We start from the raw sequence: 82450 nt of genomic DNA on the forward strand, positions 1-82450 counted from the left end.
GGCGCGGGCGGTCGCGGCGAACTCGTCCCAGGTCGTCGGCACGCTCAGGCCGTACTTCTTGAACAGGTCCTGGCGGTAGTAGAACATCAGCGGCCCGGTGTCCTGCGGGATCGCGTACACCGCGTCGGAGCCGAGGGTCACCTGCTGCCACACGCCGTCGGCGAAGTCCTTCTTCGCGCCGCCCGCCTGCTTCGATATGTCGGCCAGGACGTCGTTGCTGACCAGGGTGGGGAGGGCCTGGAACTCGGCCTGCACCAGGTCGGGCGCCTTGTGCGCCTTCGCGGCGGTGATGATCTTGGTGACGAGGTCGTCGCCGGACGCCTGCTTCTTCACCGTGACCGTGATCCCGGCCTCCTTGCCCGGGCCGGCGTTCCAGATGTCCGCGACCTTGTCGAGACCTGGTGCCCAGGCCCAGTACGTGAGGCTGACCGGGCCGGACTCGGCTTTGTCTTCGGCGGTTCCGCCGCCGTCCGACGAACCGCAGCCGGCCAGCAGCGTGGTGCAGAGCGCGGCCGCGGCGAATGCGGCGACAAAGCGCTTGTTCATGGGTTCCTCCCCTGACGAGGGTGCGCGGGGGCGCTGTGAGCGTTCACAGTAGAGAAACATCTACGACACTTGTCAATGCTTGTGGCCGTGCGGTTACCTAGGCCGAGCCGCCTCATAGGCAGCTGTGCACGTTCCCAGAAATGACCCAGGAGATCCCATGGCGCGCCTCGCCTACGGCGGCGACTACAACCCCGAGCAGTGGCCTGAGGAGGTCTGGCACGAGGACGTCCGGCTGATGCGCGAGGCCGGCGTCACCATGGTCAGCGTCGGCATCTTCGCCTGGTCGAGACTGGAGCCCGAGCCCGGCCGGTACGACTTCGGCTGGCTCGACCGGCTGCTGGACCTGCTCCACGAGCACGGCATCCGCGCCGACCTCGGCACCCCCACGGTCGTGCCGCCCGCCTGGTTCTACGCCGCCCACCCCGAGGCGCTCCCCGTGAACCGCGAGGGCGCCCGGTACGGCTTCGGCTCGCGCGGCGCCATCTGCCACAGCTCGGCCGCATACCGCGAGGCCGCCGCCCGGATCACCGAGCGCCTGGCCGAGCGCTACGGACGGCATCCCGCCGTCGCCATGTGGCACGTCCACAACGAGTACGGAGTCCCCGTCGGCGCCTGCTACTGCGAGGCCTCCGCCGCCGAATTCCGGCAGTGGCTGCGGGCCCGCTACGGCACCCTCGACGCGCTCAACACCGCCTGGGGCACCGCCTTCTGGGGCCAGACGTACGGCGACTGGACGCACATCGACGCCCCGCGCCTCACCCCCACCGTCGCCAACCCGGCGCAGCAGCTGGACTACGCGCGCTTCACCGACGAGACGATCCGCGGAAACTTCACCGCCGAGCGCGACATCCTGCACCGCCTGTCACCCGGCGTCCCGGTCACCACCAACTTCATGACCGCGCTGAGCCAGTGCGACTCCATGGACTACTGGGCCTGGGGCCGCGAGGTCGACCTCGTCACCAACGACCACTACCTGATCACCGACGGCCGCCGCACCCACGTCAACCTGGCCATGGCAGCCGACCTCACCCGCTCCGTCGCCGGCGGCGCCCCCTGGCTGCTGCTGGAGCACTCCACCAGCGGCGTCAACTGGCAGCGCCGCAACCCCGCCAAGGCCCCCGGCCAGATGGCGCGCAACAGCCTCGCCCATGTGGCCCGCGGCTCGGAGGGCGCCCTGTTCTTCCAGTGGCGGCAGTCCCGATACGGCGCCGAGAAGTTCCACTCCGCGATGCTGCCGCACGCCGGCACCGACAGTCGCGTCTGGCGCGAGGTCGTCCGGCTGGGCGCGGACATCGCGGCCCTCGCCGAGGTCGCCGGCACCCGGACCGTCGCCGACGCGGCCGTGCTGTGGGACTGGCAGTCCTGGTGGGCGCAGAAGCTGGAATGGCGGCCGAGCCAGGACCACGACGCGCGCGAACGCGCCGACAGCTTCTACGAGGCCCTCTTCGACCGGCACCTGACCGTCGACTTCGCCCGTCCCGAAGGCGACTTGTCGGCTTATCCCCTTGTCGTCGTCCCCGCGCTCTATCTCACCACCGAGGCCGCGGGCCGGAATCTGCGCGCGTACGTCGAGGGCGGCGGCACGCTGCTGGTCTCCTACTTCTCCGGCGTCGTCGACGAGCACGACACCGTCCACCCGGGCCCCGTGCCGGGCGCCCTGCGGGACGTGCTCGGGCTGACGGTCGAGGAGTTCGCGCCCCTGCTCGACGGCGAGCGGGTCCGCCTGGAGGGCCCCGGCGGTCCCGCGCTCACCGGCGACCTGTGGACGGAGGTCGTCGTGCCGCGCGGCGCCGAGCCGGTGTGGACGTACGCCGACGGCCCCGCCGCCGGCCGCCCCGCCGTCACCCGGCACGCGCTGGGCGAGGGCACGGCCTGGTACGTCTCGACCCGGCTCGGCCCCGCGGAACTCGGCGCGGTCCTGGCCGCCGCCGCGGAGGACGCGGGCCTGCCCGAACGGGCCGAACTGCCCCGCGACGTCGAGGTCGTCCGCCGGGCCGGCGAGCACGGCACCTACGTCTTCGTGATCAACCACACCGAGGCAGAGGTGAAGGTGCCCCTTGACGCGCCGGGCACGGAACTGCTCACCGGTGAGCGGGTGATCGGCCGGCTCAGCGTGCCGCCGGGCACGGTCCGGGTGCTCCGGGAGGAGTCCTGACCGGGGCGGTCAGAGGCGGCGCGTGGCCAGGGTGAGGCGGTCGCGCGCGTCGAAGAGGGCGTCCTTGATCAGTTGCTCGTGCGCCGGGGTCAGCCGGGCCACCGGCACCGAGCAGCTGATCGCGTCGCGGGCGGGCGTCCGGTAGGGGATCGCGACGCCGAAGCAGCGCAGGCCGAGGGTGTTCTCCTCGCGGTCCACGGCGTAGCCCTGCTCGCGGATCTGGTGCAGTTCGGTGATCAGCTTCTCGCGGTCGGTGTGCGTGTGCTCGGTCAGCGGTTCGAGCGTCTCGGGCAGCAGCTTGCGGACCTGCTCGTCGGTGTACGTGGCGAGCAGCGCCTTGCCGAGCGAGGTGGAGTGGGCCGGCAGGCGGCGCCCGACCCGGGTGAACGGCCGCAGGTAGTGCGAGGACTGGCGGGTCGCCAGGTAGACCACGCTCGTACCGTCGAGACGGGCCAGGTGGATGGTCTCGCTCGTGTCGTCCGAGAGCCGGTCCAGGGTCGGCCGGGCGGCGGCGACCACCTCGTCGCCGTCGATGTACGAGGTGCCGACCAACAGGGCGCGCACCCCGATGCCGTAGCGGGTGCCGGTCGCGTCGGTCTCGATCCAGCCGAGCTCCACGAGCGTGCGCAGCAGCATGTAAAGGCTGGACTTGGGGTAGCCGACGGCCTCCTGCACGGCGGCGAGGCTGTGCATGCCGGGCTGGCCGGCGAAGAACTCCAGCAGCTCCACCGTCCGCACCGCGGATTTGACCTGCGCGCCGCCCTCACCTGCAGCCATCTGGAGTGGACCCCTCTTGTTCGGCCGGGACCCGCACAAGTAGGCTCCCGAACAGATTCACAGTTGCGGATGCTGTTCAGTATATCGAACGAAAGGCCTGGAGGTACCCGCGGTGGCCGTACCAGTGTGGAGCGTCGATCCCCGAACCGGGAAGCAGCGGGAGCAGGTCGCCGTCGAAGCCACCGCCGAGGAGGTCGACGCCGTCGTCCGCGCCGCCGCCGCGGCCTTCCCGGCGCTGGCCGACCGCGAGGTCCGGGCCCGGCTGCTGCGCACCGCGGCCGACTTCCTGGAGGAGGCCGGCCCTCGCATCCTGGAGGCCGCCGACGCGGAGACCGCCCTCGGGCCCGCCCGGCTCACCGGCGAACTCGGCCGCACCGCCTACCAGTTGCGTGCCTTCGCCGAGATCGTCGAGGAGGGCGCCTTCCTCGACGTCATCATCGACCACGCTGACCCGGCGCTCGCCCCGCCCCGGCCCGACCTGCGGCGCTACAAGATCCCGCTCGGCGTCGTGGCCGTCTACTCCGCCAGCAACTTCCCGCTCGCCTTCTCCGTCCCCGGCGGCGACACCGCGAGCGCGCTGGCCGCCGGCTGCCCGGTCGTCGTCAAGGCCCACCCCGACCATCCGGCGACGAGCGAACTGTGCGCGGACGCGCTGCGGCGGGCCGCCGTCGAGGTGGGCCTCCCGGCCGACGTCGTGTCGGTGGTCCACGGCTTCCAGGCCGGCATCGACCTCATCAAGCACCCGCTGGTGTCCGCCGCCGGGTTCACCGGCTCGGTACGGGGCGGGCGCGCCCTCTTCGACGCGGCCGCGGCACGACCGGTGCCGATCCCGTTCCACGGCGAACTCGGCAGCCTCAACCCGGTGGTGATCACGGAGGCCGCGGCGGAGGAGCGCGCCGAGCAGATCGGCGCGGGACTGGCCGGGTCCATGACGCTCGGCGTCGGGCAGTTCTGCGTGAAGCCCGGCCTGGTGCTTGCCCCCGCGGGCGAGGCCGGCGACCGGCTCCTCAAGTCCCTGGCCGCGTCGGTGGCCGACGTCGCCCCCGGCACGCTCCTCGACGCCCGTATGCGGGACAACTTCATCGCGGGCGTACGGGAGCTCACGGCGCTGCCAGAGGTGGAGGCGCCGGTCGAGCCCGGCGACGGCGGCGAGCACCTGGTGCGGGCCGGCTTCGTCTCCGTCCCGGCGGCCCGGCTTTCCGAGGGCGGCGAGCACGACGGACTGCTGGAGGAGCACTTCGGGCCGGTGACGGTCGTCGCGCGCTACACCAGCGCGGAGGAACTCGAGGGCGTGCTCGCACGGCTCCCCGGGAACCTCACGGCCACGGCGCATCTCGGCGAGGCCGAGGCGTCCGGGCCCGGTGCGGAACTGCTCGGCCGCCTCACCCCGCTGGCGGGGCGCGTCGTGGTGAACGGCTGGCCCACCGGCGTCGCCGTCGCCCCGGCCATGCACCACGGCGGCCCGTACCCGGCCACGACCTCGACGTCCACGTCGGTCGGCGGCACGGCGATCGAGCGGTGGCTGCGGCCCGTCGTCTACCAGGACGCGCCGCAGGCGCTGCTGCCGGCGGAGTTGCGGGACGAGAACCCGTTGGGGCTGCCGCGGCGGTATGACGGGCGTCGCGAGGCCTGACCTCGCGTGCGGGTCGTTTGTGGTTGCGGCTGTGGGGGGTCGGGGTTGCCCGGCGCGTTCAGTTGCCGCGTGTGCGCCGCGTGCGTGGTGGTCCGGGGTCGGGGCCTTTGGGGCCGGCCATTCTGGACCGCATATTCACGTGCATGCCGGCACGACCTCGATCTGTCCCGGATGCCGCACACACATATGCGTCAGCGTCCAGAACGCCCACCCTCCCCCGGCCTTCGGCCGGGGGAGTACCCCGGCGCGGCACCGTCCCCGGACGAACAGAGCGCAGCCCCGCACTGACCGCGCCGGGCAACCCCACCCCCGACAGGAACCACGGCCGCGCCGCGCACAAGGGGGCGGCGCGGCCGTGCCACCGGGCACAAAGCGTCAGCGCACCGGCGTGAAGTCGCGCGCCCCGATGAACTCCGGGCGGCGGACGGGCGCCGCGAAGGGTTCGACCGCCGCGTTCTCCACGCTGTTGAAGACGATGAAGACGTTGCTGCGCGGATACGGGGTGATGTTGTCCCCCGAGCCGTGCATGCAGTTGCAGTCGAACCACACCGCGGACCCGGGCGGTCCGGTGAAGAGCCGGATCCCGTGCCGGCCCGCCAGTTCCGTGAGCGCCGCGTCGGAGGGCGTGCCCGCGTCCTGCATCTGCAGGGACTTCTTGTAGTTGTCCTCCGGGGTGGCGCCCGCGCAGCCGAGGAACGTGCGGTGCGAGCCCGGCATGATCATCAGGCCGCCGTTGGTGTCGTGGTTCTCGGTGAGCGCGATCGAGACGGACACCGCGCGCATGCGGGGCAACCCGTCCTCGGCGTGCCAGGTCTCGAAGTCCGAGTGCCAGTAGAAGCCGGAGGCGCCGAAGCCCGGCTTGACGTTGATCCGGCTCTGGTGGACGTACACGTCCGAGCCGAGGATCTGGCGGGCCCGGCCCACGACCCGCGGGTCGCGGACCAGTTCGGCGAAGACCGGGCTGATCTTGTGCACTTCGAAGACCGAGCGGATGTCCTGGGACTTCGGCTCCACGATGGACCGCTCGTCGGCGCGCACCGCCGGGTCGGCGCACAGCCGGTCCAGCTCGGCGCGGTAGCGGGCCACTTTGGGGCGCCGGGCCGCGGACGGCACTTCCCCAGGCGGCCGCCGGGCCGTCCACAGGGCCCGGCGGCGGCCGCTCCGGCCTGCCCGGGCCGTGGAAGGAGCGCGGTCAGGCGGTCCAGGCGGTCCAGGCGGCCCCGGCGGCCGCCACGGCCGGCTCCGGGTCCGCCGCCAGCGCGGTGCCCAGGGCCCGCAGCGTGCGGGCGACCACGTCCGGATCGGCGTCCCGGCCGTAGTGGTTGACCCGGACCATCTCCTTGGCCAGCGCCCCGCCGCCCGCGACCAGCGGCAGCCCCGGCTCCAGCGCCAGGGCGTGGGCGACCAGTTCGTCGGCGGCGACGCCGTCCAGGGTGCGCAGGGTCGTGGCGACCGGCGCGGCGTCCTGATCCCGGTACACGTACGGCTCCACGGCGGCGGCCAGCGCCGCCGCACCGGCCCGGGTCGCCGCGGCGGCGGCGCGGTGCCGGGCGATCACCGCGTCGAGGCCGGCCTCCTCGATCCGCTCCAGGCCGGCCTCCAGCGCCAGCATCTCCAGCTGCGCCGGCGCGTGCGGCAGCGCCCTGCGGCCGGTGTCGATCCAGCGCTCCTTCCAGTCCAGCAGCGACAGGTACGAGCGGCGCGGTGCCGCCGGGTTGTCCGCGAGGCGCCGCCACGCTCGCTCGCTCACCGACACCGCCGACACCCCGGCGGGCCCGCCCATCGCCTTCTGGGCGCCGATCACGCACAGGTCCACGCCCCACGCGTCCACCAGCAGCGGCTCGGCGGCCACCGAGGCCACCGCGTCCACCATGAACAGCGCGCCGTGCGCCCTGACGACCTCGCCGATCTCCGCGACCGGGTTGGTGTTGCCGGTGGCGGCCTCCGCGTGCACCAGCGACACGAAGTCGATCTCCGGGCGGGCGGACAGCGCCCGCGCCACGTCCTGCGCGGTCACGGCGGCGTGGAAGGGGACGTCCAGGTCCACCACGGTCGCGCCCGCGTCCCGCAGCCAGTTGCCGAAGGTCTGGCCGTACGGACCGGTCACCACGTTGAGCGCCGTCGAGCCCGGTCGCGCCCCGCCGCGGATGCAGCCCTCCAGCGGCAGCAGTGCCTCGCCCTGCGTGATCACGACGTCCTGCGCGGTGTGCAGCAGCGCGGCCACTCTCCGCTCGATCGCGGCGAAACGTTCGGCGGTCAGCGGGGGCAGGTCGAGCAGGGGATGGGACACGGTGGCGGTGCTTCCTTCGTCGAGGGGGTGTACGGCCCGAGGGTACCCACCGGCTCGTAGAGTGCTGACATGGCTGATCGCGAGGCGTCGCAGGCGCTGCACATCAAGGGCCGCATCCTGGCCGGGCCGGACGACCTCCGGGACGAGCTGTGGGTGATCGGCGGCCGTGTGACCTACGAGCGCCCCGCCGGCGTCCGCGACCTCACCACCGTCGAGGGCTGGGTCCTGCCCGGCCTGGTCGACGCCCACTGCCACGTCGGCCTGGACCATCACGGCCCCGTCGACGCCGGCACCTCCGAGAAGCAGGCGCTCACCGACCGCGACGCCGGCACCCTGCTGCTGCGCGACGCCGGTTCGCCCTCCGACACCCGGTGGATCGACGACCGCGAGGACCTGCCGCGGATCATCCGGGCCGGCCGGCACATCGCCCGCACCCGCCGCTACATCCGCAACTACGCCTGGGAGATCGAGCCCGAGGACCTGGTCGCGTACGTGCGCCAGGAGGCCCGGCGCGGCGACGGCTGGGTGAAGCTGGTCGGCGACTGGATCGACCGCGACGCCGGCGACCTCACCGCCTGCTGGCCGCGCGGCGCCGTCGAGGCCGCCATCGCCGCCGCCCACGAGGAGGGCGCCCGCGTCACCGCGCACTGCTTCGCCGAGGACTCCCTGCGGGACCTGGTCGAGGCCGGCATCGACTGCGTCGAGCACGCCACCGGCCTGACCGAGGACACCATCCCGCTCTTCGCCGAGCACCAGGTGGCCATCGTCCCCACCCTGGTCAACATCGCGACCTTCCCCGAGCTCGCGGACGGCGGCCAGGCCAAGTTCCCGCGCTGGTCCGACCACATGCGCAGGCTCCACGCGCGCCGCTACGACACCGTCCGCGCCGCGTACGACGCCGGAATCCGGATCTTCGCCGGCACCGACGCAGGCGGCTCCCTCGCCCACGGACTCGTCGCCGGCGAGGTCGCCGAGCTCGTCACCGCGGGCCTGCCCGCCCTCGACGCGCTCTCCGCCGCCACCTGGGCCGCCCGCGAGTGGCTCGGCCGCGACGGCCTCACCGAGGGCGCCTCGGCCGATCTCGTCGTCTACGAGTCCGATCCCCGCGCCGACGTCCGCGTCCTGACCGCGCCCCGGCGCATCGTGCTGCGCGGTCGCGTGGTGGGGTGACCCGGCGGACGCGGCGGGGCCACGGTAGCGAAGCACCGCGGCCGGTGCGCCCGTAATGATCCCGTCACGCCGATTCGGGTGATTCTGTACGGGAAAGGCAGGTCCGTCCCCTTACGTCGTGCTGCGATCGGTCGTACCGGCCGACACCGCAACGGGACGGGGAGCACGATGACCAGGCAGGGACCGCAGAAGTACCCGGGGGCCTCGCGAAGGTACTGGTACCAGGACGACTACGGCGGGGACGCGATGGAGGTCAACGCCGTCGTGCTGCACACCACCGAGGGCAGGAGCGTGCCGTCGTACGGGGGCGGGAGCAGCGCGCCCAATCTGACGGCGAAACCGGACTTCGAGGACGAGAGGCTCGTCTGGTACCAGCACTTCGACATCGACGTCTCCTCGCGCGCCCTGGTCAACCGGCCCGGCGGGGTGGAGACCAACACCCTCAACGTGTGCCAGGTGGAGCTGGTCGGCACCTGCGACCCCGAGCGGCACGAGGACTGGGGGCCCGCCAACCGGCACGTCTACTGGCCCAAGGCCCCGCAGTGGGCACTGCGCGAACTCGCCGAGTTCCTGGCCTGGATGCACACGGAGCACGGCGTGCCGCTGAAGGGGCCGAAGCTGTGGCCGCCCTATCCGCGCTCGTACGGGAGCGCCGGCGGGCAGCGGATGACCGGGCGGGAGTGGAACGCCTTCCGCGGGATCTGCGGCCACGAGCACGTGCCGGAGAACTGCGTGCACCCGGACACTCCCGTGCTCCGCGCCGACCTGAGCTGGGCGCGGGCGGCCGACCTGGCCGTCGGCGACGAGATCGCGTGCTTCGACGAGGAGGGCGGGCAGGCGGAGCGGGGCGAACGCCGGCTGCGCCGCGGGGTGGTGACCCGCAACGACCCGGCGTGCAAGGACGCGTACCGGGTGACCACCGGGCGCGGCGAGGTGGTGGCGACCGCCGACCATCCGTGGCTGGTGCGGCTGCCGCACGGCGACGGGTGGGTGACCAGCCGTGAACTCACCCCGTTCAAGCACCGGATCGTGGCCCTCGGCGAGGGCGCGGCCACCGCTCCGGGCGCCTGGGAGGGGGCGGCGGTCACCGACGCGACCGGCGAGGCGGAGGTGCTCGCGGTCGAGCACGTGGGGGAGCGGCCGATCGCGTCGCTGTCGACCTCGGCCCGCACCTATGTGGCCCACGGCCTGCTGTGCCACAACTCCCACGGGGACCCGGGCGCACTCGACTTCGCCAAACTGCTCGAATACGCACGATCGCAGGTGTGACACACGGGAACGCGTGTGCCGCGGGTTTCGAATATGGGGGCGAAAACCACCCTTTGGAGTGAACTGGGCCCAGGCGGGTGCCGGTTCACTCCCCGTACGTAAATCATTACGGGGTCGACGTCGCCCGGCGAGCGCGCTGTCCCCTTCAGCGGCGCTGTGGCGACTCCATGACCATTTGGGGGTTTTCCACTTTGTCCAGCTCTCCCTTCAGCATGCCCGCGCGCCGTCCCGCCGCCGCGCTGGGCGCCGCCGTCGCGCTGGCGGCGGGCGCCCTCGCGCTGGGGCCCGCGGCCCCGGCCGCCGCGACCGGGGGGACCCACGGCTCGTCCGGCAAGGCCGGTGCGGTCGTCCTGCGGACCGGCCTGGAGGTCTCACTGCTCCGCAAGTCCGTCGACGTGCCGCTGAATCTCACGCTCAACGAGGTCCACGCGCCGGGGAGCGCCGACGAGACCGCGCTCACCGCCACCCTCGACGGGGTCGACCGGGGCAAACCGTTCAGCGTCCTGCGCGCCGACGTCGCCACCGCCCGGGCCACCGCCGACCGCCGCAAGGCGGAGGGCTACGCCAACCTCGTCCACGCGCGGGTCAACCTCCCCGGACTCCCGTTCCTCGGGCTCATCAAGGCCGACACGATCACCTCGCACGCGACCTGCGAGGCCGGCCGCAAGCCGGTCGCCGACGTCGAGATGCCCGGCCATGTCTCCGTGCTCGGCAAGCGGGTGGACGTATCGGCCGGCGGCCCGACCGTGGTGAAGGTGCCCGGCGTGGGCGAGGTCCGCCTCGACCTCGCCAAGAAGGCCGTCACCTCGCGCACCGCCGCCGCCACCGCCCTCGAACTGTCCGTCGAGGTCAACCCGCTCAAGCTCAACGTCGCGGAGGTGAAGGGCACCGTCACCCTCGTCGAGGCCACCTGCGAGACTCCGCGCCGCGGGCACGGCTCCGGCGGCCACCACGACGGCGGCGGCAAGGGCGACGACTCCGGCAGCGGGGAGCAGCCGCAGACCGGCGGCGAGTCCGAGCAGCCGTCGGAGTCGGCGGAGCCCGCGCAGTCGGCCGAGCCCTCGGAGTCCGCGCGGGCCGAGCAGTCCCCGCAGGCCGCGCCCGCGGCCGCCGGTGACCTCGCCGAGACCGGCAGCAGCTCCATGACCCCGTATCTCGCCGGTGGTTCGGTGCTGCTGTTCGCCGCCGGATTCCTCGTGATCCGCAAGACCCGCCGCAAGCCGGCGGCCGAGAGCGCCCGGGACTGACGGGACCGGGTGACCCCAGGGGGGGGCGGACCGGGGTCGAGGGGGGGCGTGGAGGGCGGCCGGGTGTTCGGGGCCGCCCTCCACGCGCGGCTCCGCGACCGCTCCTCGCGCCAGCTCGTCCGCGTCTGAAAAGGGTGGTTTCCACTACCCTGTTGGGGAGTGTCCGCGCGCCCGTCGCGGACGGGGCCGGGGGGTCGCATGTTCGGGGGACGGTACGAGTTGCGGGCGCTGCTCGGCTCCGGCGGCATGGCCCGCGTCCACCTGGCGTACGACACCCGGCTCGGCCGGACCGTGGCCGTCAAGACCCTCCTGCCGGAACTGGCCCGGGACCCGGAGGCGCGGCGCCGCTTCGCCCGCGAGGCACGGGCTGCGGCCGGGCTCAACCACCCCGGCATCGTCACCGTCCACGACCAGGACGAGGTCACCACCGGCGACTCGGTCGTCCCGTACCTGGTGATGGAGCACATCGAGGGCCGCACCCTCGCCGAACTCGCCCGCGAGCAGGCCCCGATGGAGGTGGAGCGGGCCGTCCGCATCACCTGCGACATCCTCGACGCCCTCGCGCACGCCCACACCCGCGGCCTGGTCCACCGCGACGTGAAGCCGTCCAACGTCCTGATCACCACCGGGGGCGCGGTCAAGGTCGCCGACTTCGGCATCGCCCGGGTCGTCCACTCCCTGTCCCGCATCACCGGCACCGGCTCCGCCATCGGCACCCCCGGCTACATGGCTCCCGAGCAGTGCGCCGGGGACGCCGTCGACGCCCGCAGCGACCTGTACGCCGTCGCGTGCATGCTCACCGAACTCCTCACCGGGACCGTCCCCTTCGCCGGGACCACCCCGCTGTCGGTGATGTACGCCCACGTCCACCGGACGCCGATGCCGCCCTCGGCGCGCAACCCGCTGGTGCCGCCCGACCTCGACGCCATCGTGCTGTCCGCCCTGTCGAAGAACCCGGCGCTGCGCCCGCGGAGCGCCGAGCAGATGAGGAACGCCCTCATGGGCCGGCTCGCCGCCCGGACCCCGCCGACGGGCCCGCCCGCGCTGCCCCCGCCGCCCACCCGGCCGCCCGTCGCGCCCCATCCGGCCTACCACCCGCCCTCGTACGGGCCCCGGACCGCCCCGGCCGGGCCGCCCTCGTACCCCACCCGGCCCGCCTGGGACACCCCGGTCCCGGTGCCCCGGCGCCGCCGCTGGGGCGTGATCGCCGCGGCGACCGCGGCTGTCGTCGCCATCCTGGTCACCGTGGCGGTCGTCCTGGACCCCTTCGGCGAGGGCCCGAAGAAGCCGTCCACCCCCACCGCCCAGGACCTGATCGCCGCTCGCAGGTCCGCCGACGGCTACAACGGCGCCCTCAGCGGGGCGGTCAACCCGTCCAACGCCAAGGGCGGCACCCTCGAACTCGTCTCCGCCTACGCCCCCGACTCGCTCGACCCGGCCCGCACCTACTCCCCGCTGGTGTGGAACCTCGGCCGGCTCTATCTGCGCAAACTCGTCGACTTCGCCCCGCAGCCCGGCGCCGCGGGCACCCGGCTCGCCCCCGACCTCGCCACCAGCACCGGCCGGATCTCCGACGGCGGCCGCACCTACACGTACACCCTCAAGGAGGGCGTCACCTTCGAGGACGGCACGCCGATCACCTCCAGGGACGTCAAGTACGGCATGGAGCGCACCTTCGCCAGGGACCTCTACCCCGGCGGCCCCACCCACCTGCACGACCTGCTGGACCAGGGCCAGAGCTACCCCGGTCCCTACAAGGACAGCGACCCCGCCGGGCTCGGCCTGAAGAGCGTCGAGACCCCCGACGACCGCACCATCGTCTTCCACCTCGCCGCGCCCTTCGCGGACTTCCCCTACGTGCTGGCGCTGCCCATGTCCTCGCCCGTCCCGAAAGCGGCGGACACCACAACCGAGGACAACTACCAGAAGCAGCCGGTCGCCAGCGGGCCCTACCGCATCGCGTCCTACGACCCCGCCAAGGGGCTGCGGCTGGTGCGCAACGACAAGTGGGATCCGGCGACCGACGCGATCCGCACCGCCCTGCCCGACGCGGTGGAGCTCACCATCGCCACCGACACGGCGGCCGTGGACACCGCCCTGATGAACGGCACCGCCGACCTCGACCTCGCCCAGACCGGCGTCCAGGAGGCCACCCGGACCAGGATCCTCGCCGACCCCGCGCTCAAGGCCCGCGCCGACCTCGTGCAGACCGGCGCCGTCCGCTACTTCTCACTGCAGACCGCCGTCGCTCCCCTCGACGACTACCGCTGCCGCTGGGCCGTCCAGTACGCCACCGACCGCAGCCTGCTGCGCGACGCCATGGGCGGCAAGGACGCGGGCGACATCGCCGGCGGCATGCTCCCGCCGACCATCGGCGGCTACGACCGGCACCTGGACACCTACGGCACCACGACCGGCGGCGCCTACCCCGAGCAGGCCCGCCGCTTCCTCGGCGAATGCGGCCACGCCAAGGGGTTCAGCACGGTCGTCGCCGTCAGCGGCAGCGATCCGGCCGCCCGCAAGGCCGCGCAGTCGCTCAGCGACCAGCTCGCCGAGGCCGGTATCAAGACCACCGTGCAGACCCCCGAGGCCGCCGACTTCTACGCGGCCCTCGCCGACCAGCAGAAGATCAAGGAGAAGGGCTGGGGCATCGTCATGACCACCTGGCAGTCCGACTGGCCGTCCCCGGCCGGCTTCCTCCGACCCCTGCTGCTGCCCGGCAGCCCCGCCAACTACGCCGGACTCGACGACCGGGAGATCAACTCCCTGATGGACGAGGCCGACTCCGAGACCGACCGCAACGCCGCCGACAACCTCTGGCGCACCGTCGACTCCACCGCCCAGGACCGCGGCACGCTCCTGCCCTTCCTCCACGAACGCCGCCTCAACTACCGCTCCGAACGCCTCACGAACGTCTATGTCCACCCGGCCCTCGGCGGGGTCGACATCCAGGCGCTGGGCGTCAGGGGCTGATCGCCTTGGCCAGGGCGGCCGCGAAGCGGTCCGTGGTGGCGGGGTCGCGGACGGCGAGGCGGAGCCAGTCGTGGGTCAGGCCGGGGAAGGTGTCGGCGCGGCGGACGGCGAAGCCGAGGTCGCGCAGGCGCTCGCGCACCGCGGCGGCGTCCGGCAGCCGTACCAGGACGAAGGGGCCCCGCGCGGGCCCGGCAACCTCGACGTCCGCGAACTCGGACAGCCGGGACAGCAGATGCTCGCGGTCGGCGGTGATCCGGTGGGCCGCCTCCTCCGCCTCCGTGAGGGCCGCGGGGGCGCAGCACGCCTCGGCGGCGGCGAGGCCGGGTGCGGAGACCGCCCACAGCGGCTGGGCGCGGCGCAGCGCCGCGAGGCGCTCGCGATCGCCGAGCACGTAGCCGACCCGCAGGCCGGCCAGGCCCCAGGTCTTGGTCAGGCTGCGCAGCACCACAAGGCCGGGCAGGTCTCGGCGGGCGGCGAGGCTCTCGTGCTCGCCCGGTACCGCGTCCATGAACGCCTCGTCGACGACCAGGGTGCGGCCGGGACGGGCCAGCCGGGCCAGGGTCGCGGCGGGGTGCAGCACGGAGGTGGGGTTGGTCGGGTTGCCGACGATCACCAGGTCGGCCGCCTCAGGCACCGCCGCCGGGTCGAGCCGGAAGCCGTCCTCCGCCCGCAGCAGGACGCGGCGCACGGCATGCCCGGCGTCCCGCAGCGCCGCCTCCGGCTCCGTGAACTGCGGGTGCACGACGACCGCGTGCCGGGCCCGCGTGGTGCGGGCCAGCAGCACGAACGCCTCCGCGGCACCCGCAGTGAGCAGCACCTCCTCCGGCGGGCGGCCGTGGCGGGCGGCCACCGCCCGGTGCGCGGCACGGTCGTCGGGGTAGCAGGCCAGCCCGTCGAGGGTGGTCGTCAGCCGTTCCCTGAGCCACTGCGGCGGCGTGCCGGCGCGCACGTTGACGGCCAGATCGGTGAGGTCCTGGCCGCCGTCGCGGACCTCGGCGTCACCGTGGTGCCGAAGATCGTGGCCGGCGGCATCGCCCGCGTCACCAGCGTCGCCCGCGCCGTCGGCGGCACCGACGGCCGCCGCGTGCCGCAGGTCGACGCCGGGCTGCGCCTGCGCCCAGCCCTCCGCCTGCTGCCGGAGCCGCTCCTCCAGGGCCGCGTCCGCCGGGAAGCAGGGCAGCACGACGATCCGCCGTGCGCCCAGCCGTAGGCAGCGTTCCAGCCCCGCGGGGACGTCCGGTGCGGCGGTCGTCAGGAAGGCGGTCTCCACACCGGCGTATCCACGGCCCTCCCACAGCAGCCGCGCGGTACGCGCCACTTCGGCGTTGGCCGTGGCCTCGGGGGAGCCGGCGCCGACCAGCAGCACCATGGTGCCCGCCAGGTCCAGCGGCGTACGGGGCCCGCCGCCCAGCGCCGCGTCGACGCGCCGCTCCAGTACGTCGTCGGGCGGGGTGATCACGGTGCGCTCTCCTCCATCGCGGCGTGCTCGGGCGTCCGGCGCCGCGCCACGGCCGCGGTCGCCCTCGCCACGCCGCCCGCGGGGGCGGACTTCCTCTTGCGTACCAGAAGTTCGCCGCCGGGCGCCGCGGCGAGCGCGGCCGCCTCCGCCACGGAGGGCGTGCCGACCGCGGCCAGCGGCGCGCCCGAGGGGCTCGGCACGTCGACCGCGGCCAGCGTACGCGCGTCGTACGTCACCAGGGGGACGCCCAACCGCGCCGCGGCCCCCGCGACGCCGGGCTCGCCGGCCTTGGCGTCGACCGTCGCCAGCGCCACGACGGACGCCTGCGGCACCCCGGCCTCGGCGAGCACGGACCGTACGAGCGCGAGCACTTCGGCCGCCGGGACGCCGCGGCTCGCGCCGAGGCCGACGACCACGCTCACCGGGGTCCGTCCCCGCCGGCGGCGCAGGAGGCGGCGAACCGCCGCGCCAGGGACGGTTCCGCGGCCCAGTGGACGTGCAGGTACGACGCGTGCACGCCCCCCTGAACGAAGCCCTCCACGCGCCGTTCCGGACGGGTGAGTCCCCAGGCGGGCGTGGCCCCGGCGGCGGGCTCCACGACGGTGCGGTGGAACTCGTGGCCGCGCACCCGGGTCCCGGCGGCCGCCAGGGCGTTGTCGGCGACGGCGACCGCCTCGCGGTAGCCAAGCGTGAGCCGGTCCGACATGCGGGCCGTGATGTCCAGGACGCCGCACATGGGACGTCCGTCGAGTTCCCGCCCGAGGTAGAGCAGGCCGGCGCACTCCGCCGTGACGGGCCCGGCGAAGGCGGCGACGGCCTTGCGCAGCGGCTCGTTGGCGGACAGCTCGTGGGCGTACATCTCGGGGAAGCCGCCGCCCAGGACCAGTCCGGCGGCGCCGGGCGGCAGGTGCTCCTCGCGCAGCGGGTCGAAGGTGACGACCTCCGCCCCGGCGGCCGCGAGCAGTTCGACCTGCTCTGCGTACGAGAAGGTGAACGCCGCCCCGCCCGCCACGGCGACCACCGGCCGGGCGCCCGGCGCCGCCGGACCGGCCGCGGCCTGCGGGTCCCAGGGCTCGTCGGCGAGCGGGGGAACGCTGCGCGCCAGCGCCAGCAGGGCCTCCATGTCGCAGCCCGCCCGCACCCGCGCCGCCAGCGCACGGACCGCCTCGACGGCGTCGGCGCGCCGTTCGGCGACCGGCACCAGGCCGAGGTGCCGCGAGGGCGTGCCCACCGCCGTGTCGCGCCGCAGGGCGCCCAGCACCGGCACACCGGCGCCGTCCAGGGCGTCGCGCAGCAGCTCCTCGTGCCGGTCGGAGCCGACCTTGTTGAGGATGACGCCCGCGACCCGCACCTCCGGGTCCCACGAGGCGAAGCCGTGCACCAGCGCCGCCACCGACCGGGACTGCGACGAGGCGTCCACCACCAGCACCACCGGTGCCCGCAGCAGCTTCGCCACGTGCGCGGTGGACGCCAGCTCGCCCATCCCCGAGGCCCCGTCGAAGAGCCCCATCACGCCCTCCACGACGGCCAGGTCGGCCCCGCGTGCGCCGTGCAGGAACAGCGGGGCGATCCGCTCCGGGCCGCACATGTACGCGTCGAGGTTGCGGCCCGGCCGGCCGGTGGCCAGCGCGTGGTAGCCCGGGTCGATGTAGTCGGGGCCCACCTTGTGCGGGGAGACCGCGAGCCCGGCCTCCGCGAAGGCGGCCATCAGCCCGGTGGCGACGGTGGTCTTGCCGCTGCCCGAGGCGGGGGCGGCGACGACGAGCCTGGCTACCACTCGATGCCCTTCTGGCCCTTCTGCCCGGCGTCCATCGGGTGCTTGACCTTGCCCATCTCGGTGACCAGGTCCGCGAAGTCCAGCAGCGGCTGCGGGGCGTTGCGCCCGGTGATCACGACGTGCTGCGTGCCGGGCCGGTCGCGCAGCACCGAGACGACCTCGCCGGTGTCGATCCACCCCCAGTGCAGGGGGTACGCGAACTCGTCGAGCACGTACAGCCGGTAGGTCTCGGCGGCCAGGTCGCGCTTGACCTGTTCCCAGCCCTCGCGAGCGGCGTCCTCGCTCGCCGTGATGTCGCGGATGTCCCGCTGCACCCAGGACCAGCCCTCGCCCATCTTGTGCCAGGCGACGGTGCCGCCCTCGCCGGACGCGCCGAGCACACGCAGTGCCCGCTCCTCGCCGACCTTCCACTTCGCGGACTTGACGAACTGGAACACCCCGACCGGCCAGCCCTGGTTCCACGCCCGCAGCGCGAGCCCGAAGGCGGCGGTCGACTTCCCCTTGCCGGTCCCGGTGTGCACCATGACCAGCGGCCGGTTGCGGCGCTGGCGGGTGGTCAGCCCGTCCTGCGGCACGACGCTCGGCTGTCCCTGTGGCATTACGCGGCCCTCCGCACATCCCGTACCAGTGCCGCGACGCTGTCCGCGCGCAGCTCGTCCAACGTCACTGCCGTGCCCCGCAGTTCACGTGCCAGCTCGCCGGCGAGGCCGAGGCGCACCGGCCCGGACTCGCAGTCGACGACGACCGAGGCGGCGCCCTCGGCCGCCAGCAGACGGGCGGCCCGCCCGGCCAGCGCCACGGGCTCCGGCCCGCCGGTCGCCCGGCCGTCGGTGACGACCACCAGCAGCGGCCGGCGTGAGGCGTCCCGCAGCCGCTCCACGCGCAGCACGTCGTGCGCCTTGAGCAGCCCGGCGGCCAGCGGGGTGCGGCCGCCGGTCGGCAGTCTCTCCAGGCGCGCCGCGCCCGCGTCGACCGACGAGGTCGGCGGCAGCGCGAGCTCCGCCGTCGCGCCGCGGAAGGTGATCAGGCCGACCTTGTCGCGCCGCTGGTAGGCGTCCAGCAGGAGTGAGAGCACCGCGCCCTTGACGGCGCTCATGCGCTGCCGGGCGGCCATCGAGCCGGAGGCGTCGACGACGAAGAGCACCAGGTTGCCCTCGCGCCCTTCCCGTACGGCCTCGCGCAGGTCGTCCCGGCGGATCACCAGGCCCGGGCCGCCGCGTCCGCGCGCCCGCTGGTGCGGGGCGGCGGCGTGCACGGTCGCGGCGAGGTGCAGCTTGGACAGGGTGCCGCGGGGGCGCCGGGCGCCGGTCGTCCGTCCGTGCGCCGTACGGGCCCGGGAGCGGCGCCCCGCGGCGCCCTCGCCGAGGCCGGGAACGGTCAGGGCGCGGGCCTTGAACGGCTCGGCCGCCGGTACCGCGGCCCGTTCCCCGGCGCCGCCCGGGGCGGCCTCCGCGGTCCCGGCCGGCTCCGCCGATTCGGCCGGCTCCCTGGGCGGGGTGATGTCCGGGGTGCCGCCGTCGCCCGGGGGCGGCGTGCCGCCGCCGTCGGGGCCGCCGCCGTCAGGACCGGGATCCGGGTCCGGGTCGTCGTCCTTGCCGCGGTTGCGCTCCAGGGTCTCGTCGAGCTTGTCCTCGTCCAGACCGGGCGCGTCGAAGGGGTTGCGGCGGCGCCGGTGCGGCAGCGCGAGCAGCGCGGCCTGCCGCACGTCGGCGTCGGTCACCTCGGTGCGCCCGCCCCAGGCCGCCAGCGCGGTCGCCGTCCGCGCCATGACGATGTCCGCGCGCATCCCGTCCACCTCGAAGGCCGCGCAGGTCGCGGCGATCTGCCGGAGCGCGCCGTCCCCGAGCCGCACCGACGGCAGCAGCGCCCGCGCCGCCGCGATCCGCTCCCGCAGCTCCCGCTCCTCGGCCCGCCACGCGGCGGCGAATCCGGCCGGGTCCGCGTCGTAGGCGAGGCGCCGCCGGACGACCTCCACCCGCTCGTCGGTGTCCCGGGACGCCGCGACCTCCACGGTGAGACCGAAGCGGTCCAGCAACTGCGGGCGCAGCTCGCCCTCTTCGGGGTTCATCGTGCCGACGAGGAGGAAGCGCGCCGCGTGACGCACGGAGACGCCCTCCCGCTCGACGTAGGACGCGCCCATGGCGGCGGCGTCGAGCAGCAGGTCCACCAGGTGGTCGTGGAGGAGGTTGACCTCGTCCACGTACAGCACCCCCCGGTGCGCGTCGGCCAGCAGCCCGGGCTCGAAGGCCTTCACACCCTCCGCCAGGGCCCGTTCGATGTCCAGGGCGCCGACGAGACGGTCCTCGGACGCCCCGACCGGAAGCTCCACCATCCGCGCCGCACGGCTCTCCAGGCCGCCGTCCGGGCCGTGCGGCCCGTCCGGGCACGCCGGGTCCGGTGCCGCCGGGTCGCAGCTGAACCGGCAGCCGGGCACGACCTCCACCGGCGGCAGCAGCGCCGACAGCGCGCGTACGGCGGTCGACTTGGCGGTCCCCTTCTCACCGCGCACCAGCACACCGCCCACCGCCGGGCTGACCGCGTTCAGCAGCAGCGCCAGCCGCAGATCCGCCATCCCGACGATCGCGGTGAAGGGATAAGAGGTGCTCACGCGGCCTCCTCGGTCGAACGGTCACAGCGGCAGTGCTCACGGGCGGCCCGGGGCCGGTGCCCCGTCGGGGTGCTCACGGCGCACCCGGGGGGACGAAGGGCAACCCTGCAGGGGGGCCCTGCTCGATGAGGCGCAGGAGGGCGCCGGTGTCGGCGTGCTCCTCGATCAGGTCGCCCAGCCGGTCCAGCTGCTCCTCGCGGAGCGCGGCGAAGGCCGTGTCCGGGGCGGGCACGAAGCGCCGTCCGGCGGCCTTCGCGACCCGGCGCAGGAAGGCGCGGCGGAAGCCGTCGCTCTCCAGGGAGCCGTGCCAGTGGGTGCCCCAGACCGCGCCGGTGCGGCAGCCGTCCAGGAAGGGCTCGTCGCCGCCGCGGACGTCGGCGACGCCGTGGTGGATCTCGTACCCCTCGACCGGTTCGCCGTACGCCTTCCCGCAGGGCCGGGCCAGGGTCTTCTCCACGGCGAAGCGGACCCGCACCGGCAGCAGGCCGAGCCCCGGCACCGTGCCCGCCCGCGACTCGACGTCGTCCTCGATGGACTCGGCGAGCATCTGGAAGCCGCCGCAGATGCCCAGCACCGGGCGGCCCTGGGCGGCCCGGCGCGCGACGGCGTCGGCGAGTCCGCGCTGCCGCAGCCACTCCAGGGCCTTGACGGTGCCGCGCGTGCCGGGGAGGACGACAAGGTCGGCGTCGGCCAGCTCCTCCGGCCGGTCGACGAAGCGGACGACCACGCCCGGCTCGGCGGCGAGTGCGTCCACGTCCGTGAAGTTCGACATCAGCGGCACCGCCGCCACGGCGACCCGCAGGATGTCCTCGCCGTGCGGCGCCGCCGTGGCCGACTCGCGGACCGTGCCGCGCAGCGACACCCGCAGCCCGTCCTCCTCGTCGATGCCGAGGCCGTGCCGGTACGGCAGCACCCCGAAGAAGCCGCGCCCGGTCAGCCCGCGCAGCATCTCCAGACCGGGCTCCAGCAGGGACACGTCGCCGCGGAACTTGTTGACCAGATAGCCGCACACCAGGGCCTGGTCCTCCGGGCTCAGCAGCGCCGTCGTCCCGAAGAACGAGGCGAACACCCCGCCCCGGTCGATGTCGCCGACGACGACCACCGGGAGCCGGGCGGCCCGCGCCAGGCCCATGTTGACGATGTCGCCCTGCCGCAGGTTGATCTCCGCGGGGCTGCCGGCGCCCTCGCAGATCACCGCGTCGTGGCGGCTCCGCAGCTCCTCCAGGCAGCCGGTGACGGTCTCCAGCAGCTTCGAACGCCGCCCGTTGTGGTAGCCGCGGGCGCTCATCTCGCCCACGGGCCGGCCCAGGAGGACGACCTGGCTCGTCCGGTCCCCGCCGGGCTTCAGCAGCACCGGGTTCATCAGCGCCGAGGGCTCCACCCGGGCGGCCTGGGCCTGCATCGCCTGGGCCCGGCCGATCTCGGCGCCCTCACGGGTCACGTACGAGTTCAGCGACATGTTCTGCGCCTTGAACGGCGCCACGGACACACCCTGCCGCGCCAGCCACCGGCAGATCCCCGCGGTGACGACGCTCTTGCCCGCGTCGGACGTGGTTCCGGCGACCAACAGGCCCCCGCCGCTCATGCGCGCCTCCTCCGGCTCCGGGCGACCGCGCCCCACGTCAGGCGCCCGCCCACCGCGACCGCCAGCGCCAGCGCGCCGACCCGCCGCGACAACCGCGCCGCCCGTTCGATGTCCCCTACCTGCACCGCCCGGTTCCCCGCCCCCAGCACGGGCCGGTGCTCCACCCGTCCGCCATAGGCAAGCGTCCCCCCGAGGCGCACGCCCAACGCCCCCGCGAACGAGGCCTCCACCGGACCGGCGTTGGGGCTGGGGTGGCGCCCCCCGTCCCTGCGCCACGCACGCCACGCGCCACGGGGGTCGGGCCCGGCCAGCACCGTGAGCGCGGCGGTCAGCCGGGCACCGGGGAATCCGGCCACGTCGTCCAGCCGGGCCGCCGCCCAGCCGAAGCGACGGTGCCGTGGCGACTTGTGGCCGACCATCGCGTCGAGGGTGTTCACCGCCCGGAAGCCCACCAGCCCGGGGACGCCGCCCAGCGCGCCCCACACGAGCGCGCCCACGACGGCGTCCGAGGTGTTCTCCGCGACGGACTCCACCACCGCGCGGGCCAACTGGGTCTCGTCCAGCGCCTGCGGGTCGCGGCCGCACAGATGGGGCAGCCGCTCGCGCGCCCCCTCGGTGTCCCCGGCCGACAGGGCGGCGCCGATGGCGCGCGCCTCCCGTACGAGGGAGGTCCCGCCGAGTACGGCCCAGGTCGCCACCGCGGTGAGCGCGGCGGACCCGGGAGCGGAGCGGCGCACCGCGCGTGTGAGACCGGCCGCGGCCGCCACCGCGCCGCCCGCGCACAGCGCCGTGTGGAGGGCGCCCCGCCCGCGGTGGTCGCGCCACAACGCGTTTTCGAGTGCGGCGGCCGCGCTCCCGAACGCCGCCACCGGGTGACCGCGACGCGGGTCGGCGAGGGTGAGGTCGGCGAGCCAGCCGAGGGCGGCACCGGCGGCGAAGGCGCACGGCGCCGCGGCGCCGGTGTCGGGTGAACGGCCGGAGCCGCGCATCACAGGAGTCCTCACTCAGGGTCCGCGCCCTGGTTCGACGTGACCGGCGACGAGAGTCTCCTGGCTCCCGGATCGGCGGCACCCCCGGCCTTCCAGCCCCTGTTCGGGCCGTGGCCATGGGCGGGGGTCCGCTCCCCGGTGACAGTGGCGGGACCGCGCCGGATTCGCACCGGACTTCCTCTCCTGCCGCCGTTTGGCGGTTCCGATACCACCACGCGCCGCTCCGGCCCGTCAACTCACCGCGACGACCCCGGGAAAAGAAGAAACCCCAGCTCACGGTCGGATGACCGGGAGCTGAGGTCAACTTCACACGGTGCCGCGCCACGCGGCGCGGTGCGGGACCGCGGCGTCAGGCGACGATCAGGAAGATCCCGTACGCCACGGCAGCCGCGCAGAGCGCGAAGCACGCGTACGCGCCGGTGCGGGCCAGGACGGTCGAGCCGCCGGCGGAGCCGGTGCCCGCCTCGCCGGCGGCCGCGCCCTGCTTGGACAGGCCCACGATGCCGAGGGTGAACAGGCCGACGAGTCCGACGGTCACGGCGAGGCTGACGCCGAAGACGGAGCCGAGGGCAGCCCAGTCGATGTGCATGATGCTGGTTCCTTCCGGTGCCGGTGCGGCGCCGCCGTCAGGCGGAGGCCTGGGCGGGGTCGGCGTCGACGGTGACGGCGGTGAGACCGGCGGGCGGCGGGATCACCGCGGCGATGGCCGTGGTGATGACGCCCGGCTCCCCGGCTGTGCCGTGGGCCTCGTTGACGTTGGTGTGGTCGACGGGCTTGCGGCGCGAGGCGATCCAGATCGCGGTGCAGGCGGCGAGTGCCAGGACGGCGACCGCGGTGACGCCCAGGTCTCCCTGGTCGGCCAGGAGCGCGGCACCCGCCGCGACCAGGCCCGCGGCCGGAAGGGTGAGCCCCCACGCGGCGAACATGCGGCCCGCGGTGCTCCAGCGGACGACGCCGCCCTTGCGGCCGACGCCGGCGCCCATGACGGAGCCGGAGCAGACCTGCGTGGTGGAGAGCGAGAAGCCGAGGTGCGAGGAGGCCAGGATGACGGCGGCGGCGCCGGTCTGGGCGGCGAAGCCCTGCGGCGGCTGGATGTCGGTGATGCCCTTGCCCATGGTGCGGATGATCCGCCAGCCGCCGATGAAGGTGCCGAGGGCGATGGCCATGCCCGCCGACACGATGACCCACAGCGGCGGGTCGGAGTCGGGGGCGACGACGTTGCCCGCGATCAGGGCGAGGGTGATGACACCCATGGTCTTCTGTGCGTCGTTGGTGCCGTGCGCGAGGGAGACCAGACCGGCCGAGGCGATCTGCCCGGCCCGGTAGCCCTTGGCGGTGGCGGCCGGGTCGGTGTTGCGGCCGATGCGGTAGGTCAGGCGGGTCGCCAGCATCGCGGCGACACCGGCGACCACCGGGGCGCAGACGGCCGGGATCAGGACCTTCATGACGACCGCGTCACCGTTGATCGAGCCGAAGCCCGCCGAGGCGACGGAGGCGCCGATGAGGCCGCCGAACAGTGCGTGGGAGGAGCTGGAGGGCAGGCCCGCCAGCCAGGTCAGCAGATTCCAGACGATGGCGCCGACGAGCCCCGCGAAGATCACTTCGGGCCTGATGCCCGCGCTCTCGTCGAGGATGCCGCCGGAGATCGTCTTCGCCACCTCGACGGAGAGGAAGGCACCGACGAGGTTGAGCGCGGCGGACATGGCCACCGCCGTCTTGGGCTTGAGTGCGCCAGTGGAGATGGTGGTCGCCATCGCATTGGCGGTGTCGTGGAAACCGTTCGTGAAGTCGAACACGAGTGCGGTAATGATCACGATTCCGATCAGGAGCGTGATGTGTTCCATTGACCCAGGCATTCGTTCGATCGGACAGTGGCGGTGGCGACCGTACGGAGTCTGGATGAACGGAAGGTGAACGAGGGGCGGCGCGGCGGTGCCGGTGCGTGCGGAGGGTGTGACCCGGGATGTGTTTCGCCCTGTAATCCAGCCCTTTGCGAGCTTCTGCCGCACCGCATCGGTGCCGCCGAAGAGATCCTGGTCACGCGATCCGGGGCGCACCCCGCCCCGAGCCCCGCCTCCCCAGCCGCAGCCCGCATCCTTGCGCCCGAAGGGCGCGAGACGAACCCGCCCCCATCCACCCGCCGGCACCGGACATACCGGCCGGGTGCACCTAGTGGCGGCCCGAGATGCGGTCCGCGATCCGGGCGACGCGGTCGGTCTCCACGCTGCGGCCCGTCTGCTCGCGGCGGTCGGCGGCGCGGTAGGCCGCGTACAGCCCGTGGACGCCGATCCACCGGAAGGGCTCGGGTTCCCAGCGGCGCACGCGGTGGTGCACCCACGGAAGGGCCGTGAGCTCCGTGCCGTGCGCCTGCCCGGAGTCCAGCTGCACGAGGTCCCGCAGCGTCCGCGCCGCGAGGTTCGCGGTCGCGACCCCACTGCCGACGTAGCCGCCGGCCCACCCGAGGCCGGTCGAACGGTCCAGCTCGACGGTCGCGCACCAGTCCCGCGGTACGCCGAGCACCCCGGACCAGGCGTGGTCGATCCCGACCCGACCCGTGGTGGGGAAGAAGCGCACCAGGATCTCGCGCAGCGCCTCGATCGTCGCCGCCTGCGTGCGCCCGTCGTTGTCCGTGCGCGAACCGAAGCGGTAAGGCACCCCGCGCCCGCCGATGGCGATCCGGTCGTCGGCGGTGCGCTGCGCGTACATGTACGCGTGCGCCATGTCGCCGAGCGCCTCCCGGCCCTCCCAGCCGATGGTGTCCCAGACGTCCGCGGGCAGCGGCTCCGTGACGACCATCGAGGAGTTCATCGGCAGCCAGGACCGCTTCTGGCCCTTGATCGCGGCGGTGAAGCCCTCGGTGCAGCGCAGTACATAGGGGGCGCGCACGCTCCCGAACGGGGTGAGCGCGTGCTTCGGCTTGACCTCGGTCACCGGGGTCGACTCGTGGATCACCACACCGAGCGCCTCCACCGTCCGGGCCAGCCCCTGCACCAGCTTCACCGGGTGGATGCGGGCACCGTGCGGCGTCCAGGTGCCGCCGGCCGTCCCGGCCACCCGGATCCGAGCGGCGGACTCGGCCGCGCCCAGCAGCAGCCGGTCCTTCTCGCCGAAGGCGACCTCGGTCTCGTGGAACGCCCGCAGCCGGGCCAGCTGCGCGGGGGAGTGGGCGACCTCCAGCACGCCGCCCTTGTGGATGTCCGCGTCGATGCCCTCCTCGGCGGCGACCCGGATCACCTCGTCCACGGTCTCGTTCATCGCGCGCTGCAGGGCGACGGCTGCGTCACGGCCGTGCAGCCCGGCGTAGCGGTCGCGGCCGGCGATGCCGTTGTACAGCCAGCCGCCGTTGCGGCCGGAGGCGCCGTAGCCGCAGAAACGCTGCTCCAGGACGACGATCCGCAGGAAGGGCACGGCCTTCTTCAGGTAGTACGCGGTCCACAGTCCCGTGTAGCCCCCGCCGACGATGCAGACGTCGGCGGTGGTGTCACCGGGCAGCGGCTCACGCGGGACGGGGAGTCCCGACTTCGCGTACCAGAAGGAGATGCCGCCGTTGACCGTGGTCATGGTGCCCCTGCAATTCGTATGCGTGATCGGTCCTGATGGTGTGCCGGGACGTTACTGTGCCCTCGGAGCGTGCGGCAACGGTCAACCTGTCAGGATCAGCGCTCGGAGGTGGCACGGATGTCGGTGCGGAACGCGGTGGGGCGGGCCTGGTCGGAGCTGGTGGACACGGCCTGCCGCTCGGTCGACGACGGCCTGGTGGTCGGTACGTCCGGCAATGTTTCGGTGCGGGTGGGCGACGACCTCGTGCTCGTCACCCCCAGCGGCGTGCCCTACCACCGGCTCGGCCCGGACGACACGGTCGGTGTCGACCTCGACGGCAAGCAGGTGCTGGGCGAGCTGCGCCCGACCAGCGAGCTCGCGATGCACCTGGCGATATACCGGCACACCGACGCCGGCGCCGTGGTCCACACGCACGCCGTCCACGCCACGGCCGTCTCCACCCTCCTGTACGAGCTGCCCGCCATCCACTACATGGCCGCCGCCCTCGGCGGCCGCATACGCGTCGCCGACTACGCCACCTACGGCAGCGAGGAACTGGCCGCCAACGTCCTGCGCGCACTGCGCGACCGCACGGGCTGTCTGCTGCGCAACCACGGCACCATCGTCTACGGCGACGACCTCGAGCAGGCCTACGACCGCACGGCCCAGCTGGAGTGGATGTGCCAGGTCTGGCTCGCCGCCCGCTCGGTCGCGGGGTTCTCCCCCTCCCTGCTCTCCAAGCGCGAACTCGCTCGCGTGGCCGAGAAGCTGCGGGAGTACGGCCAGCCCGGCGACGAGGAGCACGGGGTGTTCGAGGAGCACGAGCCGCACGAGGCCGACGGGCACCACGGGGCCGCCCGGGCCGACGTCCCCCGGCCCCGTGAGGCCCCTGAGGCCGGCGAGGACGGGCGGAGCTGAGCCCGGACGGCCCCGCCCACTGGCCGCCCCGTGCGACCGCGCCGACACTGGAACGGATGCGCCTCACCACCGCGGCGGCCCTCGCCGCCACGACAGCGTTCGGTGCCGGGGCGGCCGCGGTGGCGGCCGGGCGGCATGTGTCCGAGCTTGCCCTGCGGCCGACCGCGACCGGCGTCGACCCGGACCCGCTCACCGTCCACTCCGTGACCGCCCAGGAGATCACCCTCACCAGGACCCTGGGCAGCGGCCGGCGCGGTCTGCACGGCCTCATCGCCGCCGGGGTGCACGCCACCGTCGGCGAGGTGCTGACGACGGCTCCCGACTCGGTGACCCGCCGTCTGGTACGCATCAACCGCGGCGCCGTCGCCGCGGGCGACCGGGTGCGGCTCACCCCGCAGGTCCACATCGGCACCCCCGGCTCGGCCCTCGGCCTGGAGTTCCGCGACGCCGAGATCCCCGCCGAACTCGGCCTGCTGCCCGCCTGGTTCGTGCCCGGGGCCCGTGACACCTGGGTCGTCCTCGCGCACGGCCTCGGCACCGGCCGCGAGCTCGGCATGAACGTCATGCCGTTCCTGGCCAAACTGCGCCTGCCCGTCCTCGCGTTCGCCTACCGCAACGACGCCGGCGCGCCTCCGTCCTGGGACGGCATCGGCCACCTCGGCGACTCCGAGTGGCGCGACCTCGACGCGGCGATGCGCTACGCGGTCCGGCACGGCGCGCGCCGGCTGGTGCTGCACGGCTGGTCCACCGGCGCGACGATGGCGCTCCGCGCCGCCTGCCACTCCCCGCTGCGCACCCTGGTGTCCGGGATGGTCCTGGACTCACCGGTACTCGACTGGCAGAGCACGGTACGCGCCGCCGCGGCCGCCCGGGGTGCGCCCCGCGCGCTGCTGCCACTCGGGGTGCGCGCCGCGGAGGGCCGCACCGGCCTGCACGCGGAGCGGATCGCCGACGCCGCCGCCCCCGACCGGCTGGACGTCCCCGCCCTCGTCTTCCACGGGCCGGACGACACGCTCGCCCCCTGGGGCCCGGCCCGCCAACTCGCCCGGCTGCGCCCGGATCTCGTCACGCTGCACGCGGTCAGCGGCGCCTCGCACGCGGCGATGTGGAACGCGAACCCCTCAACATACGAGGAGGCTCTCCGCCGCTTCCTCACCCCCCTCCTCTGACGCCCGCCATACCCCTCCTTTATATGCGGACAAAACATTATCTCTGCCATCATTCCGCTCGGGGTCAATCCCTGTGCGGGGACGCTCGTTTGGGTTTCCGGGTGCTCACCCGCAAGACTGCTCCCGTGACGTCCCGTATCCCGCGAGACACTCCGCTGCGTCTTGTCCCGCGCAGGCCACTCGCCACCGCGCGCCCTGCCGCCACAGTGCGGCGAAGCCGCCCGCCGCGGCCGCCGGAGGGAATCCCGGCGCTGCCCGAGCTCGCCCGCAGGGCGCGCACCGAACTCTCGGACGCCGTGCGGCTGGCCCGCTGGGCCGACTCGGAGACCGGCGCCGCCGCCCCCGGGACCGCCGGGATACTGCGGGACCCCGACGTACTGCGGGCGGTCGCCGCCCTGGGTATGGCGGAACGGCAGGTGCGCGCCGCGTGGGACCGGGCCCGGCTGACCGGTCTGATCGAGCTCCACAAAGGCGGCGCCGCCCGCCCCGGCTGGCGGCTGCGCGCCTGGGACCGCGACGACACCGCCGTCCTGCGTGGCTGGGTCGCGCTTTTCGACGCCTGGTCGCTGGCGCACCCCGCGGCGCTCGAGCCGGAGTGCGCCGACGCCGACCCCTCACTGGTCGCCGAGGTCGTCGAGGCCGCGCCGCAGCTGCTCTCCCTGCTCCACCTCTCCTCCGGTCCGGTCGCGGTGGCCGTCCTGCTGGACCTGTTGCGGCAGCGTGTGGCCGAGCTACGCGCGGAGCGCCACGAGCCCCCGGCCGGCGGGGGCCGTGACGAACTGCCCGCGCTGCTGGACTGGACGCTGGACGCGCTGGCCCGCGTCGGCGCCCTCAGGCCCCGCGACCCGGCCCGCCCCGGCGAGGTCACCATCACCGCCCTGGGCAGCTGGGCGGTGTGGGTGAAGCTGGAGCAGATCTGCGTGGCGGCGCAGGGCCCGGCCGGGCACTTCGAGCACTCTGCCGAGGAGATGCTCAAGGCGTGCGTCGGGATGTCCCCCGGCGCGGCCCGCGACGAGTACAAGGCCTGGCTGGCGGCCCGCCCGGTCGCCCAGGCGGTGGGCGAGTTCCTCGACGTGGCCCGCGGCGACGACGCCCTGCTGCGCGCCCTGGCCTTCGAGGCGCTGCGCGTCGTCGGCGGCCCCGCCGAGCCCGCCGTCCGGTACGTGGTGGACGAGCCCGGCCTGCGGCCCTACGCGCTGCTGTGGCTCGCCGAGCACGAGGGCGCCGACCCGGAGGACGTCGCCGCGCTGCTCACCCGCGAGGAGTCCACCTGGCTGTGGGTGGACACCGCGGCGGCCGTCGCCGACCACGGCGAGAGCCACCTCCTGGTGAGCCATCTCGAAACGGCCGTCCAGGGTTCGGTCACCCGCCTGCTGGAGGAGCTGCGGCACGCCGGCCACCCCCGCACCGTCCAGGTGCTGGTCGCCCTCGCCGCCGCCCACCCCGACCCGGCCCTGTCCAAGGCGATCCGCCGTGCCGCCTTCCAGGTGCACACCGGGGGAGAGTGACCCCCGGAACCTGTCGGCTCTACGCCGGTATCCGCGGCACGTAGGTGCCGAAGGACCAGAGGTTGCCCTCCGGGTCGAGGGCCGTGTAATCCCGCGACCCGTATTCCTGGTCGGTCAGCGGCAGCACGACCTCGGCGCCGGCCGCGACGGCGCGCCCGTGGTGGGCGTCGGCGTCCTCGACGGCCACGTACACCGACACGGCGCCGAGGTCCCCGGCGATCCGGCTGAACGCGCTGCCGGACCGCTGGCTGCCGAGCATCACCACGCCGTTGCCGTAGGTCGGTTCCGCGTGCTCGACGGCGCCGTCCTCGCCCTCGTGCACCGCGACCTCCGTGAAGCCGAAGGCGTCCTTGAGGAAGGCGATGGCCGCCTTCGCGTCCTTGTGGCGCAGCGTCGGGTAGATGGTGGGCGCGGTTCCGTTGCCGGCCATGGCGATCACTCTCCCCTTCCGGGACCCAGCGGTCCTGTGTGACGTGGATCTCAGTCTGGCAGGGGGGTCCGACAACGGCCCCGCGCGCGGACGTCCCCCCGGTCAGCGCCGGAAGGTGTCGCAGTCCCCGGGGTCGCCGGTGTCCAGCCCGGTGGTGAACCACTGCTGCCGCTGCGCGGAGGACCCGTGCGTCCAGGCGTCCGGGGTCACCCGGCCCTGCACCCGGGACTGGATCGCGTCGTCGCCGACGGCCGCGGCCGCGTCCAGGCCCTTCCGGATGTCGTCCTCGTCGAGCACGCTGATCATCGGACTGCCGGTGTCCTCGTCGAGCGTCTGTGTGGCGTTGCGTCCCCACACGCCCGCGTAGCAGTCGGCCTGGAGCTCCACCCGCACCGAGTTGCTGCCCGGGCCGGTGAGCCGGTCCTGCGTCCGGCTCAGCGTTCCCACGAGGTCCTGCACGTGGTGCCCGTACTCGTGGGCGACGACGTAGCTCTCGGCGAAGGGCCCGCCCTGTGCCCCGAAACGGCTGGTCAGGGTCGAGAAGAAGTCCAGGTCCAGATAGACCTTGCGGTCCTCGGGGCAGTAGAAGGGCCCCGACGAGGGGTCGGCCACCCCGCAGCCGGTGCGGATGGGCCGGTCGAAGAAGACGGTCGGCGCCGGCTCGTAGGTCATCCCCCGCTTCCGGAACTCCGACGCCCAGTACGCCTGCACATTGTTGATCACCGCGACCATCCGGCACTCCTGGCGGGCGTTGGCGTCCGCGCCGGTACGGCAGCCGGTGGCCAGGTCCGAGCCCGAGGTGGCGCCGGGCGCCCGGCCGGACGGGTCGGAGGAGAGCCCGAGCTGGTCGGGGCTGATGCCGAAGATCAGCCCGAGCACCAGGACGATCAGCCCGGCGATGCCGCCCCCGACCATCTTGCCCCGGGGCCCGCCGCCGGACGGTCCGCCGCTTCGCCGGTCCTCGATCTGGGAGGTGTCGAGCGATGCGTCGTCGTCGAACTGCATACGTCCGATTATCTGCCGGTTTGTGCGCCGTGGCCCGTCGCGGACCCCGGGGACGCCCCGCCCTCGCCCCCTGGCCGAAAACCGCTTGCCGGGGACCCGGACCGCCCCCGGTAGACTGGAGGCATGGCAGTAATCCTCACGCATTAGACGGCGTCCGACCGCGACCACCGCGACCACATCGTCCGACTGCCGTCCGCCACGTCCTGGAGCTTCTTCCCGTGATTACTGCCACCGGCATCGAGCTGCGCGCCGGCGCCCGCGTCCTCATCGAGTCCGCCTCCTTCCGCATCGCCCGCGGCGACCGTGTCGGCCTTGTCGGCCGCAACGGCGCCGGCAAGACCACCCTCACCAAGGTGCTCGCGGGCGAGGGCCTGCCCGCCGGCGGCACCGTGACGCGTTCCGGTGAGGTCGGTTATCTGCCCCAGGACCCGCGCACCGGCGATCTCGACGTCCTCGCCCGCGACCGCATCCTGTCCGCCCGCGGCCTGGACACCGTCCTGCGCAAGATGCGCGAGAACGAGGAGCGGATGGCCAACGGCAAGGGCGCCACCCGCGACACCGCGATGAAGCGGTACTCCCGCCTGGAGACCGAGTTCCTCACCAAGGGCGGCTACGCGGCCGAGGCCGAGGCCGCCACCATCGCCGCCGCCCTGGGCCTGCCCGACCGGGTCCTCGCCCAGCCGCTGCACACCCTCTCCGGTGGTCAGCGCCGCCGCGTCGAGCTGGCGCGCATCCTCTTCTCGGACGCCGACACCCTGCTCCTCGACGAGCCGACCAACCACCTCGACGCCGACTCGATCGTCTGGCTCCGGGACTTCCTCAAGACCTACCGCGGCGGCTTCATCGTCATCTCCCACGACATCAACCTGGTCGAGACGGTCGTCAACAAGGTGTTCTACCTGGACGCCAACCGCTCCCAGATCGACGTCTACAACATGGGCTGGAAGCAGTACCTGACCCAGCGCGAGGCCGACGAGAAGCGCCGCAAGCGCGAGCGCGCCAACGCCGAGAAGAAGGCCGCGACCCTCAACGCCCAGGCCGACAAGATGCGCGCCAAGGCCACCAAGACCGTCGCCGCCCAGAACATGGCCCGCCGCGCCGACAAGCTGCTGTCCGGGCTGGAGGCGGTGCGGCAGTCCGACAAGGTCGCCAAGCTGCGCTTCCCCGACCCCGCGCCGTGCGGCAAGACCCCGCTGACCGCCGAGGGCCTGTCCAAGTCGTACGGCTCGCTGGAGATTTTCACCGACGTCGACCTGGCCATCGACAAGGGCTCCCGGGTCGTCATCCTGGGCCTCAACGGCGCCGGCAAGACGACCCTGCTGCGGCTGCTGGCGGGCGTCGAGCAGCCCGACACCGGGGAGGTCGTGCCCGGGCACGGCCTCAAGCTCGGCTACTACGCCCAGGAGCACGAGACCCTCGACGCCGACCGGACCGTGCTGGAGAACATGCGCTCCGCGGCCCCCGACATGGACCTGGTCGCCGTGCGCAAGATCCTCGGCTCGTTCCTCTTCTCCGGCGACGACGTCGACAAGCCCGCCGGAGTCCTGTCCGGTGGTGAGAAGACCCGTCTGGCGCTCGCCACCCTCGTCGTCTCCAGCGCCAACGTGCTGCTGCTCGACGAGCCCACCAACAACCTCGACCCGGCCAGCCGCGAGGAGATCCTCGGCGCGCTGCGCACCTTCACGGGCGCGGTCGTCCTCGTCACCCACGACGAGGGCGCGGTGGAGGCGCTGCAGCCGGAGCGGATCATCCTCCTGCCCGACGGCGTCGAGGACCTCTGGGGTCAGGACTACGCCGACCTCGTCGCGCTCGCCTGATCCCCCCGGAGCCCGCGGCCGATCATCCGTGTGGATCACTCCACTGGATCATTCGGCCGACGGGTGATCCTTCATCTGTGTGAGACCGGCTCGTACTCCGGCGCGGGAACGTGCGAAATACCGGACGTGCGAATGGATCAGCCGTGTCACATGCGGAAACTCCTTACCGACCTTGATGACCTGCCTTTTCTCCGGCGGGCTCGGCGGCCGGACGGGAAGGGCCCGGCGGAATGCCGGATTCCAGGCGTCCGGTGTCCGGTGTCCGCGTCAACAGCGCTCCAAATGTTGTCGCACGGACCTTGCCGAATGGGTGGCCAGGAAGTCTCCTAGGGGTGATCATGAGAGTCACAGAGCGCACTTCCCTAGAGGAGGCACGGGTGGCCGAGACTCTGAAGAAGGGCAGCCGGGTGACCGGCGCCGCGCGCGAAAAGCTCGCGGCAGACCTCAAGAAGAAGTACGACGGTGGAGCAAGCATCCGGGCGCTGGCCGAGGAGACCGGCCGCTCGTACGGCTTCGTCCACCGGATGCTCAGCGAGTCCGGCGTGACCCTGCGCGGTCGCGGCGGAGCGACACGGGGCAAGAAGGTTTCCACGGCCTGACGGCGGCCGGGCGCCTCGCGCAGCGGTTTCGGAGTCGTGGCAGGGCCACCCGGTCGCAGAAACGGCCGACCGGGTGGTTACTCTTCGGTAATCCAGACTGCGGATCGCCCGGAGGTGCCCGATGTCCGACCCCACTGTGCTGCTGGAGCGTGACGGCGTACGGCTCGTGACGGAGGATTCCGTCGCCACCGTCACGTTGTGCAACCCGGCCAAGCGCAACGCCCAGTCGCCTGCCCTGTGGCGGGCGTTGGACGAAGCAGGCCGGCTGCTCCCGGGCGGCGTACGGGTCGTCGTGCTCCGCGCGGAGGGCGTGTCCTTCTCCGCCGGGCTCGACCGGCAGGCCTTCACGCCCGAGGGATTCGACGGCGAGCCGTCGTTCATCGACCTCGCGCGCGCTCCCGAGGGCGAACTCGATGCCACGATCGCCGAGTACCAGTCGGCGTTCACCTGGTGGCGGCGGAACGACATCATCAGCATCGCCGCCGTGCGGGGGCACGCCATCGGTGCGGGTTTCCAGCTCGCTCTCGCCTGCGATCTGCGCGTCGTCGCCGACGACGTGCAGTTCGCCATGCGCGAGACGAGCCTGGGCCTGGTGCCCGACCTGACCGGTACCAAGCCGCTGGTCGAACTGGTCGGCTACGCCCGGGCGCTGGAGATCTGTGCCACGGGCCGTTTCATCGGCGCCCAGGAGGCGTGGAGCACGGGCCTGGCCAACATCCACGTCCCGGCGGCGGAGCTGGACGCCACCGTCGAGGACCTGGCCGCCGACCTGCTGGCCGCGCCCCGGGACGCGGTGATCGAGACCAAGGCCCTGCTCCGTGAGGCCGCCGGCCGTTCGTACGACGGGCAGCGCGCCGCCGAGCGCGCCGCGCAGGGCCGCCGGCTGCGGGACCTGGCGGGCGTGGGGGAGTAGCGGTCCGCCGCCTCAGCCCCCCGCGATGTCGGTCACCACGACGGTCGTGACGTCCCGCGTCACGGCCGTCACCGCCGTGGCCACCGCCCGCCCGACCTCCAGCGCTCGATGCCCGGCGTCCACCGCGATCTGAACCTGCGAAGGATGCCGCCGGCCGCCGAGCCGTGACGTCAGCCCGGCGACCCCGGGCACCGCGGTCGCGGCCCGGCCCGCCGCCGTCGTCGTGGCCCGCGCGCCGGTCGGCGTGTCCTCGGCCCCCGCGGGCCGCGCCGCGGGGGCGCTTTCTTCCTCCAGCAGCCCGGTGACGGTCAGGTCGATCGCCTCCGGGTCCAGGCCGATGCCCCGGGTCGCCGCCTCCCACAGCGCGTCGCGCAGCCGCCCCGCCGACTCCGGCAGCGGATGCTCCGGGGTGGCCTCGAAGTCTGCCTCCACACGCAGCGGCCGCCGCGGCAGCGCGCCGGACGGCGCGGAATCGGGCAGCGGATCCGCCGCGTCCGCGGCTTCCGGCCCGTCCGCCGCCGAGCCGATCCGCAGCGTGCCCAGACGGACGCCCGGCACCCCGGCGGCGGCCGCGCGCAGCACTCCGGCGGCAGCGCTCTCGGTGACCCACACCGTGTCCTCCGGCCCGCCGAGGGGGAGTACACGGCCGAGCCCGAGTTGCCGGCGCACTGTCCGGGCCAGCCCGTCCGCGGTCATCGGCCGTCGCCTCCCTCCACCACGCGCGTCCGCGCGTGCCGCCATCCCGGCCCTGATCGCTGCATCCTCACAGCGCGACGGGGCATGCCCACATAGTGTGGTGCACGGAGCAGCCCGTACCGCTCCCGCCGTCGGAATCCCGAAGGGAAGAGGTGCGATGACCGAGACCGCGCAGCAGGCGGAGGACCGGGGCAGGACCCTCGAGAAGGGGACGATCCCGGCCGGCAACGGCATGTCAGGGCGGCGGGCGCCTCTCGGTGATCCCGCGACGCGCGGGCGCACCACCATCGCGGACGGCGTGGTGGAGAAGATCGCCGGACTCGCGGCACGCGACGTGGAGGGTGTGCACGCCCTGGGCTCAGGCGTCTCCCGTGGCTTCGGCGCGGTCCGCGACCGGGTGCCCGGCGGCAGGTCCGTGACGCGGGGGGTGCGGGCCGAGGTCGGTGAGGTGCAGACCGCCCTCGACCTCGACATCGTCGTGGACTACGGCGTCTCGATCGTGGCGGTCGCGCACGGGGTGCGCGAGAACGTCATCGCGGCCGTCGAGCGGATGACCGGTCTCGAGGTCATCGAGGTCAACATCGCCGTGGGCGACGTCAAACTCCCCGAGGACACGGACGACGACGACCAGGAGCAGCGGGTCCAGTGAGCGGTCCCGGGCGGAGGGCAGGGAGCGGACGATGAGCATGGCCGTGCTCGGTTTGATCGTCGGGATGGCGCTCGGATTCGCCGGATACTTCGGCGGGTTCGCGGCCTTCCTGCTGGTGGCGGCGCTCGGCGCCGTCGGGTTCGTCGTCGGCCGGTTCCTCGACGGCGACCTGGAACCCGGGGAGTTCTTCCGCGGCCGGGACCGGAGGCGGTGAGCCACCCAGATGACGGCCACGCTGCCGGCACCGACGCCCCCCGTCCCGCCCCTCGTCCCCGGCGAGCGCGGCTCGCTCCGCATCGCCGACCGCGTCCTGGCGGGGATCGCCGCCCAGGCGGCCCGCGAGACGCTCGCCGACGCCCCCGGCCGGGAGCGTGTGCCGCGCGGCGCCCGGCCCCGGGCCACCGTCTCCGTCCACCGCGAGCAGGCGTACGTACGACTCTCCGTCGAACTCGGCTACCCCGTCGACATCGGTGCGGTGTGCCGGGCGGTACGCCGCCATGTCGCCGCCCGTGTCGAGGAGTTGACCGGTATGGCGGTCCTCGGGGTGACCGTGGAGGTCGAGCGGCTGCACTCGCGGGCCGGCCACATCCCGGAGGAGGCGAGGGTCTGGTGAGCGACCTCGATCCGCCGGCCGGCCCCCCGCCCGGTTCCCGCGCGCGGCGCTTCTGGTCCGCGCGCCGTGCTCCGGCCGCGGTCACCGCGGTCCTGCTGGCCGCCGGGGCCGGGCTGTTGCTCTACGACGTCGCCGCGGTGCGCGCCGGACGGCCCGGGATGGCCTGGCGCCGGATCCTCGCGGACGAACTGGCCACCCGTCCGCTGGACGACCCGTGGATCATCGCGGGTGCCTGCGTCGCCGTGGTGCTCGGCCTGTGGCTGCTGGTCGTCGCCGCCACTCCCGGGCTTCGCGACGTGCTCTCCATGCGCCCCGGAACCGCGCCGGTACGGGCGGGACTCGACCGCCACGCCGCCGAACTCACCCTGCGCGACCGCGCGGTGGAGGTCTCCGGCGTACGCTCGGCGCGCGTCACGGTCACCCGCCGCACCGCCACCGTCCGCGCCGTGATCGCCTTCCGTGAGACCGAGGAGGTCCGCGCCGATCTGGCCGCCGCTCTCGCCGAGGCCATGGAACAACTGGGCCTGGCCCGCCCGCTCGGCCTCGCGCTGCACGTCCGCCGGATGGAAGAGGGGTGAGGCGCGGTGCGCGCCACCGTCAACCGTGTCGTCCTCGCCCTCGTCGGGCTGGCCCTGCTCCTCGTCGGCGTCGTCGTGCTCTGCGGCGCGACGGGCCTGCTGCACCGGCCGTACACCGGCCGCGACGACGTCCTGCTCAGTGACGCGGACCGGACGCGCTACGAGGGCGCCTCCTGGTGGTGGCCGACCGTCATCGCCGTGCTGGCCGTGCTCGTGCTGTGCGCCCTGTGGTGGCTGCTCGCCCAGGTGCGCGACCGAAGGCTCCGCCGGCTGACGGTGGACGCCGACGACGACGGCATGGCCCTACTGCGGGGCCGGGCCCTGGAGGAGATCATCGCGGCCGACGCGGGCCGGCTCCACGGCGTGGACCACGCCACCACCGCGCTCACCGGCACGCCCACCGCGCCGCGGGCCCGGCTGCTGCTCGCCCTCGCGCCGCACGCCGTCCCCGGCGAGGTGCTCGCCGAGCTCGACTCCGCCGTTCTGGACCGTGCCCGCGTGTCCGCGGGCCTGCCCCTCCTTCCCGCCGAGGCGCGGTTGCGCGCGGTCAGCCACCGGGCGGCCCGCGTCACGTGACCCGGCGCGGGCCCCGGGCCCCGGGCCCGTGCGGACTAGAAACCGCTCCGCGCCCCGCCGTCCACCGGGAGCATGATCCCCGTGAGATAGGACGCCGCGGGTGACAGCAGGAAGGCGGCGGTACGCCCGAACTCCTCCGGGGTGCCGTAGCGGCGCAGCGGGATGCGCTCGCTGAGCCGGGCGCGGGCGGTGTCCGCGTCCCCGGTGAGCGCGTCGAGCTCGCGGACCCGGTCGGTGTCGATCCGGGCGGGCAGCAGACCGACGACCCGGATGCCGCGCGGGCCCAGCTCATTGGAGAGGTTCTTCGCGTAGCCCGCCAGGCCCGGCCGCAGGCCGTTGGAGACGGCGAGCCCGGGAATGGGCTCGTGCACCGAGCCCGACAGCACGAACCCGATCACGCCACCCTCCCCGAGCTCCTCCGCGGCCGTCCGCGACAGCCGTACGGCGCCCAGGAAGACGGACTCGAAGGCGTCCCGCCACTGGTCGTCCCCGATGACGTCGGAGCCGCCCGCCGAGGGCCCGCCGACGCTGATGAGGAAGCCGTCGAGCCTGCCGAACGCCCTGCGGGCGGCCGCGACCAGCCGCTCGGGGGCCTGCGGCTCGGCGTTGTCCGCGACGACGCCCGTCGCCCGCTCCGCGCCGCCCAGCGCCGCGACGGCGGCGGCGACCGGCTTCTCCGAGCGGCCGCTGACGACCACCCGCGCGCCGTCCGCCACCAGTTCGCGCGCGGCCGCGAAGCCCAGCCCGCGCGTCGCGCCGGTGACGACGTACACCCTGTCCTTCAGCCCAAGATCCATGCCCGTCATCGTCCCTCATCGCGCCCGGAGAACGTGAGCGCGGTGTTGACCAGGCCGATGTGGCTGAACGCCTGCGGGAAGTTGCCGAGCTGGCGCCGGTCGACCGGGTCCCACTCCTCCGCGAGCAGCCCCACGTCGTTGCGCAGGCTCAGCAGCCGCTCGAACAGCTCGCGCGCCTCGCCGGTGCGGCCGATCCGGTGCAGCGCTTCGGCGAGCCAGAACGAACAGGCCAGGAAGGCGCCTTCGCCGCCGGGCAGCCCGTCCACGCTGCTGTCCTCCAGGGTGTAGCGACGGACGAAGCCGCCGTGGTCCAGTTCCCTGCGCACCGCCTCCACCGTGCCGACCACCCGGCTGTCGCTGACGGGCAGGAAGCCCACCTGCGGGATGAGCAGGGTCGCCGCGTCCAGTTCCTTGGAGCCGTAGTACTGAGTGAAGGTGTTGCGCTCCCGGTCGAAGCCCTTGCGGCACACCTCCCGGTGCACCTCGCTGCGCATCTTCCGCCAGGCGTGCACGTCACCGGACAGGTGCGGGTGGCCCTCCAGGGTGCGCACGGCCCGGTCGGCGGCCACCCAGGCCATCACCTTGGAGTGGACGAAGTGCTGCCGGTCGCCGCGCACCTCCCACAGGCCCTCGTCCGGCTCCCGCCACTTGGACTCCAGGAAGTCCATCAGCGTGCGCTGCACCGCCCAGGCGTGGGACTCGTCCCGCATCCCGCAACTGCGGGCGAGGAAGAGCGAGTCGAGGACCTCGCCGTAGACGTCGAGCTGGAGCTGCTTGGCGGCGGCGTTGCCGGTCCGCACCGGCAGCGACGCCTCGTACCCCGCCAGCCAGTCCAGCTCCTCCTCGGGCAGCCGGCGCTCGCCGGCCAGCCCGTACATGATCTGCAGGTCGGCGGGGTCGCCGGCGACCGCGCGCAGCAGCCAGTCGCGCCAGTGGTAGGCCTCCTTGAGGTAGCCGGTCTCCACCAGCACGTTCAGGGTGAGCGTCGCGTCGCGCAGCCAGCAGAAGCGGTAGTCCCAGTTCCGCACGCCGCGGATCTCCTCGGGCAGCGAGGACGTCGCGGCGGCGACGATCCCGCCGCTGGGCGCGTACGTGAGGCCCTTGAGGGTGATCAGCGAGCGCAGCACCGCGTCCCGCCAGGGACCGTCGTAGCGGCACATGGCCGACCAGGACTCCCAGTCCTGGCAGCTCTGCTCCAGCGCCCGGAAGGGGTCGATCAGGCGCGGGCGGCTCTCGTGCGAGGGGTGCCACGTCAGGGCGAAGGCGATCCGCTCGCCCTCGGCGACGGTGAAGTCGGCATGGGTGGCGAAGCCCTTGCCGTACATCGGGACCTGGGGCTCGCTGCGCAGCCACACCGAGTCGGGACCGGCGATCGCGACGCGGTGGCCGTCGGTGCGGCGCATCCAGGGGACGACGCGCCCGTAGTCGAAGCGCAGCCGCAGCTCGCTGCTCATCGCCACGCGGCCGCGCACGCCCTCGACGATCCGCATGACGTCCGGCGCGCGGTCGCGCTGCGGCATGAAGTCGATCACCTTCGCGGTGCCGTCGCCGGTCTCCCAGACGCTCTCCAGCACCAGGGTGCCCTCCCGGTAGGCGCGGCGGGTGCAGGGCTCGTCGCGCCAGGCGGAGGTGGGGGCGATGCGCCAGTTGCCGTTGTCCTCGTCGCCCAGCAGCGAGGCGAAGCAGGCGGAGGAGTCGAAGCGGGGCAGGCACAACCAGTCGACGGAGCCGCTCCTGGAGACCAGCGCGACCGTCTGCAGGTCGCCGATGATCGCGTAGTCCTCGATGAGTGCCGGCACGATCGGCCTCCGTCTCTCCCCCTACGAGGGTGCCCCCCGGGCTAGGGCGACGCGACCGCAGCGGCGGCCGGCTCGGCCGTCCCGCCCTCGGCCGTCCCGCCCTCGGCCGTCCCGCCCTCGGCCGTCCCGCCCTCGGCCGTCCCGCCCTCGGCCGTCCCGCCCTCGGCCGTCCCGCCCTCCGCCGCCGTGTCGCGGGCGGCGAGCCGCTCCCGCCGTTCCCGGCGGACGAGGATGACCCAGCCGACCGGCACCATGGCGGTGAACAGCCACCACTGGATCGCGTACCCCATGTGCATGCCGATGCCGCTGTGGTCGGGCTCCGGAATCAGCTCGGGCTGCCGCCCCGACGGCTTGGGGGCGGTGGCGGCCAGCTCGATGTAGCCGCCGACCGGCCGCTCGGCGGCGGGCAGGTCCTTCGCGACCAGCCCGCTGTTGATCAGCATGATCATGCGGTCGGGCAGGCCGCCCTTGTTCCTGATGCCGGTCTCCGCGGTGGTCTCGTCGGGGCGCAGCCGCCCGGTGACGGTGACCTCGCCGGACGGGGCGGCGGGGACCTTCGGCAACTTCGTCAGATCGCCGCCGGCGGCGATCCAGCCCCGGTTGACCAGTACCGCGCGGCCGTCGGCCAGGACCAGCGGGGTGATCACGTGGTAGCCGATGCTGTCGCCGTCGGCGGCGGTGCGCTGCCGGGCGACGACCTCGTGGGCCGTGTCGTAGTGCCCGGTCGCGGTGACCGTGCGGTAGATCTGCTGCTTCGGCACGACCGTGCCGGGCCCGGTCAGCGACTCGACCGGAACGGGCTCCGCCCGGAGGTTGTCCGAGATCAGGTGGTTGTTGGCCACCCGGCGCTCGTGGCGGTGCAGCTGCCAGAAGCCCAGCTTGACCATGGCGGGCATCAGGAGCAGTGCGACGAGGGTGAGGATCACCCACTGCCGGGACAACAGGAAGCGGTACACCCCACGACCGTACAACTCGCTCGCGGGGCGCTTTCCGGAGGGGTCGGACAGCGCGCCCGCGCGGCCCCCGGACTCAGCCGCTGCCGGACACCGAGCCGACGCGGTCAACGATGCCGCTGCGGCCCTCCGCCTTGGAGCAGTGACCGCCGCAGTACCAGTGGCCGTCGACCTCGACCCCGTGGCCGACGATCCGCACCCGGCAGTGTTCGCAGATGGGCGCCATCCGGTGGATGGCGCATTCGAAGCTGTCGAAGACGTGCACGGCCCCCTGGGCGTGCACCTCAAAGCTCATCACGTAGTCGTTTCCGCACACTTCGCATCGGGCCATGAGGCCCAGGGTGCGGGCCGCGCCCGGGCGCGGCAATCGGACGCCGGGTGCGTCGCCGCCGCATCACTCGAACGGCGCTGTCAGCCGTGCACGTCCGGGGCGGGGGCGACGTCCCTGAGCAGCTCGGCGAAGCGGCGCTCGTCGAGGACCGGAGTGCCGAGCTGCCGGGCCCGCACGGTCTTCGTGGTGAGCGACTCCGGGTCGTTGGTCACCAGCAGGCTGGTCAGCCGGCTCACACCGGACGACACGTGCAGCCCGGCCTCGGTGGCGCGGTCCTCCAGCAGTTCGCGGTCGATGCTCGTGTCGCCCGAAAAGGCGACCCGCATGCCCTGGACCAGCGGTCCCCCGGGCTCCAGCCGCCCCGGGTTGGGGTAGGGGCAGGCGGGCCGCTTCCGCGAAGGCCGCCAGCTCATCGGCCGGTACGTGGAGCGGTAGCCCCCGGAGACCGACTGCGCGGGGACGGCCGTGTCGATCCACTCCGTCAGCGGGCGGCAGGCGTGCAGCGGCAGCCGCAGCCCGCCGGCCGCCGCCTGCCGGAGGCTGGGGCGGAACACCTCCGCCAGCACGCGCGCGTCGTCCAGGGCGTGGTGGGCGCGCTGCTGGACGACGCCGAAGTGCGCGGCCAGCGACTCCAGCTTGTGGTTGGCCAGCGGCAGCTCCAGCGCCTTGGAGAGCACGATGGTGCACAGCCGATGCTCCACGGGCGCCACGGTGCCGGCCCGCGCGAACTCCCGGGCGAGCATCGACCAGTCGAAGACCGCGTTGTGGGCGACGAGCACCCGGCCCGACAGCCGTTCCGCCAGTTCTTCGGCGATCTCGCCGAAGAGCGGGGCGCCGGCCAGCACGTCGGAGGTGAGGCCGTGGATCCACACCGGCCCCGGATCCCGTTGCGGGTTGACGGTGGAGTACCAGTGGTCCTCCACCTCGCCGCGCGCGTCCAGCCGGTAGACGGCCGCGGAGACTATCCGGTCGTCGCGGCCGAGGCCGGTGGTCTCGACGTCCACGACGGCGTATCCGTCGGGGTAGGCCTCTGGCCACGACGGTTGCGGAAGCTGGGGCGCGTGCATGGAGGAACACAATACGGGCGGCCACCGACAGTTCCCGCCGGCACCTGCCCTGCCCGACCGCAGGACCGCTCGGCGGACGACCCCGGGAGGAGCCGGTGAGGAGCCCACGAGGACCCCGGAGCCAGTCGGTGACCAGTTCCGAAGCAGCCCCGAAGCAGCCGGGATCAGTCCGGGACGAGGGATTCCACCAGGGCACGGCTCGACGAGGTGAAGAGCCGTTCGAGGTCCGGGGCGCCGCCGGGACCCGGGCCAGCGCCGGGTCGTCGTCCTCGGTGGCGGCGTCCCACAGCTCGCTGCCTGCCGGGTGCTGCGCGGGCGCGCGCTCCCGGTCGCGTTCCACGAGCACGAACCCGATGACGTGGAACTCCACCGCCCGCACGGCATCGGCGGCCCGTGTCCCGCGCAGCCCCGCCGCGTGCACCTCCTGCGCCAGGGCCCGCTTCGCGGGCAGGAACATCAGCTCCGTCAGACCCGTTCGTGCACCGTGGCGATGACGAGCCCCGCGGCGGCGTCCAGGACGTCCTCGCGGCTCAGCACCGGTCTGGGCGTGGCTGTCGCCGTTCGCGGAGACGAAAGGCCCGCCGAGCGCCTGCCTGGACCGCAACGTCTTCGTCTGCGCCACCGACACCAAGCGCCGCGAGCCGGCCCAGCGTTACGAGATCGGCGTCGGCAACATCCTGTGGGTGAGCGACTTCCCGCACCCCGAGGGGACCTGGCCGCGCACCCGGGAGTGGCTGCGCGACACCTTCAACGACATCCCGGTGACCGAGACCCGGCAGATGCTGGGCCTCGCGGCGGCCGAGGTCCTCGGATTCGACACCGAGGTGCCGGCGCCGCCCGCCCGGCGCATCGGTCCCACGCCGGCGGAGCTCGGCCGGCCCGCCGACCAGGGCGCCGTCGAGGCGTCGTGGGCGCGTGCCCGCGACACCGGCCGGCACTGGCCCACCGGCCACGACTGCCCCTTCGTGGGCACGGAGGCGGGCACATGAGGTACACGGTCATCTCCGCGGACTGCCACGCGGGAGCCGATCTGCTCGACCACCGGCCCTATCCGGAGCGGCGTCACCATGAGGCGTTCGACGCCTGAGCGGCGACGTACGCGAATCCGTGCGAGGACCTGACGGCGCCAGAGGCGGACCGCAACTGGGACCCCTCCCGGCGGCCGGCCGAACTGGAGGCGGACGGCATCGTCGCGGAGGTGGTCTTCCCCAGCACCGTCCCGCCGTTCCTCCCCAGCGGCTCGCTGACGGCCCCGGCCCCCACCGCCGGGGAGTTCGAGTTGCGCTAGGCCGGACTGCGCGCCCACAACCGCTGGTTCGCCGACTTCTGCGCCCTGGCCCCGGGCAGGGGGGCCGGGGTCGCCCAGATCCTCCTGGACGACGTCGACGAGGCCGTACGGGAGGTGCGCCGGGCCGAGGAGGCGGGCCTGACCGGCGGCGTCCTGTCGGTTCGCGTGTGGTGACGCATCGGCGATGCGCGCGGTGACGCGTGGGCGCCGCGCGCGGCGATACGGGGCCTTCGCGGACCCGGCCCGTACCCCCGGGTAGAACCGAACGGTAACGACCTCTAGCCGGGGGCGCCGCGCGCCCTTATGGTGCGCGCATGCCGCAACTGCCCGATGCCGTGATGTGGTCGATACCCGCGTTCGTGCTGCTCACCCTCCTGGAGCTGATCAGCTACCGGATCCATCCGGACGACGACGCCGCCGGGTACGCCGCCAAGGACACCGCGACGAGTCTGTCGATGGGACTCGGCAGCCTGTTCTTCGATTTCCTCTGGAAGATCCCGATCGTCGCGATCTACACCGCGGTGTACGAGCTGACCCCGCTGCGCGTGCCCGTGGTGTGGTGGACGATCCCGCTGATGCTGCTCGCGCAGGACTTCTTCTACTACTGGCAGCACCGCGGCCACCACGTCGTCCGCATCCTGTGGGCGTGCCACGTGGTGCACCACTCCAGCCGGAAGTTCAACCTCTCCACCGCGCTGCGCCAGCCCTGGACCGGGCTGACGTCATGGGTCTTCTACCTGCCCATGATCGCCTGCGGGGTGCATCCGGCGGCCCTGGCGTTCTGCTCCTCGCTCAACCTCGTCTACCAGTTCTGGATCCACACCGAGCGCGTCGACAAGCTGCCCCGCCCGGTCGAGTTCGTCCTCAACACCCCCTCGCACCACCGCGTCCACCACGCCTCGCAGGGCGGCTACCTGGACCGCAACTTCGGCGGCATCCTGATCGTCTGGGACCGGCTGTTCCGCTCCTTCGCGGCGGAGACCGAGCGTCCGGTCTTCGGCCTGACCAAGAACATCACCACGTACAACCCGCTGCGCGTGGCCACCCACGAGTACGCCGCCATCGCCCGCGACGTCGCCGCCGCCCGCACCTGGCGCGTCAAGGCGGGCCACCTCCTGCGCGGCCCCGGGTGGCGCCCGCAGGGCGAGGAGTCCGCCGCGTGACGCGGGAACGCGCCGCCCGCGCGGCGCTCGCCCTGTTCGCGGTGGCGGCCGTCGTCCACCTTGCCGCGCAGCTCGTGGACTCCGGGACGGCCGACCACCTCACCAAGCCCGTGCTGGTGCCGCTCCTGGCGGCCTGCGCGGCGCTGCGGGGCGGCCCGCGGCTGCTGGTCGCCGCCCTGCTGTGCGGCTGGGCCGGCGACGTGCTGCTGCAGCTCGACGGGGACACGCCGTTCCTCGCCGGGATGGGCGCCTTCGCGGCCGGGCACGTCTGTTACCTCACACTTTTCGTCCGCCGCGGGGCCTTCGCCGACCGGCGCCGCGCCGCCGCGACGGCTGCCGGGTACGCGGTGGTATGGCTCGCCGCGCTTGTCCTGGTGTGGCCGGGCCTGCCCTCCGGACTGCGGATCCCGGTCGCCGTGTACAGCCTGCTGCTGACGGCGATGGCGGCGGCCGCGGCCGGTCCCGGACCGCGGGCGACGGCGGTGGGCGGGGCGCTCTTCCTGCTCTCCGACACCCTGCTGGCGACCCGCCTCGCCGACCTGCCGCAACTCCCGGCGGCCGACTTCTGGATCATGCTCACCTATCTCGGCGCGCAGTACCTGCTCGGCACCGCCCGGTACGGTGGTACGACATCATTCGTACAACCAGCGAGGACGACCTCCGTATGCGCGCCACCGTGATCCACGCCCCCCACGACATCCGGGTGGAGGAGGTGCCGGACCCGGTGGTCCGGCAGCCCACCGACGCGGTGGTGCGCGTGGTGCTGGCCTGCATCTGCGGCAGCGACCTGTGGGCGTACCGCGGCGAGTCGGCCCGGCAGCCGGGGCAGCGCATCGGGCACGAGTTCCTGGGCGTGGTGGAGGAGACGGGTTCCGCCGTCTCCGGGCTGAAGCCGGGCGACCTGGTCGTGTCGCCCTTCGTGTGGTCCGACGGCGAGTGCGCGTACTGCGCGGAGGGGCTGACCACCTCCTGCCCGGCCGGCGGCTTCTGGGGCCAGGTCGGCTCCGACGGCGGCCAGGGCGAGGCCGTGCGCGTGCCGTTCGCGGAGGCCACGCTGGTGCGGCTGCCCGCCGAGGCGCTCTCCGACGACCGCCTGCTGGCCGCTCTGCTCACCCTCTCCGACGTGCTGGGCACCGGTCACCACGCCGCCGTCGGCGCCGGCGTACGGCCCGGCGCCACGGTCGCGGTGGTCGGGGACGGCGCGGTCGGCCTGTGCGGCGTGCTGGCCGCCCGGCGGCTCGGCGCGGAGCGGATCATCGCGCTCGGCCGGCACCAGGTGCGCACCGACATCGCGCGCGTCTTCGGCGCCACCGACGTCGTCGCCGAGCGCGGCGAGGCCGCCGTCGAGGCGGTCCGCGAGCTGACCGGCGGTCACGGCGCCCATGCGGTGATCGAGGCCGTCGGCACCGAGCAGTCGATGCGCACCGCGGTCGCCGTCACCCGTGACGGGGGTGCCGTCGGCTACGTCGGCGTCCCGCACGGCAGCGGCACCGGTCTCGACCTGAGCGACATGTTCGACCGCAACGTCTCGCTGCGCGGCGGCGTCGCCCCGGTCCGCACCTACATCCCCGAGCTGCTGCCGGACGTCCTCGACGGCACCATCGACCCGTCCCCGGTCTTCGACCTCACCGTCGGCCTGGACGGCGTCCCGGGCGGCTACAAGGCGATGGACGAGCGCGTCGCGCTGAAGGTCCTCGTCAAGGCCTGACCGGAACCCGGACAGCGGACCGCCCGGCGGGGATCCCGCCGGGCGGTCCTTGCGTCACGCGGGGCGCGTCACTTGGTGACGGCGTCCAGGGCGTCGACGATGCCGTGGCCGTAGAAGCTGGTCACGTGCCGGCCGGTGGTGCAGGTGGCGTCCTGCACGCCGTTGCCGTCCGGGTCGTACAGACCCGTCGGGCAGCCCGGGTCGTCGGCCTGGGCCTTGAGCATCCACTGCAGCTGGGCCGGAGTGGCGTGCGGGTGGCGGCTCTTGATGAGCGCGGCGACGGCGGCCACGTGCGGGCTGGCCATCGAGGTGCCCTGCAGGTAGCCGTAGGTGTTGCCGGGCAGGGTGGACAGGATGCGCCCGTTGCCGGAGGGGGTGGCGGGGATCTGGTACCGGTCGCCGCCGGGGCCCGCGACGTCGACGACACCGAGACCGTAGCTGGAGTAGTACGACTTCAGGTTCTGCACACCGGTCGCGGAGACGGTGACGACGCCCGGCAGCTGGGTCGGGATGTCCCAGCAGACGTGCGGGTCGATGGTCCGGGTGACCGGGGTGGTGTCATCGGGGCTCGTCGCGTCGACGATCGCGTCCGAGTCCAGGTCGTGGTTGGAGTTGCCCGCCGAGGCGACGTTCAGCACGCCCTTCTTGTGGGAGTACTGCGCGGCCCGGTTGACGGCGTCGACGATGGCCCGCTGGTCGGGGTCGCCGAAGCAGTTGTAGAGCCACGGGTCGATGTAGTAGCTGTTGTTGGTGATCTCGACGCCGTGGTCGGCGGCGAAGACGAAGGCGCAGACCACGCTCTCCGGGAAGAAGAGCTGGGTGTCCGGGTCGGCCACCTTGATGGAGGCGACCTTCACGCCCGGGGCGACACCGGCCACGCCGATCCCGTTGCGCGCGGCGGCGATCTCGCCGGCCACGTGCGTGCCGTGGTAGGCGTCCGGGCTGTACGGACGCCAGGCGCCGGGGCTCGTGTCGGCCTTGCCGCCCACGCAGTTGGCGGACTGCGACGCCGAGAAGTTCGCCGTGAGGTCGGGGTGGGTGTCGTCGACGCCGGTGTCGATGACGGCGACGGTGACCTTACGGCTGCCCGGGTTGATCACGGCGGCCTTGTCCGCACCGATGGCGCGCAGATCCCACTGGTCCGCCTCCATCGGCTCCTGGCCGGCGGTGGCGGCGGACTCCGCCGCGGCGGCGTCCGCCGCGCTGATCTTCTCCGGCGCGCCCAGTTCCGTCGTCGACGCCGTGGACAGCGCGGCGGTGCGGGTGGCCCCGGCCGTCTGCACACCGCGGACCTTGCGCATGTCGGCGGCGAACGCGGGGTTCGCCGAGTGGACGACGATCACGCCGATCTTGTCGTACGTGGTGACGATGTCACCGCCGTTGCGGGACACGGCCCGCTCCACGGAGTCGATGGTGCCCCTGTCGGTCTTGGTGTTGACCACGTACGACAGCAGAGGGCCGTCGTAGGCGGCGCTGCTGCCGCCCGAGGTGGTTCCGACGGTGGCGGCCGAGGCGGCGTTCGGCAGGAAGGCGAGAGCACTCGCCACCGCGACACCGATGGGTATCGCGAAGGCGCGGCGCCGTCTTGGCAGAGGAGCCATGGGTTCTCCAATCGTCCAAACACCCGTCCTGGCGGCTGGGTTGCCTTTGGACGGGTACATGACGCTGGAAGCTATCGGTGCGCTCCGTGCCCGATCAATGGCTCCGTTGAGAAAGCTGGAGTTCCGGTTCGCGACGAAGAATCAGTTTTCAACTACCGCCCCCTGTCGAAGGCCGTGGCCGCGCCTTTACCATGCGCGGGTCCGATCTTTGCGTGACGTAGCTCACGTCGGCGGAAGTGCGCCGGCGCCTGCCCGCGTCGCGTGCTCGTGCCCGCTCAAGCTCCGCCCCACAGGAGGCATCGTGGACCCCGCACGACAGTCGGCAACCTCCGGTCCGCCCTCTGCCGCCTCGTACGCCGAGGTGCAGGCCAGCGCGGAGTTCGCCCAACTGCGCCGCTCATACCGCTCGTTCGCGTTCCCGCTCACGGTCGCGTTCATCACCTGGTACCTGCTGTACGTCCTGCTGTCGAACTACGCCGGCGGCTTCATGGACACCAAGGTCGTGGGCCACATCAACATCGCCCTCGTCTTCGGGCTCGCGCAGTTCGCCACCACCTTCGGCATCGCCGTCTGGTACTCGCGGCACGCGAACGCCCGGCTCGACGCCCGCGCCGACGCCATCAGGGCGCGCATGGAAGGCCCTGCCCCCCAGGGCACCGACGACCCGGAGAGCACGGAGGCCACCGCATGACCGCGCTGCACACCACGGGAGTCCAGGTGGCCGCGGCCGGCGCCGGCGACCACCGGACGCTCATCATCACCCTGTTCTCGGTCTTCGTCGCCGCGACCCTCGGCATCACCGTCTGGGCGGGCCGTCAGACCAAGGACGCCACCGACTTCTACGCCGGCGGCCGCTCGTTCAGCGGCTTCCAGAACGGGCTGGCGATCTCCGGCGACTACATGTCGGCCGCGTCCTTCCTGGGCATCGCCGGATCCATCGCCCTCGTCGGCTACGACGGCTTCCTCTACTCGATCGGCTTCCTCGTCGCCTGGCTGGTGGCGCTGCTGCTGGTCGCCGAACCGCTGCGCAACTCCGGCCGGTTCACCATGGCCGACGCCCTCGCCTTCCGGCTGCGGCAGCGCCCCGTGCGCACCGCCGCGGGCATCTCGACCATCGTTGTCAGCATCTTCTACCTGCTGGCCCAGATGGTCGGCGCGGGCGCGCTGGTGGCCCTGCTGCTCGGCATCACCGGCGAGGGCCCGCGCCGTCTGATCGTCGTCCTCGTCGGCGTGGTCATGGTGCTGTACGTGACCATCGGCGGCATGAAGGGCACCACCTGGGTGCAGATGGTCAAGGCGGTGCTGCTGATCGGCGGGACGCTGCTGATCACGATCCTGGTCTTCGCCAAGTTCCACTGGAACCTGTCCACGCTCCTGGGCGCGGCCGCGGAGAAGAGCGGCAAGGGCGCGGCCTTCCTGGAGCCGGGCCTGAAGTACGGCGTCACCGCGACCTCGAAGATCGATTTCATCTCGCTCGGCCTCGCCCTCGTCCTCGGCACGGCAGGCCTGCCCCACATCCTGATCCGCTTCTACACCGTGCCCACCGCCCGGGCCGCCCGTACGTCGGTGAACTGGGCGATCGGCATCATCGGCTGCTTCTACCTGATGACGATCGCGCTGGGCTTCGGTGCCGCCGCCCTGCTCACCCCCGAGACGATCACGACCTCCAACGCGGCCGGCAACACCGCGGCCCCGCTGCTTGCCCAGGAGATCGGCGGCGGCGCGGACTCCGCGGGCGGCGCGATCCTGCTCGCCGTGATCTCCGCGGTCGCCTTCGCCACCATCCTGGCCGTGGTCGCGGGCCTCACCTTGGCCTCCTCGTCGTCCTTCGCGCACGACCTGTACGCCAACGTCATCCGCAAGGGGACGGCGAGCGAGAAGGAGGAGGTCGCCGCGGCGAAGATCGCGGCGGTCGCCATCGGAGCCGTGGCGATCCTGCTCGGCATCTTCGCGGGCAAGCTCAACATCGCCTTCCTGGTCGCCCTGGCCTTCGCCGTCGCGGCCTCCGCGAACCTGCCGACGCTGCTCTACAGCCTGTTCTGGAAGCGCTTCAACACCACCGGGGCGCTGTGGAGCATCTACGGCGGTCTGATCACCTCCGTGGTCCTGGTGGTCTTCTCGCCCGTGGTCTCGGGCAAGGCGACCGCGATGTTCCCCGGCGAGGACTTCCACTGGTTCCCGCTGGAGAACCCCGGGATCGTCTCCATCCCCGTCGGCTTCCTGCTCGGTGTGCTGGGCACGCTCCTGTCCAAGCCGGAACCGGACGCCGACCGCAAGTACGCGGAGCTGGAGGTCCGCTCCCTCACCGGAGCGGGAGCGCATTAAACATACTGTTGAAGATCAGTGCCGTCCCGTAGGCTGCCAGGTAACGGGACGGCACTGCCGTCCCATCGACCGGACGCCAGAGGGAGGCGCCGTGCTGATCGACACCTACGGCCGGATCGCCACCGACCTGAGGGTCTCGCTGACCGACCGCTGCAATCTGCGGTGCACCTACTGCATGCCCGAGGAAGGCCTGCAGTGGCTCGGCAAGCCGGAAGTCCTCACCGATGACGAGATCGTCCGTCTGGTGCGGATCGCCGTCACCGTGCTCGGCGTCAAGGACGTCCGCTTCACCGGCGGTGAGCCCCTGCTGCGTCCCGGCCTCGTCGGCATCGTCGAGCGCTGCGCCGGACTGGAGCCCCGCCCCCGGCTCTCCCTGACCACCAACGGCATCGGCCTGGCCCGTACCGCCCGCGCCCTGCGCGAGGCCGGTCTGAACCGGGTGAACGTCTCCCTCGACACCCTGCGCCCCGACGTCTTCCAGACCCTCACCCGCCGCAAGCGGCACGAGGACGTCGTCCGCGGCCTGGAGGCCGCCCACGCCGCCGGCCTGACCCCGGTCAAGGTGAACACCGTGCTGATGCGCGGCGTCAACGACGACGAGGCCCCCGAACTGCTGGCCTGGGCCCTGGAGCACGACTACGAGCTGCGGTTCATCGAGCAGATGCCGCTCGACGCCCAGCACGGCTGGCAGCGCAGCGACATGGTCACCGCCCAGGAGATCCTGGAGAGCCTGGGGACCCGCTTCACGCTGACCCCCGAGCCCGGCTCGGCCCGCGGCCACGCCCCCGCCGAGCGCTGGCTGGTCGACGGCGGCCCCGCCCGGGTCGGTGTGATCGCCTCCGTCACCCGGCCCTTCTGCCGGGCCTGCGACCGCACCCGGCTCACCGCAGACGGCCAGGTGCGCAACTGCCTGTTCGCCCGCGAGGAGACCGATCTGCGCGGCGCGCTGCGCTCCGGCGGCTCCGACGAGGAGATCGCGGAGCTGTGGAAGACGGCGATGTGGGGCAAGAAGGCCGGCTCCGGCCTGGACGACCCCTCGTTCCTGCAGCCCGAGCGGCCCATGTCAGCCATCGGCGGCTGAGCCGGCCTCCCACTCCTCGAAGGGCGCGACGTCCTTCAGGAACCCCCGGACGCCCAGGAACTGCGACAGATGCTCGCGATGCTCCTCGCACGCCAGCCAGGTCTTGCGGCGTTCAGGGGTGTGGAGCTTCGGGTTGTTCCAGGCGAGCACCCACACGGCGGGGGCGCGGCAGCCCTTGGCGGAGCAGATCGGCGATTCGTCGTTCACGAACCCCATCCAAACATGGCGACGCCGGGCAGCCACGGGGGGAGCCGCCCGGCGTCGGTCCGTCGCTCCGACGGGGGATGCGGAGCGCGTACGAAGTATGTCACGCGGAAACCCCCGCAGTGCAGTGGATCCCCATGATTGATCTGAGCTTTTCTTGAGCTTCGAGGGCGCGGAACCGCTCAGCTCTGACCGGAATGGTGTGGTCCGTCCGGTTCTGTGGTCCGTTCCGTCGGCAGCAGCGGCTCGCCGGGGCCGAGCGCCGGCCGCACCGGCGGCGGGATCCGGGACGACGGCAGCCCGCGTGCGTTCTCCCGCCCGGCGTTGGCGATGACGACCGCCACGTACGGCAGCACCAGCCCCAGGACCAGCGCGATCCAGGCCAGCGGGGCCGAGACGTTCCACAGGACGACCGCCAGGATGAACGACAGGGTCCGGATCGACATCGAGATCATGTACCGCCGCTGCCTGCTGCGGACGTCCTCGGTGAGCCCTGCCGCGGTCCCGGTGATCCGGAAGACCTCGGCACCGCTCCGCTTCCGCGTCACATTCCACCACCTGCTCGAAACGCCGGAAGTCACCCACTTCCAGCACGGTCCACGTTACGCCGCGGGTCTGCCGCATTGGAGACCGGGGAGGCCGCCTTCGTGTGACGACGCCCGCCGTACGGCGTATGGCCGCCTTCTGCATGCGGCGTACCCGGACCACACCGAGACTGGGCGCATGAACTGGTTCTGGGCGATCATCGTCGGCATCGTGCTCGGCTTCCTGGCGAAGCTGCTCCTGCCGGGGAGGCAGGACATCCCCTGGTGGCTCACCATCATCTGCGGCATCCTCGGAGCCATCCTGGGCAACGCGGTCGCCGGATGGATCGGTGTCCGGCACACCGGCGGTGTCGACTGGATCAGGCACATTCTGCAGATCCTGGGCGCGATCCTCGTGGTCGCCGTGATCACTCCGCTGTGGGCCTCGATCCGGGGCAGGCGGCGGCACACCGCCGCCTGAACCCGGCTCAGACGACGTGCTGCCGCAGATGCGTGGGCGGCACCCGGTCGGTGAGCCACACGCCGTTGGCGCTCACCCGGAACACGTGGCCCGTGGCGGCCAGCCCCGCCGCGTCCACCGCCAGCACAACGGGACGGCCGTGCCGCGCACCCACGCGCACGGCCGTCTCCACGTCCGCCGACAGATGCACGTCCCGCCGGGACATCGGCTTGAGCCCCTCGCGCAGCACGATCGGCAGCGTCGTGCTCGCCGTGCCGTGGAAGAGGACCTCCGGCGGCTCCGCGGGGGCGAGCCCGAGGTCGACCTCCACCGAGTGCCCCTGACTGGCCCGGATCCGCCGGCCGTCCTCCGAGAACGCGTACCGCTTCTTGTTGTTGCCGGCCACGACATGGTCCAGCTCGGCGCGCGAGAAGCGCCGGCCCGCCCGGGAGGACGCGGCGATCAGCTCGTCCACGTCCACCCAGCCGCCCTCGTCGAGGGTGATCCCGATCGAGGCCGGGTCGTGCCGCAGCACCCGTGCCAGGAACTTCGAGACCTTGACCAACTGCTTCTCGTCCATCGCCCCACCCGTCGTCGTGGTCAGACCCCCTGGCTGACCGAGCTCATGTTGAAGTCCGGGACCCGCATCGCCGGGAACGCGGCACGGGTGAACCAGTCGCCCCACTCGCGCGGCAGCGTCCGCTCCGTACGGCCCACCTCGGCGGCCCGGCCCAGCAGGTCCACCGGCGACTCGTTGAACCGGAAGTTGTTCACCACACCGGTCACCTCGCCGCCCTCGACCAGGTAGACCCCGTCCCGGGTCAGGCCGGTCAGCAGCAGCGTCGCCGGATCCACCTCGCGGATGTACCACAGGCACGTCAGCAGCAGACCCCGCTCGGTGTCCGCGACCATCTCGTCCAGCGACCGCTTGCCGCCGCCGTCCAGGATCAGGTTGCCGCCGGCCGGCGCCAGCGGCAGCCCGGTCAGCCCGGCGCTGTGGCGCGTGGTGAGCAGCCGGTTGAGCACGCCCTCGCGCAGCCAGTCGGTCGGCTCGACGGGCAGCCCGTTGTCGAAGACCGACGCGTCGTCACCCGACGCGTGCGCGATCACGAACGGCGCGGACTCCAGCCCCGGCTCATGGGGGTCGCTGCGCAGCGTCAGCGGCAGCTCCGAGAGCTTCTCGCCGACCCGTGTGCCCCCGCCCGGCTTGCTGAAGACCGTACGGCCCTCCACCGCGTCCCGGGCCGCCGCGCTCCACTGCTGATAGATGACCAGATCCGCCACGGCCGACGGCGGCAGCAGCGTCTCGTACCGCCCCGCGGGCAGGTCGATCCGGCGCTCCGCCCAGGCCAGACGCTGCGCCAGGTCGGCATTGAGGGCCGCCGGGTCGACATCGGTGAAGTCGCGGGTGGCGGCGCCGGCCCACGCCGAGCGGGACATGTCCTCGGACTTGGCGTTGAGCTCCAGGGTGCCGCTGGGCTGGTCGTGCCGGAGCCGGAGCCCGGTGGACGTGCCCAGGTAGGTGGAGGTGACGGAGTGGTAGGCGAAGCCGTACAGCCGCCGCCCGCCGGCGCGTGCCGCCGCGAAGGACTCGCCGAGGGCGGGCGCGAACGCGGCGAACACCTCGGAGGAGGTCTCGGCCGGCGGCTCGGTGAAGGAGGAGCTGGCCGGGATCCCCTCGACCAGCGGCTGGGCGTCCTCGGCCGGGCCCGCGTCCCGTGCGGCGGCCTCCGCGGCCCTCACCAGCGGCTCCAGTTCGTCCGCGGTGACCGCGGCGCGGGACACGACGCCGGAGGCGGTGCCCTGGGCGCCGTTCACCGTGGCGATCACCGTGAGGGTGCGGCCGCGGGTGACGCCGTTGGTGGTCAGCGCGTTGCCCGCCCAGCGCAGGTTGGCCGAGGACCCCTCGTCGGCGATGACGACGCAGCCGTCCGCCCGGGACAGCTCCAGGGCGCGCTCGACGATCTCGTGGGGCTTGGAGAGGGTGCTCATCGACCGGCCTCCTGCGTGGTGTTGAGGATGTTGACCCCGCGGAAGAGCGCGGACGGGCAGCCGTGCGAGACGGCGGCGACCTGACCCGGCTGGGCCTTGCCGCAGTTGAAGGCGCCGCCCAGTACGTAGGTCTGCGGCCCTCCGACGGCCTCCATGGAGCCCCAGAAGTCGGTGGTGGTGGCCTGGTAGGCGACGTCGCGCAGCTGCCCGGCCAGCCGGCCGTTCTCGATCCTGAAGAAGCGCTGCCCGGTGAACTGGAAGTTGTAGCGCTGCATGTCGATCGACCACGAGCGGTCGCCCACGACGTAGATGCCGCGCTCCACACCGCTGATCAGCTCCTGCGTCGACGGCCCGTCCGGCGCGGGCTGCAGCGACACGTTCGCCATCCGCTGCACCGGCACATGGCCGGGGGAGTCCGCGTAGGCGCATCCGTTGGACCGCTCGAAGCCGGTGAGCCTGGCGATCCTGCGGTCCAGCTGGTACCCGACGAGGACCCCGTCCTTGACCAGGTCCCAGGACTGCCCGGCGACGCCCTCGTCGTCGTAGCCGATGGTCGCCAGTCCGTGCTCGGCGGTGCGGTCACCGGTGACGTTCATGTGCGCGGAGCCGTACTGGAGCTTGCCCAGCTGGTCGAAGGTGGCGAAGGAGGTGCCCGCGTAGGCCGCCTCGTAGCCCAGCGCCCGGTCCAGCTCGGTGGCGTGGCCGATCGACTCGTGGATGGTCAGCCACAGGTTCGACGGGTCGACCACGAGGTCGTACGAGCCCGCCTCCACCGACGGCGCCGCCATCTTCTCGGCGAGCAGCCCGGGGATCTGCGCGAGCTCCGCGTCCCAGTCCCAGCCGGTGCCGGTCAGATACTCCCAGCCGCGGCCGGCGGGCGGCGCCAGGGTGCGCATCGAGTCGAACTCCCCGGAGTCCGGGTCCACCGCGACGGCGGTGAGCTCCGGGTGCACCCGCACCCGCTGCTGGGTCGTGGTGGTGCCCGAGGTGTCCGCGTAGAACTTGTTCTCGTGGACGGTCATCAGGGAGGCGTCGACGTGCGACACGCCGTCGGCGGCCAGCAGCCGCCCGCTCCACTCGGACAGCAGACCCGTCTTGTCGGCATCGGGCACCTGGAAGGGGTCGATCTCGTAGGAGGAGACCCACACCCGGTCGGCGTGGACCGGCTCGGCCGCCAGCTCCACCCGCTCGTCCGAACCCGCCGCCGCGATCACCTTGGCGGACAGCTTCGCCATCGCCACCGCCTGCCCGGCCACCCGCGCCGCGGCGTCCATCGTCAGGTCCACCCCCGAGGCGAACCCCCAGGCCCCGCCGTGCACCACCCGCACCGCGTAGCCGACGTCGGTCGTGTCCGACGACCCGGACGCTCTGCCGTCGCGCAGTCGCCAGGAGGCGCTGCGCACCCGCTCGAAGCGGAAGTCGGCGTGCTCGGCCCCGAGGGCCCGGGCGCGCGCGAGCGCCGCGTCGGCGAGTGCCCTCAGGGGCAGCGCCAGGAATGACTGATCGACCTCGTGGGGCACGACGGCCTCCCCTTCTGTCCAATCGTCAATGTCTCCGCAGTGAATCATGCCGCTCCGACAATCCGGTCGCCCGCCGTTTTCTGTAGGGACTCGACAGCGACTCGCACACGCCCCTGTCGGGGGTCGATTCCCCGTACCGCTGCGTAGGCAGATAGTTTTTTGGAGTACCAGACCACTACGGAAAGGGTGATCCGTTGAGCCGCTCGGTTCTCGTCACCGGAGGAAACCGGGGCATCGGCCTCGCCATCGCCCGGGCCTTCGCCGACGCGGGCGACAAGGTCGCCGTCACCTACCGCTCGGGCGAGCCCCCGGAGGGGTTCTTCGCCGTCAAGTGCGACATCACCGACGGTGAGCAGGTCGAGCAGGCGTTCAAGGAGATCGAGGCCCAGCAGGGCGCGGTGGAGGTGCTGGTCGCCAACGCGGGCGTCACCCGCGACCAGCTGCTGCTGCGGATGTCCGACGAGGACTTCACCTCCGTCCTGGACACCAACCTCACGGGCACCTTCCGGGTGGTCAAGGCCGCGTCGAGGAAGATGCTGCGGGCCCGCAAGGGCCGCATCGTGCTGATCTCCTCCGTCGTGGGGCTGCTCGGCTCGGCGGGCCAGGCCAACTACGCCGCGTCCAAGGCCGGCCTGGTCGGCTTCGCGCGGTCCCTCGCGCGTGAGCTCGGCTCGCGCAACATCACCGTCAATGTGGTCGCCCCCGGTTTCGTCGACACCGACATGACCCGGGTGCTCACCGACGAGCAGCGGCAGAACATCGTCGGCCAGGTCCCGCTGGCCCGCTACGCGCAGCCGGAGGAGATCGCCTCCTCGGTCCGCTTCCTCGCCTCCGACGAGGCCGCATACATCACAGGAGCCGTCATTCCCGTCGACGGCGGATTGGGCATGGGTCACTGAGCATCATGAGTGGAATCCTCGCTGGAAAGCGCATCCTCATCACCGGCGTGCTGATGGAGTCCTCCATCGCCTTCCACACCGCGAAGCTCGCCCAGGAGCAGGGTGCCGAGATCATCCTCACGGCGTTCCCGCGGCCGACGCTGACCGAGCGCATCGCCAAGAAGCTGCCCAAGCCGGTCAAGGTCATCGAGCTCGACGTCACCAACGAGGAGCACCTGGCCTCGCTCGCGGACGTCGTCCGCGAGGAGCTGGGCGGCCTCGACGGCGTCGTGCACTCCATCGGCTTCGCGCCCCAGGACGCCCTCGGCGGCAACTTCCTCAACACGCCGTTCGAGTCCGTCTCCACCGCGATGCACGTCTCCGCGTACTCGCTGAAGGCGCTCACCATGGCCTGCCTGCCGCTGATGCAGGAGGGCGGCTCGGTCGTCGGCCTCACCTTCGACGCGCAGTACGCCTGGCCCCAGTACGACTGGATGGGTCCGGCCAAGGCGGCGCTGGAGGCCACCTCCCGCTACATCGCGCGGGACCTCGGCAAGCAGAACATCCGCTGCAACCTGATCTCGGCCGGGCCGATCGCCTCCATGGCCGCCAAGTCCATCCCGGGCTTCGGCGAGCTGGCCGACGTCTGGAACCACCGCTCCCCGCTGGAGTGGGACCTCGCCGACCCCGAGCCGGCCGGCCGCGGCATCGTCGCGCTCCTCAGCGACTGGTTCCCCAAGACCACGGGTGAGATCGTCCACGTGGACGGCGGTCTGCACGCGATCGGCGCGTGATCGCCCGGGCTCCCTCGGCTCATGCGTGACGGCCCCGGCGCCGCCTTCGGGCGGCGCCGGGGCCGTACGCGCGTTCGGGCCGTTGTCCCCCGTTCGGCCCAGCAGACCGGGTGCCGGGGCGGGCGGGGCCGCCAGGATGGCTGTGCGGGGGTGAGCCCGGGGGTGAGCGGAGGGAGGGCGTGAATCGTGCGTGTCTACGTGTGCGCCGCGGCGGTGGCCGTGGCGGTGGCCGCGGGCGCGGCCCCGGCGGCCGCGGCCACCGGGGCCGCGACACGGCTGCCGGACGTCGCGGAGTGCCGGACCTCGGTGCAGGGCGGCGAGGGCGTCGCCGTGTGCTTCAACCCCGACCCTGACCTGGACCGCGTGCAGCTGCACATCGAGTGCCGCCGCTGGTGGGACCCGGACGTGGACGGGGCCCCCGTCCCGGTCGGGCCTGCGGTGACGGTGACGCTGAGCGACCGCTGCTGGAAGGAGATCCAGAACGTCTGGGTCACCGGGACGCTGGACGGAAGCGGCAGCTGAAGGCGTGCCCCGAGGCCTCGGAGGAGGCCGTCTCCGGATCGCCAGCCCGGATCGCCTCGACGAGCCGGGCGTGGTCCACGTACTGCTCGGGGCGCAGTTCCTCGCCGACGTCCGCGCGCAGGAAGGCGCGCAGCACCTCGCCGAGGTCGGCGTAGAGCTCGGCGACGACGTCGTTGTGCGAGGCCGCCACGACGGACAGGTGCAGCGCGGCGTCGGCGTCGACGAAGGCGTCGGCGCTGCCGGACTGCCAGGCCCGTTCGCGCCGGTCAAGGGCCGCGTCGAGCTGCTTCAGGTCGCGGTCCGTGCGCCGCCGCGCGGCGAGCGCGGCCGCGGAGGCCTCCAGGGCGCTGCGCAGCTCGGCCACGTGCCGCGGGTCGGCGTCGGCGAAGCGGCGGTGCATCACCCCGGCGAGCTCACTGGTGGCCAGCACATAGGTGCCGGAGCCCTGCCGGATGTCGAGCAGCCCGTTGTGCGCCAGTGCCCGGACGGCCTCGCGGACGGTGTTGCGGGCCACCCCGAGCTGCTCGACCAGCTGGGTCTCGGTGGGGATCCGCGACCCCACCGGCCACTCGCCGGAGGTGATCTGCGCGCGGAGCTGCGCGATCACCTGGTCGGCGAGGGCGGAGCGCCGGGGCGAGGTCAGGGGCATGGACTCTCCTCAACATTCATCCCATCATTCTATGATGGCTGGCATGCGTGACGACGAAGCGACGCTCGACCCTGCCACGGAACGGGCCACCATGCCCCCACACATCCCCGCCGCTCCGCAAGGCATGCGGCGGACCCGGATCCTGGTGGCCGTCGCGCTCGTCCTCGCGGCGCTCAATCTGCGTCCGGCCATCACCAGCCTCGGCGCCCTGCTGGAGGAGGTCCGCGACGGCCTCGGCATGAGCGGTACCGTCGCCGGACTGCTCACCTCCGTCCCCGCGCTGTGCTTCGCGGTCTTCGGGGTGACCGCGCCCCGGCTGGCCCGCCGCCGCGGCCCGGGCGTCGTGGTCTGCGCGGGCCTGGCCGCCATCGCCCTCGGGCTGTTCCTGCGTCCGTTCGCCGGCGGCACGGCCCTCTTCCTCGCCGCGAGCGCCCTGGCCCTGGGCGGCATAGCCGTCGGCAACGTCCTGATGCCCGTCGTCGTCAAGCGCTGGTTCCCGGACCGGGTCGGCACCATGACCGGGCTCTACTCGATGGCCCTCTCCCTCGGTACCGCGCTCGCCGCGGCGGTCACCGTCCCCGCGACCCGGGCCCTGGGCGGCGACTGGCGGCTCGGCCTCGCCGCCTGGGGCGTGCCTGCCGCCGTCGCCGTGCTGCCGTGGCTCGCCCTCGTACGCGACCGGGGCCGGGGCGCCGCCCCGGCGGCCGCCGCCCCCGACGCGGAGGAGGCACCGGCCGGCCGCATCACCCGCAGCCGAACCGCCTGGGCGCTCGCCGTCTACTTCGCGCTCCAGTCGACCGGCGCGTACATCACGATGGGCTGGCTGCCGCAGATCTTCCGCGACGCGGGGGTCTCCGCCGCCACCGCGGGTGTGCTGCTCGCCGTGACCATGGTGATGGGCGTGCCGCTCTCCTTCGTGCTGCCCGCGCTCGCCGGGCGGATGCGGCACCAGGGCGGACTGGCCGTCGGCCTCGGCCTGTTCGGGATCGCCGGCTACGGCGGTCTGTGGGCGGCACCGGCCGCCGCACCGTGGGTGTGGGCCCTGCTGCTCGGCATCTCCAACTGCTCGTTCCCGCTCGCGCTCACCATGATCGGAATGCGTTCGCGCACCGGCGCCGGAGTGGTGCGGCTGTCGGCCTTCACGCAGTGCACCGGCTACCTGCTCTCCATTCCCGGGCCGATCCTCGTCGGGGCCCTCTACCAGCACTCCGGCGGCTGGGACCTGCCCGTGGCCTTCATGCTCGCCCTGCTGCTGCCGCAGATCGCCGCGGGCGTGGTCGCCGGCCGTGACCGGGCCGTGGAGGACGAGCTCTGACCGCCCTCGCGCGCGGGTCCGGCCACCCGGGTACGCGACGGCGGACGCCGGATGCGAGACTGGGCGGCATGCCCGTGCTCGAGCCCAACCCCCCGCAGCCGCAGAAGAAGCTTCTGATCATCTTCGGCCTCATGCTGGCCGTGCCCGCCCTCGTCGCGGTGATCGCCATCATCGGCGCCAAGTTCGGCTGATCCGCCACCCCGAGACCCGGGGTAGGGAGAACCCCACCTCCCCTAGGGGGCCAGGGTCAGGGTCCAGTGGGTGGGCCACCGGATGGGACCGCCGGCCGCGTTTCCGTAGCGTCGTGACGCAAGGCCGGGCACCACTCCGGCATCCCGGCTGACCCACGGAGGCGTCCCGTGTCCATGCAGGCTGTTCCCTCGCGTACCCCGCGATCCCGCATCGCCCGCCCGGCGGTCGGCCGGGGCACGCAGACGCGCCTGCCGTGGTGGGCGCTCGCCCTGCCCGCGCTCGCCTTCGCGGCGCTGCTCGCCCTGGTCGCGGGCCCGGGAGCCGCCGACGCGTCGGCCGCGGAGCCCGTGGGACGGCTCCTCCACGCGATCGGCGAAGGCCTCCCGGGAGTCCTCCAGCACCTGCTGTGAACCCCCGCGGCGAACCGTGAACCGTCCCGCAGCACGCGCCTGGCGGACGGATTTCTGGAAAGCTGAGGGTCATGAGCGCAGCTGCATCGCCCCGCCGGATCGTCCTGCTCCGGCACGCCAAAGCCGACTGGCCGGACGTCCCCGATCACGAGCGACCGCTGGCGGAACGCGGCCGCAAGGAGGCGCCCGTCGCCGGCCGCAGGCTCGCCGAGCTGGGGATCCCGTTCGATCTGACTCTCTGCTCCTCGGCCGTCCGCACCCGTGAGACATGGAAGCTCGCCGCCCACGAACTCCCGCACCGCCCCCGCACGGTCTACGAGGAGCGGCTCTACGACGCCACCCTCGGGGACCTGCTCGCCCTGCTCAACGAGACCCCCGACGACATTGACGACCTGCTGCTGGTGGGCCATAACCCCGCCATCCAGGCCCTCGCCGACGCCCTGGCGGGGGAGAGCGACGGGGACACCCTGGCGCGGCTGCACCGCACCGGATTCCCGACCGCGGCCATCGCCGTGATCACCTTCTCCGGCCCCTGGAAGACGGTCGAGCACGGTGTCGGCCGCCTCGTCGACTTCTGGTCGCCGCACGACTGAGCCGCATCCGGGCCGGGCCCTCACCGCATCCGTCCGCGCCGCACCGGTCAGGTCGCGGCGGCGGCGCCGTCCCCGGCGTCGGCCGCCTCGACCTCCTCGCGCGTGATGCCCAGCAGATAGAGCACGGTGTCCAGGAAGGGCACGGTGACCGCCGCGTCCGCCGCCCGCCGCACCACCGGCTTGGCGTTGAAGGCGACCCCGAGGCCCGCCGCGTTGAGCATGTCCAGGTCGTTGGCCCCGTCACCGATGGCGACGGTCTGGCTCAGCGGGACTCCGGCCTCCGTCGCGAAGCGCCGCAGCAGCTGCGCCTTGCCCGCCCGGTCCACGATCTCGCCGGTCACCCGGCCGGTCAGCTTGCCGTCCACGATCTCCAGGGTGTTGGCCGCCGCGAAGTCCAGCCCCAGGCGTTCCTTGAGGTCGTCGGTGACCTGCGTGAAGCCCCCGGAGACCACACCCACCTGGTAGCCCAGCCGCTTGAGCGTGCGGATCAGCGTGCGGGCCCCGGCCGTCAGCCGCACCTCCTGCCGGACCTTGTCCACCACGGACTCGTCCAGCCCCTCCAGCAGCGCGACCCGCGCGTGCAGCGACTGCTCGAAGTCGAGCTCGCCGCGCATCGCCCGCGCCGTCACCTCGGCGACCTCGTCCTCGCAGCCCGCGTGCGCCGCGAAGAGCTCGATCACCTCGTCCTGGATCACGGTGGAGTCCACGTCCATGACGACCAGGCGCTGCGCCCGGCGGTGCAGGCCCGCCGACACCACGGCCACGTCCACGCCGCGCTCGTGGGCCTCCAGGGCGAGCGCCGGGCGCAGCGTGTCGGTGGCGACACCGGACACCGCGAACTCCACCGCCGTCACCGGGTACTTCGCGAGCCTGAAGATGCGGTCGATGTTGCCGCCGGCCCCGGTGATCCTGGCCGCTATGGCCGCCGTGGACTCCGCCGTCAGCGGATGCCCGAGGACCGTCACATGGGAGCGGCCCTCGCCGCGCGGCCGGTTGTCGCCGATACCGGAGATGATCTCCGCCTGCAGCCGCATCGACTCGGCCCACGAATGCACCGTCGCGCGCAGCTCACCCTCCACGGACCGGCCCGCGGGCGCGGTCACCAGGGCGCAGAGCACGATGCGACCCCGGGTGACGACCTGCTCGATGTCGATGACGTTCACCTGGAAGCCGGCCAGCATCTCGAAGAGCCCGGCGGTGATCCCCGGCCGGTCCTTGCCGAAGATCTTGACCAGCAGCGTCGGCACATTGACGGCGGTGGCAGCGGTCGCCTGCGATGCGTCGTTCATGGTGACTCCACCGTATCGGGCACCGGGCCCGGCACGGACATGTGTTCCGCCTGGCGGACACCGCCCGGGGTCAGCGGCGGCCCCCGGGCGCGCCGGGCGGCGGCGGGCCCTCGTGCGGCGGGCCGGGCCGCGGGGCGGGGGGCGGGCCCGGCGGCGGGGGCAGCGGCACCCCGGCGACCGTCCGCGCCGAATGCGGCGCCTCGCCCGTCGGGGGCTGCAGGTAGGGGTTGGGGCCGACGTCCGGCGGCCCGTAGCCGGGACTCGGGATGTAGGGCCCGGGCTGGTACGCGATGCCCGGATAGGTACGGGCGACGTTCTCCCCGGCCGCCGCCTCGGCCGTACGCTGCAGCGCGTACGGCGACACCCGGCGCCCCGCGGTGCCCGTCGCCAGCGCCAGCAGCGCCCCCGCGCCACCGGCCACCGCGCCCCAGGCCGCTCCCAGCAGCAGCGCCAGGGGCAGGCTGCCGTGCAGGTCGACGCCGGCACTGACGGCGTCGAAGCCGAAGACCGAGATGCCCGCGTTCACCGAGACACCGGTCAGCCACACCAGCAGCGGGAAGGCGACGGCCGTGACCACCCCGAGCCGCACGGCGCACCGCCCCGCGAAGCCCGCCCGCGTCGACCCCCACTGCGGGGTGCGGGCCGCCGCCAGCGCGCCCGCCGCCAGCATCATCAGCGCCGCGGCGACGGTCAGCAGCCACACCCGCTGGTCGTACCCGGCCAGCCGGGCGGGCGTCACCGGCTCGGCGACGTTCGTCGACAGCAGCCGGTCCAGCGGATCCGGCAGCATCTTCGCCAGCTCCCCGGTGGCGGTGCCCCGCCAGGACACGAACAGCCCGAGCGGCACCGCCAGCCACACCCCGTTGGGCGCCCCCAGCAGCGCCGCCCCGGCGATCCGACCCGGCTCGTCGCCCGTCGCCGCCGCGTACCCGGCCGCCGCGCAGCCCGCGACCACGGCCAGCAGCAGCACCCAGCGCAGCGCCGACGCGGCCGGCCGGACCACCCGGTGCAGCGCCGCCAGGGCAGGAGGCAGCGGCGTACGGCGCGAGGTCAGCAGCGCCATCAGCAGGACGGCCGCCACCCACAGCAGCCCGCCGAGCAGGGAACGGCCGGTGGCCACGTGGAAGCTCACCGAGGCCTTGGCGTCGATCAGGTCCTGCAGCCCGTCGCCGAGCCCCCCGCCGATGTCGCCGATGCCCGGCAACCGGTCCACCAGGCCCCCGCCGCCCTTGTCCGCGCCCAGCGCGGCGCCGTCGATGGCGATGGTGTCCTCCCCGGCCCACGCCAGCGCGCCGAGCAGCGCCACGAAGAGCACCACCACCGCCCCCGCGCGGGCGGCGAGTTCCCCCGCCGGGATCGTCAACCCGGCCCGGCGCAGCGACCGCAGGAACACCCAGGCCAGCAGCAACGCCCCCACCAGGCCCACGCCCAGCGGCATGAGGTCGAGCCGGCCCGCCCCGCCCGCCCCGTCCAGCCCGAACACGGCGACATCGCCGGAGGGGACGACCTTTCCGCCCACCGCCATCGCGACCACCGCCGCCGTCATCGGCCCCAACGAGCCCGCGGTGTCCGCGCCGAGCAGATGCAGGCCCAGCGCGGCGGTGCCCACCATCCCCAGATACGCCCAGCTCACCGCGGCGACCGCGGACAGCAGCACACCGCCCCAGGGGACCGGGCGCCCCGGGCGGCGCGCGGGCGCCGTGGATGGTGTGGAGGTGTACGCGGTCATGCCCGCCCCCGAGATCTCGCGTCCGAACCGCCTGTGATGCGTGGTGCCCTGATCCGTCATGATCCGCACGGTTCGAGGGCGGTTACCACTCTCCGGTGGTGTTTCGGCGCCGTCAACGGCTTCCGGGAAGAGGGTTCATATCACTCTTACGTGGAAGCTTCCTGACGGGTGGCCGTGCCTGGAATAGTTCCGCCCGATGTTCGCAATCCCTAGACTCCCCTCATGGGGGACAACCCGGGGGACAACTTTGTGGGGCTTGGGGTGCCTGAACTCGTACTCGAACTGAACGGACAGACCTGGGCGCTGGATCCGGCCAGGTCGTACAGCCTCGGCCGGGATCCGCAGTCGGACGTCGTCCTCGACGACGCGCGGATCTCCTGGCGGCACGCCACCATCCGCCGGGCCGAACGCGGTTGGGTCATCGAGGACCTCGGCAGCACCAACGGCACCTACGTACAGGGCCAGCGGGTCCACGCCTACGACGTCGCCGCCGGTGCCACCGTCAACCTCGGCAACGCCACCGACGGCCCACGACTGAGCTTCAGCGGCGGCGCCGCGGCCGGCGGTGACCTCTACAGCGCCGAGACCGCGCTGGCGCAGCCGCAGCAGGCCCGACAGTCCGGGCCCGCGGCGCAGGCCTCGCCGAGCCCGGTCGCCCCGCCGCGGCAGGGCGGCTGGGGGAACGGGTCGTCCGGCCCGTATGTGCCGCAGCCCTCACAGGCGCCGCAGCCGGACAACCGGCAGGCGCCGCAGGCGCACATCCCGTCCCCGCACGGGCCGTCCGGCGCCGCCGGCGCGCCGCCCGTCTACGGCGACCGCAGCCCGACCACCTTCCACCACCTCGTCCTCGGCCGCGTGATGAAGATCGGCCGCGCCCTGGAGAACGACCTCGTCGTCTCCGACCTGCAGGTCTCCCGTTTCCACGCGGAGTTCCGGGCGCACCCCGACGGCCGCTACGAGATCGCCGACCTCGGCAGCCACAACGGCACATACGTCAACGGCCAGCCGATCCAGCGTCACCTGCTCGGCCCCAACGACATCGTGGGCGTCGGCCACTCCACCTTCCGGCTGGTCGGCGACCAGCTCGAGGAGTTCGTCGACACCGGCGAGATCTCCTTCTCCGCCCGCCGGCTCACCGTGCGCGTGCCGCAGGGCAGCGGCACCAAGACCATCCTCAACGACGTGTCCTTCGGCGTCCCCGAGAAGTCGGTGATCGCCGTCATCGGCCCGTCCGGCTCCGGCAAGTCGACGCTGCTGCGCGCCCTGACCGGCTACCGTCCGGCCGACGAGGGCGAGGTGCTGTACGACAGCCGCAACCTGTACAAGCAGTTCGCCGAACTGCGCCAGCGCATCGGCCTGGTCCCGCAGGACGACATCCTCCACAAGGAGCTGACGATCCGCAGAGCCCTGCGCTACGCGGCCAAGCTCCGCTTCCCCGGCGACACCAAGGCCGCCGAGCGCGAGGCCCGGATCGACGAGGTGCTGCGCGAGCTCAAGCTCGACGTCCACGCCGACAAGCGCGTCACGTCGCTCTCCGGCGGCCAGCGCAAGCGCGTCTCCGTCGCCCTGGAGCTGCTCACCAAGCCCTCGCTGATCTTCCTGGACGAGCCCACCTCGGGCCTCGACCCGGGCATGGACCGCGACGTCATGAAGCTGCTGCGCGGCCTCGCCGACGACGGCCGCACCGTCCTCGTCGTCACCCACTCGGTGGCCGAACTGGCCCTGTGCGACAAGCTGCTGGTGATGGCGCCGGGCGGCTCCGTCGCCTACTTCGGCCCGCCCGAGGAGGCGCTGAACTTCTTCGGCTACGACACCTGGGCCGACGTCTTCTCCGCCTTCGAGAACTACCGCGACTACGACTGGTCCGGTCGCTGGCGCGGCTCCCAGCACTACCAGATCTACGCCGCGGACCTGGACGCGGTCGCCCCGCAGTCCGTAGGCGCGGCCCCGCAGCGGTCGAAGCCGCCCAAGCCGCAGAGCTGGCCGTCGCAGTTCGTCACCCTCGTCCGCCGCTACCTGGCGGTGATCGCCTCCGACAAGGGCTTCATGGGGCTGATGGCGATCCTTCCGGCCGTCCTCGGCCTGGTGAGCGTGGTCATCCCGGCGAAGTTCGGCCTGGCGCCACCCGGCCAGGCGAACAAGTTCAACACCGACGCGGGCACCATCATGCTGATCGTCGCCGTGGGCGCCTGCTTCTCGGGCGCCGCCAACTCGGTGCGCGAGCTGATCAAGGAACGGGTGATCTACGAACGGGAACGGGCCACCGGCCTGTCCCGCTCGGCGTACCTGCTCTCCAAGGTCTTCGTCCTCGGCCTGATCAGCGCCCTGCAGGGCGTCATCATCTGCACCATCGGCCTGTCGGTGCGCAAGCTGCCCGAGGAGGGCCTGATCATCAAGAGCTTCCCGGCCGCGGAGCTCACCCTGGTGATCATCGCGCTGGGCTTCACCTCGATGATGTTCGGCCTGGTCATCTCCTCGCTGGTGAAGACCGCCGAGAAGACCATGCCGCTGCTGGTGATGTTCGCGATCGTCCAGGTCGTGTTCACCGGCGTCCTGTTCCAGATCTTCGGCACCGTCGGCCTGGAGCAGGTCGCCTGGCTCATGCCCTCCCGCTGGGCCATCGGCGCCGCCGGCGCCACCCTCGACCTCGGCCACCTCATGCCGCCGTGGGACCAGGCCAAGCCCGACAACCTGGACCCGCTGTGGGAGCACTCGGCGAGCCAGTGGGGCTTCGACATGGCGATACTGCTCGGCATCGCCCTCGTCTGCGGTGTCCTCGTCCTGCGGCTGCTGCGCCGCCACGAGCCCGAGGTCATGCGCAAGTAACGGCCCCTGCCGCAGCGAGCGCGAACGGAGGGCGGCGGTTCCCCGGACCGGGGAACCGCCGCCTTCCGCACGTCCCTGCCCGGCCTGCGCCGGCCGGCTCAGTACCAGTGGTTGGCCTGCCAGAACGACCAGGCGCCGCAGGGGCTGCCGTAGCGCTCGTTCATGTAGTTCAGGCCCCACTTGATCTGGGTGGCCGGGTTGGTGCGCCAGTCGGCGCCCGCGGAGGCCATCTTGGAGCCGGGCAGCGCCTGGACCAGGCCGTACGCGCCGGAGGAGGCGTTGACCGCGTACGGGTTCCAGGTGCTCTCGTGCATCACGATGTTGGCGAAGCACTGGAACTGGGCCGCGTCGCCGATGATCTGCTGCGCCATCTGCTGCGGGGTGCCGGACGGGGCCGCCGGGGCCTTCGGGGCGGCCGCTCGGGGCGCCGCCGGACGCGAGGTCTCGTACCGCTGCTGCGGGACGAGGGCCTTGCGCTCGTGGCTCCGGTTGGCCGCCTGCTGCTGCCGCCGGTGGGCCTGGTGCGCCAGGTGCGCGGCGTGGCGCTTGCGCTCCTCGGCCTGCTGCCTGCGCTCCACGGCCTGGTGGGCGACGTGGGCGGCGTGCTGCTTCGCGACCGCCTTCCGGTGGGCGACATGGGCGACGTGCGCGGCGTGCTGCTCGGCCGCGGCGGACCGCGCCTGTCCGGCGGCGGTCTCCGGCGTCGTGCCGGAAGCCTGCGCCGTCCCGCTGGTCCCCGCCACACCGGTGATGGCCAGGACGCCCACACCGGCCGCGGCGATGCCTGCGGCGGAGTACTTGTGGGTCTTGGTCAGACGGTCGAGCATCGGGATCGTCGGGAGCTGCATGGGGGAGTGACCTCTTCCATTCGGCTGCGCTCCGCTCTGCCCTCGGGCAAGGAGAAGCGCCGCGTGTCGAACGCGGCGCGGAGCGACCCGAGCATTCTTAGCCCCGGGAAATTTCCCGACCAAACCCACCTATTACTACCCGAAGTAGTAACGGCCGGATCGGCCGGGTCCGGCATTCGCCGCACACCCGGCCGATCCGGCCGTTCCACCCCCTACTACCGGGCTTCGTACGTGACGTACGTCCTATGTGCCGCCTCACAGACCGGTGGCGCACCGCGACCACGCGACGACGCCGGGTCGGTGCGGAGCCCGTTCAGGGCAGCAGCAGATTCACGTCCCCGAACTCGTGCCAGAGGTAACCCGCCCCCACGGCGCCGTCGTAGACCCGTTCCAGCAGCCGACGGCCGGCCACTGCCTCCAGCAACAGCAGATGCGACGCCGCCGGGTCGTGCAGCCCGGTGAGGAGGCCGTCCACGGCCCTCACGCCCCGCTCGGGCGTGACCACCAGGTCGGTCCAGCCGCCCGCCGCCGCGACCCTCCCCCGCGCGTCCGCCGCCGTCTCCAGGGCGCGCACCGCCGTGGTGCCCACCGCCACCACCCGCCCGCCGCCCGCCCGCGCGGCGTTCACCAGCCACGCGGTGCTCTCCGGCACAGAGAAGCGCTCCGGGTACGGCGGCTCGTGCGCCTCGCCCGAGGACACCCCGGTGTGCAGCACCACCGGCGCGACCTGCACCCCGCGGCTCACCAGCGCCGTGACCAGCCCGTCCGTGAAGGGACGCGCCGCGCTCGGCATCTCCGCCGAGCCCAGGCCGTCCGCCGACGGCACCGAGAACACCGTCTGATAGGCCGCGAGCGGCTGGTCCCGCTCGGTGTACGGGTAGCGGATCGGCCGCCCGTGCCGGTGCAGGTACGCCATCGCGTCCGCCACCGACGCCCGCGCCACCCACAGCCGCTCCCCGCACGGGCTCAGCGGCTCCTGCAGCACCAGCCGCTCTCCCGCCGGCAGCGCCACCGCCACCCCTGCCGGGCCACCCGCCCGCGGCCGGGTCGTGCCCCGCCCGTCAGGTGCCCGCAGCTCCACCATCCAGCGCCCGTCGTCCAGCAGCCCGGAGAAGTGCACCACCACCGCGGACTCCCCGAGCCCGCCGTCCACCGCCGCCGGCAGAGTCCGCGAGGTGTTCACCACCAGCACGTCCCCGGCCCGCAGCAGCCCCGGCAGTTCGCCGAAGGCGTGGTGCTTGACCTCCGCCGAGGCACGCCGCCCCACCAGGAGCCGCACCGCGTCCCGGCCTGCCGCCGCGCCCCCGCGCTGCTCCACCGGGACCCGCGCCGACAACTCCTCCGGCACCTTCAGCGCGTCCAGCCCGCCCAGCCCGCCCAGCGCGGTCACCGCCGGGCCTCCAGCAGCGCCGGCGCCACGTAGCGGCCACTGGCCGCGTCCTCGTCGAGCAGCCCCAGCACCGCCGGCACCACGGACTCGGGAGAGGGGCGCTCGTCCGCGTCGGGGTCGTCTGGGACGGCCGCCGTGTACAGCGCCGTCCGCATGTCGCCCGGGTCCAGCCACCACACCCGCAGCTCCGGCTCCTCCACCGCCAGCACCGCCGACAGCTGTTCGAGTGCCGCTTTGCTCGCGCCGTACCCTCCCCACGTGGGGTACGCCTCGACGGCGGCGTCCGAGCTGATGTTGAGCACCGCGCCACGTTGCCGGCGCAGAAGGGGCAGCCCCTCCTGCACCAGTCCCAGCGCGGCCACCACATTGGTCTCCAGCGCCGTCCGCAGCCCCTCCAGCGGATGCCCGGACAGCGGCGTCAGCGGCTCCGCGCCCAGCGCGCCGGCGTTGTTCACGAGCAGATCGAGCCCCCCGAACTCCCAAGCCGCCGAGACCAGTTCCACCCGGTGCCCCGGATCGGCGACGTCGCCGTGCAGCGCGGTCACCCGCGTCCGGTCCGCCAGTTCCGCCTTGGCCCGCTTCAGCGCGTCGGCGGACCGCGCGTCGATCACCAGGTCCCAGCCCCGCTCGGCGAGCGCCCCGGCGAGGGCCCGTCCCAGACCCCGCGACGCCCCCGTGATGATTGCCACCGGCATGACGTGTCCTCCCACCCGCCGCCCGGCCCGCTGCCCGGCGGTTGCCCCCACCGTAGGAACGGCCCGCCCCGGGCGCCTCGGCCGCCCGCAGCACCGGGGCACCGAACTTCGGCCTAGGTCCAGGGACCCGGGCCGCTCCGTCACCCGGCCGATCCCCGAGCCCGCACCCCGCCGGTACGGTGATGACATGTCCAGCCGATCGTCCCGACGCGGCCTCGAGGCGGTGAGCGCGGCCGTCCTCGCGATGAGCCGGCACCTGGAGGTGCGCGAGGTCCTGCAGACGATCGTCGCGTCCGCCCGCGAACTGCTCGACGCCGAGTACGCCGCGCTGGGCGTGCCGGACGACCACGGCGGCTTCGCCCAGTTCGTGGTCGACGGCGTCAGCGACGGTCAGTGGAAGGCGATCGGCCCGCTGCCCCGGCAGCACGGCGTCCTCGCGGCGATGCTCCACGAGGCCACCCCGCAGCGCCTCCCCGACGTCAAGGCGGACCCCCGCTTCGGCGGCTGGCCCTCCGCGCACCCCGACATGGCCGACTTCCTCGGCATGCCGGTGGTCGACGGCGACGAGATCCTGGGCGCCCTCTTCCTCGCCAACAAGCGCGGCGCCCCCCGCCCGGCCGACGGCGGCTGCGCCTTCACCGAGGAGGACGAGGAACTGCTGCGCACCCTGGCCGCGCACGCCGCCATCGCCCTCACCAACGCCCGCCTGTACGAGCGCAGCCGTGAGCTGACGCTCGCCGGGGAACGGGCCCGCATCGCCCACGAGTTGCACGACGCCGTCTCGCAGAAGCTGTTCTCGCTGCGGCTGACCGCCCAGGCCGCCTCCGCCCTGGTGGACCGCGATCCGGCCCGTGCCCGCGAGGAGTTGAAGCAGGTCGCGGTGCTCGCCGCCGAGGCCGCCGACGAACTGCGCGCGGTCGTGGTGGAGCTGCGGCCCGCCGCGCTGGACGAGGACGGCCTGCTCGCCACCCTGCGTACCCAGGTCGACGTCCTCGGCCGGGCGCACCCGGCGCGGATCTCCTTCAGCCACTGCCATGTCCGCGCCCTGCCCGCCGCCCAGGAGGAGGCGGTGCTCCGGGTCGCCCAAGAGGCGCTGCACAACGCGCTGCGACACGCGGAGGCCACCTCGGTGGCGGTGCGGCTGGAGGGCCGGGGCAGAGGAGCGGTGCTCACGGTGACCGACGACGGGCGCGGCTTCGACCCGTCCGCGGTGCGCCGTGCCGGCCGCCACCTCGGACTCGTCTCCATGCGGGACCGGGCCGACGGGGTGGGCGGCGGTCTGACGGTGGACTCGGCGCCCGGCAAGGGCACCGTGATCGAGATGGAGGTGCCCGGTGGCTGACGGACCCATTCGCGTCCTGCTGGTCGACGACCACCAGGTGGTCCGCCGCGGCCTGCGGACCTTCCTCGAAGTGCAGCCCGACATCGAGGTGGTGGGCGAGGCCGGCGACGGCGAGGAGGGCGTTCTGCGCGCCGGTGAACTCGCCCCCGACGTGATCCTGATGGACGTCAGGATGCCGGGCACCGACGGCATCGAGGCACTGCGCCGGCTGCGCGACAACGGCAGCAAGGCCCGCGTCCTGGTCGTCACCAGCTTCACCGAGCGGCGCACCGTGGTCCCCGCCCTGCGCGCGGGCGCGGCCGGCTACGTCTACAAGGACGTGGACCCCGACGCGCTGGCCGGCGCCATCCGATCGGTGCACGCCGGGCACGTGCTGCTGCAGGCGGAGGTGGCCGACGCCCTGCTCTCCCAGGAGGACAACGGCCCCGGGCAGGGCCGCGGCGGCACCCTCACCGACCGCGAGCGCGAGGTGCTCTCGCTGATCGCCGAGGGCCGCTCCAACCGGGAGATCGCCCGCGCCCTGGTGCTGTCCGAGAAGACCGTCAAGACCCACGTGTCGAACATCCTGATGAAGCTGGACCTCTCCGACCGTACCCAGGCCGCGCTGTGGGCGGTGCGGCACGGCGTCGGCGGCTGACACGGCGGGGGAGCGGACGGACAGCGGACGGAGCCCGGTGGCGGCCCGTAGCGGTAGGACAAGCGGATCGTCGCGCTCCGGACCGAGATTCATACCGTCGGGTGTATGTCGCCCGGATGGCGCAACCTGGTCGCGTCCGCCCCGTTTTCCATGGCGTGCTGCGGCGCCTGCCGCGGTACCCATGCAAGGAGGGTCAAGAACGTGAAGAACCTGCACAAGGCCGCCGCCGTCACCATGGTCGCCGGAAGCCTCGCCCTGGTCGGCGCGGGTGCCGCCTCCGCCCACAGCGGTGGCGCCCACGCCAACGGTGGTGCGACGCACAGCCCGGGCGTGGTCTCCGGCAACGTGATCCAGGTGCCGGTGCACATCCCGGTGAACGTCTGCGGCAACACCATCAGCGTCGTCGGTGTCCTCAACCCGGCCGTCGGCAACGTCTGCGTCAACCACTGACCCAGGACGCCACCCCACGGCCCGGCCGTGACCACCGGCCCCGGAGCGCTCCGCCGCCCCGGGGCCGGTCCCTTCGAGCGGCGCGGGGGTCCCGCCGGCACGACACCCGGTACGACACGCAGATTCCGCCGTACGGAGGTTTCCGCCGCCCTCCCCGTGTCACCGCCCCGTGCTCCGCGTTCCTCAAAGTGCGGCTCCTCGACCGGGGTCGTGTCATCACAGGAGGAACAGCTTCATGAACAGCGCCAAGAAGGCCGCCCTGATCATCGCCGCCGCCGGTGCGGCCGCCGCCGGTTCGGCCGCTACCGCGCTCGCCGACTCCCACGCGGGCGCCGTGGCCGCCGGATCGCCCGGTGCGTTCTCCGGCAACGTGACCCAGGTCCCGGTGAACACGCCGGTCAACCTGTGCGGCAACACCCACAACTTCTTCGCCGCACTGAACCCCGCGATCGGGAACACCTGCGCAAACATCGACGGCAAAAGCCACGGCTCCTACGGCCACTGAGCCATTGAGAGGGCCCCGCGGACAGCGCCGTCCGCGGGGCCTTCCCCTTGTCCCCCGTCCCCTGACCCCGGGCGCCGCTCAGCCGCGGCGCCGCTCGGCCTCCTCGACGTACGCGTTGTACGCCGCCACCTGCGCCCGCCGCGCCGTACGCTCCACCGGCCGCAGCAGCTCCGCCCGCGCGGCGATCTCCGAGGCGCTGACCGCCGCCCCGTGCTCGGCCTGGGCCCCGGTGGCGATCCCGACCAGCGCGCCCACCCGCTGCGCCAGTTCGAGCACCCGTACGGCCCGCGGCGGATACCCCGGCGCGAGTACCTCACGACCCCGCGCCGCCCGTGCCCGGTACGCCTCCAGCGCCGCCTGGGCCGCCGGGCCCGCGCCGGCGACGTCCAGCCGCGCCAGGGCCTCCGTGGCGTCCCGCAGCGCCTCCGCGAGCTCCCGCTCCGCCTCGCCCAGCGAGGGCACGTCCGCCGGCGGCGCGTCCCGTACCTCCAGGCACTGCCATTCGACCGTCACGTGCACGTCCCCCCGCGGCCCGGCCTCCGTCACCTCGGGCACCAGACCGAGCGCGGGGCCGCCGACGGCGATGACCGCCTCGCCCGCCGCCAGCGCCCGCGCGTTGAACTCCGGAGGCCCGCTGAGCCCCAGCGGGTGCCCGGGCACCGGCAGCGCGATCCGCAGCCCGGACACGCCGAGCGCGCGCAGTCGCCCCAGGCCCAGGGTCAGGCCCACCGGGCCGTCCTCCCCGGGAAGTCCGGAGATCCGGTGGACCGAATCGTCTGCGAGCACTTCCTGGGCGGCGTCGTCCGGCGCGGCAAGTCCGGCAATCAGGGCATTTCCCCAAGCCGCCAGCCGTCCTGAGCGTGGTTCGTCGAGCATCCCCCCAGCCTAAGGACTGGGGTGCCCCGGGCGTGGCGTAGATTTCCTGGGGGCGGTGCCTACAGGTGCTCGCGACAGCAGACATGCGATCGGGAAATGGGAGACAACACGCTCATGAGCGATGTTCTGGAGCTGGTGGACGTATCCGTGGTCCGAGACGGCCGGGCTCTGGTGGACCAGGTCTCCTGGTCGGTCGCCGAGGGTGAGCGCTGGGTGATCCTCGGTCCCAACGGCGCCGGCAAGACGACCCTGCTCAACATCGCGTCGAGCTACCTCTTCCCGACCTCCGGCACCGTCCAGATCCTCGGCGAGAAGATGGGCGGCGTCGACGTCTTCGAACTGCGCCCCCGCATCGGCATCGCGGGCGTCGCCCTGGCCGAGAAGCTGCCGCGCAAGCAGACCGTCCTGGAGACCGTCCTCACCGCCGCGTACGGCATGACCGCGCACTGGCAGGAGAGCTACGAGCAGGTCGACGAGGACCGTGCCCGCGCCTTCCTCGACCGGCTCGGCATGAGCGACTACCTCGACCGCAAGTTCGGCACCCTCTCGGAGGGCGAGCGCAAGCGCACCCTCATCGCCCGCGCCATGATGACCGACCCCGAGCTGCTGCTGCTCGACGAGCCCGCCGCCGGCCTCGACCTGGGCGGCCGCGAGGACCTCGTCCGCCGCCTCGGCCGGCTCGCCCGCGACCCGATCGCCCCCTCCATGGTCATGGTCACCCACCACGTCGAGGAGATCGCCCCCGGCTTCACCCACGTCCTGATGATCCGTCAGGGCAAGGTCGTCGCCGCCGGCCCCATGGAGACCGAACTCACCTCCCGCAACCTGTCCCTGTGCTTCGGCCTCCCGCTCGTCGTCGAGCGCCGCGGCGACCGCTGGACCGCCAACGGCCTGCCCCTGAAGTAACCCGCTCCCAAAGCCTCGGGCAGAGCCGTCGCACCCTGTCACAGATCCACTCCGGAGCCCTACGATGGACGCGTGGACGACTGGTTGTGGTGGCTGATTGCCGCCGTGGGGCTGGGTATTCCGCTTGTGGTGACCGCGATGCCCGAGTTCGGGATGTTCGCGGTCGGAGCCGTCGCCGCCGCGATCGCGGCCGGCCTCGGTCTCGGCATCACGCCGCAGGTGCTGATCTTCGTCATCGTCTCGGTCGCGGGCATCGCCGTCGTACGCCCGCTGGCCAACCGCAGCCGCTCGCAGCGCCCGGAGTTGCGCAGCGGCATCGACGCGCTCAAGGGCCGCCAGGCCGTCGTCCTCGAGAGAGTCGACGGGCACGGCGGCCGGATCAAGCTCAACGGCGAGGTCTGGTCGGCCCGCGCACTCGAAACGGGACGGGCCTTCGAGCCCGGCGAGAGCGTGGACGTCGTCGAGATCGAGGGCGCGACGGCCGTCGTGATGTGATCCCGCGCGCCCCCGCACCCGGCAGCGGCACGGGAATTCGCCGAACCCGGCCCGTCTCCCCGCGGGGTCTGCCAGACTTGATCATGTCTTCGTACAGGTAGCCACAGGCAATCGGCGTGGGAGTGGACGTGCAGCCGATCATCATCGTCCTGATCATCCTGGTGGTGCTCGTCTTCATCGCGCTCATCAAGACGGTCCAGGTCATCCCGCAGGCCAGCGCCGCGATCGTCGAGCGCTTCGGCCGCTACACCAGGACACTGAGCGCGGGGCTCAACATCGTGGTGCCGTTCATCGACACCATCCGCAACCGCATCGACCTGCGCGAGCAGGTCGTGCCCTTCCCGCCGCAGCCGGTGATCACGCAGGACAACCTGGTCGTCAACATCGACACGGTCATCTACTACCAGGTCACCGACGCGCGGGCCGCCACCTATGAGGTCGCCAGCTACATCCAGGCGATCGAGCAGCTCACCGTCACCACGCTCCGCAACATCATCGGCGGCATGGACCTGGAGCGGACCCTGACCTCCCGCGAGGAGATCAACGCGGCCCTGCGCGGCGTCCTCGACGAGGCCACCGGCAAGTGGGGCATCCGCGTCAACCGCGTCGAGCTCAAGGCCATCGAGCCGCCCACCTCCATCCAGGACTCGATGGAGAAGCAGATGCGCGCCGACCGCGACAAGCGCGCCGCCATCCTCACCGCCGAGGGCATCCGGCAGTCCCAGATCCTCACCGCCGAGGGCGAGAAGCAGTCCGCGATCCTGCGCGCCGAGGGTGAGGCCAAGGCCGCCGCCCTCAAGGCCGAGGGCGAGGCCCAGGCCATCCGCACGGTCTTCGAGTCCATCCACGCCGGCGACCCCGACCAGAAGCTGCTGGCCTACCAGTACCTCCAGATGCTCCCCAAGATCGCCGAGGGCGAGTCCAACAAGCTCTGGATCATCCCCAGCGAACTCAACGACGCCCTCAAGGGCCTCGGCGGCATCGTCAACCTCCCCGGCGCCCCCGGCAGCGGCGGCAACAACGGCGAGGGCGGCACCCGGCGCGAGACCCCCCGGCTCGACAAGGACTGAGACGCGCGGCAGCCGCCGCAAAAGCGTGTGACATGATCCGTGCGCTCCGGCTCCCCCCCGGCCTCAAGGGCGGGGAGGGCCCGCACCGATCATGGAGACGCCTATGACCTTCTGGGAAGCCCTGGCCGTGTTCACGGCCGGAATCGGGGCCGGCACCATCAACACCGTCGTCGGCTCCGGAACGCTCATCACCTTCCCCGTCCTGCTGGCCGTCGGCCTGCCGCCCGTCACCGCGAACGTGTCCAACACCCTCGGCCTCGTCCCCGGATCCCTCAGCGGCGCCATCGGCTACCGGCGTGAACTGACCGGACAGCGCGGCCGCATCCTGCGCCTGGGCACCGTGGCCCTCGGCGGCGGCCTCACCGGAGCCGTCCTGCTGCTGGCGCTGCCCTCCGAGGCCTTCGACACGATCGTCCCGGTCCTCATCGGCCTCGCCCTCGTCCTCGTCGTCATCCAGCCCCGGCTCTCCCGCGCCCTCCAGGCCCGCCGCGCCGGCAACGGCACGCACGCCCCCGAGCACGGCGGCCCGCTCCTCCTCGGCAGCCTCTTCCTCGCCAGCATGTACGGCGGCTACTTCGGGGCCGCCCAGGGAGTCGTCTACCTCTCCCTGATGGGCGTCCTCCTGGAGGAGTCCTGGCAGCGGATCAACGCCGTGAAAAACGTCCTCGCGCTGATCGTCAACGGCGTGGCCGCGCTCTTCTTCCTCTTCGTCGCCGACTTCGACTGGGCGGCCGTGGGCCTGATCGCCGTCGGAGCCGCGCTCGGCGGCGTCCTCGGCGCCCGCATCGGCCGCCGCCTGCCGCCCACCGCCCTGCGGGGCGTCATCGTCGTCGTGGGCCTCGTGGCGATCGCCCAACTGCTCCTGAAGTAGCCGGGCGACCGCCTCGGGGCCCGGCACTCAGGCCGGCAGCGCGAGCCAGTCCGGTACGCCCTCACGGTCCTTCAGACCCAGGGCCAGCAGCAGCGAGTCCGCCGGGGTCGGCTCGAACGGCTGCGTCAGCAGCCGCATCCCCGCCTGCTCCGGCGTACGGTCCGCCTTGCGGTGGTTGTCCTCCGCGCACGACGCCACGGTGTTCAGCCAGGTGTCCCCGCCACCGCGCGACCGCGGCACCACGTGGTCGACCGTCGTCGCCCTCCGGCCGCAGTACGCGCACCGGTGCCGGTCCCTGACCAGCACACCCCGCCGCGACCACGGCGCCCGTTGTCGGAACGGCACCCGTACGTACCGGCAGAGCCTGATCACCTGCGGCACCGGCACCTCCACCGCCGCCGCACGGATCCTCAGCCCGGGGTGCGCGTGCTCGACCACGGCCTTGTCCTGCATCACCAGCACCACGGCACGCCGCAGCGACACCGTCGACAGCGGCTCGAAGGTCGCGTTCAGCACCAGCGTCTCACGCATGTCGCCCACCCCTCGGGTCCATCCCCGCCCCGCGGCGAGGTGGCTCCACTGTGACCGGGCGATACCCGCGCGGACAACGCAATTTCCGCACGTCAAAGCGAACAGGAGGAAACGGGGAACGGAACAGGGAGCAGAACGGGGAACCCGGGTGGCCGGCCACCCCGGGCGCCCTGGGCCCTACGGGGGAGGGCGCCCGGAGCGCGGCGATCGGCGTGGACGCCCGGGCGCATGACCGGGCTCCGGCGGACGGCCGGCATGTCGCGCGGCGAGAACCGCACAGCGCAACGCCCCGCCGCCCCCGCCACTGCGGTGCCGACCCCCGGTGACGGTTGGATCACCAGGCAGACACCACAGTGCGATGCGGGAGCGCCGGGGCGCAACGGAATTTACGGCCCCGACCAACGGCCGGGGGCGGCACGGCTACTCCGGGTTCTCGTACTCGCCGATCAGGTTCCCCCGCGCGATCGCGTGGAAGCGCAGGTTGAAGCCGACGACGGCGGGCGACACATCCCCGTCCGGCCCCAGCTTCTCCTGGTCCACCGCGTACACGGTGAACACATACCGGTGCGGACCGTCCCCGGGCGGCGGCGCGGCGCCGCCGAAGTCCTTGCTCCCGTAATCGTTGCGCACGTGCACCGCACCCTCGGGCAGCCCCTTGAAGCCGTCGCTGCCGGCGCCCGCGGGCAACTCGGTCACCGACACCGGGATGTCGAAGAGCACCCAGTGCCAGAAACCGCTGCCCGTGGGCGCGTCCGGGTCGTAGCACGTGACGGCGAAGCTCTTGGTTTCCTCGGGGAAGCCCTCCCACCGCAGCTGCGGCGAGACGTTCCCCTGGGCGTAGACCTGGGAGTCCTTCAGCGTGCCACCGGGCTCGATGTCGTCGCTCACCACCGTGAACGACGGCACCTCGGGATGGAAATCGTGGGGGAGCGGCCGCCGCTTCTGCTCGGTCACCTCGGTACCTCCTGCTGATCGCGAAACGCGCTTCCGCCCGCCGATCCTAGAACCAGTTGCGCTTCCCGCCGACCTCGGCCAGCCACTGGTTGAGGTAACCCGCCCAGTCGGTCGCGTGGAAGTTGTTCAGGTCCACGGTGAACGAGCGGAACGCGTCGCTGCCCTCGCTGAACAGGCCCGGCTTCTTGTCCATCTCCAGGATGACGTCCATCTCGTGGCCGTCGGCGACGAAGCTGAGCTCCACCTGGTTCAGCCCGCGGTACTGCTGGGGCGCGAAGAACTCGATCTCCTGGTAGAACGGCAGCCGCTGCCGCGTGCCGCGGATGTGGCCGCGCTCCAGGTCGGCGTTCTTGAAGCCGAAGCCCAGCTGGCCGAACGCGTCGAGGATCGCCTGCTGCGCCGGCACCGGGTGCACGTTGATCGGGTCGAGGTCACCGGAGTCCACCGCACGGGCGATCGCCAGCTCCGTCGTCACCCCGACGTTCATCCCCGTCAGGTGACGGCCGAGGAAGGTCGTGATCGGGGTCTCCCACGGGATCTCCAGACCGAACGGCACCACGTGCACCGCGCCGGGCTGCACCTCGAAGGCCCCGCCAAGCTGCTGCCGGTGGAACTCGATGTCCTGCTTGTACTCGGCGTCCTGGCCCTCGACCTCGACACGGGCCTGCAGACCGACCGACAGCCCCTCGATCTGCTGCGGCACCGAGCCGCCCTGGATCCGCACCTCGCCCTGGACAACACCGCCCGGGACCACATTCGGCTCGTTGAGCACCGTCTCGACCGACGCGCCCCCGGCGCCCAAGCTCGCAAGCAGCTTCTTGAAGCCCACGATGTCCCTCTCCCTTTACTGGCGGTTGCCTCGGTCATTACGAACGCGGCCCCACCCCGAACGGTTCCATTACTCTCGTACCGCATGATCGCCCCTCCCGAAAGCACCCCCTTGCCCAGGTCCTTCTTCGACCGCCCGGTGCTGGAGGTCGCCCCCGACCTCCTGGGACGAACGCTCGTACGCAGGACGGACGACGGGCCCGTAGCGCTGCGCCTCACCGAGGTCGAGGCCTACGCGGGCCCCCTCGACCCCGGCTCCCACGCCTACCGGGGACGCACCGACCGCAACGCGGTCATGTTCGGCCCGCCCGGCCACGCGTACATCTACTTCACCTATGGCATGTGGCACTGCATGAACATCGTCTGCGGCCCCGAGGGCAACCCCAGCGGGATCCTGCTGCGCGGCGGCGACATCATCGAGGGCGCCGACCTGGCCCGGCAGCGCCGGGTCACCTCCCGGAGACTCCACGACCTCGCCCAGGGGCCCGCCCGCCTCGCCACCGCCCTCGACATCGACCGCGCCCTCAACGGCGCCGACGTCTGCCCCGACGACCCTGCAGCCTCGCCCTTCCGCGTCCTCACCGGCACCCCGCCGGACCCCGCCGCCGTCCGCACCGGCCCGCGCACCGGCGTCGGCGGCGACGGCGCAGCCCACCCCTGGCGCTTCTGGATCGACGGCGACCCCACTGTCAGCCCCTATCGCGCCCACACACCGCGCCGTCGCGCCCCAGGGGGCGCAAAAGGAGTCGAGCGGAACGCGTAGTCTCGGAAAGACTCCGTACGAACGGGTACGAGGCACCGACCGACACTAGGAGACACGAGAACCGTGACGGACATCGTCGACGAGCTGCGGTGGCGAGGGCTGATCGCCGTTTCCACCGACGAGGACGCACTGCGCAAGGCGTTCGCGGACGGCCCGGTCACGGTCTATTGCGGCTTCGACCCGACCGCGCCCAGCCTCCACCTCGGCAACCTGGTCCAGATCCTCACCATCCGCCGGCTCCAGCAGGCCGGCAACCGGCCGCTCGCCCTCGTCGGCGGCGCCACGGGCCTGATCGGTGACCCCAAGCCCACCGCCGAGCGGACGCTGAACGACGCCGACGTCGTCGCCGGCTGGGTCGAGCGGATCCGCGCCCAGATCGAGCCCTTCCTCTCCTTCGAGGGCCCGACCGCCGCCGTGATGGTCAACAACCTCGACTGGACCTCGGGTCTGTCGGCCATCGAGTTCCTGCGCGACATGGGCAAGTACTTCCGGGTCAACAAGATGATCGCCAAGGAGGCCGTCGCCCGCCGGCTCAACTCCGAGGCCGGCATCAGCTACACCGAGTTCAGCTACCAGATCCTCCAGGGCATGGACTTCCTGGAGCTCTACCGCCGGTACGGCTGCACCATGCAGACCGGCGGCAGCGACCAGTGGGGCAACCTGACGGCAGGCATCGACCTGATCGGACGCGTCGAGGGCACCTCCGTGCACGCCCTCGCCACGCCGCTGATCACCAAGGCCGACGGCACGAAGTTCGGCAAGACGGAGTCCGGCACGGTCTGGCTCGACCCCGAGATGACCACGCCGTACGCCTTCTACCAGTTCTGGCTGAACGCCGACGACCGCGACGTGTCCAAGTTCCTGCGCATCTTCAGCTTCAAGTCGATGGCGGAGATCGAGGAGCTGGAGCGGCTCACCGAGGAGCGCCCCCAGGCCCGCGCGGCCCAGCGTGCCCTCGCCGAGGAACTCACCACTCTCGTCCACGGCGCCGACCAGTGCGCCGCGGTGACCGCCGCGTCCAAGGCGCTTTTCGGCCAAGGCGAACTCACCGGACTCGACGCACGGACCCTCGCCGCGGCGCTCGGCGAACTGCCGCACGCCAAGGTCGCCGAGCTGGCCCCGGTCGCCGACCTCTTCGCCGAGGTCGGGCTCGTGGCCAGCAAGTCCGCGGCCCGCCGCACCATCAAGGAGGGCGGCGCGTACGTGAACAACGTCAAGATCGGCGACGAGGACGCGGCTCCCGTGCCCGCCGACCTGCTGCACGGTCGCTGGCTCGTGCTGCGTCGCGGCAAGAAGAGCCTGGCGGCCGTCGAGGTCGCCGGCGACTGACGTCGGCTGGTTATCCACGTTTGAGCGGCGGCAGAGCTTGACTCTGCCGTCGCTCTTGCGTAACGTAGCCCGAGCCGCTTGAGACGGTGCGTCCGGTTCGTCCGGATCCTTCGATCGGCGGTCACTCACCACGACGACAACACCCCGAAGATTCGGGTGCACTTCCGTGCGCCTCGAATTCCATTGGCGTGGAATCGCATGGAGAGTGGGGGATGAATTCGCGAGACGCGAAGGAATCCGCTAACGTAGTGAATGTCGCCGAGGCGGAAACGCCGAAAGCGAAACCCCCTCCAGAGGGTGGCAGAGAAGGAAATCGGATCTGCTAAGCTGGAGACAACGAAGGGAAAGCCCGGAGGGGCCGGTGAGACGGTCTCGAAGGAAGCTTCCGTTCCTTGAGAACTCAACAGCGTGCCAAAAGTCAACGCCAGATATGTTGATACCCCGTCCATCTCGGACGAGGT

The 82450-nt window shown here is 73.1% G+C and carries 80 protein-coding genes, 4 pseudogenes and 1 riboswitch (1 of these 85 cut by a window edge); of the genes and pseudogenes, 44 read left to right on the top strand and 40 right to left on the bottom strand.

What is annotated here, in order from left to right; genetic code table 11:
* Positions 1-546, bottom strand: partial view of an ABC transporter substrate-binding protein gene (locus ACWDAS_RS29420; RefSeq protein WP_450396979.1) — the beginning only. Its footprint begins 774 nt before the window's first position; 546 of the gene's 1320 nt are visible here — the first part of the coding sequence; its start codon is at positions 544-546; its stop codon lies off the left edge, out of view.
* 157 nt (positions 547-703) lie between these two features.
* On the opposite strand from ACWDAS_RS29420, the gene ACWDAS_RS29425 reads away from it, so the two are divergent.
* Positions 704-2701: a beta-galactosidase gene (locus tag ACWDAS_RS29425; protein ID WP_450396981.1), complete on the top strand. Its 1998-nt coding sequence runs from the start codon at positions 704-706 to the stop codon at positions 2699-2701.
* A 9-nt stretch (positions 2702-2710) separates the two neighbouring features.
* Here the strand turns inward: ACWDAS_RS29425 and ACWDAS_RS29430 are convergent, their stop codons facing one another.
* On the bottom strand, positions 2711-3478 hold the full coding sequence (locus ACWDAS_RS29430) for an IclR family transcriptional regulator (protein WP_450396983.1): 768 nt from the start codon (positions 3476-3478) through the stop codon (positions 2711-2713).
* Between the two features lie 112 nt (positions 3479-3590).
* Between ACWDAS_RS29430 and ACWDAS_RS29435 the strand changes: the two genes are divergently transcribed.
* Positions 3591-5111, top strand: a complete 1521-nt coding sequence (locus tag ACWDAS_RS29435; protein WP_450396986.1) for an aldehyde dehydrogenase (NADP(+)) — start codon at positions 3591-3593, stop codon at positions 5109-5111.
* Positions 5112-5486: 375 nt separating this feature from the next.
* Here ACWDAS_RS29435 and thpD read toward each other — a convergent pair whose 3' ends face one another.
* Together thpD and ACWDAS_RS29445 are read right to left on the bottom strand one after the other, a co-directional pair.
* Positions 5487-6197 carry an ectoine hydroxylase gene (thpD, locus tag ACWDAS_RS29440; protein WP_450396988.1) on the bottom strand — a complete coding sequence of 237 codons (711 nt, stop codon included), beginning with the start codon at positions 6195-6197 and terminating at the stop codon, positions 5487-5489.
* A 106-nt stretch (positions 6198-6303) separates the two neighbouring features.
* Complete coding sequence (locus ACWDAS_RS29445) at positions 6304-7401, bottom strand: pyridoxal-phosphate-dependent aminotransferase family protein (RefSeq protein ID WP_450396991.1); 1098 nt, start codon at positions 7399-7401, stop codon at positions 6304-6306.
* 69 nt (positions 7402-7470) lie between these two features.
* Between ACWDAS_RS29445 and ACWDAS_RS29450 the strand changes: the two genes are divergently transcribed.
* The 4 genes from ACWDAS_RS29450 to ACWDAS_RS29465 all read left to right on the top strand — a co-directional run bounded on the left by ACWDAS_RS29450 (position 7471) and on the right by ACWDAS_RS29465 (position 14060).
* Positions 7471-8571 carry an amidohydrolase family protein gene (locus ACWDAS_RS29450; RefSeq protein WP_450396994.1) on the top strand — a complete coding sequence of 367 codons (1101 nt, stop codon included), beginning with the start codon at positions 7471-7473 and terminating at the stop codon, positions 8569-8571.
* A 168-nt stretch (positions 8572-8739) separates the two neighbouring features.
* Complete coding sequence (locus tag ACWDAS_RS29455; protein ID WP_450396997.1) at positions 8740-9840, top strand: Hint domain-containing protein; 1101 nt, start codon at positions 8740-8742, stop codon at positions 9838-9840.
* A gap of 212 nt (positions 9841-10052) precedes the next feature.
* On the top strand, positions 10053-11087 hold the full coding sequence (locus ACWDAS_RS29460; protein ID WP_450397179.1) for an SCO1860 family LAETG-anchored protein: 1035 nt from the start codon (positions 10053-10055) through the stop codon (positions 11085-11087).
* A gap of 198 nt (positions 11088-11285) precedes the next feature.
* Positions 11286-14060, top strand: coding sequence for an ABC transporter substrate-binding protein (locus ACWDAS_RS29465; RefSeq protein WP_450396999.1), 2775 nt, complete (start codon positions 11286-11288; stop codon positions 14058-14060).
* Here ACWDAS_RS29465 and cobC read toward each other — a convergent pair.
* From cobC to ACWDAS_RS29520, 11 genes and pseudogenes are all read right to left on the bottom strand, one after another.
* Positions 14050-15153: an Rv2231c family pyridoxal phosphate-dependent protein CobC gene (cobC, locus tag ACWDAS_RS29470; protein ID WP_450397182.1), complete on the bottom strand. Its 1104-nt coding sequence runs from the start codon at positions 15151-15153 to the stop codon at positions 14050-14052. The genes ACWDAS_RS29465 and cobC overlap by 11 nt on opposite strands.
* A 30-nt stretch (positions 15154-15183) precedes the next feature.
* A pseudogene (locus tag ACWDAS_RS29475) lies at positions 15184-15429 on the bottom strand (CbiX/SirB N-terminal domain-containing protein); the annotation flags it as partial.
* Between the two features lie 86 nt (positions 15430-15515).
* Positions 15516-15941 (bottom strand): cobalamin biosynthesis protein, encoded by a 426-nt coding sequence (locus ACWDAS_RS29480; protein WP_450397001.1) that lies wholly within the window; start codon positions 15939-15941, stop codon positions 15516-15518.
* A complete protein-coding gene (locus ACWDAS_RS29485; RefSeq protein WP_450397005.1) occupies positions 15938-17296 on the bottom strand; it encodes a cobyrinate a,c-diamide synthase in 1359 nt (452 codons plus the stop codon). The genes ACWDAS_RS29480 and ACWDAS_RS29485 overlap by 4 nt, the downstream gene beginning before the upstream one ends.
* Positions 17290-17895 carry a cob(I)yrinic acid a,c-diamide adenosyltransferase gene (gene cobO / locus ACWDAS_RS29490; RefSeq protein WP_450397008.1) on the bottom strand — a complete coding sequence of 202 codons (606 nt, stop codon included), beginning with the start codon at positions 17893-17895 and terminating at the stop codon, positions 17290-17292. Before cobO ends, ACWDAS_RS29485 begins: the two co-directional genes overlap by 7 nt.
* A complete protein-coding gene (locus ACWDAS_RS29495; RefSeq protein ID WP_450397011.1) occupies positions 17895-19904 on the bottom strand; it encodes a putative cobaltochelatase in 2010 nt (669 codons plus the stop codon). The genes cobO and ACWDAS_RS29495 overlap by 1 nt, the downstream gene beginning before the upstream one ends.
* A 73-nt stretch (positions 19905-19977) precedes the next feature.
* A complete protein-coding gene (locus ACWDAS_RS29500; RefSeq protein ID WP_450397013.1) occupies positions 19978-21489 on the bottom strand; it encodes a cobyric acid synthase in 1512 nt (503 codons plus the stop codon).
* Complete coding sequence (locus ACWDAS_RS29505) at positions 21486-22478, bottom strand: cobalamin biosynthesis protein (RefSeq protein ID WP_450397014.1); 993 nt, start codon at positions 22476-22478, stop codon at positions 21486-21488. The genes ACWDAS_RS29500 and ACWDAS_RS29505 overlap by 4 nt, the downstream gene beginning before the upstream one ends.
* A gap of 54 nt (positions 22479-22532) precedes the next feature.
* Positions 22533-22658: riboswitch (cobalamin riboswitch) on the bottom strand.
* A gap of 169 nt (positions 22659-22827) precedes the next feature.
* The gene (locus ACWDAS_RS29510; protein ID WP_450397017.1) at positions 22828-23067 is read right to left on the bottom strand and encodes a hypothetical protein; all 240 of its coding nucleotides are present in this window, start codon (positions 23065-23067) and stop codon (positions 22828-22830) included.
* A gap of 37 nt (positions 23068-23104) precedes the next feature.
* Entirely contained in the window at positions 23105-24322 is a 1218-nt protein-coding gene (locus tag ACWDAS_RS29515; protein ID WP_450397019.1) for an anion permease, read from the bottom strand.
* Positions 24323-24647: 325 nt separating this feature from the next.
* Positions 24648-26039 carry an NAD(P)/FAD-dependent oxidoreductase gene (locus ACWDAS_RS29520; RefSeq protein ID WP_450397021.1) on the bottom strand — a complete coding sequence of 464 codons (1392 nt, stop codon included), beginning with the start codon at positions 26037-26039 and terminating at the stop codon, positions 24648-24650.
* Between the two features lie 117 nt (positions 26040-26156).
* Between ACWDAS_RS29520 and ACWDAS_RS29525 the strand changes: the two genes are divergently transcribed.
* The 3 genes from ACWDAS_RS29525 to ACWDAS_RS29535 all read left to right on the top strand — a co-directional run bounded on the left by ACWDAS_RS29525 (position 26157) and on the right by ACWDAS_RS29535 (position 29613).
* Entirely contained in the window at positions 26157-26936 is a 780-nt protein-coding gene (locus ACWDAS_RS29525; RefSeq protein ID WP_450397023.1) for a class II aldolase/adducin family protein, read from the top strand.
* Positions 26937-26992: 56 nt separating this feature from the next.
* Entirely contained in the window at positions 26993-28105 is a 1113-nt protein-coding gene (locus ACWDAS_RS29530; RefSeq protein WP_450397024.1) for an alpha/beta hydrolase family protein, read from the top strand.
* Between the two features lie 125 nt (positions 28106-28230).
* A complete protein-coding gene (locus ACWDAS_RS29535) occupies positions 28231-29613 on the top strand; it encodes a hypothetical protein (RefSeq protein ID WP_450397026.1) in 1383 nt (460 codons plus the stop codon).
* 19 nt (positions 29614-29632) lie between these two features.
* Here the strand turns inward: ACWDAS_RS29535 and ACWDAS_RS29540 are convergent, their stop codons facing one another.
* Both ACWDAS_RS29540 and ypfJ read right to left on the bottom strand, forming a co-directional pair.
* Positions 29633-30043: a VOC family protein gene (locus ACWDAS_RS29540; protein WP_450397029.1), complete on the bottom strand. Its 411-nt coding sequence runs from the start codon at positions 30041-30043 to the stop codon at positions 29633-29635.
* 102 nt (positions 30044-30145) lie between these two features.
* Positions 30146-31048, bottom strand: coding sequence for a KPN_02809 family neutral zinc metallopeptidase (gene ypfJ, locus ACWDAS_RS29545; protein WP_450397032.1), 903 nt, complete (start codon positions 31046-31048; stop codon positions 30146-30148).
* 218 nt (positions 31049-31266) lie between these two features.
* On the opposite strand from ypfJ, the gene ACWDAS_RS29550 reads away from it, so the two are divergent.
* From ACWDAS_RS29550 to ACWDAS_RS29560, 3 genes are all read left to right on the top strand, one after another.
* Complete coding sequence (locus tag ACWDAS_RS29550) at positions 31267-32865, top strand: ABC-F family ATP-binding cassette domain-containing protein (RefSeq protein ID WP_450397033.1); 1599 nt, start codon at positions 31267-31269, stop codon at positions 32863-32865.
* Between the two features lie 377 nt (positions 32866-33242).
* Entirely contained in the window at positions 33243-33464 is a 222-nt protein-coding gene (locus ACWDAS_RS29555) for a helix-turn-helix domain-containing protein (protein ID WP_018560612.1), read from the top strand.
* A gap of 121 nt (positions 33465-33585) precedes the next feature.
* Complete coding sequence (locus ACWDAS_RS29560; protein WP_450397036.1) at positions 33586-34377, top strand: enoyl-CoA hydratase/isomerase family protein; 792 nt, start codon at positions 33586-33588, stop codon at positions 34375-34377.
* Positions 34378-34389: 12 nt separating this feature from the next.
* Here ACWDAS_RS29560 and ACWDAS_RS29565 read toward each other — a convergent pair whose 3' ends face one another.
* A complete protein-coding gene (locus ACWDAS_RS29565; RefSeq protein WP_450397039.1) occupies positions 34390-35073 on the bottom strand; it encodes a hypothetical protein in 684 nt (227 codons plus the stop codon).
* A 157-nt stretch (positions 35074-35230) separates the two neighbouring features.
* Between ACWDAS_RS29565 and ACWDAS_RS29570 the strand changes: the two genes are divergently transcribed.
* The 5 genes from ACWDAS_RS29570 to amaP are packed head-to-tail and all read left to right on the top strand — an operon-like array spanning position 35231 to position 37489.
* Complete coding sequence (locus ACWDAS_RS29570; RefSeq protein ID WP_450397042.1) at positions 35231-35722, top strand: Asp23/Gls24 family envelope stress response protein; 492 nt, start codon at positions 35231-35233, stop codon at positions 35720-35722.
* A gap of 31 nt (positions 35723-35753) precedes the next feature.
* Entirely contained in the window at positions 35754-35936 is a 183-nt protein-coding gene (locus ACWDAS_RS29575) for a hypothetical protein (RefSeq protein WP_450397045.1), read from the top strand.
* Positions 35937-35945: 9 nt separating this feature from the next.
* Positions 35946-36335 carry an Asp23/Gls24 family envelope stress response protein gene (locus ACWDAS_RS29580; RefSeq protein WP_450397047.1) on the top strand — a complete coding sequence of 130 codons (390 nt, stop codon included), beginning with the start codon at positions 35946-35948 and terminating at the stop codon, positions 36333-36335.
* Positions 36332-36913, top strand: coding sequence for a DUF6286 domain-containing protein (locus tag ACWDAS_RS29585; protein WP_450397049.1), 582 nt, complete (start codon positions 36332-36334; stop codon positions 36911-36913). The genes ACWDAS_RS29580 and ACWDAS_RS29585 overlap by 4 nt, the downstream gene beginning before the upstream one ends.
* Before the next feature lie 6 nt (positions 36914-36919).
* Entirely contained in the window at positions 36920-37489 is a 570-nt protein-coding gene (gene amaP, locus ACWDAS_RS29590; protein WP_450397051.1) for an alkaline shock response membrane anchor protein AmaP, read from the top strand.
* 35 nt (positions 37490-37524) lie between these two features.
* Here amaP and ACWDAS_RS29595 read toward each other — a convergent pair whose 3' ends face one another.
* The 6 genes and pseudogenes from ACWDAS_RS29595 to ACWDAS_RS29620 all read right to left on the bottom strand — a co-directional run.
* Positions 37525-38286: an SDR family oxidoreductase gene (locus tag ACWDAS_RS29595; protein ID WP_450397053.1), complete on the bottom strand. Its 762-nt coding sequence runs from the start codon at positions 38284-38286 to the stop codon at positions 37525-37527.
* Positions 38287-38291: 5 nt separating this feature from the next.
* Positions 38292-40085, bottom strand: a complete 1794-nt coding sequence (locus ACWDAS_RS29600) for a glycoside hydrolase family 15 protein (RefSeq protein ID WP_450397055.1) — start codon at positions 40083-40085, stop codon at positions 38292-38294.
* A gap of 41 nt (positions 40086-40126) precedes the next feature.
* Entirely contained in the window at positions 40127-41041 is a 915-nt protein-coding gene (locus ACWDAS_RS29605) for an SURF1 family cytochrome oxidase biogenesis protein (RefSeq protein ID WP_450397056.1), read from the bottom strand.
* A gap of 73 nt (positions 41042-41114) precedes the next feature.
* Positions 41115-41369: a hypothetical protein gene (locus ACWDAS_RS29610; protein WP_450397058.1), complete on the bottom strand. Its 255-nt coding sequence runs from the start codon at positions 41367-41369 to the stop codon at positions 41115-41117.
* Between the two features lie 80 nt (positions 41370-41449).
* Entirely contained in the window at positions 41450-42436 is a 987-nt protein-coding gene (locus tag ACWDAS_RS29615) for a DEDDh family exonuclease (RefSeq protein ID WP_450397061.1), read from the bottom strand.
* 164 nt (positions 42437-42600) lie between these two features.
* Positions 42601-42931, bottom strand: a pseudogene (locus ACWDAS_RS29620) (TetR/AcrR family transcriptional regulator); the annotation flags it as partial.
* 56 nt (positions 42932-42987) lie between these two features.
* Here ACWDAS_RS29620 and ACWDAS_RS29625 point away from each other — a divergent pair.
* The 5 genes and pseudogenes from ACWDAS_RS29625 to ACWDAS_RS29645 form a co-directional block, all read left to right on the top strand.
* A pseudogene (locus ACWDAS_RS29625) lies at positions 42988-43425 on the top strand (amidohydrolase family protein); the annotation flags it as partial.
* Positions 43422-43880 (top strand): annotated as a pseudogene (locus ACWDAS_RS29630) (amidohydrolase family protein); the annotation flags it as partial. The pseudogenes ACWDAS_RS29625 and ACWDAS_RS29630, both read left to right, overlap by 4 nt.
* Positions 43881-44038: 158 nt before the next feature.
* Entirely contained in the window at positions 44039-44887 is an 849-nt protein-coding gene (locus ACWDAS_RS29635) for a sterol desaturase family protein (RefSeq protein ID WP_450397063.1), read from the top strand.
* On the top strand, positions 44884-45567 hold the full coding sequence (locus ACWDAS_RS29640; RefSeq protein ID WP_450397066.1) for a lysoplasmalogenase: 684 nt from the start codon (positions 44884-44886) through the stop codon (positions 45565-45567). The genes ACWDAS_RS29635 and ACWDAS_RS29640 overlap by 4 nt, the downstream gene beginning before the upstream one ends.
* Positions 45552-46595: a zinc-dependent alcohol dehydrogenase family protein gene (locus ACWDAS_RS29645; protein ID WP_450397069.1), complete on the top strand. Its 1044-nt coding sequence runs from the start codon at positions 45552-45554 to the stop codon at positions 46593-46595. Before ACWDAS_RS29640 ends, ACWDAS_RS29645 begins: the two co-directional genes overlap by 16 nt.
* A gap of 68 nt (positions 46596-46663) precedes the next feature.
* Here ACWDAS_RS29645 and ACWDAS_RS29650 read toward each other — a convergent pair whose 3' ends face one another.
* Complete coding sequence (locus ACWDAS_RS29650; protein ID WP_450397072.1) at positions 46664-48196, bottom strand: S8 family peptidase; 1533 nt, start codon at positions 48194-48196, stop codon at positions 46664-46666.
* Positions 48197-48497: 301 nt separating this feature from the next.
* Between ACWDAS_RS29650 and ACWDAS_RS29655 the strand changes: the two genes are divergently transcribed.
* The 3 genes from ACWDAS_RS29655 to moaA all read left to right on the top strand — a co-directional run bounded on the left by ACWDAS_RS29655 (position 48498) and on the right by moaA (position 51602).
* Positions 48498-48887: a DUF485 domain-containing protein gene (locus ACWDAS_RS29655; RefSeq protein WP_450397074.1), complete on the top strand. Its 390-nt coding sequence runs from the start codon at positions 48498-48500 to the stop codon at positions 48885-48887.
* Entirely contained in the window at positions 48884-50521 is a 1638-nt protein-coding gene (locus ACWDAS_RS29660) for a solute symporter family protein (protein WP_450397077.1), read from the top strand. The genes ACWDAS_RS29655 and ACWDAS_RS29660 overlap by 4 nt, the downstream gene beginning before the upstream one ends.
* Before the next feature lie 91 nt (positions 50522-50612).
* A complete protein-coding gene (gene moaA / locus ACWDAS_RS29665; RefSeq protein WP_450397079.1) occupies positions 50613-51602 on the top strand; it encodes a GTP 3',8-cyclase MoaA in 990 nt (329 codons plus the stop codon).
* Here moaA and ACWDAS_RS29670 read toward each other — a convergent pair.
* Positions 51585-51818 carry a hypothetical protein gene (locus tag ACWDAS_RS29670; RefSeq protein ID WP_450397082.1) on the bottom strand — a complete coding sequence of 78 codons (234 nt, stop codon included), beginning with the start codon at positions 51816-51818 and terminating at the stop codon, positions 51585-51587. The two genes, moaA and ACWDAS_RS29670, sit on opposite strands and share 18 nt — an antisense overlap.
* A gap of 170 nt (positions 51819-51988) precedes the next feature.
* Complete coding sequence (locus tag ACWDAS_RS29675; RefSeq protein WP_450397085.1) at positions 51989-52354, bottom strand: DUF3099 domain-containing protein; 366 nt, start codon at positions 52352-52354, stop codon at positions 51989-51991.
* Between the two features lie 175 nt (positions 52355-52529).
* Here ACWDAS_RS29675 and ACWDAS_RS29680 point away from each other — a divergent pair, with 175 nt between their 5' ends.
* Positions 52530-52811, top strand: coding sequence for a GlsB/YeaQ/YmgE family stress response membrane protein (locus ACWDAS_RS29680; protein ID WP_450397088.1), 282 nt, complete (start codon positions 52530-52532; stop codon positions 52809-52811).
* A 7-nt stretch (positions 52812-52818) separates the two neighbouring features.
* Here the strand turns inward: ACWDAS_RS29680 and ACWDAS_RS29685 are convergent, their stop codons facing one another.
* From ACWDAS_RS29685 to ACWDAS_RS29695, 3 genes are read right to left on the bottom strand one after another with little or no spacing between them, the layout of a single operon-like run.
* Positions 52819-53370 (bottom strand): RNA 2'-phosphotransferase, encoded by a 552-nt coding sequence (locus ACWDAS_RS29685; protein ID WP_450397090.1) that lies wholly within the window; start codon positions 53368-53370, stop codon positions 52819-52821.
* Positions 53371-53390: 20 nt separating this feature from the next.
* Positions 53391-54782, bottom strand: a complete 1392-nt coding sequence (locus ACWDAS_RS29690) for a metallopeptidase TldD-related protein (protein ID WP_450397093.1) — start codon at positions 54780-54782, stop codon at positions 53391-53393.
* The gene (locus tag ACWDAS_RS29695; protein ID WP_450397096.1) at positions 54779-56302 is read right to left on the bottom strand and encodes a TldD/PmbA family protein; all 1524 of its coding nucleotides are present in this window, start codon (positions 56300-56302) and stop codon (positions 54779-54781) included. The genes ACWDAS_RS29690 and ACWDAS_RS29695 overlap by 4 nt, the downstream gene beginning before the upstream one ends.
* 194 nt (positions 56303-56496) lie before the next feature.
* On the opposite strand from ACWDAS_RS29695, the gene fabG reads away from it, so the two are divergent.
* The 3 genes from fabG to ACWDAS_RS29710 all read left to right on the top strand — a co-directional run bounded on the left by fabG (position 56497) and on the right by ACWDAS_RS29710 (position 58496).
* Positions 56497-57201 carry a 3-oxoacyl-[acyl-carrier-protein] reductase gene (gene fabG / locus ACWDAS_RS29700; RefSeq protein WP_450397099.1) on the top strand — a complete coding sequence of 235 codons (705 nt, stop codon included), beginning with the start codon at positions 56497-56499 and terminating at the stop codon, positions 57199-57201.
* Positions 57202-57206: 5 nt separating this feature from the next.
* Entirely contained in the window at positions 57207-57974 is a 768-nt protein-coding gene (gene fabI, locus ACWDAS_RS29705; protein ID WP_450397102.1) for an enoyl-ACP reductase FabI, read from the top strand.
* A 186-nt stretch (positions 57975-58160) separates the two neighbouring features.
* Positions 58161-58496, top strand: a complete 336-nt coding sequence (locus ACWDAS_RS29710; RefSeq protein WP_450397104.1) for a hypothetical protein — start codon at positions 58161-58163, stop codon at positions 58494-58496.
* Here ACWDAS_RS29710 and ACWDAS_RS29715 read toward each other — a convergent pair.
* Positions 58465-59145 (bottom strand): FadR/GntR family transcriptional regulator, encoded by a 681-nt coding sequence (locus tag ACWDAS_RS29715; protein WP_450397107.1) that lies wholly within the window; start codon positions 59143-59145, stop codon positions 58465-58467. The two genes, ACWDAS_RS29710 and ACWDAS_RS29715, sit on opposite strands and share 32 nt — an antisense overlap.
* Positions 59146-59188: 43 nt before the next feature.
* On the opposite strand from ACWDAS_RS29715, the gene ACWDAS_RS29720 reads away from it, so the two are divergent.
* The 4 genes from ACWDAS_RS29720 to ACWDAS_RS29735 all read left to right on the top strand — a co-directional run bounded on the left by ACWDAS_RS29720 (position 59189) and on the right by ACWDAS_RS29735 (position 61655).
* Positions 59189-60460: a CynX/NimT family MFS transporter gene (locus tag ACWDAS_RS29720; protein ID WP_450397110.1), complete on the top strand. Its 1272-nt coding sequence runs from the start codon at positions 59189-59191 to the stop codon at positions 60458-60460.
* 68 nt (positions 60461-60528) lie between these two features.
* Complete coding sequence (locus tag ACWDAS_RS29725) at positions 60529-60651, top strand: SGM_5486 family transporter-associated protein (protein ID WP_450397113.1); 123 nt, start codon at positions 60529-60531, stop codon at positions 60649-60651.
* Positions 60652-60825: 174 nt separating this feature from the next.
* Positions 60826-61062 carry a hypothetical protein gene (locus ACWDAS_RS29730; RefSeq protein ID WP_450397185.1) on the top strand — a complete coding sequence of 79 codons (237 nt, stop codon included), beginning with the start codon at positions 60826-60828 and terminating at the stop codon, positions 61060-61062.
* A gap of 71 nt (positions 61063-61133) precedes the next feature.
* Complete coding sequence (locus tag ACWDAS_RS29735) at positions 61134-61655, top strand: SixA phosphatase family protein (RefSeq protein WP_450397116.1); 522 nt, start codon at positions 61134-61136, stop codon at positions 61653-61655.
* Between the two features lie 47 nt (positions 61656-61702).
* Here ACWDAS_RS29735 and serB read toward each other — a convergent pair whose 3' ends face one another.
* Both serB and ACWDAS_RS29745 read right to left on the bottom strand, forming a co-directional pair.
* Positions 61703-62944 (bottom strand): phosphoserine phosphatase SerB, encoded by a 1242-nt coding sequence (gene serB / locus ACWDAS_RS29740; protein ID WP_450397118.1) that lies wholly within the window; start codon positions 62942-62944, stop codon positions 61703-61705.
* Positions 62945-63014: 70 nt separating this feature from the next.
* The gene (locus tag ACWDAS_RS29745; RefSeq protein WP_450397120.1) at positions 63015-64733 is read right to left on the bottom strand and encodes a streptophobe family protein; all 1719 of its coding nucleotides are present in this window, start codon (positions 64731-64733) and stop codon (positions 63015-63017) included.
* A gap of 162 nt (positions 64734-64895) precedes the next feature.
* Between ACWDAS_RS29745 and ACWDAS_RS29750 the strand changes: the two genes are divergently transcribed.
* Complete coding sequence (locus tag ACWDAS_RS29750; RefSeq protein WP_450397122.1) at positions 64896-67499, top strand: FHA domain-containing protein; 2604 nt, start codon at positions 64896-64898, stop codon at positions 67497-67499.
* A 98-nt stretch (positions 67500-67597) separates the two neighbouring features.
* Here ACWDAS_RS29750 and ACWDAS_RS29755 read toward each other — a convergent pair whose 3' ends face one another.
* The 3 genes from ACWDAS_RS29755 to ACWDAS_RS29765 all read right to left on the bottom strand — a co-directional run bounded on the left by ACWDAS_RS29755 (position 67598) and on the right by ACWDAS_RS29765 (position 70432).
* Positions 67598-68347 carry an aggregation-promoting factor C-terminal-like domain-containing protein gene (locus tag ACWDAS_RS29755; RefSeq protein WP_450397124.1) on the bottom strand — a complete coding sequence of 250 codons (750 nt, stop codon included), beginning with the start codon at positions 68345-68347 and terminating at the stop codon, positions 67598-67600.
* Between the two features lie 313 nt (positions 68348-68660).
* Complete coding sequence (locus ACWDAS_RS29760; protein WP_450397126.1) at positions 68661-69737, bottom strand: S-adenosylmethionine:tRNA ribosyltransferase-isomerase; 1077 nt, start codon at positions 69735-69737, stop codon at positions 68661-68663.
* A complete protein-coding gene (locus ACWDAS_RS29765; protein ID WP_450397130.1) occupies positions 69734-70432 on the bottom strand; it encodes an SDR family oxidoreductase in 699 nt (232 codons plus the stop codon). The genes ACWDAS_RS29760 and ACWDAS_RS29765 overlap by 4 nt, the downstream gene beginning before the upstream one ends.
* 187 nt (positions 70433-70619) lie before the next feature.
* Here ACWDAS_RS29765 and ACWDAS_RS29770 point away from each other — a divergent pair, with 187 nt between their 5' ends.
* From ACWDAS_RS29770 to ACWDAS_RS29785, 4 genes are all read left to right on the top strand, one after another.
* Positions 70620-71774 carry a GAF domain-containing sensor histidine kinase gene (locus tag ACWDAS_RS29770; RefSeq protein ID WP_450397133.1) on the top strand — a complete coding sequence of 385 codons (1155 nt, stop codon included), beginning with the start codon at positions 70620-70622 and terminating at the stop codon, positions 71772-71774.
* A complete protein-coding gene (locus ACWDAS_RS29775; RefSeq protein ID WP_450397134.1) occupies positions 71767-72411 on the top strand; it encodes a response regulator in 645 nt (214 codons plus the stop codon). Before ACWDAS_RS29770 ends, ACWDAS_RS29775 begins: the two co-directional genes overlap by 8 nt.
* A gap of 201 nt (positions 72412-72612) precedes the next feature.
* A complete protein-coding gene (locus ACWDAS_RS29780) occupies positions 72613-72861 on the top strand; it encodes a chaplin (protein ID WP_450397137.1) in 249 nt (82 codons plus the stop codon).
* A 235-nt stretch (positions 72862-73096) separates the two neighbouring features.
* A complete protein-coding gene (locus ACWDAS_RS29785; protein WP_450397138.1) occupies positions 73097-73366 on the top strand; it encodes a chaplin in 270 nt (89 codons plus the stop codon).
* Between the two features lie 78 nt (positions 73367-73444).
* Here the strand turns inward: ACWDAS_RS29785 and ACWDAS_RS29790 are convergent, their stop codons facing one another.
* Positions 73445-74242, bottom strand: a complete 798-nt coding sequence (locus tag ACWDAS_RS29790; protein ID WP_450397141.1) for a hypothetical protein — start codon at positions 74240-74242, stop codon at positions 73445-73447.
* Positions 74243-74356: 114 nt separating this feature from the next.
* On the opposite strand from ACWDAS_RS29790, the gene ACWDAS_RS29795 reads away from it, so the two are divergent.
* The 4 genes from ACWDAS_RS29795 to ACWDAS_RS29810 all read left to right on the top strand — a co-directional run bounded on the left by ACWDAS_RS29795 (position 74357) and on the right by ACWDAS_RS29810 (position 77584).
* Positions 74357-75148, top strand: a complete 792-nt coding sequence (locus ACWDAS_RS29795) for an ABC transporter ATP-binding protein (protein ID WP_450397144.1) — start codon at positions 74357-74359, stop codon at positions 75146-75148.
* Between the two features lie 84 nt (positions 75149-75232).
* Entirely contained in the window at positions 75233-75643 is a 411-nt protein-coding gene (locus ACWDAS_RS29800) for an NfeD family protein (protein ID WP_450397187.1), read from the top strand.
* Positions 75644-75771: 128 nt separating this feature from the next.
* On the top strand, positions 75772-76713 hold the full coding sequence (locus tag ACWDAS_RS29805; protein WP_450397147.1) for an SPFH domain-containing protein: 942 nt from the start codon (positions 75772-75774) through the stop codon (positions 76711-76713).
* Between the two features lie 103 nt (positions 76714-76816).
* The gene (locus ACWDAS_RS29810) at positions 76817-77584 is read left to right on the top strand and encodes a sulfite exporter TauE/SafE family protein (RefSeq protein ID WP_450397150.1); all 768 of its coding nucleotides are present in this window, start codon (positions 76817-76819) and stop codon (positions 77582-77584) included.
* A gap of 27 nt (positions 77585-77611) precedes the next feature.
* Here ACWDAS_RS29810 and ACWDAS_RS29815 read toward each other — a convergent pair whose 3' ends face one another.
* The 3 genes from ACWDAS_RS29815 to ACWDAS_RS29825 all read right to left on the bottom strand — a co-directional run bounded on the left by ACWDAS_RS29815 (position 77612) and on the right by ACWDAS_RS29825 (position 79898).
* Complete coding sequence (locus ACWDAS_RS29815) at positions 77612-78115, bottom strand: HNH endonuclease (RefSeq protein WP_450397153.1); 504 nt, start codon at positions 78113-78115, stop codon at positions 77612-77614.
* Between the two features lie 420 nt (positions 78116-78535).
* Positions 78536-79069, bottom strand: coding sequence for a YbhB/YbcL family Raf kinase inhibitor-like protein (locus ACWDAS_RS29820; protein ID WP_450397156.1), 534 nt, complete (start codon positions 79067-79069; stop codon positions 78536-78538).
* Positions 79070-79115: 46 nt separating this feature from the next.
* Complete coding sequence (locus tag ACWDAS_RS29825; RefSeq protein ID WP_450397159.1) at positions 79116-79898, bottom strand: sporulation protein; 783 nt, start codon at positions 79896-79898, stop codon at positions 79116-79118.
* A gap of 84 nt (positions 79899-79982) precedes the next feature.
* Here ACWDAS_RS29825 and ACWDAS_RS29830 point away from each other — a divergent pair, with 84 nt between their 5' ends.
* Together ACWDAS_RS29830 and tyrS are read left to right on the top strand one after the other, a co-directional pair.
* Entirely contained in the window at positions 79983-80660 is a 678-nt protein-coding gene (locus ACWDAS_RS29830) for a DNA-3-methyladenine glycosylase (protein WP_450397162.1), read from the top strand.
* A gap of 63 nt (positions 80661-80723) precedes the next feature.
* Entirely contained in the window at positions 80724-81989 is a 1266-nt protein-coding gene (gene tyrS / locus ACWDAS_RS29835; RefSeq protein ID WP_450397165.1) for a tyrosine--tRNA ligase, read from the top strand.
* The last annotated feature ends 461 nt before the right edge of the window (positions 81990-82450 follow it).

The sequence above is a fragment of the Streptomyces sp. NPDC001070 genome, assembly GCF_053598835.1.

Bases quoted from the DNA above. Each gene is read 5' to 3' on its own strand.
- serB (WP_450397118.1), bottom strand. From the start codon at position 62,944: ATGAACGACGCATCGCAGGCGACCGCTGCCACCGCCGTCAATGTGCCG.
- ACWDAS_RS29690 (WP_450397093.1), bottom strand. From the start codon at position 54,782: ATGAGCACCCTCTCCAAGCCCCACGAGATCGTCGAGCGCGCCCTGGAG.
- ACWDAS_RS29510 (WP_450397017.1), bottom strand. From the start codon at position 23,067: ATGCACATCGACTGGGCTGCCCTCGGCTCCGTCTTCGGCGTCAGCCTC.
- ACWDAS_RS29450 (WP_450396994.1), top strand. From the start codon at position 7,471: ATGGCTGATCGCGAGGCGTCGCAGGCGCTGCACATCAAGGGCCGCATC.
- fabI (WP_450397102.1), top strand. From the start codon at position 57,207: ATGAGTGGAATCCTCGCTGGAAAGCGCATCCTCATCACCGGCGTGCTG.
- ACWDAS_RS29755 (WP_450397124.1), bottom strand. From the start codon at position 68,347: ATGCAGCTCCCGACGATCCCGATGCTCGACCGTCTGACCAAGACCCAC.
- cobO (WP_450397008.1), bottom strand. From the start codon at position 17,895: ATGCCACAGGGACAGCCGAGCGTCGTGCCGCAGGACGGGCTGACCACC.
- ACWDAS_RS29785 (WP_450397138.1), top strand. From the start codon at position 73,097: ATGAACAGCGCCAAGAAGGCCGCCCTGATCATCGCCGCCGCCGGTGCG.
- ACWDAS_RS29790 (WP_450397141.1), bottom strand. From the start codon at position 74,242: ATGCTCGACGAACCACGCTCAGGACGGCTGGCGGCTTGGGGAAATGCC.
- ACWDAS_RS29815 (WP_450397153.1), bottom strand. From the start codon at position 78,115: ATGCGTGAGACGCTGGTGCTGAACGCGACCTTCGAGCCGCTGTCGACG.
- ACWDAS_RS29560 (WP_450397036.1), top strand. From the start codon at position 33,586: ATGTCCGACCCCACTGTGCTGCTGGAGCGTGACGGCGTACGGCTCGTG.
- ACWDAS_RS29670 (WP_450397082.1), bottom strand. From the start codon at position 51,818: ATGGGGTTCGTGAACGACGAATCGCCGATCTGCTCCGCCAAGGGCTGC.
- ACWDAS_RS29615 (WP_450397061.1), bottom strand. From the start codon at position 42,436: ATGCACGCGCCCCAGCTTCCGCAACCGTCGTGGCCAGAGGCCTACCCC.
- ACWDAS_RS29635 (WP_450397063.1), top strand. From the start codon at position 44,039: ATGCCGCAACTGCCCGATGCCGTGATGTGGTCGATACCCGCGTTCGTG.
- ACWDAS_RS29430 (WP_450396983.1), bottom strand. From the start codon at position 3,478: ATGGCTGCAGGTGAGGGCGGCGCGCAGGTCAAATCCGCGGTGCGGACG.
- ACWDAS_RS29795 (WP_450397144.1), top strand. From the start codon at position 74,357: ATGAGCGATGTTCTGGAGCTGGTGGACGTATCCGTGGTCCGAGACGGC.
- ACWDAS_RS29570 (WP_450397042.1), top strand. From the start codon at position 35,231: ATGACCGAGACCGCGCAGCAGGCGGAGGACCGGGGCAGGACCCTCGAG.
- ACWDAS_RS29765 (WP_450397130.1), bottom strand. From the start codon at position 70,432: ATGCCGGTGGCAATCATCACGGGGGCGTCGCGGGGTCTGGGACGGGCC.
- ACWDAS_RS29645 (WP_450397069.1), top strand. From the start codon at position 45,552: ATGCGCGCCACCGTGATCCACGCCCCCCACGACATCCGGGTGGAGGAG.
- ypfJ (WP_450397032.1), bottom strand. From the start codon at position 31,048: ATGCAGTTCGACGACGACGCATCGCTCGACACCTCCCAGATCGAGGAC.
- ACWDAS_RS29500 (WP_450397013.1), bottom strand. From the start codon at position 21,489: ATGAGCGGCGGGGGCCTGTTGGTCGCCGGAACCACGTCCGACGCGGGC.
- ACWDAS_RS29505 (WP_450397014.1), bottom strand. From the start codon at position 22,478: ATGCGCGGCTCCGGCCGTTCACCCGACACCGGCGCCGCGGCGCCGTGC.
- ACWDAS_RS29745 (WP_450397120.1), bottom strand. From the start codon at position 64,733: ATGACGGATCAGGGCACCACGCATCACAGGCGGTTCGGACGCGAGATC.
- ACWDAS_RS29580 (WP_450397047.1), top strand. From the start codon at position 35,946: ATGACGGCCACGCTGCCGGCACCGACGCCCCCCGTCCCGCCCCTCGTC.
- ACWDAS_RS29830 (WP_450397162.1), top strand. From the start codon at position 79,983: ATGATCGCCCCTCCCGAAAGCACCCCCTTGCCCAGGTCCTTCTTCGAC.
- ACWDAS_RS29425 (WP_450396981.1), top strand. From the start codon at position 704: ATGGCGCGCCTCGCCTACGGCGGCGACTACAACCCCGAGCAGTGGCCT.
- ACWDAS_RS29685 (WP_450397090.1), bottom strand. From the start codon at position 53,370: ATGGACGAGAAGCAGTTGGTCAAGGTCTCGAAGTTCCTGGCACGGGTG.
- ACWDAS_RS29575 (WP_450397045.1), top strand. From the start codon at position 35,754: ATGAGCATGGCCGTGCTCGGTTTGATCGTCGGGATGGCGCTCGGATTC.
- ACWDAS_RS29455 (WP_450396997.1), top strand. From the start codon at position 8,740: ATGACCAGGCAGGGACCGCAGAAGTACCCGGGGGCCTCGCGAAGGTAC.
- ACWDAS_RS29460 (WP_450397179.1), top strand. From the start codon at position 10,053: ATGCCCGCGCGCCGTCCCGCCGCCGCGCTGGGCGCCGCCGTCGCGCTG.
- ACWDAS_RS29680 (WP_450397088.1), top strand. From the start codon at position 52,530: ATGAACTGGTTCTGGGCGATCATCGTCGGCATCGTGCTCGGCTTCCTG.
- ACWDAS_RS29595 (WP_450397053.1), bottom strand. From the start codon at position 38,286: ATGGATCTTGGGCTGAAGGACAGGGTGTACGTCGTCACCGGCGCGACG.
- ACWDAS_RS29540 (WP_450397029.1), bottom strand. From the start codon at position 30,043: ATGGCCGGCAACGGAACCGCGCCCACCATCTACCCGACGCTGCGCCAC.
- ACWDAS_RS29720 (WP_450397110.1), top strand. From the start codon at position 59,189: ATGCGTGACGACGAAGCGACGCTCGACCCTGCCACGGAACGGGCCACC.
- ACWDAS_RS29725 (WP_450397113.1), top strand. From the start codon at position 60,529: ATGCCCGTGCTCGAGCCCAACCCCCCGCAGCCGCAGAAGAAGCTTCTG.
- ACWDAS_RS29515 (WP_450397019.1), bottom strand. From the start codon at position 24,322: ATGGAACACATCACGCTCCTGATCGGAATCGTGATCATTACCGCACTC.
- ACWDAS_RS29735 (WP_450397116.1), top strand. From the start codon at position 61,134: ATGAGCGCAGCTGCATCGCCCCGCCGGATCGTCCTGCTCCGGCACGCC.
- ACWDAS_RS29750 (WP_450397122.1), top strand. From the start codon at position 64,896: ATGGGGGACAACCCGGGGGACAACTTTGTGGGGCTTGGGGTGCCTGAA.
- ACWDAS_RS29810 (WP_450397150.1), top strand. From the start codon at position 76,817: ATGACCTTCTGGGAAGCCCTGGCCGTGTTCACGGCCGGAATCGGGGCC.
- ACWDAS_RS29730 (WP_450397185.1), top strand. From the start codon at position 60,826: ATGCAGGCTGTTCCCTCGCGTACCCCGCGATCCCGCATCGCCCGCCCG.
- ACWDAS_RS29660 (WP_450397077.1), top strand. From the start codon at position 48,884: ATGACCGCGCTGCACACCACGGGAGTCCAGGTGGCCGCGGCCGGCGCC.
- ACWDAS_RS29715 (WP_450397107.1), bottom strand. From the start codon at position 59,145: ATGCCCCTGACCTCGCCCCGGCGCTCCGCCCTCGCCGACCAGGTGATC.
- ACWDAS_RS29770 (WP_450397133.1), top strand. From the start codon at position 70,620: ATGTCCAGCCGATCGTCCCGACGCGGCCTCGAGGCGGTGAGCGCGGCC.
- ACWDAS_RS29525 (WP_450397023.1), top strand. From the start codon at position 26,157: ATGTCGGTGCGGAACGCGGTGGGGCGGGCCTGGTCGGAGCTGGTGGAC.
- ACWDAS_RS29465 (WP_450396999.1), top strand. From the start codon at position 11,286: ATGTTCGGGGGACGGTACGAGTTGCGGGCGCTGCTCGGCTCCGGCGGC.
- ACWDAS_RS29565 (WP_450397039.1), bottom strand. From the start codon at position 35,073: ATGACCGCGGACGGGCTGGCCCGGACAGTGCGCCGGCAACTCGGGCTC.
- ACWDAS_RS29610 (WP_450397058.1), bottom strand. From the start codon at position 41,369: ATGGCCCGATGCGAAGTGTGCGGAAACGACTACGTGATGAGCTTTGAG.
- ACWDAS_RS29530 (WP_450397024.1), top strand. From the start codon at position 26,993: ATGCGCCTCACCACCGCGGCGGCCCTCGCCGCCACGACAGCGTTCGGT.
- ACWDAS_RS29520 (WP_450397021.1), bottom strand. From the start codon at position 26,039: ATGACCACGGTCAACGGCGGCATCTCCTTCTGGTACGCGAAGTCGGGA.
- ACWDAS_RS29650 (WP_450397072.1), bottom strand. From the start codon at position 48,196: ATGGCTCCTCTGCCAAGACGGCGCCGCGCCTTCGCGATACCCATCGGT.